Below are 113111 nucleotides of genomic sequence, written 5' to 3'. Positions count from 1 at the left end.
CCGCGCCCGGCGGCCATTCCATCCGGAGCGGTTCAACGCCTTCCTGGCGCGCGACTGGGACGGCCTGATCCGTGCCAAGGGCCATTTCTGGCTGGCGACCCGGCCGGAATGGGTCGGCGAGATGAGCCTTGCTGGCAGCGTCTGCCGAACCGAGGCGATGGGGTTCTGGTGGGCGTCCGTGCCGCGCAGCCGCTGGCCCGACCATCCCGAATGGAACGCAATCCTGAACCGACACTGGCATTCGGTCTGGGGCGACCGGCGGCAGGAGCTGGTCTTCATTGGCTCGGGCATGGACCAGCAGGCCATCACCAGCGCGCTCGACGCCTGCCTGCTCGGCGAGACGCCGACCATCAGCTTCAAACCGGAACGCTACCGCGACCTGCCTGACCCATTTCCGGTCTGGCGCCGGGCCGCTGCGGCCTGAGAGATCCGGTCCGCATACCGGCGGACCTTTGCCCTTCGTTCACAGGAGACAACGATGCGTTTTCAGTTCGCAGCGGGAGCTGCGCTTACCCTTGTTCTCGCCGCAGCTGCGGCCTCTGCCCATGATCACGCCACCTTGCGTGGCCGGCTCGTCTTTGCAGATCACGAGAAGCCGGTCGTGCGCGTGCTCGACCTCGACTCCGGCGAGGTGACGCATAGCTTCGATGTGCCGAAACCCAACCCGTCCTTCGCCAGCGCCGAGGGCGGCCGTTTCATCGTCATCAAGACAGGCGACGAGGTTGGCACCATCCGCTTCCTCGATAGCGGACTGCGCTATGAATCTCATGGCGATCACGTCGATGTCGACAAGGGGCCGGTCAGGCTGCTCGACTTCGCCGTGAAGGGCGACCGCCCGGCCCATGTCGTTTCCAGGCATGGGCAGATTGCGCTGTTCTTCGACGGAGACAGGCCCTGGGAGCGCAAGAGCGAGCCGAAGGCGGTGCTGGTCGATCTCAAGAGCCTGGATGGCAAGTCTCCCGTCAGCAAGATATGGCCAAGCCCGGCGCCGCAGCACGGCATTGCCATTCCGCTCGGGCGCCGGCAGTGGCTGATGTCGGTGCCGAATGCGATCTACGCCAAGGGCGAGGACCGCAGCGCCTCGTCTCGGCCGGACGGCTTTGAAATCCTCGAGCGCGGCAAGGGCTGGAAGCGGGTCGCAAGCTTCAACGATCCTGCACGCACTGACGCCTCCTGCAAGCTCTTCCACGGTTATGCCGAGAGCAAGGGGCGCCACGTCTTCGGCTGCAATGACGGGGTGGATGGCGGCGTTCTCGTCCTCGCCCGGGATACGTCCGGGCGCTGGACTGCGCGCAAGATCGCCTATCCCGACGAGCGGCGCGTCAGTGCCATCAAGGCGCGCACGGGCGCGCGCTATGCCGTCGCCAATTACGGGCTGAAGGGGCCATACAATGCGCTTCTGCGGATCGACCCTGCCGCAACCTTGCTCTCGGTCGCGGATGTCCTGCCGGTGCCAGGCGGTCAGCCAGCCTGCCAGTTCGATCTCGACGCCGGTGGCGACCGCCTGGCGAACCTCACACCGGACGGCAAGCTCCGCGTCTATGAAATCGCGCCGGCCTGGCGAGAACTCGCCAGCTTCGACGCGGTACCCGCCTTCGATTGCCAGTACGGCGCGAAATCGCCGACGCCGAGCCTGGGCATCGTCGGGAACAGCGCCTTCGTCAGCGATCCCACGAGCGGTCGTATCAGGGAGTTTCATTTGGATACGCTGAAGCAGGGGCTCGACATGCCGGTCGGCGGGATGCCCGCCAATCTCGCCGGCGGTGGCGATGCCGGCTGAAGGGCTGCGCGGAGCGTTCCGGTCGGAATTCCGGAAGCCATCACGGCACACCGCGATCTGATGACTTCCGGACCTGCGCCGCCTCGCGCCTTGCCTGGGCTGCCTTGATTGAGTGTGCCATGCGGGGCTTGCGCGGGCCTTCACGCGAGCCGGTACTGGCCAGCAGGAAAATGCTGTAGAGGGCGGGGATGCCTCTCTCTCGTCTTCCCCGTCAGTCGCGCCAGATCGTGGCCTATGTTTTCTCCGGTGGCGTGACGGCGGTGGCGCATTATGCGCTGCTGATCGGACTGGTCGAGCTTGGCGGGGTCGCCCCGGTGCCGGCTACGCTTGCCGGTTTCACGCTCGGCGCGGTCGTGTCCTATACGCTGAATCGCTGGCTGACCTTTGACGCTACGCACAGCCACGCCCAAGCGACCTGGCGCTTTGCGCTGATCGCAGCGGGCGGCTTCGTGCTGACCGGCATCCTGATGCATATCTTCGTGACGCGGGCTGGCCTACCCTATCTGCCGATGCAGATCGTCACGACGCTGCTCGTGATGGTGTTCTCCTTCCTCGGCCATAAATTCTTCTCCTTCGCAGATCGCGAAGGCGTCTAAAGCATCGGCCCGAAATGTGGATTGCGGTTTTCGGGAAGGCCGATGCAAACACAAAGGATTAGATCATCTGTCCGGATACGATTTCCGGGCCGATGATCTAGTGGCGGCTTAGCCCGGATTGCGGGCGCGGAAGGTCATGCGGTGGGGGTTGTGGCCGAAGTTCGGCTGGCGCTCGATCTCGTCGAACCCGCCCTCTCGGATCAAAGTGACGATGGCGGTATCGCTATAGGTCGAGAGCCCGTACTCGGCGCGCAGCTTCCGGTAGTCGGAGAACGCGGTGCGTACGAGCCCGCCGAGCGCGGCAATCAGGAAGCCGCCGCGCCAGGCGAAGGAGAGCAGTTGCGTGGCGTCGGTCAGCGCGCTGACATCGGGTGGAATCACGTCGGCGATGACGAGATGTCCGCCGGGCTTCAGCTTGCGCCGCCAGAGCAGGAGCAACTGCGCCAGCTCCTCGCGGCCGAGATACTGGATCAGCGAGTTGGCGACGACGAGATCGAGCGCGCCGTCGTCCAGTGCCTCGATCTCCTCCGGCGAGACGACGGTGATCGCCGGGATCGCGCCAAAGGTCGCGCGCAGCTTTTCACGCACGCTCGGGGCGGCCTCGCAGAGATAGAGCCTGGCGCAGGCTGCGGCGACGCGATCGGCGGCGAGGGCTTCGCCACAACCGTGATCCAGTACGACCGCCTCGGGCGAGGGGATATGGCGAATCAGGTCGGTGGCGATCTGGCGGTAATGCAGCAGCTTGTGACGGGGCGAGACATAGATCGCGTGCTCGCTGTTCCAGAAATCGCGCCAGGACATCGTCTCGCCGTCATCCGCTCAGTGACGGACACACGGGCGCCCGTTTCGGCCTCAGGACTACGCTGTCGCTGCGGGTATCGGCAACCGCCGATATGGAGTTCGCGCAACACCTCGCCAGTTCCGCATCCTTCTGCCGGCTCGGCATTTCCCTGCGCCGACCGCTCGGCTTAAGGTCGCGCAAGGCTGGGAGGCTTGCATGCTGCTGTTGCCGCGACTTCTGAAACGCTTCGTCAGGCAAGGACGCCTGACGGTGATCACCCCGGACGACAAGCGCCATGTCTTCGGGCCGGGCCCAGGGGCGATCCTGTTCGCAGGTCAGAACAAGACGGCGCCGGCTGTCACCGTGCGCTTCTCGGACGACAAGATCGAGCGGGAGATCTTTCTGAATCCCGAACTGGCCCTGGCCGAAGGCTACATGGACGGGCGGGTGAATTTCGAGGACGGCTCGACGATCCATGACCTGCTCAGCCTGTTCTGGCTGCAGCGCAAGGAGATGCGCAAGCATCCGCTGCAAAAGGCGATCCGCAACATCCGCTTTCGCATCCGGCGCTTCCGCATGCACAACCCGCTCGGCGTGGCCGGCAAGAAGGTCAAGCACCACTACGATATCCCGACCGATTTCTACCGGCTCTGGCTCGACGAGACGATGACCTATTCCTGTGCCTATTGGCATAGTCCGGAGGTCGGGCTCGAAGCCGCGCAGAAGGCAAAACTCCGCCATATCGCGGCCAAGCTGAAGATCGAACCCGGCATGACGGTTCTGGATATCGGTTCGGGCTGGGGCGAGCTCGCGATCTATCTCGCCAAGGCCTGTGGGGCCAAGGTGACCGGGCTGAATGTCTCGCCCGACCAGATGGCGGCGGCGCAGAAGCGGGCCGAAGCGGCCGGGGTCGGCGGCAGCGTCACTTTCATCAACAAGGACTATCGCGAACTGACCGGCAGCTTCGACCGCGTCGTCTCGGTCGGCATGATGGAGCATGTCGGCGTTGCGCATTATCTCGAATATTTCGAGAAGATCCGCGATCTTCTGACGCCGGACGGGATTGCGTTGGTGCACTGTATCAGCCGGGTCGGCCCTCCGGGCTTCACTGGACCGTTCTTCGACAAATACATCTTCCCGGGCGGGTACGCCCCAGCGATGTCGGAGGTATTCGCCGCGGTCGAGCAGACAGGGCTCTGGTCGTCGGACTGCGAGTTCTGGCGCCGGCATTACCACTGGACGCTGGCTGCCTGGCGACAGCGGTTTCTCGCCAAGCGCGAGGAGGTCGTCGGTATGATGGGCGAGCGTTTCGCGCGGATGTGGGAGTTCTACCTCTCGGCCTGCGAGATCTCGTTCGATATCGGGGGGGACATGGTTTTCCAGCTCCTGCTAGGGCCGCACAAGAGCGCTGTGCCGGTGATCCGCGACTACATCACCGAGAACGAGAAGGCTTTGGAGGCGCAGGGTTTCTGAGGCGGGCGACATGCCGTTCCGTAGGGCCTCGGATACGGGTTGGAACATCTCCGCCGGCGCTCAGGCATGGATCCCGGCTCTTCCCAACGGGCTGGCCGCGGTGAGTTCGCATCGTGCCTCGGCCGGCGCTCGTTGGGCTAGCGCCTCAAGCGTCGGTGGCTTGCGTGAAATCCAGCGCCAGAAGCGCTTCGTCATAGAACTGGCCGTTGACGTACAACGCCTTGGACTCGATGCCATAGGGGGCAAAGCCAAGCCGGGCGTAGAGCGAGTGCGCGGCACCGTTCGTCGTCACGACACAAGCTTGGAGCACCAGGACGTGGCGGGCGGCGTGTCCGATGACGGCATCCACGAGGGCGCGGCCGACGCCGTCCCCGCGCCAGCCGGCCACGACATAGACGCCCCAGAGCACGCCCTTGTGGCGCGACTTGGCGGAGGTCGTTGCACGGAAGCCAGCGATCCCGATCAGGTCACCGCTGTCGGAGAAGGCCCCGAAGACCCTGTTGGGTTCCTCGGCCGAGAGGCGCGAGCGGAAGAAGCTGTCCGGTTGGGCGGCCTCTTCGGCGTGGCTCGCGCCGAAGGCTTCCGGCGTGTCGGAAAGCGCAACCAAGCGCAGCGCGCGGAGTGCGACCCAGTCTTCCCCCACCAATGGTCGTACGCGAACGCCAGCGGCAGACGGAGATGATTGAATGGCACTGGGCTGATCACTGGTCATACGCATCCTCGCGGGGCAGGCGAGGAACAGTATCGCAGCGGGCGCCCGTGGGGGAAGCTGGTGCTCTCAGCGCTTCAGATTGACAATCACGACACCGCCCAGCGCCATGACCCCACCGAGGATGCCGAGTGCAGTCGGAGCCTCGCCGAGCCAGAGAAAGCCCATCAAGGTCGCGACCGGTGGCACGCAATACATGAAGTTCGAGGCGCGGCCCGCAGGCAGCCGCGCGAGCATCATCGTCCAGGTCGCATAGGCGAGCAGGCTTGGCACAATCCCGAGATAGACGACGGCAAAGAGAGCTTCGCTCGACGCAGAGGCCGACTGGCTGACGGCATGCGGGAGGAACGGGGAGAGGGCCAGTGCACCCACGACCATGTTCCAGGCCGAGACGGTGAGCGCCTTGTGCCGGGCGAAAAGCGGCTTCTGGACGACGGCGGTGACCGATTGGCAGAGTGCAGCGCCAAGGATGAAGAGGACGCCGGTGCTGAGCTCGATGCCCTGGCCTTCGCCTAATGCGATCAGGCCAATGCCGGCGAAGGAGATCGCGGTGCCGAGCCAGGCGAGTGGCCCGAAGCGTTCGCCGAGGATCAGCATCGCCAATCCGGCGGTGATGATCGGATTGACGTTGATGATGAAGCTCGCGGCGCCGGCAGAGACCGTCTTCTCGCCGAAATTCAGCAGGGTCGTGTAGAGCGCGACATGAACCAACCCACCAAGAAGGAAGCGCCAGCCATCGGACCAGCCGGGCAGGGCAGGGCGCATAATGGCGAGAAAGATCGCGCTCGGGACGGCCGCGATCGCGAAACGAGCGGCGCCGAGCTCGATCGGCCCTAACGCCGTCAGCCCGGCCCGGATCGCGGGAAAGGCGGAAGCCCAGGCGATCACGGTAAAGGCGACGACGGCGACGGTGGCCGGATCGAGGCTGCGCGGCGTGGAGACGGCTGGGTTGAGCGAGTTCATGTCGAGCCTCGGTGGTCAGGGGTCGACACGTGATAGATACCCGGGCAAGCTGATTGACAAACGAGTAATTCGAGCATGATCTGTGAGCATGGATCACAGCTCCGGATTACCCCCGCTCGACACTCTGCGTGCCTTCGAGGCGGCGGCCCGCTCGGGAAGCTTCTCGGCGGCGGCCGAGACGCTCAACCTGACCCATGGCGCGATCAGTCGGCAGGTGGCCAAGCTCGAGCATTGGCTCGGCACCCGGCTCTTCGCCCGGCAGGCGCGCGGCGTCGCGCTGACGCCAGAGGGCCAGCGACTGATGCAGCGCACGCAGGAGGCCTTCGCGCTGATCGCGGACACATCGGATCGCTGGACCGAGCCGCGCGGTGCCGCGGTCGTGCGCTTCAGCGCGATTCCTTCAGTGTGCAGCCTGTGGCTGATGCCCCGCATGAAATGGCTCGAGAGCGGCGATCCCGATCTGCGCATCGTGCTTCAGGTCGACCATCGCCGGGTCGATCTGGAGAGTGAGGGCATCGACCTCGCCATTCGCTGTGGACGCGGCGGGGCGCCGGGGCGGGTCTCGGTCCAGCTTTTCGAGGAATGGTGTTTTCCAATCGCTTCGCCGGAGCTTGTGCGGAGCATCGGTGCCGGCAAGGCCGCGCGGCTGCTCGACCAGCCGCTGATCCATGATTCCGATGCATCCGGCTGGCGGGCCTGGTTTGCGGCGCAGGGGCTGGATTACCGACCCCGTCCGCAGGATCGACGTTTCGAGGATTACAATCTCGTGCTCGATGCCGCCGCCTGCGGGCTGGGTGTGGCGCTTGCCCGTCCACCGCTGGCGCAGGCGCAGATCGAGGTAGGGCGCGTGGTGGCTGTTGATCCACGCACTGCGCTCAATCCGGTTTCCTACTGGCTCGACCGTCCGATCGGGCAGCCACGCCCCGCAGCCGCTGCACTGGCGACGCGGATCGCGCAAGAAGCGGGCTTGTCTGCGGCACGGCTGACTGCCTTCTTGAAAACGGAAGCAAAGGCAGCTTAGCGCGCCCGGCGTGACGCATCTGTATGCTGCGAAGGCGGTCGCGGGCATCCCAACGATGGGCCATTCCGCGGAAGGGGCGAGATCCGGTCTCGACCCATGCCTGCTTCGGCAGATCTACCCCTTGATGCGGGATCGAATCCGAACTCGGTTCAGTTGGCGATCTTGCGATCGACCAATTGGTAGAAGTCATCCTTGGCGGGATCCGCAGCCAGTTCCGTGGCCAATGGGTCGGAAGGGACGCGCAGGCCGCCCAGATTGACATGAAATGCGCGGGCGAACCTCTCATCTGAAAAACAGATCCGGATCGCCCCGTTGTCGCGCGGCACCGAGACGGMACGATAGGGAATTTCCCACTGGCTGAGCCACGCATCCATGGCATGGAGCCTGGACAGGAAATCGTCGCCCTCAACAGCGATCAGCACTTGATGTGCCCATGATCGCGTGCGTTCGCTTCCTCTACGTTCCATCGCAATGCTCCGGATCGTTCTCTCACGACAGCAGTTGGGAGCTTTTCAGCCGTGAGTTGTGTTGGATAGTAGGATATTGAGATAGGAGCAATGCAAAAAGAGCAAGTTGCTATTTGAACTGGGCGCATTTCCGCCGCGATGTCGTAAGGGAAAACCGCGACGTCGACTGAGAGCGCATAGGCGGATCGGCTCGCAGCAAGCCTCTCCGCCCTCGGTGATCACCTCGCGCTATGGCGTGGTATTCCGACTTCGCCGCGCTGCGACGCCCGCGCCATTTCGAAGCTATCGGCGATCCGGCGTGCCCGTATGATGAAGGCCTGGGCGATGGCAGGCGGACAGAGTTCCTGCGCTGTCGCCTCGAAAAGTTCGAGCCAGCGGTCGAAATGCCTGCCTTCCAGCGGCAGGATCAGGTGCGGTCGCATCGGCCGGCCGCCATAACGACCGGTGCGCAGCATCACGCTGCTCCAGAACTCGCTGATCTTGCCGATATGGTCATCCCAATCATCGACGGCGGCCTCGAATACCGGTCCGATCACGTCGTCCAGCCGCGCCCGACTGTAGAATGTGCGGACGAGCAGGCCGATTGTCGCCTCGTCGAGGTCGGGATGGGCGGTGGCCGGATCGGCAAGCGGATTGTCGGTCATTGTCTTCCTGCGGTCCAGCCGCCGCTGCGCGTCAGGATGTGCTGGCGGCTTGCGGCGAGATCTATGCGGCGTGGTCGATTGTTCAAGCTCACCTGCCATGCCTCGTCACTTGCCATGTCCAATCACCGGCCATGCCTGGACACTGGCCTCGGCTGCGGATCTCCGAGACAGGGTCTGCGCGGGCCGGGCGAGGTGATCGTCTTCCAGCAACTGCCGCATCTCCTCGGCAAGGGCAAAGAACCTGTCGCGGACTGCCCTGGCATGTGGATTGGCGCGCTCGATCGCCATGAAGACGTTCGGCGCATCATGCCGGACCATATCGGTCGCCTGCATCAGGAGATCGAAGCTGGCCGTCGTCATGCGGTGCGGCAGCGGCTCCATCCGCACCAGGATCTTGGCAATCAGATGTGTCAGGCCCTGAACCATGGCTGTTTCGCGGTCATGTGCGTCGGGCGTGGTCATGATCACCCTCAATCCGAGCACCTTGCGCAGGAAGGCGGCGACGCGCGGACCGCTGTGCCCGCGGACCGGGCACAGCGCAATCTTCAGTCCCTTGATGCCGTGACGTGTGCTTTGCGGACCAAACAGCGGGTGAGTGCCGAGAATGTCGACGTCTTCCGGCAGGTCGGCCTGCATGGCGCGCGCCGGGCCAATCTTGACCGAACCGACATCCAGCACCAGCGCGCCCGCCCGCAGATGCGGCCGAAGGGCCGCAATCGCGGTCTGGATCCGATCGACCGGCACGGCGAGGATCACGACATCGCAGGCGCCGACTGTCTTCACATTCGATGGAACGAGGCCCTTGCCCGCTCTGTCGGCATCGGGCGGCCGCTCGGGATCGCAGACGAAGAGCGGAAAATGTGGCTGGAGATGACGAGCCATGAGTCGGCCGAACGCGCCAAAGCCCATGATGCCGATAGACGAGACGGTTTTGCGGGAGGAGTGCATCGCGTTTTTCCTAATGGAGGCCGCGATGCCGGGTGACTGCCTGAATTCAACCGCCAGCGCGGCGGTTGAACATGGGAATGCCACCGCCTTATGAGGACGGGGCGTAATAGTTCCGCGCGAGGAGGCAGGACATGGTCATGGCGCGCTTAAACCGCGGGCCGGTCGGCCTGTCAACTCAGAGCCTGGGGGAATAGTCGGTCAGCACCATCAGGCGATCCTCGATGGCGCCGACGAGGTCGCCATGCTCGATCGCGGTGACGCGTTTGATCTCGGTCCATTCGGGATCGGCCATGAAGCTCGCCCAGCGCGCTGCCTTGGTCTCGGCGTCGGGCCAGGCAAGGATATAGGCGAATTCCGTTCGCGTTGCGCTCCGGGTTTCCCACATCCCCACGATCTCGAAGCCGTGGCGCGCCATGATGCGCGCCGCGTGGTCGCGGAAGCGCGCATGGAAAGCCGCCTTGTTGCGTTCGAAGATCTCGTAGATGCGCAACTGGTGGAGCATCGCGTCGCCTCAGGCTGCGGCCTTGGCCTTTTCGGTTTCCATCAACTCCACGAAGCGGGCGAAGAGATAATGGCTGTCCTGCGGCCCGGGGGAGGCTTCTGGATGGTGCTGGACGCTGAAGGCCGGCCGATCGTCGAGGGCGATGCCGCAGTTCGAGCCGTCGAAGAGCGAGACATGCGTCTCCTTCGCATTGGCCGGAAGCGTCGTGGGGTCGACGGCAAAGCCGTGGTTCATCGAGACGATCTCGACCTTGCCGGTGGTCTTGTCCTGCACTGGATGGTTGGCGCCGTGGTGCCCCTGCTTCATCTTCATGGTTTGCCCGCCAATGGCGAGCGCGAGCATCTGGTGGCCGAGGCAGATGCCGAAAGTCGGAATCTTCCGGTCGAGAAGTTCGCGAATGACCGGCACGGCATATTCGCCGGTCGCGGCGGGGTCGCCAGGGCCGTTGGAGAGGAAAACACCGTCGGGGCTCAGCGCCAGGATGTCGGCGGCGCTGGTTGTCGAAGGCACTACGGTCACCTCGCAGCCGGCCTTTGCGAGCAGGCGCAGGATGTTGCGCTTCACGCCATAATCGATTGCGACGACCCTGTGTGCCGCGCTCTCGCGCTTGCCGTATCCGGCGGGCCATTGCCACGGCGTCTCGCTCCAGTCGTAACGCTGGGCGGCGGTGACCAGCGGCACGAGATCGAGCCCGGCCATGTCGGGCAGGGCGGCGGCCTGCTGCTTGAGACGGGGAAGATCGAAGATGCCGTCGGGATTATGGGCGAGGATCGCGTTCGGCATGCCGTTGTCGCGGATCAAGGCGGTCAGGGCGCGTGTATCGACGCCGGCGATGCCGACGATGTTGCGAGCCTTCAGCCAGGCGTCGAGATGCCGCGTGGCGCGCCAGTTCGAGGGTTCGGTGATGTCGGCATGGATCACGATGCCGCGCACGCCTGAGGACGCCGCGGCGTTCACCGTCTCGGTGTCCTCGTCGTTGACGCCGACATTGCCGATATGGGGGAAGGTGAAGGTGATGATCTGCCCGGCATAGGACGGGTCGGTCAGGATTTCCTGATAACCGGTCATCGCCGTGTTGAAGCAGACCTCGCCCGGCGCTTCAGCGACGGCGCCGAGGCCGAAGCCTTCCAGCACGGTGCCGTTGGCCAGCACGAGGAGAGCGGTCGCGCGCGGTTCTGTCCAGCCGCCGGTGGCGGGGTTTCCTTCGGGAGCGGTCATGTCTATGTCTCGTCCAGGCCGCGACGAGGCGGCAATGTGTGGGGCGGGGCAGCGGCTTCGCGCTCCGCCGATCTGGAACGCGAGCCTTAAAGACGCCGGTCCACGTCGTCAATCGAGGCCTGCGCCGGCCTGATACAAGAAAAGGGAATGACGAACATGACGAGCCTGCGTGAGCGCTTCACCAGCGAGCTGAAAGAAGCGATGAAGGCCGGCGAGAAGGGCAAGGTCGGCGCGATCCGCCTGATCCAGGCCGCCTTGAAGGACAAGGACATCGAGGCGCGCGGCGCCGGCAAGGGCGAGGCCTCTCCCGACGAAATCCTCGCTCTGCTGCAGAAGATGATCAAGCAGCGCCAGGAATCGATCGCGATCTACGACGCCAATGGCCGTCCGGAGCTTGCTGCCGGCGAACGTGCCGAGGTCGACGTCATCTCCGCCTATCTGCCGAAGCAGATGGATGAGGACGAGGTGAAGGCGGCGATTGCGGCTGCAGTGACCGAGAGCGGCGCGGCCTCGGTCAAGGACATGGGCAAGGTCATTGCGACCCTGCGCGCGAATTACGCGGGCCAGATGGACTTCGCCAAGGCGAGCGGTCTGGTGAAGGCTGCGCTCGGCGGTTGATCGCAAGCGAGTGCCGGGGGCGCCGGTGCTGTGGATAGAGCCGATAAGCCGGTCCGCTTGCGGATCGGCGATTGGCTTCCTGTGCGCCAGGCCCCACATAGGAAGCCATGAAGTTCCCCCCATCCGTCCTTGAGGAGATCAAGGCGCGGCTGCCGGTTTCGGCGGTCGTGGGCAAACGCGTGCGCCTCGCCAAGGCCGGGCGGGAATGGAAGGGGCTTTCGCCCTTCAATGCCGAGAAGACACCGTCCTTCTTCGTCAATGACCAGAAGGGCTCCTTCTTCGATTTCTCCTCCGGCAAGAACGGCGACATCTTCAAGTTCGTGATGGAGACCGAAGGGCTCTCCTTCCCTGAAGCGGTCGAGAAGCTGGCCTCCCAGGCCGGCGTGATCCTGCCGACCGTGACGCATGAGGCGCAGGTCCAGGAGGAGAGGCGCAAGGGGCTCCACGAGGTCGTGGAGCTTGCGGCGTGCTTCTTCGAAGCCGAGTTGGCCGCCGAGCGTGGCGTCGCGGCGCGGCGCTATCTGTCGGGCCGCGGCCTCGACGGAGAGCCGAGGAGGCAGTTTCGCATCGGCTACGCGCCGCCAGATCGCTTCGCGCTGCGCKACCATCTGGCGGGCAAGGGGGTCGATGCCGCCTTGATGATGGAGGCCGGGCTGCTGATCCATGGCGATGAGATCGCCGTGCCCTATGATCGCTTCCGCGACCGGATCATGTTCCCGATCCACGATGCGCGCGGGCGGGTCATCGCCTTCGGCGGCCGGGCGATGAGTGCCGAGGTTTCCGCCAAATATCTGAATTCGCCGGAGACACCCCTCTTTCACAAGGGGCGGCTGCTGTTCAACCACCACAATGCCCGCAAGGCTGCTCATGATGTCGGGCAGGTCATCGTGGTCGAAGGCTATGTCGACGTCATCGCCATGACGATGGCGGGCTTCCCGCAGGTCGTTGCCCCGCTTGGCACGGCGTTGACCGAGGACCAGATCGGCCTGCTCTGGCGCATGGCCGACGAGCCTGTGATTTGCCTGGACGGCGACAAGGCCGGGCGCAAGGCCGCGAGCCGTGCGATCGATATCGGCTTGCCGCTGCTCGAGCCCGGGAAGTCGCTCGCCTTCGCCCTGTTGCCGGACGGGCAGGACCCGGATGACCTGGCACGCTCCGGCGGCAAGGTCGCGATCGCCGAGGTGCTCAAGGCGGCGCGGCCGCTGGTCGACATGCTCTGGAACCGCGAGGTCGAAGCCGGGTCGCTCGATACGCCCGAGCGCCGGGCGGCCTTCGAACGTCGGCTGAAGGAGGCGCTCGGACATATCCGCGACGAGGTGACGCGGCGCCATTATCGCATCGAGATGGAAGAGCGGCTGTCTCAGCTCTTCACCAGTGCTGCTCCTGCCCGCGCCGAAAGGAATTTCGGTGGAGGCGGGCAGCAACGGGGGCGGGGCGGCGCCGGCAATCGCGGGCAGGGCGGTGGTGGCGGCGGTGCGAACCGCCAGGCCGTGCCGCTGAGGGCAAGCTCGCAGCTTTCGCGCTCGCGCATCGTGTCGCAAGGGCGCGGCGAGGATAAGCGCGAGGCCTTTATCCTGCTGGCGTTGGCGAGCCATTCCGGATTGATCCTGCGTTGCGCCGATGAATTGTCGGAGCTTTCGCTCGACGGCATGGCGGCCGAGCGTTTCAGGCAGGTGCTGCTCGATGCCGCCTTCGGCGACGGGCTGGATCAGGATGCCCTGGCGAATCGGCTCGACCAGCCAAGGGTCCAGGAAGCCAGGGCTGCGCTGATGGCCGTCACAGGTCCGGCCGAGCGGCTGAAACTCGCCCAAGCGGCTGATCCGGAATCAGTTTTTGAATCGATTCGTCAGGCAATCGTCTTGCATCATCGGGCGCGAACGTTACATAGCGAGTTGAAGGCAGCCGAGCGCGCACTGGCTGACGAAGCGACTGAAGCAAATTTCGCCTGGATCAAAGACGTCAAGGCCCGGCTCGAGAACCTCGAGGGCACCGAGGCCATGGCAGGTGATTGATCGGAACATAGCTTTCGCTGTCGTCGTCACTGTCGGACGGGGCATGGGTGGTTCACGATTCCTAAGGAGGATCGGGTCCATCTGGTCGAGATGATTTGGGTGGGGTGAGCGCGCCGGACCAGCGGCCGCGCCGCCCTTTTATGCGTCGACATGGGGCACTTCGCGCCTCCTGCCACGCGAGAGTGCGGAGCGCTGATTGATGGCGACTAAAGCGAGCGAACGGGAAAAGACCGATCAGGTCGCACCGGAAGCCCCCCCGACCACTGATGGGCCGCTGCTGGATCTGACGGATCAGGCCGTACGCCGGATGATCAAGCTCGCCAAGAAGCGCGGCTATGTCACCTATGACGAACTGAACGAAGTCCTGCCTTCCGAGGAATTCTCCTCGGAGCAGATCGAGGACGTGCTTGGCCAGCTCAGCGAGCAGGGCATCAACGTCGTCGACAACGAAGATCCCGAGGCCGCCGGCGAGGAACGCGCCCAGCGCGGCAAGGACGGCGGCGGCGACGACGAAGAAGGCGAGGGCGATCTCGTCGAGACCTCCCGTTCGGCGCTGCCGGTCGAGGTCAAGCGCAATCTCGAGCCGACCGAGCGCACGGACGATCCGGTCCGCATGTATCTGCGCGAGATGGGCTCGGTCGAGCTCCTGTCGCGCGAAGGCGAAATCGCGATCGCCAAGCGCATCGAGGCCGGCCGCGAGGCGATGATCGCCGGGCTCTGCGAAAGCCCGCTGACCTTCCAGGCCATCATTATCTGGCGGGACGAACTCGTCGATGGCAAGGTTCTGCTGCGCGACATCATCGATCTCGAAGCCACTTATGCCGGTCCCGACGGCAAGAATCCGGTGCAGTTGCCGGGTGAAGAGGGCGAAGAAGGCGAAGGCCAGCCGGCAGGCGGCGCCCCGGCCTTCGGTGGCGAGGGTGGCGAACCGCCGCCCGAGATGGATGACGACGACATCGAGAACAACGTTTCACTTTCGGCAATGGAAGCCGAGCTGAAGCCGCGCGTGCTCGAGACCTTCGATTCGATCGCAGACAACTACAAGAAGCTGCGGCGTCTGCAGGACCAGGATATCGCCAACCGGCTGGAGAACACCAAGCTCTCGCCGTCGCAGGATCGCAAGTACAAGAAGCTCAAGGACGACATCATCACCGCGGTGAAGTCGCTCTCGCTCAACAACAACCGCATCGAAGCGCTTGTCGAGCAGCTCTACGACATCAACAAGCGCCTGATCTCGCATGAGACGCGCCTGCTCCGCCTGGCCGAAACCTATGGCGTCGCGCGCGACGATTTCCTCAAGCAGCATGTCGGCGGCGAGCTCGACCCCAAATGGGTCCTGCGCGTCTCCAAGCTCGGTTCGCGCGGCTGGCGCGAATTCGTCGGGTCCGAGAAGGACCGGATCAAGGAGCTGCGCGAGGACATCCACACGCTTGCCTCCGAGACCGGCCTGGAGATCCAGGAATTCCGCAAGATCGTGCTGATGGTCCAGAAGGGCGAGCGCGAAGCCCGGCAGGCGAAGAAGGAGATGATCGAGGCCAATCTGCGTCTCGTGATCTCGATCGCCAAGAAGTACACGAATCGCGGCCTGCAATTCCTCGACCTGATCCAGGAGGGGAATATCGGCCTGATGAAGGCGGTCGACAAATTCGAGTATCGTCGCGGCTACAAGTTCTCGACCTACGCGACGTGGTGGATCCGGCAGGCGATCACACGCTCGATCGCCGATCAGGCCCGCACCATCCGCATCCCGGTGCACATGATCGAGACGATCAACAAGATCGTCCGGACCTCGCGCCAGATGCTGCACGAGATCGGCCGCGAGCCGACGCCTGAGGAGCTGGCCGAGAAGCTCGCCATGCCGCTCGAAAAGGTGCGCAAGGTGCTGAAGATCGCCAAGGAGCCGATCTCGCTGGAAACGCCGATCGGCGACGAGGAAGATTCGCATCTCGGCGACTTCATCGAAGACAAGAACGCGATCCTGCCGATCGACGCGGCGATCCAGTCGAATCTGCGCGAGACGACGACGCGGGTGCTGGCCTCGCTCACGCCGCGCGAGGAGCGTGTGCTGCGCATGCGCTTCGGCATCGGCATGAACACCGACCACACTCTCGAAGAGGTCGGCCAGCAGTTCTCGGTGACGCGCGAGCGTATCCGTCAGATCGAAGCCAAGGCGCTGCGCAAGCTCAAGCACCCGAGCCGGTCGCGGAAGCTGCGCAGCTTCCTCGACAACTGAACTCAGCACTCGGGATCAGCGAAGGGCGGCGCGAGCCGCCCTTTCCTTTTGAGGGGGACCTTCAGCCTTGGCTGGGCGTGGCGACGACAAGTGCCACTAGCCGTCGCACGAGGGGCAGCACGACAAGCAAAGTCGGGAAGGCGACCAGCCAGGACAGGGCCCAGGAGGCGGGCCAAGTCTGCAGCGCGGTCATGGAAGGACCGAGCGCCTTCAATGTCGAGATGCCTGAGACGATGAAGGTCATTACGATCGACAGGATGAAGGGCATGACGATGCCGGCATATCGTGCCGGCAGCTTGCAGCGCGGGCGTGAGACGTCAGTCGGAGACATGGAGAACGAGCTCTCAGGACAGGCGGTGTCGCTTGGGGAGGCGCTTTCGGCATCCATCGGCGCAACGCCGCGGTGGATGCGTTGCCTGACGTGAGACGCTTACGACCACTCCCTGGAGCGATGCGGCCTTCTAACCGCTGCCTGGCCTCCTGCCAAGCACCACATTCCCCTTCCGATTCAGCGGCCGGCGAAGATGTCGGGCCTTGGCAGCGGCTCCCATGAGTTGCCTGCCGAAATCAGGCAGCTCATGCCTTCGGGCGTGGTGGCAAAAACGGTCCAGCTACCGGCCGGGCCCGTAAAGAGCTCAAGCATATAGCCGCCCTCGGCGAGGCCGTTGCCGACAAGGTGTTCGCCGTAAATGTCGCGCAGATGTCCGACGACTTCGCTTCGCGCTGCGCAAGGCGGCCCTCGCGGCGCCTGTGCTTGCGCAGTACCCGCGTAACTCACTGTGGCGAGTGCGAGCAGCAGGGACGACAGCGTCCTGATCCGTCTCATGGCCACCTCCCTATTCAGAGGCGCCGCGAGAGATGAACCTGGCGTCAAGGGGCACGACGGTCGCCCTGAACCCTTAAAACGTGGGATCCGGGTTGCCTGCTTTCAAGAAACGCCGAAAGTCGATGGGGGGATCACTGAACGGTGAGGTCAAGGTCCGGCCCTTCACCATGCGGTGGTCAGGTCCTGCCGGCGAGCTTGAGGAGCAGCCGATAACTCTCGGCCGCGCCCGCGTTGCCGGCGCCTGTGTCGATCTGCTGGAAGCCGATGAAGGCTGCGTATTCGAGACGAGCGAGAGCGAGCGCATTCTTGTCATCGAAGCGTCCGGAGGCCCGGTCCAGCCCGGCGAGATAGGCGATGCGTTCACGGTCCACCTCGATGCAAACGCGCCTCACGGCGGTGTCGTTGGCGGCAAGCCGGCGCATGCCTTGCTCGACGCGGCTGTCGAGGCGCAGCGCCATCTGGTCGAGGACGGAGAGTCTGGCGTCCGGATGTTCGCCGGTATCGGCGGCTTCGACGAGCCGGCGGGTGTAAGCCTCGCGCCAATGCTCCGCGAGTGCGCTGAGATAGGCCTCGCTCGTCACGAAATGCGCGTAGAATGAGCCCTTGGTCTTGCCGCCGCGCCGGCAGAGCGCTTCGATGGTCACGCCGGCAGGGCCGGCTTCAGCAAGCGCCTCGAGGCCGAGGTCGAGCCAATCCTTCTGCGAGAAACGGCGGGCGGCTGCCTTCACCACCACAACCCCAGTGCGCCGCAGGCGGTCATGGGAATGAACAGGGCCCATTGCGGGAAATGAGTGGGTCTCAGCCGGAAGCGCCGGATCATGGCCAGGCTCCAGAGGGCGAAGAGTCCAGCGCACCCTGTCGCAAACGCCCCAAGGTCGCGGCTGCCTGCGTGCCAGGCAACGAGGCCGAAAGCGAGCGCGAGCCCCGCCAGCACGATCGTGACCAGGTGCCAGCAATAGTAATTGGTGAATTTGGGCACCTTGCCCAACCCGCCGGAGGCTAGGAGCGGCTGGGCAACTTCGCGCCCACCGAGCCAGACATGGATCACGCAGGTCAAGACTGCGATCGCTGCAGCGCCCAGGAACCAACCATTCATCCGAGTGCACTCGATGTTCGTTTAATACCATACAGTATGGTATTAAACGTTATGTGTGGCAAGGAGGCCAGGGGACGCGTGCGATGGCGAGTTGTACAATCGCTGAGGAGCGCCCGCGTCGCTCAATATATGTGAAGATGCACGAGGCTGGCTCCCTCTCGGGCTGTTTCTGCCCTATACAGATCGAGATCGCGATGGAGGCCCCATGTCATTCCTGAAATCCCTGTTCGGCCTTGGTGAGAAGGCCGAGAAACCGGCCCCTGGACCGCTCAAGACCTTGGAGCACAGAGGCTTCACGATTCACGCCACGCCTTACCAGGAGGGCGGGCAGTATCAGCTTTGCGGCGTCATCGAGAAGGATGTCGGTGGTGACCTGAAGACGCATCGCTTCGTGCGGGCGGATCGTTTCCCTGGTGTGGCGGAGGCCGCCGACTTTACCTTGCTGAAGGGGCAGCAGCTCATCGATGAGCAGGGTGAAGCCATTTTCAAATAGAATTTCCACTGTCCCGAGGATTATCGTTCCTTACTTTGCGACATTCTTGCTTTTTATCTGACTTTTTTCTTGTGTCATTTCGTATAGATTTGAGATTATGTGTTGTAATCTGCCGTAATAGACTTTCAAATTTGGATATTTTGGTCTCTTTAGTTCCGTATGTCGGGTTTTCTCCATCCCAATTGATCGGGGGCTTAATATTTTATTGGCATCTCCGTGCTGTCATCGCTCAGTGACCACAGAATGAGGCGACACGGAATTCTCGATGCATCGAGCAGCTGCCGACCCAGAAGCTCTTGATCACGCCTCGCAAACGCAGCGGGCGCCGTGATATCCGGGCTTGCGACTTTCGCCGGGAGCGACGTGGATCTCGCGCCCCTTGTTGCTGCAATGCCGCTGCTAGGCTCTCGCGCTGAGGATAACGCCTGGCTTGCGAGCGTTCTCGATCAGCTTCCCGCTGCCGTCTATGTCACGGATGCCGATGGGCGCCTGACCTACTTCAATCGCGCTGCTGCCGAGTTTGCCGGCCGCGAACCGCGCATTGGCGCGGATTTCTGGTGCATTTCCCACCGCTTGCTGACCAAGGACGGTGAGCATCTGCCGCATGATCAGTGCCCGATGGCGATTGCGCTGCGCGAGGGCCGGCCCATCCGGGGCGTCGAGGCGCAGGCCGAGCGGCCTGATGGGAGCTGCATCCCTTTCATGCCATTTCCGACGCCGCTCTTCGATGCCAGCGGCAGGCTCGTCGGGGGCTTCAATCTGCTGGTCGACATCAGCGAGCGAAAGTATGCCGAGAAGAAGATCGCCCATCTATCCCGCAACGATGCCCTGACGGGGCTCCCGAACCGTTTCGCCCTTCGCTCGTATCTGGCCGAGCGCATGGAACGCGCGAAGCATGAAGGCGAGAGCTTCCTTGTGATGCGGATCGATCCCGACCGCTTCAAGTGTTTCAACGAGGAGTATGGCCAGGTAACTGGGGACAGCCTCCTGATCGAACTCGCCAGGCGTCTGGGATCGATCGAGGGCAGCTTCGCGGCGCGAATCGGCAGCGACGAATTCGTCCTGGTGTCGCGACACTCCCCGGGTGGAGAGCATGGTCTCTTGCAGGCCGAACAGGTGCGCTTTGCCCTGGAAGCGGATTTCATCAATGGAAGGGCCCGTCACGCGGTGAGCGTCAGCATGGGCTGCGCCCGCTTCCCCGAGGACAGCGACAGCGAAACCGGATTGCTCGACGCCGCCAATGCGGCCTTGCGTCTCGCCAAGACCGAAGGGCGCAGCCGCGTCCGGATGTTTGACTTTGCCGAGCAGGAGCGCGAGCGCGAACGTCTCGACCTGCGCGCTCATCTGCGCCAGGCCATCGAGACCGGGGCGATCCTGTTGCATTATCAGCCGCAGTTCCGGGCGGATGGCAGCGTCGTCGGGTTCGAGGCATTGGCACGCTGGCGCCATCCTTCACGTGGCGTCGTCTCACCCTCGTTGTTTATCCCAGCAGCGGAAGAGGGCGGCCTTATCGCCGCGCTTGGGGCTCACGTCCTTCGCGCGGCCTGCCGCGAAGCGGTGCGCTGGAAAGAGCCCCTCAGGATCTCCGTCAACATCTCGCCGCTCGAATTCGCGGCTGACGCGCTGCCCGGCCTCGTGGAGGAGGTGCTGAGGGAGACCGGCCTCGATCCGGAGCGGCTGGAACTCGAGATCACCGAAGGGGTGATGGTCACCGATGCCGACCGCGCCATGGCAACCCTGTCGCGCCTGCGCGCACTTGGGGTGCGGATCGCGCTCGATGATTTCGGCACCGGCTATTCGTCGCTGTCCTATCTTCATCGCTTTCCTCTGACGACGCTGAAGATCGACCGCAGCTTCGTCGCAACGCTCGGCGTCACGCTCGAAGCCGTTGCGATCACCCGCGCCATCATCCAGCTTGGGCATGCCCTGGGCATCGAGGTGGTGGCGGAAGGCGTCGAAACACCCGAACAGCTCGACTTCCTGATCTGCGAGGGTTGCGACTCAACGCAGGGTTATCTGCTCGGCCGGCCACTGGATGCCGCGGCCTATGCCCCGTTGACTGGCGGCGCCTGAGCGGCATCGCCTGCTTATCCGGGGGCGGCTATCGCCGTACGGCCCGCTGTTCGTGCGTGCCGGCCGCCTGCCGCAGTTCCGCAAACAAGGCTTCTCCGGACCAGTGCGGGCGCGTGGTGCTCCTCTCGGCCGCCTGCACCAATGCATGCAGCCGCTCGTTCGCTGGCGCGCGTGTTCCATGCTGCTCGGCCAGGCGCAGCACCTCGCCATTGATCCAGTCGATCTCGGTCGGGCGGCCAGCTGCAAGATCATCCGCCATCGAGGAGCGCGCGACCGGGGCGATCGTCAGCATCTTGCTCGCCAGCCTTGCAAATACCCAGTCAGGCGCATCGAGCAGCCGCGGAAGCCAGCTGGCGGGCAATGGCGTCAGCCGGGCCGGACGAATGCCTGAGCGTTCCAGCAGTGCGAGGGCCTCCGCTTGGGCCAGCGCAAGGCAGCGCCGGTAGGCGCGTTGCGACAGTTCTTCCTTCAGCGGGACGTTGGCGAGTGCGTTGATCGCGTTGTTGAGATTGAACAGCAGTTTTGCCCATTGAACCGGCACGATGTCCGGGTACTGGCTGAGCGGCAGCCCGGCGGCTGTGAAGGCTGCGAGATAGGGATCAAGCTCCGCATGCGCCTTGACCGCAAGCGCGCCTTGCGACGCCTGATGGAAGGTGCCTGGCCCCGACATCACCACATTGAACGGGACCATGCCCTCCAGCACAGTTCGGCCTGGCAAGGCGTTACGCAGACGGTCGGCATGGCCCAGGCCGTTCTGGAAGCTGATGACGATGGTCTTGGGGCCGAGAATCGTTGCGAGTTCGGCAGCGGCAGCACGTGTCGCAGCCGACTTCACGGTCACCAATACCAGCCCAACTGCCTTTGCAGCCCCGGCAACGGTMGAGAAGTCGATGGTCGATGGCGGGAGCTGCCAGCGTCCACCCTGGTAATGCGACAGTGCAAGGCCATGCCGGCGAATCTCGGAGGCGATGCGCTCACGGCCGACGAAGCTGACATCGGCGCCAGCCGCGAGCAGCCGGCCGCCGATATAACAGCCGACCGAACCGGCGCCGTAGATGCAGATCCCCGCCATCGGGAAAGGATGCCCAACGCCTCCATCCGCAGCAAGCCGGACGCCCGCGCGTTTCGCTCCTATTTCTCCGGGAGGAGGAAGGTCAGCGTGGCACGAACGCCCCAGCGCGGCCCTTCGGTCGGTCTGACCGCATAGTACTGGAAGCCTAGTCCGGCGCTCATCGCCTGATTGCCGAGCTTGAATACCTGGCCGACGCCGACATTGATCGGAACCGTCCATTGCCGGGCGATCCAGTCGTAACTTGCTTCCGTATTGAGGGAGAGGCTGAGGCCCTGGCCGAGGCTGTAAGACAGGAAGGGCTGCAGGAACGTCGCGCTGACATCCTTGCGTCCTTCGGGGCCGGCATAGGACCAGATATGATTGGCCAGCCCGCCGACCGTCCATGCTCCGTCCTGAACCAGCATCAGGGCGGTCGGCCCCGCTCCCCATTTGCCCGAGCCGAAGCGGTCACTTGTTGCCGTCGGCCACATGAAGGCCGGCCCGATACCCCAGACGAAGCCGTTCTTCGGGGTCTTCGGCGTGAAGAAGAAGCTCTGGGTGGTGTCGCCGAGGCCCACGCCATCGGCCGGGCCGTAACTTTCACGGTGTATGACGGGCAGGATTGTTCTGACGATCAGGTTCCAGTCCTGGTTCAGCGACACCGGGATGACCGGCTGGATGTTGCTGGTCGACGAAAAGCCATCCCGATCAGGCCCGCCACGGAACTGGAAATTGCTTTGAATCGGTACGCTGATCATGCTCGCGACCGGGTTCTGCAGCTGTTTCGAGAGCTCCTCGGCATCCTGCTCGCTTGCAGTGGCGATCGCGATCGGCGCGCTCGCTGCCATCAGGGCGAGCAAAAGTCCCCGGTTCATCGTCAGTTTTCCGGGGTAGGCCAGGCCAGCGAATCGGAAAGTGTGCGTGGCTATCCTAGAGACGCTGCGGCAACCGCTGCCAAGCCTGCACGTTTGCCCGATAGTTTCCGTGCACCGGAATTGCGCGCCGCCGATGCTATTCGGCATCTGATCTTTGGGCATGAGCAGACGAGGGGCGACTGCAGGTGCGCCGGTTGGCTCTCCTGGCAAGGGATGTCCTCGCGACGAATACCGAGGCAGCGTGGCCGATGACGCTTTCCCTTCGCGCTGCGGCGCTCTAGCCTCTGCCCCCGGGGCAGTGCTCTTGTGAAAGGCAGCGAGTGATGAAGAAGGGGTCCGATCTCCTGGTAGCGGCGCTCGAGAATGAGGGCGTCGACTGCATCTTCGGTGTGCCGGGCGAGGAAAATCTCGATGTCGTCGAGTCCCTCCGCAATTCCGGTATCAAGCTCGTCCTGACGCGGCATGAGCAGGCTGCGGCCTTCATGGCGGCGACGCATGGTCGGCTGACGGGCCGACCGGGGGTCTGCATCGCGACGCTCGGACCGGGTGCCCTGAACTTTTCGACCGGCGCGGCCTATGCCCATCTCGGTGCCATGCCGATGATCATGATCACCGGCCAGAAGGCGATCATGACCGCCAAGCAGGCGCGTTTCCAGATCGTCGATGTCGTCGCCTCGATGAAGCCGCTGACCAAGATGACACGGCAGATCGTCAGCGCCGCCAGCATCCCGGCTGCTGTGCGCGACGCCTTCCGCGTCGCGATGGAAGAACGGCCGGGGCCGGTGCATCTCGAGTTGCCCGAGGATGTCGCTGCCGAGGAGATCGACGACATCCCCGTCATCCCGGTTCATCCGCTCGAGCGGCCGGTTGCGCAGACCGCGGCGCTCGACCGCGCGGCCGAGATGATCCTGGCGGCAAAGAGGCCGCTGGTCATGATCGGTGCTGCCGGCAACCGGCCGCGTCTCGTCGAGGCACTCTCGGCCTTTGTGCGGCGTACAAGGCTGCCCTTCTTCAACACCCAGATGGGCAAGGGCGCCGTCACCGGCGGCTCGAACCTCTATATGGGGACCGCTGCCCTCTCCGAACGAGACTATGTCCATGAGGCCGTGAACCGGGCCGACCTGATCATCTCGATCGGTCACGACACGGTCGAGAAGCCGCCCTTCCTGATGCAGAGCGCTGGCGGTCCGAAGGTGATCCATATCGGCTATCAATCCGCCAATGTGGAGCAGGTCTACCACCCCGACGCCGAGGTGATCGGCGATATCGGCGCGACCGTGACGCAGCTTGCCGAACGGCTCGGCGGCAAGCTTGAACCCGATGTGTCGCTGCTCGATCTGCGCCAAAGGATCCTGGCGCGGATCAATGACCGTGCCGATGAGGACCGCTTTCCGATCACGCCCCAGCGCATCGTCCATGACGTACGCCAGGTGATGCCGGAGGATGGCATCGTCTGCCTCGACAACGGCATGTACAAGATCTGGTTCGCCCGAAACTACCGCACCCATGTCGCCAATACGCTGCTGCTCGACAATGCGCTCGCAACGATGGGGGCAGGGCTGCCCTCCGCGATGATGGCGGCGATGCTGTATCCCGAACGCCGCGTCATGGCCGTCTGCGGCGATGGCGGCTTCATGATGAACTCGCAGGAGATGGAAACCGCCGTCCGGCTCGGCCTCAATCTCGTCGTCGTCATCCTCAACGACAATGCCTATGGCATGATCCGCTGGAAGCAGGCGGTCGATAATTTCCCGGATTTCGGCCTGACCTTCGGCAATCCGGATTTCGTCCGTTATGCCGAAGCCTATGGTGCCAAGGGGTCTCGCGTCGCCGCAGCGGAGGATCTTGCTCCAACGCTGGAAGCCGCATTCGCGGGTGGCGGCGTTCATCTCGTCGAGGTGCCGATCGACTATTCCGAGAACACGCGCGTTCTGGTGGACGAGTTGCGCAACCGTACGCCCGATATCGAGCTGGCCTGACGGGAGAGGGACGATGCTGCAGATTGTTCAAGCCTTTGACCGCGCTCCTATCGCCGAAATCGAGACCGATGACGCTGCTGCGCTCGAAGCCAAGCTGCAGGCGGCCGAACGTGTGTTCCGGGATCGGGATGGCTGGCTGAAGCCCTATGAGCGCATCGCCATTCTACGGCGACTGGCCGGTCTCATGGAGGCCCGACGCGATCATTTTGCCATGCAGATCGCGCGCGAGGGTGGCAAGCCGCTGCCGGACGCCATCGTCGAAACCACCCGCGCAATCGACGGCGTGCACAATGCCGCCGACGAGCTGCGGAATTTTGCCGGGCGCGAGATTCCGATGGGCCTCTCGGCGGCGGGAGCGGGCCGCTGGGCCTTCACCACCAAGGAGCCGATCGGGATCGTCGCCGCGATCTCGGCCTTCAACCATCCGCTGAACCTGATCGTGCATCAGGTCGCTCCGGCGATCGCCGTCGGTTGTCCGGTGATCATCAAGCCGGCCGGCCCGACGCCGCTTTCCTGCCGCGACTTCGTGGCTCTCGTTCACGAAGCCGGCTTGCCGGAGGCCTGGTGCCAGAGCTTCATTCCTGAGAGCAATGCGCTTGCCGAGAAATTGGCGATAGACCGGCGCATCGGTTTCCTGAGCTTCATCGGCTCGGCGAAGGTCGGCTGGTATCTGCACAGCAAGCTTGCCCATGGCGCACGCTCGGCGCTGGAGCATGGCGGAGCGGCACCCGCGATCGTCGATCGCAGCGCCGATCTCGACCGCATCATCGAGCCGATCGTCAAGGGCGGCTACTATCATGCAGGGCAGGTCTGCGTGTCGACGCAGCGCATTTTCGTGCATGAGGACATCGCTGCGGCATTCACCGAACGCTTGATCGCGCGGGTCGCGAAGCTGCGTGTCGGGGATCCGACGCTTGCCGATACCGAAGTCGGGCCGCTGATCCATCCCCGCGAGGCCGACCGGATCGCCTCGTGGGTCGAGGAGGCCGTGAGCGGTGGGGCGAAGCTCGCAGTCGGCGGCGGCCGCATCTCGGAAACGACCCTGCAACCGACCGTGCTGCTTGACCCGTCCACTGAGGCAAAGGTCTCGCGCGAAGAGGTCTTCGGGCCTGTGACCTGCGTCTATCGCTACCGGCGGCTCGATGACGCGATCGCACAGGCGAATTCGCTCCCGGTCGCGTTCCAGGCCAGCGTCTTCGCGCAGGATATCGATGTCGCGATGCGGGCCGCCGACCGTCTCGATGCCTCCGCGGTGATGATCAACGACCCGACCGCATTTCGGACCGACTGGATGCCCTTCGCGGGCCGGCGCGAGTCCGGCTACGGCATTGGCGGCATTCCCTTCACCATGCGCGAGATGGCGCAGGAGAAGATGATCATGATGCGGCGTCCGTAGCCTGGTCCGCGGGCGAACCGAGGTCTCGCGGGCCGAGGGATAGGCACCCCGCGCGCCGTCTGCCTTTGGCATGCCAGAACTGCCGCGTCGCGCTGCGGACGCCGTGCCCCACTGCGGCCGGCGCGCTTGCCGCGTGGGTTCGCGGTGCCTAATCATCGCCGCGTCATAAGAGAGCCGTTCTCTAAAATCGGCCGGCGAGGAAACATGTCTCTTCAGCACGAGCGCTACGCGCCTGATTCCTCCTATGCCTGGCTGCGGCTGGCGATGGCGCTGCTCGTCGGCACCGTCGCCTGCGTCGGCACCTGGTCCGTGGTCGTCGTGCTTCCCTCCGTTCAGGCTGAGTTCGGCACGGCGCGGGCGGGCGCTTCGCTGCCCTATACCGCCGTCATGCTCGGTTTCGGCGTCGGCAATATCCTGATGGGCCGGATCGCCGATCGTTACGGCATCGTCGTTCCGATCGTGATGGGTGGGGTCTTCCTCGGTGCGGGCTATGTGCTTGCGGGTCTTGCCGGCACGCTCTGGCAATTCGCGCTCGCCCACGGCCTGCTGATCGGGATCGGCGGCGCTGCGGGGTTCTCGCCTCTGATCGCCGATCTCTCGCACTGGTTCCGCAAGCATCGCGGGCTCGCCGTGGTCTTCGGAGCATCCGGCAGCTATCTCGCGGGCGTGATCTGGCCGCAGGTGATCACCTGGGGATTGCAGAACCATGGCTGGCGCGCCACGCATATCGGCATCGGCCTGACGGCGCTGGTTGTGCTGGTGCCGCTTTCCCTGTTCTTCCGCAGGCGCCCGGCCGCCGAAACGCTGGCAGCGGCCGAGGCTTCGAGTGCCGGGGCTCGCGGCGATCTCGGCCTTTCAGCGAACCAGCTGCAATTGCTGCTTTCGGTCGCCGGCTTCGCCTGCTGCGTCGCAATGGCGATGCCGCAGGTCCATATCGTCGCCTATTGCGGCGACCTTGGCTACGGCGTCGCGCGTGGCGCCGAAATGCTCTCGTTGATGCTGCTGCTCGGCATCGTCAGCCGCATCGGTTCCGGCTTCGTCTCTGACAGGATCGGCGGAGCGGCAACCCTGGCGCTTGGCTCGGTGATGCAGGGTGTTGCGCTCTTCCTCTATCTCTTTTTCGACGGGCTGACCTCGCTCTACATCGTCACCGGCATCTTTGGTCTGTTCCAGGGCGGGATCGTGCCGATGTATGCGGTGATCATCCGCGAGTACCTGCCGGCCAAGGAGGCCGGGGTGCGGATCGGCATCGTGATGTCGGCGACGATTCTCGGCATGGCCTTCGGCGGCTATATCTCCGGGCTGATCTACGACCTCTTTGCCTCCTACAGGGTTGCCTTCCTGAACGGGCTGGCCTGGAACCTGATCAATCTCGCCGTGGTCTCCTGGCTGATGCTGCGGGCAAGGCCGCGGCTGCAGCCAGCCTGATCACCCCGCCATCGGTCCCGGCCGATAGGTGCCGAAGCACCAGACATGCCCCTCCGGATCCTTGCAGATGAAGTCGCGGCTGCCATAGGGCTGGTCCGTCGGCTCCATGCAGATCTCGGCACCGGCCTTGCGGGCGCGCTCGCACCGGGCATCGATATCGTCGGTTGCGATATAGGGCGAGGCTGTGGTGCCACCGAGCTCAGCCGGGCGTGAAACCAGCTTGCCGAAGGGATTGTTGTCGGCAGAGCCGAGCATCACGAAGCTCTCGCCCATGCGAAGCTCGCCATGGAGCAGCGTCTTGCCGTCGTCCGAGTAATAGGCGGCGTGCTTCTCGAAGCCGAGGGCCTCGATCAGCCAGTCATACATGCGCGGAGCATCCGCATAGCGCAGCGAAATGCAAATCATGGCCGGTGGTCTCGTCATGGCGTCCTCCTCAACGACTGATCATAGCGCAGGAGCGAGGACCGATGTCTCTGCGATCCATGGATCGTCAGCGCCGCAGGGAGCCTCTCCAGCAGCGCTGGTCTTCCCTTCTCAATGGCGATGCCGGAAGGGGCTTCGCGGGCTCCTGCGCAATTGTCTCGAGGCCGTTCGTGGGGATTGCCACAGGCTTCGCGCTGGCGCCGATGCTGCGTCATGTGCTCCATTCCCTCCATGTCGGAGAGGAAGGGAGCAGAGATGATCGAGCCAGGCCTAAAGCCGGACGAGGAGCCGTTGGGCGATTTGACGGTTCGCACCATCGCCATGCCGGCCGATACCAATGCCAATGGCGACATCTTCGGCGGCTGGGTGATGTCTCGGATGGATTCGGCCGGTGGAATAGCCGGCGTCGATCGTGCACAGGGCAGGGTGGTGACGATCGCGGTCGAAGCCATGACTTTCATCCGCCCGGTCAAGGTCGGCGATGTCCTCAGCGTCTACACCCAAGTCGAATCCGTTGGCCGGACCTCGATGAAGATCCATGTCGAGGCCTGGGCGAAGCGCTTTCGGACGACCCTGCACGAGAAGGTCACCGATGCGACCTTCACCTTCGTTGCGATCGACGAGGACGGCCGTCCGCGGCCAGTGCCGCCCCTTCCGGGCGCATGAGCGCCGGGTTGCTGCCAGGTTTCTGCGATCACGCTAAAGGATTCTTCACTGCGCCAAGAGGTTGAAGCAGCGCATTAACAATTGTGACAGGGCCAGATGGTTCTTTCCATGGGTCAAACTCCATTGGACAACCATCGCCATGCATCGCTCGGTCGTTCTTCGTCTCCGCAAACTGAGCGTTTTGTCGTCCCGACTGCGCGGAGACGAACGCGGTGCCATTGCCATGATCTTCGCGATCCTGCTGGTTCCGCTGATCGCGCTCATAGGCGTTCTCGTCGATACGTCGCAGGCCCAGAATGCCCGCATCGATCTGCAAAGCGCCCTCGATTCGGCGGTTCTGGCCGCGGCCAAGCTGAACGAAAGCGACAGCGAGCGGATTGCCGCCGCGAACCGCTACCTAACGGCGGCCTTGCCGCCGGGCTTTCCCGGCACCGCCGTCATCTCCAGCTTTGCCATCGTCGACGGTGCGGCAGCGGTGAAGGGGGATGCGAGCGCGAACGTCAAGACAATGTTCGGCAACTTCATCGGAGGATCCTCGACCAAGGTCGCGACCACGGCGAAGGCGCTCATCGCACGGCCGCAGGTCCGCCATCTCGATCTGGTGATGTGCATCGACGCGACCGGGTCGATGCAGAACACGCTCAACGCGGTGAAGAACGCTGCCCTGAATTTCGAGAAGAATCTGAACGATGAGCTGAAGGCGAAGAAGATCGATCCCTTCGAGTCGATGCGGGTGAAGCCCATTTTCTACCGTGATTTCGGGGGCAATAGCGGCACAAAAAAAGACCCTCGGGACTATGGCGACCGGCCTCCCATGAAAGTGGGCGAGTTCTGGAGGTTGCCCGACCAGTCGACGCTCTTCTCGAACTTCGTCTCGCCGGAACAGGCCAGCGGTGGCGGCGACCTGCCTGAATCGGGTCTCGAATGCGTCAATGAGGGCATGAATTCGAACTGGATCAAGAAGGGCGCGGCCGTGGTCGGTGGAGCGAGCGCAGGCCAGGTGATCACGGCATCGTTCAACGTCATTGCCGTCTGGACCGACGCCGATGCGCACCAGCCATCCCACAGCCAATCCCTGAAGAATCCTGATTATCCAGCAGCTGACATCATGCCACGGACCTGGACGGGTACGCCGCCCGCTGCCCCTGGMCTTAATTACAAGTGGAGTTCCAGCGTCAAGATGGATCAGGAAAACAGGATGCTGGTCTTCTTCGGCGATTCAGGCACGACAAACTGGTTGCCAGTCAGGAAGTGGCCCGGTTTCTTTCAAGGAGGCACGCTGACTGAAGGCAATACGCAGCTCGTCAAGAAGCTCGCTGAAGCCATCGCAACCAAAACCAAGATACCGACGTTGACGCATTGAGCCGGACCGGTGCGCGCCGGCCTTTCGAAGAGGTTAACGGAAGCTGAATCGCCCGTTCCATCGGGCGATTCAGAACAGGGCGCTCACTTAAGCGTTTTTTAAGCGCATGTCCCCGATCCTAGGGCTCAAGAAGCCTAACTCTAAGGGCTGACCTAAAGAGAGCTGGGGAACTGTTCATGCCTGATCAACGAGGCTCCTGCCGGGCCCCGCTGTCTGCGTCGCGGTTTCCTTCCTGAGGCCCCGCCGTCGCGCGCTGCATGCATCCCGGAGAACGACTATGAAGAAGGTCAAGAAGCCCACGCGGCAGCGCACGCCGCTGCGCGTCGGCATTGCCGCGCGCATCTATGCCGCGCTCGGCATTCTGACCGTACTGACGATCGTCGCATCCGCGGTCGCCTGGTTTTCCTATGGCCGGGTGAACCAGACGGTCAACGACATGATCGAGAACAAGATGCCGGTGGTCGAGCTGGCGCTCGAGCTCTCGCAGGCGGCGACGAAATCCACGGCACTCGCCGCGCGTTTCAGCGAAGTCCAGAATGCCAAGGAGCGGTCCGAGCTGACGGGAGAGCTCGATCTCATTGAAGCCAAGCAGTTCGAACTGCTGCGCAAGATCTCCGATCGCGGGCAGGACAAGGCAAAGGCCCAGAAGGCGATCGACGAACTTTCACGGCAGATCAACGATCTGAACGATCTGACGGGGCAGCGGTTGCGCAACTCCAGCGAGGCGCAGATCGCGATCGAGACCCTGGGAAAGGCCCGAGAGGACTTCGTCAGGGCTGTCGGAACCGAGGCTGAAGAGGCGAAGTTCAATCTTGCCTATGGCATCGAGAATGCGGCCAATCTGTCGGGCGACGAGCTGACCTCGGCTCTGAAATCGCTCGCCGGCCGCGATTTCACGGCCTTCGACCTGGCCAGAAGCCTACAGGCCGATGTCAGCGAGCTCGGCGGCATCCTGCGCGAGATCGCCCAGATCAGCGACAGCTCGCAGCTTGGAACCGCGCGCGAACGCTTCCAGGCCATTGCCAAGCTTGTCCGCACCGGCCTCGCCGACGCTGAGAAGATCGTGCCGAACCAGGGCCGCGTGCGCTCGGTCAATGCGATCCTCAACGTCGCCGAAGGAAGCAGCGGCCTTTTCGATGTGCGCGACCGCGACATCGTGACTCAGGGCGCAATCCGCGCCGGCCTGTCGGACCTCAATCGCGCGGCTGAAGTGGTGCGCCGCGAGGTCGAGACGCTGGTCAAGGCGGCTCGTGACGAGGCGCATTCCGCGGGCACGTCGACCGGCAACCTGATCGAGGACAGCAAGTGGTGGCTCGGCGCAATCGGCCTCGGCTCGCTGCTCGTCGCGCTGGCGCTCTCGCTCTTCTATGTCCGCCCGATGATCGTCGGCCGTCTCAACAAGCTGTGGACGGCGACACGGGCCATTGCCGATGGGCAGCTGGACGCAACCGTCGAGACCAAGGGCAATGACGAGATCTCGGACATTGCGCGCAGCGTGCTGCTGTTCCGCGACAATGCCTTGGCGCTGCGAGCCGCCGAAGCTGCGAAGATCGAGGACGAGGCCCTGGCGCAGCAGCGCCGTCGTGAGATGATGCAGGAGCTGGGGGAAGCCTTCGGCCAGGTGGTCGAGGCCGCGGCCGCCGGCGACTTCAGCCGCCGCGTCTCGGCAAGCTTCGCAGATGCCGAGCTCAACGCGCTTGCGGGTTCCGTCAATGCCCTGCTCGAAACCGTCCAGGCCGGGCTTTCGGAAACCTGCGAAGTGCTGGCCGAACTGTCGGCTGGCCAGCTCTCGACCCGGGTCAAGGGCAGCTATCACGGCGCTTTCGCCGAGCTCAAGGACGGCGCCAACGGCCTCGCCGAAGAGTTCGAAAGCACGCTCGCGCGTCTTTCGGATACGGTTTCGGCCGTGCGCAGTGCGACCAGCGAGATTCTCGATGGTGTCACCGACCTCGCCGAGCGTACGACGGAAGAAAGCAACGCTGTCTCGATGGCGACCAATCAGCTCGGCGCCTTCGCGGGCACCGTGAAGAAGACGGCCGACGAGGCCTCGCAAGCCATGGGCATGGCCGAGAGCGCCGAGCAGCGTGCCCAGCAGGGCGAAAAGGTCGTCGCCTCGGCGCTGGACGCGATGCGCCGCATCCGCGCGTCGTCGGACAAGATCTCGGAAGTCATCTCGATGATCGACGAGATCGCCTTCCAGACCAACCTGCTGGCGCTCAATGCGGCAGTGGAGGCGGCGCGCGCCGGCGACAGCGGCCGCGGTTTCGCGGTCGTCGCGGCCGAGGTGCGCAGTCTCGCGAAGCGCTCGGCGGATGCCTCGAACGACGTCAAGCGCCTGGTCGAGGCCGCGCATGGCGATGTCGCGGTCGGTGTCGGCCTCGTCGAGGAGACCTCGGCGATGTTCGAAAGTATTGTGTCCTCGGTCAACGATCTCTCCGGACTGATGAACGGCATCTCGCAAACGGCGCGGAGCCAGGCAAGCGACGTTTCCGCCATCAACAACGAGATCGACGGCATCGGCACGATGGCGCATCAGAATGCTGCGCTGGTCGAGGAGACGAATGCCGCGCTCGCACTGACGGATGAGCAGACCCGCGCGCTGACCGAACATATCGGGCGCTTCCAGTTCCGCGAGGGACACGTCGCCGGGCACGGCGGGGCGTCGGTCGCCCGGGCGGCCTGAGCGATCCACTGCATCCAACCATTGCTAACGGCCCCGCTCGCGAGACGCAGCGGGGCCGTTTCAGTTGCGGGGGCTACCTGGGGTCTTGCGGGACAGAAGGCGAGGGTGTTAGGCGAAGAGCGGGCCGGTAGCTCAACGGTTAGAGCTCGCTGCTCATAACAGCGCCGGTGCCGGTTCGAATCCGGCCCGGCCCACCATTTCCCTCTCAATCACCTAGCGACGGCCGCCCTCGGGATTACGCCCCGTGCGATCGCGCATGCCGCTTTACAGCGATATACCAACCGCTTATCGCGATTGTGACGGATCGATGACATAACGAGGCGCCGATGCTCGGCTGGTTTCAGAAGCTCCTGCCCAAGGAGCCCAAGTTCTTCGACCTGTTCGAGAGCCATTCCAGGACATTGGTGGCAGGTGCCGCGGCCCTGAACGGCCTCCTCAGGGGCGAAACCCCGGTGGAGGCAGGTTGCACCGAGGTGCTTTTCCAGGAAAATCGCGCTGACGAGATCGCCGCGGAGGTAATGCTGGAAGTCGGCCGCACCTTCATCACGCCCTTCGACCGTGGCGATATCGAGGAGCTGATCGGTTCGATGGACGATGCCATCGACCAGATGCAGAAGACCGTAAAGGCGATCACGCTGTTCGAGGTTACGAGCTTCGAGCCCTGCATGAAGGAACTCGGGGCGGTCATCGTCCAGGCGTCCGAGCGCGTCGTCGTGCTGCTGCCGATGCTGCGCGACATCAAGAAACATGCGATTTCGATCGGCGCACTCGCCAAGGATATCCGGGCCATCGAGGAGCGATCCGACGAACTGCACGACCAGGGCCTGAAGGCGTTGTTCAAGGCGCACCAGACTTCGGACACGATGGGTTTCATCGTCGGCGCAGAGATCTACGACCATCTCGAGAAGGTGGTGGACCGTTTCGAGGATGTCGCCAAGCGCGTCAGCCGTATCGTCCTCGAACATCTCTAGGCGGTTGGCCCGGTGGATTTCTCAAGCGTCGCCTTTGCCCTGGTCTTCCTGATCGCGGTCGCGCTTCTGTTCGATTTCCTGAACGGACTTCACGATGCGGCCAATTCGATCGCGACCATCGTCTCGACCAGGGTTCTGGCGCCGCGCTGGGCGGTGTTCTGGGCTGCCTTCTTCAATTTCATCGCGTTCCTGTTCTTCGGCCTGCATGTCGCCGAGACCGTCGGGTCCGGCATTGTCCAGACCGCCATCGTCGATGACCGTGTCATCTTCGGTGCCCTGACCGGCGCCATCGTCTGGAATGTCGTCACCTGGATTGCAGGCATTCCGTCGAGTTCGTCGCATGCACTGATCGGCGGACTGGTCGGGGCCGGGCTGAGCAAGGCTGGCTTCTCGTCGATCGTCTGGTGGGGGCTCGGCAAGACCTTCGTCGCGATTTTCATGTCTCCGGCCATCGGCTTCGCCCTGGCGCTGGTCCTCGTCCTGATCGTCTCCTGGGTGTTCCTGCGCGTGGCCCCTATCAAGGTCGACAGCACCTTCCGGCTGCTGCAGTTCGTTTCGGCTTCGCTCTACTCGCTCGGACACGGGGCGAATGATGCGCAGAAGACGATGGGCATCATTGCGGTGCTGCTGTTCTCGCATGGCATGATGGGCGAGACGTTCTCGGTGCCGTTCTGGGTCGTCATCTCCTGCCAGGCGGCCATGGCATTCGGCACGCTCTGTGGAGGTTGGCGGATCGTTCACACCATGGGCTCGAAGATCACCCGGCTTTCACCCCAGCAGGGTTTCTGCGCGGAGACGGGCGGCGCGATCACGCTGTTCATGGCGACCTATCTCGGCATCCCCGTCTCGACGACGCATACGATCACAGGCGCGATCATCGGTGTCGGCGCCGCCCGGCGCGTGACGGCCGTGCGATGGGGGGTGGCTCGCGGCATCGTCTTCGCCTGGATCGTGACGATGCCGATGGCAGGACTGATCTCGGCTATCGCCTATTTTGTCTCCGGCCTGTTCCTGACCGGGCGGTGACCGGGATCAGGAGGCGCCGCCGAGGGGCGCTGAGTCTGCGCAACCCGCAGCGTCGGTCAATTCAACTTCAGCGCGCGGATCGCAGCCTTCAGGCCGGGCTCGTCGACAATCTCGGCAGCATCTTCAAGCGTGAACCAGTGCGAAAGCCGCTGATTGTGCTCGGCCCATTTTTCAAGCCGACGCTCGACATCAAGAATATAGAGCGCCACCTTGCAGAGAACGAAGTGGTCGCTCATCCGCTTCCAATAGATGTAGCGCCCCGCGGGCTTCTTGTGGGCCTTGCCGATCACGCCGGCTTCTTCGCGCGCTTCGATCGCCGCAGCCTCATGGTTCTTCTTGCCCTTGATGGGCCAGCCCTTGGGAACGATCCATCGCCGCGTCGTGCGTGTCGTGACCAGGAGAAGCTCCGGCTCCCCCGTCGGCGATCGGCGGATGGGGAGCGCGGCGATCTGCGAGCGCGGCTTCCCCAATCCTGACTTCGCCTTCTTCATCGAAACCTGTGCCCTCCCATCCGTAAACAGAACCTATGTTAGAAAGCCGGCAAATCAATATCGAATAGCCGTCCAACGCCTTAAAGGCCGTGGATTGACCGCCTCAGCGGTGATGGCCATGCTTCATTGCAGCGAAATGAACGCTCGAAGCCCTTGAGAGCCCGAGCGTCGGCTCCAGTCGGCAAGCGCGCTCGCCGATTGGCGGGTTCGTCGCGCGCCTTGCGTCCCATACAGGAATCAGCTGCCTTTCCCTAGCCTGCTGCTTAGGCAGACGTCGATCAGGCGGGGAGAAGGCGCGCCCCGATGCGCATGGCAGCGTCCTGCAAGGCATCGAGATGCGCTGGGCGCCCTTCAGGTGCGACGATCGAGGTCAGCGACGAGATGCTGAGTGCGCCGGCAAGCGCGCCGCTGCGGTCGAAGATCGGTACGCCGACGCCCGTCAAGCCAATGAAGAAGTCGTCGGCGGCCAGCTCCCAGCCTTGCGCGCGAATACGATCAGCCTCGCGCCAGAGCAGGTCGGGGTCCGTCTGGCTTGCCGGCGCGCGCTTTGGCAGTTCCAGGGCCAGTGCCTGTCGCCGCTGCGCCTCGTCGAGATAGGCCAGGATCACCCGTGGGCCGCCGCCGCAGTTCAGCGGCGCCTGAGCACCGACCGCGAACCATGTCGCATCGACATGCGGCAGTGAGGCGCGCACGCGGTCCACGCAGAGTGCGCGGCCCGAGATATGAACCCATAGGAACGAGGTCGCGCCGGTCTTCTCGGCGATCTCGGTCAGATAGGGGCCGGCCACGTCCCGAAGCTCGCGCCCGGTCGTGACGGCGCTGCCGAGTTCGATCAGCCCGACCGCCAATGCATAGGTCTGCGAGCGTTCGTCGTGCTCGACCAGTTCGTTGAGCTGCAATGTCTGCAGCAGCCGCCGCGTCGTGCCCTTGTCGAGTCCGACCTGGCGAGCGAGCTCGCTCAGCCCGAGGCGTGGTTGCTCGGGGCGGAAGGCGCGGAGCAGGGCAATGGCCCGGTCGAGCGCCCTGACGATCGGGACGCCCGGCGGAAGTTTCGCGGTCCGGCTGTCGCCTGCGCTGTTCATCGGCCCTCTCGCAGCGCCAATCGCCTGACTTTTCATCGTGTCGTCTAATAACACGCCATGTCAGTCATTGACACGAATTTTGACTCTGGCTTTCAATGGCGCGGAGCTTGCTAATCGGCACATGTTCGGGTGCGATCCCGGTAGGCCGCGATGCCAGTCGAAAAGAGAGGCCGTGCCCGGTGCGCTCACGCAGCTGCCGGAACCGGCACAGGGGAACGGGAGAACAACGATGACCGGATTGAGACTTGGCCTGGCGCTTGCCGCTTCAGTGCTCGCGCTCGGGGCAGCCACCGCGCAGGAGCCGAAGAAGGGGGGCACCGTGCATGTCGTGGTGCAGCCCGAGCCTCCAATGCTGATGCAGGGGCTGAACCAGAATGGCCCGACCAACATGGTCGCCGGCAATATCTACGAGTCGCTGCTGCGTTACGACGAGAAGCTCAATCCGCAGCCATCGCTCGCCAAGAGCTGGGAGATTTCTCCTGACGCGAAGGTCTACACCTTCAAGCTCCAGGAGGGCGTGACCTGGCATGACGGCAAGCCCTTCACGGCGGACGACGTCGTGTTCACCCTCGATAAGTTCCTGCGCGAGGTTCATCCGCGCTGGCGGCCGATCGTCAACGCTCAGGTCGAGAAAATCGAGAAGGTCGATGATCTCACGGTCAAGATCACACTGAAGCAGCCCTTCGGCCCGATGATCATGACCCAGGAAGTCGCTTCGGCGCCGATGATCCCGAAACACATCTATGACGGCACGGATTATCGGGCGAATCCGGCGAACAACACGCCAATCGGCACCGGTCCGTTCAAGCTGAAGGAGTGGAAGAAGGGCTCCTATATCCACCTCGTCAAGAACGAGAACTATTGGCTGAAGGGCAAGCCGAACCTCGACGAGATCTACTGGCAGATCATCCCGGATGCGGCGGCGCGCGCGGTGGCGTACGAGACCGGCAAGGTCGACGTGCTGACCGGGGGCTCTGTCGATGTCTACGACGTGGCGCGGCTCTCGAAGCTGCCCAATACCTGCATGACGACCAACGGCTGGGAGATGTTCGCCCCGCATGCCTGGCTGACGCCGAATGTGCGCAACGGCATCCTCGGCAACAAGCAATTCCGCCAGGGCCTGATGTACGCGATCGATCGCGAATTCGGGAAGGATGTGGTCTGGGGCGGGCTCGGCAAGCTGCCGACAGGGCCGATCTCGTCGAAGACGCGCTTCTACTCGTCCGACGTGCCGACATATGCTTTCGATCCGGCGAAGGCGAAGGAGCTGATCAAGGCGTCTGGCTACAAGGGCGAGACGATCAAGCTGCTCAACCTGCCCTATGGCGAGACCTGGAGCCGTTGGTCCGAGGCGATCAAGCAGAATCTCGAGGATGTCGGGGTCAAGATTCAGATCGAAAACACCGACGTGCCCGGTTGGACCCAGAAGGCCAGCAACTGGGACTTCGACCTGAATTTCAACTTCCTCTACCAGCTCGGCGATCCGGCGATGGGTGTGGCGCGCAGCTACATCTCGAGCAACATCGCCAAGGGTAATCCCTTCGCCAATGTCGGCGGGTATTCGAACCCGGAGGTCGACAAGCTCTTCGCCGAGGCGGCCGTCGCGCCGACAGATGCGCAGCGCCAGGAGCTGTATACCAAGGTGCAGAAGCTGCTGGCAGACGAGCTGCCGGTACTTTGGCTGCTCGAGATGGACTTCCCGACGATCTATCGCTGCAACGTCAAGAACCTCGTCACCACCGGCATTGGCGTGGATGACGGTTTCCGCGACGCCTGGAAGGAGTGAGGCCATTGCCGTCCCGGACGTCGCGTCGCGGCGATCCGGGACGACATGACGCCACTACTCTGTGACGCGCCTCTTCCTGAAGACCATCCCGGGTTTGAGCGTGCTCCTTTCGGGGAGACGCGGACCGGTCATCTTGCCCGTCCGTAGCGCCGAAGGATTTTGATGAACCTCGCTCAATTTCTCGCGGGCCGGCTGGTGAAGGGGATCGTCGTCCTCTTCGCCATCGCGATCCTGAATTTCTTCCTGATCCGCGCCGCACCGGGCGATCCCGCGCAGGTTCTCGCGGGAGAGGCCGGTGCGGCCGATGCGGTGCTGCTCGAGCAGTTGCGGGCGCGCTTTGGCCTCGACCAGCCGCTGATCCAACAGCTCTGGATCTATCTCAAGGGCTATGCCTCGCTCGATCTCGGTTTCAGTTATCGCCAGCAGAGGCCCGTGCTCGAGCTGATCCTGGACCGACTGCCCGCGACCCTGCTGCTGACCGGCGCAGCCTTTCTCGTCTCGCTGGGGTTGGGCGTCCTGATGGGCGCGCTTGCGGCGCGGCGTGCCGGGCGCTGGCAGGACAGCGTCATCACCACGCTTGCCCTCGTCTTCTACGCGACACCGCTCTTCTGGATCGCGCTGATGAGCCAGATCGTCTTCTCGCTGAAGCTCGGCCTCGTGCCGAATGTCGGCTTCGAGACGATCGGCGCGAACTATACCGGCCTCGCTCGGGCGCTCGATATCGCGCAGCATCTCTTCCTGCCGGCGCTGACGCTCGGATTGTTCTTCACGGCGCTCTACGCGCGAATGATGCGGGCCTCTATGCTGGAGATTGCCGGTGCCGATTTCGTCAAGACGGCGCGCGCGAAGGGGCTTTCACCCGGGGTCGTCTCGCGCCGGCATGTCGCGCGCAACGCTATCCTTCCGGTCGTGACGCTGGCTGGCCTGCAGGCGGGCCAGCTCGTCGGCGGGGCCGTGCTGACCGAGACGGTCTTCGCCTGGCCCGGCATCGGCCGCTTGATGTTCGATGCCCTGGTGCAGCGCGATTACTCGGTGCTGCTCGGTGTCTTCTTCGTCTCGTCGGCCATGGTCGTCGGCTTCAATATCCTCACGGACCTGGTCTACCGGCTGGCCGACCCGCGCATCGAGGCGACATCATGAGCTTCCTTAAGCGTTTCGCGCGCAACCGCGGGGCGGTGGTCGGGTTGATCATCCTGCTCGTCGTCATCGTCTTCGCCTTGCTGGCGCCGTCGCTCTTTCCACAATCGCCATGGCGCACGGTCGGCCGTCCGTTCCTTGCACCCTTCGCCATGGAGCGCTTCCCGCTCGGCACAGATACGCTGGGGCGCAACATCGCTTCAGGGCTGGTGCATGGCGCGCGTGTCTCGTTGATGATCAGCGTGGTCTCGACGGTGGTCGCGCTGCTGATCGGCGTGCCGCTCGGCGCGATTGCAGGCTATGCGGGCGGCTTCGTCGATGATGCGTTGATGCGCTTCACCGAGTTCTTCCAGACGATCCCCAGCTTCGCACTCGCCATCGTCATGGTCGCGATCCTGCAACCACAGCTTGGTTCGATCGTGCTCGCGATCGGGGTAGTCAGTTGGCCGCCCGTGGCGCGACTGGTGCGTGGCGAGGTCCTGTCGCTGAAGACGCGCGAATACGTGCAGGCCGCCGTGACGATCGGCCAGTCGACGCCGCGCATCATCTTCAGCCAGGTGCTGCCCAACACCATCGCGCCGATCATCGTGATGGGCTCGCTGATGATCGGCTCGGCGATCCTGCTCGAATCCTCGCTCTCCTTCCTCGGGCTGGGCGACCCCAACCTGATGAGCTGGGGCTATATGGTCGGTGCCGGGCGCACTCGCCTGATCGATGCCTGGTGGATCAGCTTCTTCCCCGGCCTTGCGATCTTCCTCACGGTTCTTGCGCTCAATCTTGCCGGCGAGGGGCTGAACGACGCGCTGAACCCGCGTCTGGCGCGGGGGAGGGAGTGATGACGACGCCCGTTCTCGCGATCGAGGGATTGAAGCTAGCTCTCCCGGCCCTCGCCGACCGCGCCTTCGCGGTCGAGGATGTCTCTTTGACCATCGCTCCCGGTGAAACGCTCTGCGTCGTCGGCGAATCCGGCTCCGGCAAGTCGATGATCGCGCATGCGGTGATGGGGCTGCTGCCGAAGGCGGTGAAGCCCGCTGCGGGTGCGATCCGCCTTGCGGGTCGCGATCTGCTGGCGCTCGACGAGGCTGCGATGCAGGACGTGCGCGGCCGTGAGGTCGGCATGATCTTCCAGGAGCCGATGACCTCGCTCAACCCGGTGATGCGGGTGGCCGACCAGATCGTCGAGACGTTCGAGGCGCATGGCCTGCACAGCAATGCCGAGCGCCGTGCCCGTGCGCTCGCGTTGCTGACCGAGGTCGGCCTGCCCGACCCCGAACGCTTGGCCAAGGCCTATCCGCATGAGCTTTCCGGCGGCCAGCGTCAGCGCGTGATGATCGCGATGGCGCTCGCACTCGAGCCGAAGCTCCTGATCGCCGACGAGCCCACCACCGCGCTCGACGTGACCACGCAGGCGCAGATCCTGAAGCTGATCGACAATCTGCGTCGCAAGCATGGAACGGCGGTGCTCTTCATCACCCATGATTTCGGCGTCGTTGCCGAGATCGCCGATCGCATCGCCGTGCTGCAGCAGGGCAAACTCGTCGAGGAGGGCACGGCCGATGCCGTGCTGTCGCAACCGAGGCACGACTACACGAAGCGGCTGCTCGCGGCCGTGCCGTCGATGACGCCGCCGGAGCGCCCGCCGATCGCCGAGACCGTGCCTGTGCTGAGCGTCGAGAAACTCGGCAAGGTCTATCGCAAGCGCAGCTTCTTCCGGCCCGGTCGCGAGGTGAAGGCTGCCGACGATATCAGCTTCACCCTGGCTCGCGGCGAAACGCTTGGGTTGGTTGGCGAATCCGGGTCGGGCAAGTCGACGGTCGGGCGCTGCTGCCTCAGGCTGATCGAGCCCGATGGCGGGCGGATCGCCCTGGGAGACCTCGTCCTGAGTGATCTCGGTCCGGCAGCGCTGCGCGAGCATCGCAAGCGCATCCAGATGGTCTTCCAGGATCCGTTCGCCTCGCTCAATCCGCGCCAGACGGTAGGGCGGATCATCTCGGACGGGCCGGTGGCCCATGGCACGCCGCGCGCGCAGGCGCTCGGGCGGGCAAGGGAGCTGCTTGAGCTCGTCGGCCTCTCGGCCAATGCGATAGACCGCTACCCGCATGAATTCTCGGGCGGGCAGCGCCAGCGCATCGGCATCGCCCGCGCGCTCGCGCTCGAGCCCGACGTGCTGGTCGCGGACGAGGCAGTCTCGGCGCTCGACGTCTCGGTTCAGGCTCAGATCCTGACGCTGATCAAGGATATCCAGCAGCGGCTCGGCCTGGCGATCCTGTTCGTCACGCATGACCTGCGCGTGGCTGCGCAGATCTGCGACCGCATCGCCGTGATGCAGCGCGGGCGTATCGTCGAGACCGGCCCGACGGCTGCGCTCTTCGCCAATCCGCAGCATGACTACACGCGCCAACTGCTCGCCGCCGTGCCCGGCGGCCGCCGCTTCGCGCTGTGACGCAGCCTTGCCGGCCATTGCCTCATCGTACTGGTCGGGCCTGTCCCGACCATCCATGTCCACACCTGCCATCCGCGTCGCGAGGCGCGGATGCTCGGCACAAGGCTGAGCGTGACGGCGAGCACCTGCTTGCCGCCTAACCGACCGGAGACCTGCCCATGCCTCTCGATCCCGCGCTTCGCGACCGCATCCTTGCCTCAGTGGAGGCCGGCTTTGCCGAGCAAATCGCCTTCACCCAGGAGATGATCCGCTTCGGCTCGCTGCGCGGGCAAGAACACGCGGTGCAGGATTTCGTCTTCCGGGCGCTGAAGGGGCGTGGCTTCACGATGGACCGCTTCGGAATGGATCGCGAGGCGATCGCGGCCCATCCCGGTGGTGCGCCGTTCTCCGATGAGCATTCGGATGCGCCGATCGTCGTCGGCATCCATCACCCGCGCGAGGAAAAGGGGCGCTCCCTGATCCTGCAGGCGCATGTCGATGTCGTGCCGACCGGGCCGGACACGTTTTGGACGCATCGGCCCTTCGACCCGGTGATCGAGGGAGATTGGCTCTATGGCCGTGGTGGCGCGGACATGAAGGCTGGCCATGCCGCCAACCTGTTCTGCCTCGACGCGCTCCGGCGCATCGGCCTGCAGCCGGCGGCCACGGTCTACGTGCAGTCGGTGGTCGAGGAGGAATCGACCGGTAACGGCGCGCTGATGACGCATCTGCGCGGCTACAAGGCCGATGCGGTGCTTATCCCCGAGCCAGAGGAGGAAATGCTGGTGCGCGCCAATACCGGTGTGCTCTGGTTCCAGATCGAGGTGCGTGGCGTGCCGATGCATGTGCGCGAGATGGGCGCGGGCGCGAACGCGATCGACGGGGCCTATCGCGTCATCGGGGCGCTGCGGAAGCTCGAGGAGGAACTCAACGCGGAGAAGGCCGGACGCGAGCATTTCGAGGACGTCGCCCATCCGATCAACCTGAATATCGGCAAGATCGAGGGCGGCGACTGGGCCTCCTCCGTGCCGTGCTGGTGCAGGATCGACTGCCGCATCGGACTCTATCCCGGGGTCAGCGCCGAGGAATTGGCGAAGCGGATCGAGGCCCGCGTGCTGACGCATGCGCGTGGCGATTCGTTCCTCGCCAACAATCCGCCGAGCGTGACCTTCAACGGCTTCTATTCGGAAGGCTATGTGCTCGAACCCGGCAGCGAGGCGGAGGCCGTGCTCGGCCGGGCGCATCAGGGCGCGACCGGCAAACCACTGAAGAGCTTCATGACGGCGGGCTATCTCGATACCCGCGTCTACGCGCTCTACGACAAGATTCCGGCGCTGTGCTATGGCCCGATCTCGGAGAACATCCACGCTTTCGACGAGCGGGTTAGCCTCGCCTCGCTGAAGCGCATCACCGGAACCATGGCCCTGTTCGTGGCCGAATGGTGCGGCGTCGAGAGCGTCCCGGAGTGACGCCGCGCGGCGGCCGGGGCGATAAACGTGCATCGGCTCCTGCGCGATTTGGCATGACGATGGCGCCGCCGGTTCGGCCATAGTCACGCCATGTCGCAAACCCCTGGCCGTTCGCTTCTGCTCGTTCCGTTGCTCGGTCTGCTCTGGGGCTTCAACTGGCCGGCTGTCCGCATCTCGCTGACCGAGATCGCGCCCTGGACGCTCCGGGCCGGCGGCATGAGCTTTGCGGGGCTGGCTCTGGTCGCCATAGGGCTCGCGCGTGGGCAGTCTCTGGCGGTGCCCAGAGGCCAATGGCTGAGGCTGGCGATTGCCGGCTTCCTTTCGATTGCCGCCTTCAACGTATTGCTTGCCTTCGCACAGCTCGCCGCGCCGACCTCGCGGGCGGCGATCCTGACCTTCACCATGCCGATCTGGGCGACATTGCTCGCACGGTTCGTCCTTGCCGAGCCCTTTGATCGAAGGCGCCTGCTCGGCCTCGGCCTCGGCGCCGCGGGATTGCTGTGCCTCGGCCTGCCATTGCTCGCCAGCGGCTCGTTCTCCATCGGCCTGCTCTACGCGCTGATCGCCAGCGTGAGCTGGGCCCTGGGCACGATCGTCACCAAGCGCTGGCCGGTTTCGGCGCCGGCACTGACCATCGCCGCGTGGCAGCTGCTGATCGGCGGCGTTGTCGCCGGCATCGGCATGCTGGTCTTCGAGGGCCTGCCCGTTCCCAAGATGCTGGAGGCACGGACCTTCGCCGCGTTGACCTTCCATATCCTGGGAGCACAGGCGCTGGCCTATTTCCTGTGGTTCACGGTGATCGCGCGGCTGCCCGCGGGCATTGCCAGCCTTGGCACGCTGATGGTGCCGGCCGTCGGCGTTCTGGGTTCCGTGCTGTTGCTCGGCGAGCGACCGACGCCGAGCGACTGGCTTGGCCTCGTGCTGGTGGTCGCCGCATCCGGGACCATCATGCTGCCGCAGCGGCGCCGCGAGGCCAAAGCCCTATCGTAGCGGCCAGACCAGCATGATCAGCGGTACACCGAGCAGAATCACCAGCAGCGACAGCGGCGCGCCAAGCCGGGCGTAGTCGCCGAAGCGATACCCTCCCGGACCCATCACCAGCGTGTTGCACTGGTGGCCGATCGGCGTGAGGAAGTCGCAGGCCGCACCGATCGCCACCGCCATCAGGAAGGCATCGGGGCTGTAGCCGAGGCTTTTCGCAAAGCTCGCGCCGATCGGGGCGATGACCAGCACTGTCGCAGCGTTGTTCAGGAAGGGCGTGACCGCCATGGCAGAGACGAGAATCAGCGCCACCGCGCCCCAGCCGGGAAGGTGCATGCCGACACTCGCGAGCCAGCCGGCTAGCAGATCCGTGGTTCCAGTCGAGCGCAAAGTGTCGCTGACCGGGATCAGGGCCGCCAGCATGACGAGGATGGGCCATTCGATCGAATCATAGGCGTCGCGCGGCGAGATCGCTCGGAAGGTGACGAGCAGCGCGGCTGCCGCAAAGAACGCGACCGAAACCGGGACGAGGTTGAAGGCGATCGCGATCACGGTCGCAAGCAGGATCGCGCCGGTAACCCAGCCCCTGCGGGCACTGCCGAGCGTCAGCGCGCGTTCTGCGAGCGGCATCAGGCCCAGTTCGCGCATTCGCTCCGGCAGGATTTTCTCGTCGCCCTGGAGGACGACAACATCGCCGGTGCGCAGGGTGATGTTGCGCAGGCGTTCCCGGAAGCGCTCGCCCGAGCGGCTCACCGCGAGCAGATTGACGCGATAGCGCTCGTGTAGCTCGATTTCGCCAACGGAGCGTCCCGTCAGTAATGAGACGGGGCCGACGATCGCCTCGCTCACGGTGATCTGATCGAGCGCGCCCGTACTATGGGTCGGGCGCTGGTCGGCATCGAGTTGGAGGCCGCCCTGCGCGACCACGCGCTCAAGCGCCTTGGGCTCGCCGCGCAGCAACAGGATATCGCCGGGACGCAGGCCGGCATCTGGGAACGGGGCGGACAGCCGCGTCTTGGAGCGCAGGATGGCGACGACATCGACCTCACCCTCCGCAATGGCCTTGAGCTCGGAGATGGTTTTGCCGGCAAGCGCCGAGCGCTGGGGAACTTGAACCTCGGTGACATAGTCGGAGATGTCGAGCGCCTGTTCGAGCGAGGCTGCGCCTTGCCGGTCGCGCGGCAGCAGGCGGTAGCCCACGCATAGAAACAGGCAGCCGGCGAGCGCGAGACCGAGGCCGACCGGCGCAAAGTCGAACATCTCGAAGGGGCGGCCGGTCAGTTCCTCGCGGACGCGGGCGACGATGATGTTCGGCGAGGTGCCGACCAGCGTGACGATGCCGCCGAGCAGCGAGGCGAAGGCCATCGGCATCAGGAAGATGGATGGCGATTTTCCACCCTTCCGGGCGAGCTGGTAGGCGATCGGCAGCATCATCGCGAGCGCACCGATATTCTTGATGATCGCCGACATCACCGCGACCGAGAACACGAGCAGCGAGATCTGTATCTGTGTCGAGCGGACATAGGGCGCAACATGGCTGAGTGCGCGCTCGATGATGCCGGAGCGCGCGACCGCTGCGCTGACCACGAGCGCGCTGCCGACAATGATGACGATATCGTCGGAAAAGCCCTTGAAGGCGTCCTTGGCCGGTACAAGGCCCAGAGCCAGCGCGGCGAGGAGTGCCAGCGCCGCGACGACATCATAGCGGAGGCGGCCCCAGACGAAGAGCGCCATCATCGTTGTGATGACGGCGATGGAGAGCGATTGATCGAGAGTCATGCAGTCCCTGGAGGCCGCGCCCGGGCCGGCGCCTTGTCCAACCTCCACTTCAGCGGATCGTTCCGCAAGCCTGCAATCGGACGTTCAGTCCTTCAGCGACGTGCGCCGGTTCGCCTCTTCCGGGCGCTGGGTCCAGGTGTCGACCGACATCGTGGGCAGGTCGAAATAGTCGCGGGTCGTGGCATAGCCATGACCGCCCATTCGGCCGATGGCGTCGAGCCCGACCGGGTCGACATGGAGCCGTTCGTCGACGATGTCGGCCCGGAAATGGGCGTAGACGACTTCGCCGAGGATGATCTCTCGGGAGTTGCCGATGCCGAGCGTGGTGTGGTGGCGACATTCGAAGGCGGCGGGTGCCTGACCGATCCAGGGGCAGGGCACTTTGACGCCCGGCAGGGCATCGAGCCCCGCTTCGCGCAATTCGTCGATGCCCGGCGCAAAAGGCACCGCGCAGACATTCATGCCGGCAATGAGCGCGTCAGAGACGATGTTCACGGTGAAGGCGAGGGTATCGCGGACATTGCGACCGGTATCCTTCTGGCCCCCTGTCGGGCGATACTCGACGCCAAGGGCCAGGATCGCGGGATCGGCCGAAAGGCAGTTGAAGAAGCTGAACGGCGCGGCGTTGACGACGCCCTGCGCATCGACCGTCGTCACCAGCGCGATCGGGCGTGGCACGACCGCGCCGATCAGGAGCTTGTAGCGCTCGCGTGGCGTGAGCGACGCGAAATCGAAGGTGACGATCGAGGGCTGGGTGTCGGACTTGGGCTGGACGCGCGGCTGAGCGGTCATGGGGGAGTCAGTCCTTCGCTCAATGCGTAGGGGGCGAGCAGGTCGCGGATGTCGCGCTCCGCCCGGGGAGTGAGCAGGGCGCGCGTGACCACGGCCTGCAGATGATGATCCATCAGCTCGGCGGCCTGCTTCGCATCGCCGCGCTTCAGCGCCTCGATCAGCTGCCTGTGCTCCGAGACGGCGCATTCCGACGAATGCGGACGGCCGTAGATCGCCAGAACCAGCGAGCAGCGCGAGCTCAGCTCCTGGATATAGCGCAGCAGCAGGACGTTCCCGGTCATCTCGGCGAGCCGGATGTGGAAGTCGCCAGAGAGCCGGATTGATTCCGGCCCGTCCTGTCCATGTGCGGCTTCCTCCTGCCGGACATGGTGCTCAAGTTCGGTGATCTGCGCCGGAGTGAGCCGGCCGGCAAGGGTCTCGGCGACCAACCGTTCAAGGCTGCGGCGGACGTCGAAGACGTCGCGGGCTTCTTCCAGGGTGGGATAGGCGACCGAGGCGCCGCGATTGGGCTTGAGCTCGACCAGGCCCTCGACGGCGAGCCGCCCGAAGGCCTCGCGCACCAGCGTACGGCTGACACCGAGCTGTTCGCCGATCGAGTCTTCGGGAAGCTTCATGCCAGGCCGCAACGCCTGCTCGATGATCGCGCGTCGCAGCGCCTTGTACACGGATTGCGCACGCAATCCATGAGGGCGGGGTTCCGTCGGCATGGTGCGTCTCCGCTCTGGCTCGGCCGTCTCAGCCTCACTCCATGTCACGGGATCCCGCTCCACTCCAGTTTCCCCTTGTCTGCGATAATCGTATACAATACGATATCTCTATCGTATGCAATATTGATTGTTGATTGCGCACGAGATGCTGCACAAAGTGCCAGGGTGGCGCGGGATTGGGCATTCACGAGGGGCACCGAGCCTGACCGAGCGCCAAAGATGCGCCGCAGGTTCATCGAGAGGAGAGATCGATGAAGAAGCACTGGTTGTTGGCGGCTGTCGCGGCTCTGGCGCTGAACGGCGCGGCTGAGGCGAAGACCCTGAAATGGGGCGCGTCGCGCGAGATCGCCTCGCTCGACCCCTATTCCTACGGCGAGACGTTCACGCTCTCCGTGCTCAATCATGTCTATGAGGGGCTGGTGCGCTACACCGGCGATCTCAAGATCGAGCCGGCCCTGGCGGAATCATGGGAGACGGTCTCCCCCACGGTCTGGCGCTTCAAGCTGCGTCAGGGTGTGAAGTTCCACAATGGCAACCCCTTCACCGCTGACGACGTGATCGCCTCGCTCGACCGCGTCACGCATGACACCTCGCCGCTCAAGGGTAATCTGCCGGCCTACAAGAGCGCCAAGAAGATCGACGACTATACCGTCGAGATCGAGGTCAACGGCCCGTATCCGCTGCTGCTGAACGACCTCACCAACATCTTCATCTTCGACAAGGAGTGGATGGAGGCGAACAACACCTCGCTCCCGACCGATTCCGGCAAGGGTATCAAGGGCTACGCAACCGACAACACCAACGGCACCGGCCCGTTCAAGGTCGAAAGCCGCCGCGCCGACGCCAAGACGATCTTCATCAAGAACCCGACCTGGTGGGACAAGCCGCAGCACAATATCGACGTCATCGAGTTCACGCCGATCACCTCGGCCTCGACCCGTGTCGCCGCGTTGCTCTCCGGCGAGATCGACTTCACCAATGTCGCGCCCTTGCAGGATCTGCCGCGGCTCGCGGCTTCGCCCGACGTCAAGGTCCTGCAGACCAACGAGCTGCGCTCGGTCTTCTTCGCCCTCAATCTGAAGGATGCGCTGTTCGAGAGCGATGTGAAGGACAAGAACCCCTTCAAGGATATCCGGGTCCGTGAGGCGCTCTATCGCGCGATCGACATCGATGCCGTCCAGAAGCGGGCCATGCGCGGCCTCTCGCGCAATACCGGCGCGCTGGTCGCTCCGGCGATCCCAGGCTACGAGCCGTCCCAGGATGTGCGCCTGCCCTTCGATCTCGAGGGGGCCAAGAAGCTGCTGGCGGCCGCCGGTTATCCCAACGGCTTCTCCTTCCAGTTCAATTGTCAGGCCGACAGCCTGGTCAACGAGGAGGAGTTCTGCCAGGCGGTCGCTTCGATGTGGTCGCGCGCCGGCCTGAAGCCCAATCTCAGCCTCGCCCCGCGCAGCCAGCAGACACCGAAACGCGTCAAGGGCGATTTCGACGTGATCTCCTTTGGCTGGGCCAATGAGCCTATGATCGACGCCTACTCGCTGCTGGTGCAGGTGCTGCGCTCGAAGAGCGGCACGGGCGGCGTGTTCAACTGGGGCAACTGGGGCGATCCGCGCATCGATGCGCTGATCGACAAGGCCGGCGTCGAACTCGACAACAGCAAGCGCATCCCGATGATGATGGAGGCGCTCAAGATCGCCAAGGCAGAGCATCTCTTCATTCCGCTGCATCAGCAGCCGATGGCCTGGGCGATGCGCAACACGGTGACCTCGACCGTGCAGGCCTCCGACAACAAGCCGCGCCTGTGGCTGACGATGCTGAAGTAAGCTGAACCGCATCGACCGACCGGGAGCGTTTAGGCGCTCCCGGCCCATTGTGACCGGAGGGGACGATGCCGGCTTTCCTGCTGAAACGACTGCTGAACGCGGCTGGCGTGATGCTCGCCGTCGCCTTCCTCGCCTTCCTGATCTTTCGCTTCGTCGGCGACCCCGTCGAGCTGATGCTGAACGAGCAGGCGAGCCAGGCGCAGCGCGACGAGTTGCGCGTGCGGCTCGGTCTCGACCGGGGCTTCGTCCTGCAATTTGCGACCTTTGTCGGCAACGCGGCGCGCGGCGATTTCGGCATCTCCTATCGCAATCAGCAGGATGTTTTCACGCTGATCACGGAGCGCTTCCCGGCCACTTTCGAACTGGTGCTGGTGGCGACCTTCCTGTCGCTCGCAGTCGGGATTCCGCTCGGCGTCTACACGGCGATCAGACGTGACAGCCTGCTCGCCAAGTCGCTGCAATTCGTCTCTGTGCTCGGCGTCTCCCTGCCAAGCTTTGCGCTCGGCATCCTGTTCATCCTGCTCTTCTCGGTGACGCTGCAATGGCTGCCGGCCTTCGGCCGCGGCGAGGTGGTGCAGATCGGCTGGTGGAGCACAGGTTTCCTGACGCCGTCCGGCCGGCGGGCGCTGATCCTGCCGGGCATCACGCTCTCGCTCTTCCAGATCACGCTGGTGATGCGGCTGGTGCGGGCCGAGATGCTGGAGACGATGCGCACCGATTTCATCCGCTTCGCCCGGGCGCGGGGCCTGCCGGCTCGCGCGGTGAATTTCCGCCATGCGCTGCGCAACTGCCTGATGCCGGTGATCACGGTGACCGGTCTGCAGATCGGCAACCTGATCGCCTTCGCGCTGGTGACCGAAACCGTCTTCCAATGGCCGGGCATGGGCATGCTCTTCGTCCAGGCCGTGACCTTCGTCGATATCCCGGTGATGGCGGCCTATCTGATCGTCGTCTCCTTCATCTTCGTGTCACTGAACGCGCTGGTCGACCTGCTCTACGCCTATGTCGATCCGAGGCTGCGCGAAGATGCGATTTCGGGAGCCGCCAATGCCCGTTGATGCCACTGCCAAGCCCGGCCGCCTGCGCCGCTTCCTCGACAGCGATATCGGCTGGAGCTTCTGCCGCACTCCCGCGGCCTGGCTTTCGACGCTGGTGCTGGTGCTGCTGATCGCGACCGCGTTTCTCGCGCCCCTGATCGCGCCGCAGAACCCGCATGATCTCGCTCAGGTCTTCATCGACAAGGCCGAGATCCCGCCGATCTGGCAGGCCGGCGGGGAGTGGCCGTTTCTGCTTGGCACGGACCCGCAGGGACGCGATGTGTTGTCGGCCATTCTGTACGGCACGCGCGTCTCGCTGCTGATCGGCATCGCGGCGGTGATCGTCTCGATGGGGCTCGGCGTTACGGTCGGGCTGGTCTCGGGCTTCTATGGCGGCCGCATCGACAACCTCCTGATGCGCCTCGGCGACACCGTTCTCTCGATCCCGACCCTGCTGATGGCGATCCTGGTCAGCGCTATCTTCCGCGAGTTGCTGCCACCCGGCCTGCGTGAGCCTTTCGCTGCAGTGGTGCTGGTGGTCTCGATCTCGCTGACCAACTGGGTGCAGTATGCGCGCACCGTGCGCGCCTCCACCATGGTCGAACGGCGCAAGGAATACGTGCTCGCTGCGCGCATCATCAAGGTCGCGCCGGCGCGAATCATGCGCCGCCACATCCTGCCAAACACCCTGACGCCGGTGATGGTCGCCGCGACGCTCAATCTCGGTCTGGCAATCCTGTCGGAAGCGACCCTGTCCTTCCTGGGCGTCGGGATGCCGATCACCCAGCCTTCGCTCGGCACGCTGATCCGCATCGGCAACCAGTACCTGTTCTCCGGCTCCTGGTGGCTGGTCGTCTTCCCGTCACTGCAGCTCGGGCTGATCGTGCTCTCGGTCAACCTGCTCGGCGACTGGCTACGCGATGCGCTGAATCCGAAACTCCGCTGACAAGAAACTGACGAGGAAACGATGGCTACCGATCTTCTGCTGCGCAATATTCGCCCGCTTGGCGGCGAGGCGACCGATATCCTGATCGAGAAGGGGCGGATTGCCCGCCTCGGGACCKGGCTTGCCGCGCCGGCCGGTGTCGTGGTCGAGGATGGCCGCAACGAGATCCTGCTGCCCGGCCTGGTCGAGGCTCACACCCATCTCGACAAGAGCCTCTGGGGCCTGCCCTGGTACAAGAACGAAGTTGGCCCGAGACTTCTCGACAAGATCGACAATGAGCGCCTGAACAAGCGTCGGCTCGGCATCGATCCCTATCAGCAATCGGCCCGCCAGAGCATCCAGTCCTCGCTGATGGGCTCGACCCATATCCGCAGCCATATCGACATCGATACCGACCACGGCATGTGGGGCGTCGAGGGCGTGATGAAGATGCGCGACGATTATCGCGACATCATCGACGTCGAGATCGTCGCCTTCCCGCAGTCCGGCATGCTGCGCCGGCCCGGCACGCTGGAGCTGATGGACGAGGCCATGAAGCTCGGCGCGGAAGTGGTCGGCGGCCTCGATCCCTGCACGATCGACCGTGATCCCAAGGGCCATCTCGACGCCGTGTTTGCGCTCTGCCAGCGCTACGGCAAGCCGCTCGACATCCACCTGCATGAGCCGGGTGAGGTCGGCGCCTTCTCGATGGACATGATCATCGAGCGTACACGGGCACTCGGCATGAAGGGCAAGGTCACGATCAGCCATGCCTTCTGCCTCGGCACGCCGGACCCGGCGCTCATCGATCCGCTGATCGCCCAGCTCGCCGAGCTCGACATTGCCATCATGACGACGGCGCCGGCGAGCAGGCCGGCCCCGCCGGTGAAGCGGCTGATCGAGGCCGGCATCCGGGTCTGCTCCGGCTCAGACGGCATCCGCGACACCTGGGGGCCGTATGGCAATGCCGACATGCTGGAGCGCGCCATGTTCGTCGGCCTGCGCAACAACTTCCGGCGCGACGATGAACTCCGGATCGCGCTCGATGTCTGCACCATCGAGGGTGCCAAGGTGATGGAACTCGACGGCTACGGGCTGAGCCAGGGCTGTCGGGCCGATCTCGTGCTCGTGCCCGGCGAGACGCTGGCCGAGGCGATCGTGACCCGCTCGCCGAAGCGTCGCGTCGTCAAGGGCGGCAAGATCGTCGCGCGCGACGGCGTCTCGATCAAGAGCGCACCCTGATGCTGCAGGCCGCGCCGCACCCCAAGGGCAGGGTCCTGCTGACCGCGCGCTGGCTCGTGGGCCACCGCGACGGCCGGCATCGGCTCATCGAGAATGGCGAGATCGTCTTCGAGAATGGCGAAGTGGTCTTCATCGGCCATCGCTTCCCCGGCGAGGTCATGCGCCGGATCGATTACGGCAACGCGCTGATCGGACCCGGCTTCGTCGATCTCGACGCGCTTTCCGATCTCGACACCACCATCCTCGCCTATGACAACCAACCGGCCTGGAAGAAGGGGCGTGTCTGGCCGCGTTCCTATATCGAGGCCGGCCCGGTCGAGATGTATTCGCGGGAGGAGCTTGCCTTCCAGAAGCATCATGCCTTCGCGACGTTGATCCGCAATGGCATCACCACGGCGCTGCCGATCGCCTCGCTGTTCTACCGGCAATGGGGCGAGACGCCGGAAGAGTTCTCCGATGCGGCAGAAGCCGCGGCGAAACTCGGCCTGCGCGCCTATCTCGGCCCGGCCTACCGCACCGGGAACCAGGTGGTCGAGGCCGATGGCAGGATCACGACGGCTTATGACGAGCCTCGCGGCCTTGCCGAGCTCGCGGACGCGATCGCCTTCTGCGAGCGCTTTGAGGGCGCCGCCGGCGGACTCGTCCGCACCATGCTCGCGCCGGACCGGATCGAGACCTCGACTGCCGAACTGCTTCGGCGCACGACGGAGGCCGGCCGGACGCTTGGCGTGCCGGTGCGGCTGCACTGCTGCCAGTCGAAGATCGAGTACGATCTCGTGCTGGCGCAGCACGGCATGAGCCCGCCGGAATGGCTGGAGAAGCTCGGCTTTCTGACCGAGCGGACGCTCCTGCCTCACGGAACCTATGTCTCCGGCAGCAGGCACATTTCCCGGCCTGGCCGCGATCTCGAGATCATCCGCGATGCCGGTTCGACCATCGTGCACTGTCCTCTGGTTTCCGGACGCCACGGCAATGCCATCGATCATTTCGGCCGCTATCGCGAGATGGGCCTGAATCTCGGCCTCGGCACCGATACCAGCCCACCGGACATGATCATGAACATGCAGGTCGGCATGATCCTCGCCCGCACCATGGCGGGCAGCTCGGCCAGCGTGCGCAGCGAGGACTATTACGACGCGGCGACCATTGGCGGTGCCGATGCGCTTGGCCGCCCGGATCTCGGCAGGCTCCAGCCCGGCGCACGGGCCGATATCACGGTCTTCGATCTCGACCGGCCACATCTCGGCCAGGTCATCGATCCGATCCAGACCATGCTGCTCGCCGGACACGGCCGCGACTTCGCGACGGTGATCATCGACGGCCGCTTCGTCATGGAGGACCGCGAGATCCCGGGCGTCGACGAAGCTGCGGACAAGCGGCGCGCGCAGAAACAGTTCGAAGGCGTGATGGCGCAGTACCCGCGCCGGACACATGGCCACCCGCCGGCTTCCGAGATCTTCTCGTCAAGCTATCCGGTCGAACGTGGGGAGGAGAGAACATGACCGCCATGGCCGTGCCCCAGTCGCTGCTCTCGGTGCGGGACCTCAAGGTCGTCTTCGACGGCCGACATGGCCCGCTGACGGCGCTCGACGGCGTTTCGCTCGAGATCGCGCCAGGCGAGATCCTTGGCGTTGTCGGCGAGTCGGGGGCGGGCAAATCCCTGACCGGTACGGCGGTGATCGGCCTGCTCGATCCGCCCGGCCGGGTTGCAGGCGGCAGCATCCATCTCAACGGCCGGCGCATCGACAATCTCCCAGCCGAGGCGATGCGCCTGGTGCGGGGCAAGGAGATCGGCGCGATCTTCCAGGATCCGCTGACCTCGCTCCATCCACTGCTCCGGGTTGGGGATCAGATCGTCGAGACGATCCTGGCGCATCTGCCGGTCAGCCGTGGCGAGGCGCGGGCACGGGCGCTCCACCTTCTCAAGGAAGTCGGCATTCCCGCCGCCGAAACGCGGATCGACCATTATCCGCATCAGTTCTCGGGCGGCATGCGCCAGCGTGTGGTGATCGCGCTGGCTCTCTGCGCCGAACCCAAGCTGATCATCGCGGACGAGCCGACGACGGCGCTCGACGTTTCGATCCAGGCGCAGATCATGAGCCTGCTCAAGCGGCTCTGCCGCGAGCATGGCACAGCGATCATGCTGGTGACACATGACATGGGCGTGATCGCCGAGACGGCAGACAGGGTCGCGGTGATGTATGCCGGACGGGTCGTCGAGGTCGGCCCTGTGAAGGATGTGACGCGCCACCCCAGCCATCCCTATACGGCCGGGCTGATGGCTTCGATCCCGAGCGTGCATGAGCGCCATCGCCATCTCAACCAGATCGACGGCGCCATGCCGCGACTGAACGCCATACCGAAGGGCTGCGCCTTCAATCCGCGGTGCGGTTCTTGCCGCGACCGCTGCCGCGACGAGCGGCCTTCGCTGGGCGCGGGGCTCCATATCGCCGCCTGCCATTTCCCCTTGCGCGAGCTGGTTCATGGCTGAAACCGAAACCATTCTCGAGGTGAAGGCGGCGTCGTGCCGCTTCGACGTCTCGGCGCCCTGGCTGTCCCGTCTGGCTTCGCATGAGCCGCGCCGTGTGTTGAGGGCGGTCGAGGATATCTCCTTCACGGTCCAGCGTGGCACCACTTTCAGCATCGTCGGCGAGTMCGGCTGCGGGAAGTCGACGMTGGCACGGATGATCGTCGGGCTGCAGCGCCCGACCGAGGGCAGCTTGCGCTTCGCCGATATCCGCCGCCTCGATGGCAGCTTCGGTCCGCCACGCGTTCAGATGATCTTCCAGGATCCCTACGCCAGCCTGAATCCGCGCTGGCGGGTCGGCGACATCATCGCCGAGCCGATCCGCGAGCTGAAGCTGCGCCGCGATGACGCCGAGGCGACGGAACGCGTCGGCGATCTGCTCGAGATCGTCGGTCTGTCCCGCGCCGACGCCCGGCGCTTCCCGCATGAATTCTCTGGCGGGCAGCGGCAGCGCATCTCGATCGCCCGTGCACTGGCGACCGAGGCCGATTTCCTGGTCTGCGACGAGCCGACCTCGGCACTCGACGTCTCCGTGCAGGCACAGATCCTCAATCTCATGGTGAGGCTGCAGGCCGAGTTCGGCCTGACCTATCTCTTCATCAGCCATAATCTCTCGGTGGTTCGGCACATGTCCGACCATCTGGCGATCATGTATCTCGGCCGCTTCGTCGAGGCCGGCCCCGCCGATGAGGTCTTCAACCTGCCGCGCCATCCCTATACGCGGCTGCTGCTCGAGACGATTCCCGATGTCGAGAGACCGAACCGGGAGCGCAAGCCGATGTCGGGCGAGGTGCCGAGCCCGATTGCGCCGCCGAGCGGCTGCGCGTTTCACCCGCGCTGTGCGAGTGCCGTCGAGCGCTGTTCGCAGCAACGCCCCCCGCTGCGCGATTTCGGCGATGTCCGCCTCGCCTGCGACAGAGCGTGATCGGTACGCGGAGGGATGGTTAACGGCCGAACTGGCCGTTAACGCGCGATTTACCGTGTTTTGCCTAGGGTAAGCGAGGCTTCCTCTGGTCCCGGATACATCTCGCCATGCAAGCACAGGCGCTCAAGCTGCCGGAGACGGCCAATGAGGATGTGCTCAATGGGACTGCGGCCGCCCGCGCCATTGGCGAGATCGCGGAGCGCTTCGGCAAGCTCGGGGTCGAGATCACGGATATTTCCGGCCGCATCGGCGATGTCACACGACAGCTCGAAGGCCAGGCCGAAGGGCTGCACCGCGTCGTTGCGTCCGTCGAGCAGGTTTCGCTCTCCAATCGCTCGATCCAGAGTTCGGCGGAAGACGCTCAGAAGGCGGCGTCTGTCGTCAAGAGTGGCCTGGAACGGGTCACGGGAGCGGTTCGGCAGGGGCTGAATGCTGCCCAGAGCGATATCGAGACGCTGAGCCAGGGGGCCGAATCGATTTCGGCTGCGCTTGCCGAGGCCGTCACCAATGCCCACAAGGTTCGCGAGGCGAGCGACGCCATCCAGACGATCACGCGCGAGATCCAACTGCTCTCGATCAATGCCGGTGTCGAGGCGGCGCGGAGTGGTTCGGCGGGGCGCGGGTTTGCGGTCATCGCTGCGGCCGTGAAGCAACTCTCCGAGCAGACGCGTGAGGCGACCGCACTCAGCACCCGACAGCTCGACGCGCTTGTGGAAACGGTCGATCAGCTTGCCCGCCGCAGTTTCGAGAATGCAGCGGTCGCCCGCCGCGCGAGCGAGGAGAGCAGGGGAATATCCCGGCAGGTCGGCGAACTCGACATTTTCGGTCGCTCGGTCGTCGGGCTGATCGGCGATATCGATGCGATCTCGAATCCGACGCGGGAGAATGCCATCGCCTTCGCCAAGGTCGGCGAGGATCTCAAGGCGCTGGTCGCCGGCGTCGACCAGTCGAGCGGCAATCTCGATCTCGCGTCGGGCCGGGCGGCTTCGCTCGTCTCGATCAGCGAGGCGATCCTCGGTTCGATTGCGGCTTCCGGCGTGCGCACCGCGCAATCGGAACTGATCGCCACCGCCATGGAGACGGCGCAAGCCATTTCCGGCCTCTTCGAGGACGCCGTGGCACAAGGCAAAGTCACGATGGCCGATCTCTTCGATGAGACCTATCGTCCGATCGGCGGCTCGGACCCCCTGCAGCATATGACGCGTTTCGTCGCGTTGACCGATCGTCTGCTGCCGCCGCTCCAGGAAAGGCTGCTGGCCGCAGACAAGCGCGTCGTTTTCTGCGCGGCCGTCGATCGCAACGGCTTTCTGCCGACCCATAACCGCAAGTACTCGCAGGCGCAGGGACGGGATCCGATCTGGAACAACGCGAATTGCCGGAACCGCCGCGTCTTCGCGGATCGCACCGGGTTGGCGGCTGCCCGCAACCAGAAACCCTTCCTGCTGCAGACCTATCGGCGCGACATGGGCGGCGGCCAGTTTCTCGTCATGGAGGACCTCTCCGCGCCGATCTGGGTCAAGGGGCGCCATTGGGGCGGAATTCGCTTCGGTCTCAGCGTTTGAGGCGACCGCATTAACGGCCTGTGAGCGTTCCTGCAGGCAAGACTACGCGTAGCGCCAGGATGGCGCGTCGGGTTGAGTGAGTGTCCGGTCCAGCGTCATGCATATCGCGCCGTCTTTTCCCAATCTCTCGGTCCTGCTGATCGATAGCAGCGCGCATTACCGGCGCATCGTCCGGACCATGCTCTACCAGGCGTCGCTCCACCGCATCTTCGAGGCCCCGGATTTGTCCTCGGCCGCAACGATGTTCATCCAGAAGCAGCCGAACATCGTGGTCCTGGACTGGGACCTGCCCGATTCCGGCAGTGTCAAATGCCTGGCGTCGATCCGTTCGTTCAAGACTTCGCCCTTCGCCAAGGCTCCGGTCCTGGTGATGATGGAACGCCCCGACCGCCGCTCGGTCGTGCAGGCGGCCAAGCTCGGGGCGCACGAGATCATCACCAAGCCGATCTCGCCCAACGCGCTCTGGCTGCACCTGTCCGGGATCATCAACATCCCGCGCAAGTACAAGGAGCAGAACGGCAGCATCTCGCTCGTTCCGCGTGCCATCAGCAATGCCATGTTCTGACCACATCTGCCTCGGAAACGCCCAAAGGGTTGATGCCGGGGTGCCGCCGATTAGCGAAATTTTTACCAATCTGGCGTGATCTTCCATCCGCCAATCATGGGTCCCGCCGCCGTGGTCATCACCGTCTCGCTTCCAGCCTTTCTCGGTCGTTCCGAGGCGGCAGCCTTCCGCAATCAGCTGCTCGTCGCGCTGGAGCAGAAGGAGAGCATCGCCGTCGAATGCGCTGAAGCTGGCCCCCTGCCCAGCCTCTGGATTCAGTTGCTCCATGCCGCCGCGACCAGTGCGCAGGCAAAGGGGCTCAGCGTCACTCTCAAGGCGGCCTCGGAAGAGTGCCGCAAGTCCCTGCAGGCGATCGGCTTCGATCCTGCCCAAAGCGCTCTCGTCCTGGAGTGATATCGATGCGAATCCTGGCCATCGACGATACGAAGACCCTGCTCAGTCTGCTCAGCCTGACGCTTCGCAATGCCGGACATGAGGTGGCGGAAGCGGAGAACGGCGAGGACGGCCTCGTCAAGTTCGACCAGTTCCAGCCCGATCTGGTGATCACCGACCTCAACATGCCGTTGATGGACGGAATCGAGTTCACGCGCGCCTGCCGTGCCCGACCGGCCGGCCAGAATACGCCGATCATCGTGTTGACGACGGAAAACGGCGCCGAGATCAAGGCGGAGGGCCGGCGCGCCGGTGCCAGCGCCTGGATGGTCAAGCCGTTCGAGCCCAACACCCTGCTCGGCCTCGTTGCTCGCTATCAGAACTAAGGCTGGCCGATGGATCCGTTAGCGGAACTCAAACAAACGTTCTTCCAGGAATGCGAAGAGCTTCTCGGCGCTCTGGAGCAAAAGCTTCAGGCGCTTGATGAGGGCTCACGCGAGCCCGAGGACGTCAACGCCGCATTTCGCGCGATCCATTCGATCAAGGGCGGGGCAGGGGCCTTCGGTTGCACGGAGCTCGTCGCCTTCGCCCATGTCTTCGAGGCCTCGCTCGATCATTTGCGTTCGGGGCGTGTCGCGATCGAGGACGCTCCCTTCGGACTGTTCCTGCGCTGCTCGGATGCCGTTGCCGATCTGGTGTCGGCGGCGCGCAATGACGAACCGGCCCGCCCGCGTCCTGATCTGCTCGAGGCGCTGGAACGTGTCGGGCAGGCCGAACCCGTCGCAGCAGCTCCTGCCGCTGCCGCTTCCGCACCTCCAGTGCCATCGGCCTCCGCGCCTGCGAGCGACGACGCCCCGCCGGGTATCGCAGCGCTCGGCAATCTGCTTGCGATGGTCGAGGCGAAGTCCGCCGCGCCCGTGAAGCCGATCGATGACGGCTGGGACGACGAGCCAGTTGCCGCCGTCGCTCCGGCCGAGCCGGTGAAGGCCGGCAGCGAGATGTGCCTGCGCATCACGCCGGATCGCGACCTCTTCCGCCGTGTGATCGAACCCCGCGTCGTGCTGGCGGCTCTGCCGCCGGAGGATATCGTTTCCGTCTCCTGCGACCTGAGCCACGTGCCGTCGCTGGAGGAACTCGACGTCACCGATTGCTGGATGCGCTTTGCCGTGAACCTGCGCACGCAGTTGTCGGTCGAAGAGCTGCACGGCAAGTTCGATTTCACCCTCGCGACCGAGGAGTTCGAGATCGAGGCGATGCCCGAGCCGGCCAATGACGATGTGGTCTCGTTCGCGCCAGTCGCTGCCGTCGAAGCAGAGGTGCCGCAGTCGGTTGCTGCCGATCTCTCGGCAATCCTGGCGAAGCTCGGGCCTGCTCCGGCCGCTGCGCCGGAACCCGTTCCTGTGCCGGCTCCTGCGCCGGCCCCAGTCGAGGCGGCGGCTCCGCCGGTGCCGCGTCCTGCGCTTCGTGCTCCTGCCAATGATGCTCCTGCGGCCCGCCAACGCCAGGCCGTCAGCGTTCGTGTCGATCTCGACCGCATCGACAAGCTGATGAATCTCGTCGGCGAGATCGTCATTACCCAGTCCATGCTGGTCGAATGCGTGCGCTCGCTGCCTTATGACGTCTATGCCAAGACCGCCGAGGGCATCCTGACGCTGTCGCGCCAGACACGCGAGCTGCAGGACCATGTCATGGCCGTGCGCGCGCAGCCGGTGAAGGCCGTGTTCCAGCGCATGCCGCGCCTCGTCCGCGAGCTTGCGCAGACCCTGGGCAAGGAAGTGCGCCTGGTACTCGAAGGCGAAAACACCGAGGTCGACAAGACGATCATCGAAGAGCTTGCCGATCCGCTGACTCACATGATCCGCAATTCGATGGATCATGGCCTGGAGACGCCGGAGGAACGCCTGGCAGCAGGCAAGGGGCCGGAGGGTACGATCCAGCTCACCGCCGAACATCGGGCCGGGCGCATCGTGATTTCCGTCACCGATGACGGGCGCGGCATCAATCGCGAGAAGCTACTGGGCAAGGCCCGTTCGCGTGGTCTTGTCGGCCCCGATGAAAAGCTTGCACCCGAGGAGATCGACCAGTTGATCTTCGCCGCCGGGCTTTCGACCGCGGAGGCCGTCAGCGACATCTCGGGCCGCGGCGTCGGCATGGATGTGGTGCGGCGCAATGTCGAGTCGCTTGGCGGCCGCATCAGCGTCGATTCCGAGCCCGGCCGCGGTTGCAAGTTCACCCTGGCATTGCCGCTGACGCTCGCCGTGCTCGAGGGCATGGTGATCCGCTGCGGTGACGATCGCTACGTCATCCCGATCGCGAGTGTGATCGAGACCCAGCACCTCGCCAATACGCCGATCGAGCATCTCACCTTCGGCCAGGAAGTCCTGCGCTGGCGCGGTGAGGTCACACCGCTCTACCGGCTCGGCGCCGTGATGGGCTCGTCCGGGCAGCGCGACGAGAACATCATCATCATCGCCGAAACCGAGCGCGGCGGTAATGTCGGAATTGCGGTCGACGAGATCGTCGGCCAGCAGCAGGTCGTCGTGAAGAGCCTCGAGGCGAATTACGGCGCGGTCAACGGCGCATCCGCCGCGACCATCCTCGGCGACGGCCTCGTCGCCCTGATCCTCGATGTCGACTCGATGCTGAGGCTGGCCGCGACCGGCAGCCGGCAACCCGCTCCCGAACTGAAAATGGCTGGATGATCATGACCCTTCAACTCGGCGAAAAGCACTTCTCGTCGGCGCAGCCTGAATCAGCCGTGCGTCGTATCGTTACCTTCCGCGTCGGTGATCGGACTTTCGGCATCGATGTCGGCATGGTTCGTGAAATCAAGGGCTGGCAGGTGACCACGCCCCTGCCGCATGCGGCTCCGCATGTGCGCGGCGTGCTCAATCTGCGCGGCGTCATTCTCGCGGTCTACGACCTGCGCACCTCGATCGGCCTCGGTGTCACCGATGCCACGGCAACCCACGTCATCGTCGTCGTCGATGTCGAGGACAAGACCGCCGGCCTGCTGGTCGACTCGGTCTCCGACATCGTCGATGTTCCGGTCAGCGCGGTTCGCCCGGCGCCGGATCTGGAGCGTGACGAGCATGGCCTGATCGAAGGCCTCGTGTTGCTCGACACCGAGATCGTCGCCTTGCTCGACCTCGCGGCCGTGATCCGCGAAGGCGGGGCGGAAACCCCTCTCGCTCGGACCACCCGGGCGGCTTGATCATCATCTGACGCGGCAACGCGCCAGATGACTGAGCCGGGGAAGGCCAACGCGCCAAGAAAGACACGACAAGAACATGGGCAGCTTCGCCGGTTCCCTTTCGAGACTCTCGGTACGGCTGCCGCTGATGTTTCTCGGCGCGGCTTTCGTTTCGGGCGGCGCCATCGGCGCCGCCGCCTATCATGTCGCCTGGGGGCGGCTGAATGACCTCGCGCAGCTCGGGCTGAGCGCCGCCGATATCGACGGTGCCGTGCGATCGGCCATTCCGCAGATGCTGGGGATCAGCGCCGTTTCGCTGGTCGCGATCGCGGCCGTCGGCTGGTTTGCGGCGCGCTCGATCTACCGGCCCATCGTCGAGATGCGCGATGCGGTCGGCCTGTTGGCCCAGGGCGAGAACGCCGCGATCCCGGGCCTCGCCCGCGGCGACGAGATCGGCGACCTTGCCCGCGCCCTGAAGAGCATTCACGAGACAGGGGTCGAAGCTGCGCGTATCCGTGCCGCGCTCGATGACTGCCGCACCAATGTCATGGTCTGCGATCGGCAGAACCGCGTCGTCTACGTCAACAAGTCGCTGCTGAAGTTCTTTGCCGAGGCCCAGGAGGATTTTCGCACGGCCTTCCCGGGCTGCTCGGCCAAGGACATGCTTGGCCGGGTCATGGATGCCGTCTATGGCGACGCCGTGTTCGGGCGGCATGATGTCGGCGGGGCCCGCGCGATCCGCTATGCGCTCGGCCGGCGGACTATTTCGCTGTCTTTGAGCCCTGTCCTGCATGCCAATGGCGAGCGTCTCGGCACCGCCGTCGAATGGCTGGAACTGACCGACGAACTTGCMGCCGCCAACGAGGTTGCAGATGTCGTCTCGGCGGCCGTCGAGGGCGACTTCTCGCGTCGTATTCCGCTAGCGGGCAAGCCGGAGGCGATGGCTCGCATCGCCGAGGGCCTGAATCAGATCAATACCCTGGTCGAAGGCGCGGTCGGCGAATTTTCGAGCGTGCTCGGTGGACTGGCTGAGGGTGACCTGAGCCACCGCATGGAGGGGGACTATCGCGGCCGCCTCGCAGAGCTGAAGCGCAGCCTGAACGGAGCACTCGCCCATCTCGGCCAGACCGTCTCGACCATCCAACTGACGGCAGGCAATGTTTCGCGAGCCGCGATCGAGATCAATTCCGGCGCAGGCGACCTTGCCAGGCGGACTGAAGCGACAGCCGGCAATCTGGAGGAAACTGCCGCGACGACCGAGGAGCTGGCAGCCTCCGTCAAGCAGAGCGCGGCCCGCTCCCGCGAGGCGACCCAGCTGGCCGGAGAGGCCATGAATGTGGCCAATGACGGCAGGGTTGTCGTGTCCCAGGCGGTTGGCGCGATCGAACGGATCGAAACGTCCTCCGTCCGCATCTCGGAGATCGTCTCTGTGATCGACGGTATTGCCTTCCAGACCAATCTGCTGGCGCTCAATGCGGCGGTCGAGGCTGCGCGGGCCGGTGATGCGGGCAAGGGGTTTGCCGTTGTGGCCTCCGAAGTGCGCGCCCTGGCACAGCGTTCCGCTCAGGCTGCGCGGGATATCAAGGGTCTCATCGCGACCTCCAACGAGCAGGTCGGCGAGGGCGTGCGCTTCGTACGCAGCACCGGTGAAGCTCTGGAGCGGATCGTGGCCGCTGCGAGCAAGGTCTCTGCGACCGTCGCGGAGATCTCTTCCGCGACCGCCGAGCAGGCCCATGGCATCGAGGAGATGAGCCAGACCGTCGCCCATATGGACGAGATGACCCAGCAGAACTCGGCTTTGGCGGAGCAGAGTGCGTCATCGGCACATGAACTGATGGCGGAAATCGACAGGCTGAAACAGCTTGTTGCCGTCTTCCGCATCGAGGAAGGGTTCGCTGCGCCGTCGGTTCATGCTGCGCAGACCGAGCCCGCCCGGTTGCAGCGACTTGCGGCTGCAGCGCTCGTCGAGCAGGCGCGTGTCGCGCCGGCGGTCCGCCGCCCGGAGTCGCGTCGGCCGGAACTGACGAAAGCCCCGGCGGTCCGTCCAGCGCCGCGCCGCATCGCCAATGGGCGTGTCGATGATTGGGCCGAGTTCTAGTTCGATGTTGTCAGGTTCACAGTGATGCTCGCGCCTCAAGGTCTTCCCGAAGCCACGCTGACGCGTGAGGACATGGGCTTCATATCGAAGCTCGTCTACGAGCATGCCGGCATCGTCATCCGCGAACACAAGGAAGCGATGACGCGCGGTCGCCTTTCCCGACGCGTCAAGGCGCTGGGAATGGGCTCGGTCGCGGAGTACTGCGCCTTCCTGAAGACGCCGGGCGCGCAGGACGAGATCCCCGAGCTGATCAACGCGGTCACCACCAACCACACCGCCTTCTTCCGCGAGCGGCATCATTTCGACCATTTGCGCCGCGATGTGCTGCCGAGGCTGGTTCAGGAACGCGGCGGCCGGCGCGGGCGTATCCGGATCTGGTCCTCTGCCTGCTCCTCCGGCGAGGAGCCCTACAGCATTGCGGCTGTCTCGCGCGACGTCATCGGCTCACGCAGCGATCTCGATTTCCGCATTCTGGCGACTGATATCGACACGGACATCCTCAACCGGGCGGAAGCGGGCATCTATCCGGCGGAGCTGTTCGAGCGTCTGCCCGCCGATGTCAGGCCGCTGCTGCGCCTGGACGGGCAGGTCGGGCGTGGAGAGGCGCGGATCAGCGATGATCTGCGCCGGCTGATCGCCTTCAAGCGGCTCAATCTCATCGAAAACTGGCCGATGCGTGGCCCATTCGATGCCATTTTCTGCCGAAACGTCTTCATCTATTTCGATACCCGGACCAAGGCCACGATCCTCGACCGCTTCGTCGATCTGCTTGCGCCGGGAGGTTTCCTCTATCTCGGTCATTCCGAGTCGCTCCCGCAACCTCACCCGCAGCTCAGGCTGATCGGCCGCACGATCTACGAGAGAACCCCATGAGTATCACGCGGTCCTCTCGGCGCTATTTCGACCCCCGTTTCGAGGCGACGATCATCACGGTCGCGCCAGGTGAGCACGAGATCACCTCGGCGAAGGACGAGATCGTCGCGACTGTGCTGGGCTCGTGCATCTCGGTCTGCATGCGCGATCCGCAGGCAGGGGTCGGTGGGCTGAACCATTTCCTGCTGCCGAAGAACAACAGTGGCAACGATGCCAGCGCCGGCGAGCGTTATGGCGACACCGCGATGGAAGTTCTCATCAACGGCCTGCTCAAGCGCGGCGGCAAACGAAATCATCTCGAAGCCAAGGTCTTCGGCGGGGCACGGGTCCTGTCGGGGGCGACCATGCTCGCCATAGGCGACGGCAACATTGCCTTCGTGCTCGACTTCCTCAACCGGGAAGGCATTCCCATCGTCTCCAAGGATGTCGGCGGCACACGCTCACGGCGAATCCACTATCAGCCTTCCACGGGACGGGCCTGGGTGCAGCATGTGCAGCCGAGCGTCCGCAGCAGCGAGCATGAGCAGGAAGTGGCCTATCTCAACCGACTTAAGACCCAGCCTGTCGCAGGTGATGTCGAGATCTTCACATGACCCTGAACCAAGCACCATCGGCCAAACCCGTCACTGTCCTTGTCGTCGACGATTCCGTCCTGATGCAGAAGCTCATGACGCAGATCATCGACTCCGCCCCCGGCTTCAAGGTGATCGGCGTCGCCGGCAGCGCGGAGGAGGGTTGGGACGCGATCCAGGAGCTGCGGCCAGACCTGCTGACGCTCGATCTCGAACTGCCGGGACGGCACGGCCTCAAATTGCTGGCGCGCGTGCTGAAGCAGGACCCGTTGCCGGTGCTGATCGTCTCAGCCTTCGGCGGCCCAGGCGCCGACAACACCATCCAGGCGCTGGAACTGGGGGCGATCGACTTCATCGAGAAGCCGGACGGCACGACGCATACGCTCGAAGGCTTCATGAAGCATCTGGTGGCTGCGCTTCACCGCGCCTCGGCCAGTCGAAAGATGCTTGCAGCCGCGCGCGCTCTGGCGCGCGAAGCCGCGCCGGCAAGGCCAGCTCCCGTTCGTGAGCCTGGGCGCGCTTCCGCCTCGCCCGGTGGGCGTACGTCGTTGATCGCCATCGGCGCCTCGACCGGCGGCGTACCGGCCGTGCAGGTGGTGATGCGGGACCTCGCCAATCTGCGCATCCCGATGGTCGTGGTTCAGCACATGCCCGCCGGCTACACGGCAAAATTCGCCGCACGCCTGGCGGCAGCCACCGGGCTTGACGTCCGCGAGGCGGCCGACGGGGACAAGCTGAAGCCCGGCATGGCGGTCGTCGCGCCAGGTGGCCTGCGCCATCTCGAGATCGAGGAGCGCCGTGGGGAACTGGTCTGTGTCCTGAAGGAAGGGCCGCTGGTCAGCGGTCATTCGCCATCGGTCGATGTCATGTTCCACTCGGTGGCGCGCAGCCTGGGTGCCCATGCGGTAGGCGTGCTGCTGACCGGGATGGGCCGGGACGGGGCAGACGGTTTGTTAGCCATGCGCAAAGCCGGTGCCGAGACGTTAATTCAAAGTGGCGAAACCTGTGTGGTAAACGGGATGCCGAAAGCAGCATTCGAGATCGGGGCCGCTGATCGCGTTGTGGCACTCGACCAGATTGGCGCCGCTATCGGCCACCTGATCGCAGAACGTCCGCATCAGCGCACCGCGTGAGGAGAGCGTGATGAAAGCCAGAAGTGACTACCGGATCCTCGTGGTCGACGACCAGAAGAGCATGCGCGGTCTTGCCACCTATTTCCTGAAGCAGATCGAGTTCCAGGACATCGATGAGGCGGAGAATGCGCGCGAAGCGCTGATGAAGATGCAGACCAAGCGCTATGATCTGCTTCTGCTCGACTGGAACATGGACGGAATGAGCGGCATCGATCTGCTGCGGGCGATCCGTTCCGTGCCGGAGCTCAACCAGATCAAGATCATCATGGCGACCTCCGAGCGCTCGGTGGACAAGATGGACGAGGCGACCAGCAACGGCGCAGACCACTATGTCGTGAAACCCTATGAGCTCCGCGATCTCGAGGTGCGGGTGAAGAAGGTTCTCGCCTGCTGAGCGCAGGCGGCTCGAGGCTAAAGCATCGGCCCGAAGAGTGGATTGCGGTTTTTGGGAAAGCCGATGCAAAGACAAAGGGATAGATCATCGGACCGGATACGATTTCCTGTCCGATGATCTAATCTCACCATTGTGATCCAGCGCCTCGGGCCATCATGGCTGCGGGGCGCTCTCATTTGCGCCAGTATCTGCGCCGGATCATGAGGTTTCGCGGGAGGGCAGGCCATGCCGCTGCTTCGTCGTGACGTGTTGAGCCTGATCGGCGGGCTCGCTGCGAGCCCATCATTTGCCATATCGCCGGATATGCAGAGCGCACCCGACGCCTACCAGTTTGCATTCGCCCGGCTCGAGGGCGGCCATATTCCGCTGGCGGCCTATCGCGGCAAGCCGATCCTGATCGTCAACACGGCTACCAATTGCGGCTACGCAGGGCAGTTCGCAACACTTGAGCAGCTGTGGCAACGCTATTCCGGCCGTGGCCTGATGTTGCTGGCGGTGCCGTGCAATGACTTCGGCGGGCAGGAGCCGCTGGAAGGTGTGGCTATCGCGGAAGCAGCGCGCCAGACCTATGGCGCGACTTACCCGTTCGCCGCGAAATCGAGCGTGCGTGGCCCGGACGCCCATCCATTCTATCGCTGGGCGGCGACACGGCGGCCGGCCGAAGTCCCGACCTGGAACTTCCATAAGTATCTGGTCGGGCGCGATGGCAGCCTCGTAGGCGGCTTTCCCGCGAGCTCGGACCCGGTCGGCTCACAGCTGATCCGGGCTATCGGTCAGGAGCTGCACGCCGCCTGAGCCCGCCTTCAGCTACGCGCGTAGATGTCTTCGATGCGGATGATGTCGTCCTCGCCGGTATAGGAGCCGACCTGTACCTCGATCAGTTCGAGGTCGATCCTGCCGGGATTGCGCAAGCGGTGGACGCAACCGATCGGCAAGTACACCGATTCATTCTCATTTACGTGCGTGACCTTGGCATCGACCGTAACTTCGGCTGTTCCCGAAACCACGACCCAATGCTCGGCGCGATGAAAGTGCTTCTGCAGGCTGAGCAGCCCGCCCGGCTTGACGTTGATGCGCTTAACCTGGAAGCGCTGGCCGATATCGATGCGCTGATACCAGCCCCAGGGCCGGTAGACCCTCAAGTGCTCGCTCGCCTGCGGCCGGCCATCGGTCTTCATCAACTCGACGAGGTTCTTGACCTTGCCGGCGGCGGCCATTGACGAGACGAGCACGGCATCGCGCGTCGCAACCACGACGACATCGTCGAGGCCGAGAACCGTCGTCAACACGTCATCGCTGCGGACATAGATGCCGTGGCTATCGAGCGCGACCACCTCGCCTTCGAGGACGTTGCGATCGGCGTCCTTCTGTTTGATCTCGTGGATCGAGTCCCAGGCGCCGATATCGGACCAGTCGAAGCTTGCCTGCACGACACCGGCCGCCCGCGTCCGCTCCATCACGGCGTAGTCGATTGAAATCTTGGTGGCCTGGGCAAAGGCCTCCGGATCGAGGCGCAGGAAGTCGAGGTCGCGGGTCGCCTTGGCAATCGCTTCACGCGCGGCATTCAGCACGTCCGGAACGTGGCGTTCCATCTCGTCGCACATCGTTGCCGCGGCAAAGACGAAATTGCCGCTGTTCCAGAGATATCCTTCCTCGAGATAGCGCGTGGCGCGTTCCAGGTCGGGCTTCTCGACAAAACGCTGCAGACGTTTTGCGCGCTCGCCGGGCAGCGGCTCGCCGGGTGCGAGATAGCCATAGGCCGTCGAGGGATGCGTCGGGGGAATGCCGAGCGTCATGATCAGGCCGGACGCAGCGAGCTCGGCTGCGATCGCGCAATCGTCGCGGAATGCCGCAGTCGCCTGAATGACGTGATCGGCTGCAAAGGCCGCACAGATCGCGCCGGCCCTGCGCTGTTCTGCCAATAGCGAGCCGACTGCGACCGCTGCGGCGGAATCGCGTCGCTCCGGCTCCAGGACGATCTCGCCCTTGATGCCGATCGCGAGCATCTGTTCAGCAACGATAAAGCGAAAGTCATTGTTGGTGATGACGATCGGCGCATCGAAGCGCGGGTCATGCAGCCGCTGCAGGGTCGCCTGGAAGGTCGAGATCCCGTCTCCGAGCAGCGGAATGAACTGCTTGGGCAACGTATCGCGCGACAGCGGCCAAAGCCGGGTGCCGGCTCCGCCGGCCATGACGAGCGGAACGATTTTCGGGACTGACATCAAGCGCGCTCTTCTCAGGCAGGTCGTGACCCTGCTGCCTTACAGCAACGTCACTACCATTGGTTAAATGCAGGGTCGTGGAAAAATTCAGGCCTTGGCCTTCTGGCCCGGACGAAAGGCGACGATGACGGTCGGGTCGGTGTCCAGGTATGGGCCCTCGATCAGGTCAATGCAGTAGGGTATGGCGGGCATCACGGCGTCGAGGCATTCGGCGATCGCGCGGGGCCGTCCCGGCAGGTTGACGATGAGCGAGCGACCACGGATGCCGGCGGTCTGGCGCGAGAGTATCGCGGTCGGCACCTTGGTGAGGCTGACCTGGCGCATCAGTTCGCCGAAGCCGGGCATCGGTTTCTCGACAACGTCGTCCGTGGCCTCGGGCGTGACGTCGCGGGGAGCGGGACCGGTGCCTCCCGTCGTGACGATGAGACAGCAGCCCTCGCGGTCGGCAAGTTCGATCAGGGTGTCGGCAATCGCCTTGCGGTCGTCCGGGATGACCCGCGCAACGGCCGTCCAGGGCGAAGCGAGCGCATTCTTCAGGTAGTCGCGAATGGCGGGGCCGCCCTCGTCGGCATAGATGCCGGCCGAGGCCCGGTCGGATATCGTGACGATTCCGATCTTGATATCGCTGGTCATGCCGTCGCACCGTTGCAGGATGATCCTGGCCGGTATCGGGCAGGTAGCGAGCCTGGTCAATCTCGTCATGGGCCGCCGCCTTCCGAGCCGGACGTCGGCTCGACAGGGCGGCGTCGCCGGAGTTGTTCTCAGCTGATGCGTGCGAGGTCGCCAGGCGAGCCGCGTGATCTCTATCGATGCTTTGCCGATTGATGACGATTCCGCAGGCGCCGCAGCCACATGCGGGCCAGGGCGGCGACCTGTGCCGGCCCCGGTATCGCGCTGCCGATCGCGATGATCGCATTCGCCATGGTCCTGCGCTCGCCCCAGACATAGGTTCCGGGATCGACGCCGTCGCCTGCGCCGCTGTCGAAGAAGACCGGCGGCGTCTCCGTGAAATCGGCTTGGAGCATCGCAATGGTCAGCGCTCGCCCTGGCGAATGGCGCGCCTGGGTCTCGTCATAGGCGATCTTCAGGAACTGGCGGGTATTTCCGCTTTCGACGAGCAGGCCCATCGCCATGGGCTTGCCATCGAGCAGCAGCGTGTCGAGCTGGAGCGCGTCCTGTTCGGCGAAGAGCTCGACGAGCCGGTGGAAATAGGCCGCGTCATCAGGCAGGCAGGCGATTGCGGTCGCGGCTTCCCCCTTCCAGCCTGCCGCTTCGAGCGCGAGGAAGGTCTCGAACGCCTCGCCTGCGGCCTGGCGACGCTTGCGCTGGAAGGAGACCACGCCGTTCCGTGCGATCGCCCGGAACTGCTGCATGCGCTTCTTGTAACTTGAGCCAAGGGCGCGACTGAGATAGCGCTCGGCATCGTCGCCGGGCTGAGCGATCATCACGGGACGCTGCCAGGTTTCGAATGTCGTCAGCCCGCTGCCGGTGACCCGGCAAGCCTCCTGGAGCGCACGAAAACCTGGCCCCTGCACGGGCAGGAGCGGCAGAGCCAGGGTTTTCGGCAGGTCGCGCGATGCGGCGAGGTGGCGCAGCAGAGCGAGCGCGATATCCTCGGCATTGTCGCGGTCCAGCACGGGGGCCGATGAAACCTCGTAGAGCGGCACGAGCGGAGCGGCGAGGATGGGGGTAAGGCCGCTGCGCCAGTCGCGCTGCCGACGCAACACCCAGATTCCGACGAGGCTCTCGGAACCGAGCGCTTCACTGCGCCAGGCCGTCAGGATGACGATGCGGTCATCTGGAACCAGGACCCGCGCAGCCGCGACAGTGGCTGGCGACATGGCGGGATTGGGCTCGACCGCTCGTTCCGCGAGTTCGGCGAAGGCTGCACCATAGCCGACATAATCGCCAAGCCGCGTGCGCCTGATGACGATCTCGGCGCTCATCCGACCCTCGTGCGGAGGCGGCAAGCAGGCTCTGGGCAGAACTGGATCAAGACTGGCCGCCGCCCTGCCTACCGAGGCGCATCTCGCCCCGTAACGATAGCACAAAGGCGATGACCTGCGCCGCAGCCCGGTAGAGTTCCTCGGGGATCTGATCGTCCAGCTCGACCGTGGAGAGAGCCTGCGCGAGCACAGCGTTCCGCTCGATGTCGACATCATGTTCGCGGGCGGTCTCGATGATGCGTTGAGCAAGCTCTCCGCGGCCCTTTGCTGTGACGCGCGGGGCGCCATGGCCGTCATACTCGAGCGCGACCGCGAGCGGATCGGGAGAGGGAGGGCTCATGACAGACGGTCCAGGAACTGGCCGGCGGTCGCTCGCCTGGCTTGCGGCTGGCCGGTATGAATGTCGACGGTTCCGTCTTCAAATTTTGCATTGGCCAGCGCTGCCTGGAGATCAGGCGCAGCGCCGCGCAGGAACTGGCTCGTTCCTTCGCGTTCGGCCCAAAGCGAGACGCTCACCGCGCGTCCCTGGAGCGTTACGACACCTTGCAGCGGACCCATCGGCTCGGCGTCGAGGGCAAAGCGCACGCGCCAGAGGGGCCCTTCGACACCAGAGGGGCTGCGTCGCGGCGGGTCCTTCTCGATATGCAGCGGCAGGATCGCGGTGCCCGCTTGGAAAGCGAGAGGGATCTCCGTCACCCAGCGTTGGCCTTGTGCGGCCTCGGGACGGTTGGGTTCTGGCGGCAGAGATGCGAACTGCGCGAGCTTGACGCGGTCGAGCGCGGCTTCGGTCTGGTCGAGCAGCGTGCGTGCGATGACGAGCGGCTTCTCTCCGGCCGACAGGGTGGGTTCGGCAATCGATTGAGGGGCGAGCGCGCCGTCGCGCCGTGGCGGGGACGGGCGGATATGCGCTTCCGCATCGCTCGTTGCCTGCTCTGCCGTCCTTGGTTCTGTTCCCGACGGTTTGAGCCCTGGAGCGGCGGCGTCCGGGGCGACAAGCGGCCGCAGCATGTCGCTGAGCGCGCGTAACCCCGCCTTCAGATCGCCGTGAGGAGAGGGGCGTGGTGCGACTGCCTCCGGGCGGTCGCTTGCTCGCGAAGGCAGTCTTGCCTCCTGCGCATCCAGGAAAAGTCCGGAGCGTGCGACGGCCTGCTTCAAGCCCTGGCCGGTTACGGGTCTACGCTCGGCCGGCATGGCCTGAGCCAGGATCTGGTCGATCAGGCCCATCAGGGGCTTGGGCAGGATGAGGGAGATCGTACCGTTGGCAAGCACCTGCAGATTGGCGAAGAGCGGCGCGAGACTGTCCTGGCGAGCGAGAGCCTCGCCCATCAGCGGGCCGGCAAGTGCGCGCGGCGAGGGCGTCGCCTCGGACTGCAGCCGTTGGGTCGGCGCAGGGGCCACCGCGACGGTAGCGGGGATTGGCAAAGGTGCTGAAGAGCTCGCGCCGGCAAGACGCGACGAAGCCGGCAGGCCGGGGGTGGCGGCCTCCGGAGCCGACGGCTTGGCGCTGCGGCCCGTCTCCAGCGCAAGCGGTGCGAGCGCCGGCTCGCGCCGCGGACCGTCGATGGGCACCAACTGAGCCGGAGGAGTGAGAGCTTCGCCAGGAGGGCGAGCCGCAAGCAGCGTCGCCCGCACCCCCGTTCCACCGTCTTCCGGAGCCTCGATTTTGAGTGTGAGCGTTGTGCCGGGCTGCAGCGCAGCCTGTCGGACTTCCGGGCCGGCGAGAACGAGATCGATCTTCACGCCATCGACCAAAGCGGTCACGGTACCGTCCTTGCCCAGGGAGAGCAAGCGCGCTTCGACCGTCTTGCCGGGCTCGAGCCCGGCTCCGGGAGCCAAGGCTGCAAGCAAGGTGGCGAGGGTCTGGCTCTGGACGAGAGCGGCGAGATTCATGCGGGAGCGACCATTGACTGACTGTCGCAGCTTCCCATGAAATCTTAAGGAATCTCTTGCCCTTGCAAGGCATCTCTGCGTGCCTCGCTCTGGTGCGGGCGCAGGTGATGAGGCAGGTTTGCGCGCCAATGCATCAGGGACAACGCAGATGAACTATCGTCGGCTCGGCCGTTCCGGCCTGAAGGTTTCGCCGCTATGCCTGGGGACGATGATGTTCGGAGGTGCGACTGAGGAAGGCGATGCACGAGCCATCGTCGATCACGCGCGCGCGGCCGGGATCAATTTCATCGACACGGCCGACGTCTATAACGAGGGCCGCTCCGAAGAGGTGACCGGGCGGGCGATTGCCGCGAACCGGCATGACTGGGTTCTGGCCACCAAGGTCGCGAGCGTTATGGGGCCGGGGCCCTATCAGAGTGGCCTCTCCCGGAAATGGGTGATGCAGGCCTGCGAGGACAGCCTTCGGCGGCTCGGGACGGATTTCATCGATATCTACTATCTCCACAAGGAAGACCACACCGTGCCGCTTGGCGAGACGGTGCATGCGCTCGCCGATCTCGTGCGTCAGGGCAAGATCCGGCATTTCGGCGTTTCGAACTACCGCTCCTGGCGCGTCGCGGAAATCTGCCGGCTCTGCGATGAACTCGGCATCGACCGGCCCGTGGTCAGCCAGCCCTATTACAACGCGATGAACCGCATGCCCGAGGTCGAGCATTTGCCCGCCTGCGATTTCTACGGCCTGGGTGTCGCGTCCTATTCGCCTCTCGCCCGCGGCATTCTGACCGCGAAATACGAACCGGGTCAGGCACCGCCGGAGGGCACGCGGGCCGGCCGCGCGGACAAGCGGATCATGCAGACCGAATGGCGCGAGGAATCGCTGATCATCGCCCGCACGATCCGCGACCATGCGGCCGCGAAGGGGCTGACCCCGATCCAGTTCGCGGTGCAGTGGGTGCTGAACAATGCGCTGGTGACGGCGGCGATCGCCGGTCCGCGCACCCTCGAACAATGGCAGGCCTATCTCGCGGCGCTCGATGCCCGCTTCGACGCCGAGGATGAGGCCCTGGTCGATCGGCTCGTGCCTGCCGGCCATCCCTCGACGCCGGGTTACAGCGATCCAGCCTACCCGCTGGAGGGCCGGATCACGCGCAAGGCCTGAGGCCGGCCTCGCCGGCGTGGAGCTTGCTCTTTCCGGATGGGCTGCGCCAATAGGCGCTTGCGAGTGCCGCAGCCGGGCCGATGCCTGGCAGGAGCAGGAGGGCGCATGGCGGTCGAAGGCCTTACCGGTGATCTCGTCAAGGTCGTGGCGCTCCTGGGCGCGGGCGTCGTCGCGGTGCCGATCTTTCGTCGTCTCGGCCTTGGTTCCGTGCTCGGTTACTTCACCGCCGGTGTCGCCATCGGGCCATCGGGGCTCGGTCTCTTCGCCAACCCGGAGGCCGTGCTCCACGTCGCCGAGTTCGGCGTCGTCATGTTCCTGTTCATCATCGGCCTGGAGATGCAGCCCTCCCGGCTCTGGAAGCTGAAGGGTGAGATCTTCGGGCTGGGTGTCGCGCAGGTCTGCTTGTGCGGTGCGCTGCTGACCGGTGTCGGCCTGCTCGCGGGCCTGAGCCTTCCGGCTGCCTTCGTGGCCGGAATGGGCTTCGTCCTGTCCTCGACCGCCGTCGTCATGCAGATGCTGAACGAGCGTGGCGAGACCTCGACACTGCATGGGCAGCAGGCGGTGTCGATCCTCTTGCTCGAAGACCTTGCGATCGTGCCGCTGCTGGCGATCGTTGCTCTCCTTGCGCCGGCGAAGCCGGGGGATACCGGCGACTGGCTCCCGCTTCTGATCGCCGCCGGCTCCGTTATTGGTCTCGTGGTGGCGGGGCGCTGGTTGCTCAACCCGATGTTCCGGCTGCTTGCGGCTGCGCAAGCCCGCGAAGTCATGACCGCGGCTGCCTTGCTGGTCGTGCTCGGAGCAGCGCTCGCCATGCAGTTGAGTGGGCTCTCCATGGCGATGGGGGCCTTTCTCGCCGGCGTGTTGTTGTCGGAGTCGAGTTTTCGGCACCAGCTCGAAGCCGATATCGAGCCGTTCCGCGGGATCCTGCTCGGCCTGTTCTTCCTTGCCGTCGGCATGTCGCTCGAACTCGACCTGATCGCCCGTGAATGGCGTCTGGTCGCGTTGGCCGTGGTGGCGTTCATGGCGGTGAAGGCCAGTGGTATCTTCATCGTCGCCAAGCTGTTCGGCTCCAGGACCCGCGACGCCATCACGCGGGTGGCACTGTTCTCACAGGGCGGTGAATTCGCCTTCGTGCTCTATGCTGCTGCGGCAGCGGCGGGCATCTTCGGCGCTGAGGTCAACGCAGTGGCCAGCGCCACGGTCATCCTGTCGATGGCGCTTACCCCCTTGCTCGTATTGGCTCTCGATCGCTTCCTGCCACCGGAGCAGACCTCGCTGGACGGCGTCGAGATTGCCTCCGGCCTGCATGGCAGCGCGTTGATGATCGGCTTTGGGCGTTTCGGACAGGTTGCCAGCCAGACATTGCTGGCGCGGGGCTGCAGCGTCTCGATCATCGAAGTCGATGTCGAACTGATCCGTGCCGCGTCGAATTTCGGCTTCAAAGTCTATTACGGTGACGGCACGCGACGCGAGATCCTGCATGCTGCCGGCGCCGAGCGGGCGCAGGTGATCCTGGTCTGTGTCGATAATCGCGTGACTGCCGACAGGATCGTCGCCATGGCGCAGGCCGAATTCCCGCACGCGAAGCTGTTCGTGCGAGCCTATGATCGCGGCCACGCGATGGACCTGATCCGCAGCAATGTCGAATACCAGATTCGTGAGACCTTCGAATCCGCCATGCTTTTCGGCGCAGCCGCACTGCGCAGCATGGGACTGTCGGAGGAGGAGGTCGCTGAGATTGCCGAGGATGTGCGTCGTCGCGACGATGAACGGCTGGATCTCCAGGTCGCGAGCGATATTCATGCGGGCAACGATCTCCTCCACGGCAATACACCGATACCGACCCCGCTGACCGCACCTAAGGCGCCCGGCAAGATTCTGGGCTCCGCCCCGGATGATTATGGCGATGTCGGCGGCCCCTAGACTAGCCGGCCGTCAACTGTTCCCAGCCCGCCATCGCGCCGCGGACAACCGCGTCCAGTTGCTGGCGGGAAGCACCGTCGCGCGCCTGGATCGACATACCCTGCTGAACGGTGACGTAATAGCTCGCGAGGGCTTCGGCATCGATACCAGGCGGGATCTCGCCGGCGTCGATCGCAGCGCGCAACCGCCGGGCGATGGTCGCGACGCTTCCGGCGCGCATATCACGCAGTTTGGTCGCGGTCTCGTCGCTGACGCCAACGGCATTCACCGCCGAGAGCACGATCATGCAGCCGGGCGGGCGCCCCGGCCGCGTGAATACGGCGGCGCTTGTAGCCAGGAACGCCGAGACCGCCTCTCGGGCGGTTGGCGCTGCTGTCAACGGGCCGGCGATCTCATCGCTTTCACTCGCTTCGAAGAAGTCGATGGCTTCGCAATAGAGTTCCTCCTTGCTGCCGAAGGCGGCATAGAGGCTCGGCGAGCCAATGCCCATCGCTCCCGTCAGATCGCTGAGGGAGGTGGCCTGATAGCCCTTTGCCCAGAAAATCAGCATCGCCTTCTTCAGGGCGTCGGATCGATCGAAGGCGCGGGGGCGGCCGCGTTCCGTCATTGCCATTCCTTTTCTGTATCGATCGGTAGATAATTATCTTGACGGTGGGAGGCAAGCGCTCCATCTGTTTCTGTATCAATCATCACAGAAATGGAACTGCCTGATGTCACGCTTCACTGGAAAGAAGGCCCTGGTCACGGGCGGCAGCCGCGGCATCGGTGCCGCGATCGCCCTGCGATTGGCTCGCGAGGGCGCCGATGTGGCGATCACCTTTGAGCACTCCGCCGACAAGGCAGGCGAGGTGGTCCGCGCCATCGAGGCCCTTGGCCGCAAGGGATTCGCACTTGCTGCCGACAGCGCGGATCCGGTGGCGGTCAAGGGGGCGGTCGACAAGGCCGCGGCCTCGCTGGGCGGGCTCGACATTCTGGTCAACAACGCCGGCATCTGGCGTGGAGGAGCGGTCGCCGAGTGGAGTCTAGCCGATATCGACGCGACACTTGCCGTCAACGTTCGCGCTGTCGTGCTCGCCTCACAGGCGGCCGCGGCGCATCTCGGCGTCGGCGGACGCATCATCTCGACCGGGTCCTGCCTCGCAGATCGCGTGGTCGAAGAGGGTGCGACGCTCTACGCGATGAGCAAGGCGGCGCTGATCGGCTTCACCAAGGGGCTCGCCCGCGACCTCGGCCCGCGCGGCATTACGGTCAATATCGTGCATCCCGGCTCAACCGACACAGACATGAATCCGGCGATCGGCCCGCAGGCCGATGAGCAGCGCGCCCGCATGGCGATCCCGCGCTACGGCAAGCCAGAGGATATCGCGGGGCTGGTGGCCTATCTGGCGAGCGAAGAAGCGCGTTTCGTCACCGGGGCGGGCTTTGCAATCGATGGGGGCGCCAACACCTGAAGATTGGCCTGGCGGCGGCTCAGTTCAGCATGCAGAAGCCGCCGACCACCACTTCGCTGCGGCACCAGATCCTTGGTTCCTCGGCGGTGCTGAGCCGCAGCATCGCTGGGGCCGCCGCGCTGGCCGTCGGGAAGGGAGGGCGCGACGGGGCGTCGCCCTTGGCCGCTTCCTGCTGTGAGGATCGGCCGACCCGCGGCGCGACCCCGACGGAGGTCCCGCTTCCTCCGCTGGAACTGGTCTGGGAGCTTCCATGCGACGAACGGCTTCCGCCGCGGAATTTCGCGGCTTCGGCACCCGCCGGCAGCAACAGGGCGGCAATGACGGCAGTCGTGAGAACCCGGATCATGCTGCACTCCCATGAGACGGGAACAGATTGCCGCCGCGGAACGGGAGGGCAAGAAAAGCCTCTCGCCAGGCTGAGCGAGGGGTTAATGCGCGCCTGAAAACCGGAGAGGCCGGTCAGTTTCCGGGCAGGACGATGATCGTCGGCTTGGGCGGCAGCATAGCCTTGCTGATCGTGATTTCGGCCTCGGCCCGGCGTTCGACGGGCCAGAGATCCTGGGAGCGCGCGAGGAAACGACTGAGGCTCGAGCCGCCGAAGAAATGCATCGGGATCATCACCTTGGCCTGCACCGATTTCAGCACCTCGATCATGCCTTCCTGATCGAGCGTATAGCTGCCATCGACCGGGAAGAGCACGACGTCGACGCGGCCGAGCGCGCGCAGATGGCCGGGTTCGAGCGGGTGGTGCAGATGCCCGAGATGGGCGATGCAGAGATCGCCGATCTCGAAGACGAACATCGAGTTGCCGTCGAAATCGGTCGATCCGGAATAGGAGCGGATATTGGTCGGCACATTGCGTACGCGCATGTCGCCGAGCGTGACGTCGTGCTTCGCGGCGCCCTTGCCGGCAGGGTCCCAGCCGGGCAGGACCTGCTTGATGGCGGGATCGGGATTGCGCGAATTGTGGGTCGAATGCGCCTTGTTCATCGTCGCGATATCCGGCGTTTCGCGCGGCCGGATGTAGTCGTTGTAGTCGGTGGCGGCCTTCACGCCGCCGGGCGTCTCGATCAGGAAGGTGGCGTGGCCGACGAAGGTCAGCCGGACCTCGTCCTTGGCGAGCGCCGCGCGCTGGATCGGCGGGCGGAGGCTTGCCATCTCCGGGCGGCAGCCGGGCTCGTCGGATTGGGCTTGCGCCGGCGCCAGGCACGCCAGCGTCGCGAGCAATCCGAAGACGGCTCGGCCTAGCGTCGTCGACAGTCTCATGAACTTCGCTCCCGCTGCGTTCCCGCAGCCAAGGTTTAGGCAAAATTCCGGGCTGCGAAAGCCAGGCTGTCAGTTTCGTGACTATCGTCCGATTGGGATGACCGGTTGCATATCAGGATCGGTTATGGCAAGAATCCGATATCGTTTTGCAACTGGTTTGGAATGATCGCCATGACGAGGCTGGTGGTTCGCGGGTTTTCGCTGTCGCTGGACGGTTACGGTGCCGGACCCAGCCAGGATGTCGACAATCCGCTCGGCGTGAACGGTGCGAAGCTGCATCGCTGGGCGTTCGGCACGCGCACTTTCCGAGAGATGTTCGGGCAAGAGGGCGGCGAAACCGGCGTCGATGACGATTTTGCCGCGCGCGGCTTTGCCAATATCGGCTCCTGGATCATGGGCCGGAACATGTTCGGGCCGATCCGGGGAGAATGGCCGGACGAGGCCTGGAAAGGCTGGTGGGGGGACAATCCGCCCTATCATGTTCCGGTCTTCGTACTGACCCATCATGCGCGCCCCCCGCTGGAGATGACGGGCGGCACGACATTTCACTTCGTCACCGATGGGCCGGAGGCGGCACTCCAACGCGCCAGTGAAGCCGCAGGTGGCAAGGACATCAGGCTCGGCGGTGGCGTTGCGACGATCCGGGACTATCTGCGCGCGGGGGCAGTCGACGAGATGCACCTCGCCGTCTCGCCGATCCTGCTCGGCACCGGCGAGAACCTCTTCATTGATCTCGACCTGCCCGCATTGGGCTATACCAGCACGCAGCACAGTGCGACGCCCGCCGCCACACATATTGTCGTGACCAGGCGAGCCTGATCAATCGCGGCGCGGAGCCTGCACCTCATAGCGGCGGCAGGCGCCGCTTCACCGGCTGGCTCTTCACGATGGCCGAACTGGTCTCCGCCTTGTCCGCGATCCGGTCGAGGATCTGGTCGAGCTGTTCGATGGAGCGCAGATGCAGCCGGCCGATGAAGCAGTCATCGCCGGTGACCTTGTCGCATTCCGAGAATTCCGGGATCTCCTCGATCAACTGCTGGACCGCGTGTAGTTTGCCGGGGAGGGGGCGGATCCGGACGATCGCCTGCAATTGGTAGCCGATCGCATGGGGATCGATGTCGACGGTGAAGGCGCGGATTACGCCGCGCTCTTCCAGCCGTCGAAGCCGCTCGGAGACGCTGGGCGAAGACAGATTCACCCGCTGAGCCAGCTCCTTCAGGGAGATGCGGGCATCCCCGGCTAGAATGTCGATGATGTTCCGGTCCAGCTCGTCGATCATATGGTTATCAGGTCTCCTGAGGTTTGACCCTTACAATATGAGGCATTCTCTCTGATTTGTCTCATGTAATCCATAGAACGCGGGATTCCGTCATCCTATCATCCGGCTTCATTTCTGGGTGGAGGTGGTGATGACGGACCATAGGCGCGGCGTGGCCGAGATGACGGCCGCCATGATGATCTCAGGCACGATCGGCTGGTTCGTGGTTCGCTCCGGCCAGCCGGTGATGGATGTGGTGTTCTGGCGCTGCGCTTTCGGTGCCGCGACCCTGTTGATCGTCTGCGGAGCCCTGGGGCTGCTTCGGCGCGGCGCGATGACCGGTCGCCAGCTCGCGCTCGCCGCGATAGGCGGCGTTGCCGTCGTCCTGAACTGGCTGCTGCTGTTCTCGGCCTATTCGCGCGCTTCGATCTCGGTTGCGACGGTGGTCTACAACACCCAGCCCTTCATGCTCGTCGGGCTCGGCGCGCTGCTGTTTGCCGAACGACTGACCGTCACGAAGCTGTTCTGGCTCGCGATCTCCTTTACCGGCATGGTGCTGATCATGCAGGCGAAGCCGGGCGCGGGGGCGGTTGGGACCGATTATCTCACGGGCATCGCCATGGCACTCGGCGCGGCCTTCTTCTACGCGCTGGCCGCTATCGTGGCGAAGGCGCTGAAGGGCGTTGCGCCCTATCTGATCGTGCTGGTCCAGGTCCTGGTCGGGATCGCGATGCTCACTCCCTTCGCCAGCCTGGCGCAGTTGCCCGCCGGCGCGGAGACCTGGGCGCTGCTTGGCACGCTCGGCGTCGTCCATACCGGGCTGATGTTCGTGCTGCTCTATATGGCGATCCAGCGGTTGCCGACGACGCTGACCGGCGCGCTGTCCTTCATCTATCCGATCGTCGCGATCATCGTCGATCTGACGGCCTTCGGCCACCAGCCGCAGCTTCTCCAGATCATCGGAGCCGCTGCGATCCTGATTGCCGCGGCGGGCATGACGCTCGGCTGGGTGCCGTGGCGGCGGCCTGATGCGACCTCGATCGTACGGCTTCCGGCCGAATAGACGCAGCAATCGCATCTGCGCGGCGCGAGCATGGCTGCCGCATGGAGCGTCTGTCCGGCGGCCAAAACGGGGGGCGAGGAAAGCTACACATCGCCTTGCCGTTCCCGATCTGGCCGGTACATGGCCAGCAGCTGCGGCAGCATGTCGTCGATGGCGACCGCCACTGCTGCGGGACCGCCGAGTTTCCCGTCCAGGGCGAGATGGGCGAAGCCGTGCACGAGCGACCAGGCTCCCATGGCCGCAAGCGCTACGTGCGGCGAGGAGACATCACGGCCGAGGCAGGCGGCCATGGCTCGCTCCAGCTCATGGCGTGCCGTCTCACCGACCAGCAACAGGCGCTCATTGCCGTCATCGAGACGGTCCTTGCGGAACATCAGGGCGAACCGGCCCGGGAATGCGACGGCGAACCGGACATAGCCGGTTCCTTGCCCGTGCAACCGCGCGAGCGGATCAGTGCCTCCTTCCGCCTCGCCTGCTCTCAGGAAGGCGACCAGCTCCTCGAAACCGCGAATGGCGACTTCCGTCAGGAGGCCGGAGACGCTGCCGAAATGATGCGCGGGCGCGCCTGCCGAAACGCCTGCGCGCCGTGCCGCCTCGCGCAGGCTGAACCCGTCAAGGCCGCGCTCGATCAGGATTCGGTCGGTGGCTGACACAAGCGCATCGCGCAGGTCGCCATGATGGTAGCCGCTCTTCGATGCCGGATTCATATCGCCTCTATCTTGACGGTGTTCAAATTATTGTCTACGCATCTGATCGCTGTTCAGATTAGCGAAATGCAAGAGGTTAGGCCATGGAAACCAGACACATCACGCGTCGGCTTGCAATCGCCGGCTCCGGATTGGGAATGGCCGTCGGTGCGGCGGCCGGCCTGGCCGGCGGCGCAATGCTCGGGGCCGCTGCGGCGGCACCGGCACCGGTCGTGCTGGATGGGCGCCGCCGCTTTGAAAACAAGGTCGTGCTCGTCACGGGAGGGACCTCCGGCATTGGCCGCGCGGCTGTGGAGGCCTTCGCTGCCGAAGGCGGAAAGGTCGCCTTCTGCGGTCGGCGCGAGGCGCTTGGCCAAGAGGTCGAGCGCAGCATCAAGGCAGCCGGCGGAGAGGCGCTCTATATCCGGGCCGACATCCGCAGGGAGGACGATGTCCGACGGTTCGTCGAGAGCTCCGTTACCCGATACGGCGGTTTGCACGTTGCCTTCAACAATGCCGGGATCACGCTTCAGAAGCCCCTGCATAGCTACGAGGCGGCGGAGTTCGACGACATTTTGAGCACCAACCTGCGCGGTGTGTTCCTGGCGATGAAGTACCAGATCCCGCACATGATGTCGGCGGGCGGCCAGATCGTCGTGACCTCGTCGACAGTGGCCACGACATGCCGGGAGAGCCAGTCGGCCTATGTCGCCAGCAAGGCGGCGTTGACGGGGCTCGTGCGCGCCGCGGCGCTCGACTATGTCAAACACGGCATCAGGGTGAACGCCCTTCTGCCGGGTACGACCGATACCGAACTGGTCCGCGGCGTTGCGGGCATGATGGCTGCGCCCGACGCCGTCTGGCAGATTGGCGGAGCGCAATGGGCCAAGGACAATATCCCGACCATGGGCCGCATGGCGACGGCGCGGGAAATGGCCGCTGTCGCGCTCGACCTGGCGGCCGCGACCCACCCTTATCTGACGGGGGCTTCGATCGTCGTCGACGGCGCGATGACGCTGCGGGCCTGAGGGAGTTGACGACGGGCGGTTGCAGCAAGCGGCCAGCCTCGCTACATACGCGGCACTCTTCCCGAAAGCCCCGGCGCGATCAGTCCGAAGCGGAGCCGCACATCCATGTCCCGTCAGTTCATCTACCATATGCGCGGCCTGTCGAAGACCTATCCGGGCGGCAAGCAGGTGCTGAAGGACATCCATCTGTCGTTCTACCCGGACGCCAAGATCGGTGTGCTCGGCGTCAACGGCGCCGGCAAGTCGACCCTGCTCAAGATCATGGCAGGCTATGACAAGGAATGGACCGGCGAGGCCTGGGTGGCCGAGGGCGCCCGGGTCGGCTACCTGCCGCAGGAGCCCAAGCTCGATGAGAGCCTGAATGTGCGCGACAACGTGATGCTCGGCGTCGCGCCGCAGAAGGCGATCCTCGACCGCTACAACGAGCTCGCGATGAACTATTCGGACGAGACCGCGGACGAGATGACCAAGCTCCAGGACGAGATCGAGGCCAAGGGCCTGTGGGATCTCGATTCCAAGGTCGACCAGGCGATGGACGCGTTGCGCTGCCCGCCCGACGACTGGCAGGTCTCGAAGCTCTCGGGCGGCGAACGCCGCCGTGTCGCGCTCTGCAAGCTGCTGCTCGAGCAGCCGGAACTGCTGCTGCTCGACGAACCGACCAACCATCTCGACGCCGAAACCACCGCCTGGCTCGAAGGCCATTTGCGGACCTATCCGGGCGCGATCCTGATCGTCACCCACGATCGCTACTTCCTCGACAATGTCACCAGCTGGATTCTCGAGCTCGATCGCGGCCAGGGCATTCCCTACGAGGGGAACTACTCCGCCTGGTCGGTGCAGAAGCAGAAGCGCCTCGCCCAGGAGGGCCGGGAGGACGTCTCGCGTCAGAAGACGCTGGAACGCGAGCAGGAATGGATTTCGGCTTCGCCTAAGGCGCGCCAGGCCAAGAGCAAGGCCCGCATCCAGCGCTATGACGAACTGGTGCAGAAGGCCTCGAACAAGGGGCCGGATACCGCGCAGATCGTCATCCCGATCGCCGAGCGCCTCGGCAACAATGTCGTCGATTTCGACAATCTGTCGAAGGGCTTCCAGGACAAGCTGCTGATCGACGGGTTGTCCTTCAAGCTGCCGCCGGGCGGCATCGTCGGCATCATCGGACCGAACGGCGCCGGCAAGACCACGCTGTTCCGGATGATCACCGGGCAGGAGAAGCCGGATTCCGGTTCGATCACCATCGGCGAGAGCGTCAAGCTCGGCTATGTCGACCAGAGCCGCGACTCGCTCGACGACAAGAAGAACGTCTGGGAGGAAATCTCAGGCGGCAACGACATCCTCTATCTCGGCAAGCGTGAGGTGAATTCGCGCGCCTATTGCTCGACTTTCAACTTCAAGGGCGGCGACCAGCAGAAGAAGGTCGGATCGCTCTCGGGCGGTGAGCGCAACCGCGTCCATCTTGCCAAGATGCTGAAATCGGGCGCGAACGTCCTGCTGCTCGACGAGCCGACCAACGATCTCGACGTCGACACGCTGCGCGCGCTCGAAGAGGCGCTGGAGGATTACGCCGGCTGCGCCGTGATCATCAGCCACGATCGCTGGTTCCTCGACCGTATCGCGACCCATATCCTCGCCTTCGAGGGCGACAGCCATGTCGAGTGGTTCGAGGGCAACTTTGCCGATTACGAGGAAGACAAGAAGCGCCGGCTGGGGATCGATTCCACGATCCCGAAGCGGATTCAGTACAAGAAGTTCTCGCGCTGATCTTCTGCACCTCGAAGACAAAAGGCCCGCGCTCCTAAAAGGGGGCGCGGGCCTTTCCATTGGGGCTGCCGATCTGGACGAGGCTCAGGCCTTGCCTTTCACCAGGATGTTCCCGTCGACCTGCTGGATGTCGCGCAGGCCGCAGAGCGCCATGGTGACGTCGAGCTCCTTGCGGATGATGTCGAGGCAGCGGGTCACGCCTTCCTCGCCCATGGCACCGAGGCCGTAAAGGAAGGCGCGGCCGATCATCACGCCGCGGGCGCCGAGCGCCACCGCCTTGATCACATCCTGTCCGGAGCGGATGCCGCCATCCATCAGGACTTCCATGCGGCCGCCGACCTGCTCGACGATGCCCGGCAGCGCCGCGATCGAAGAGACGGCGCCGTCGAGCTGGCGGCCGCCATGGTTCGAGACGATCAAAGCGTCGGCACCGCTTCTGGCAGCGAGCTCGGCATCCTCTGGATCGAGAATACCCTTCAGGATCAGTTTGCCGCCCCAGCGATCCTTGATCCACTTCACATCGTCCCAGCTTAGCGCCGGATCGAACTGTTCGGCCGTCCAGGAGGAGAGCGATGAGAGATCGCCGACGCCCTTGGCGTGGCCGACGATGTTTCCAAAGCTGCGGCGCTTGGTGCCGAGCATGCCAAGGCACCAGCGCGGCTTGGTCGCGAGGTTGATCAGATTGGCGATCGTCGGCTTCGGCGGGGCGGAGAGCCCGTTGCGGATATCCTTGTGGCGCTGGCCGAGGATCTGGAGGTCGAGCGTCAGGACCAGGGCCGAGCACTGCGCCGCCTTGGCACGATCGATCAGGCGAATGATGAAGTCGCGGTCCTTCATCACGTAGAGCTGGAACCAGAACGGTGCGTCGGTGTTCTCGGCGACATCCTCGATCGAGCAGATGCTCATGGTCGAGAGCGTGAAGGGGACGCCGGCCTTGGCTGCAGCGCGGGCGGCGAGGATTTCGCCGTCGGCGTGCTGCATTCCGGTGAGGCCGGTCGGGGCGAGTGCAACCGGCATCGTGGCGGCCTGGCCGGCCAGCGTGGTCGCCAGCGTGCGGTTGGTCATGTTGACGGCGACGCGCTGGCGCAGCTTGATGGCGGCGAAGTCGGCCTCGTTGGCGCGATAGGTGCCCTCGGTCCAGGCGCCGGAATCGGCGTAGTCGTAGAACATGCGCGGCACCCGGCGCTGGGCCAGGATGCGCAGGTCTTCGATGGTCAAGGGCTGGGACATGTCGGCTGGCTCCGCATTTTCGCTCCTGACCGCTCGGTCGCATGGAACCCTGCCGCAGGCAACCGCCCGCTACGTGACCCCGCTATACCGGCCGGGCTTATGATTGACTGCCAGGATCAGGTTGAGCACGGCAGCTCCCAGCAGCGAAATCAGCACTTTCTCCAGCGGCAGCATGAAGAGTGCACAGATGAGGATCAGCGCATCGATGCCAAGCTGAAACCAGCCGGCGCGGATATCGTGCTTCTCCTGCAGGTAGAGTGCGAGAATGTTGACGCCACCCAGCCCGGTGCGATGGCGAAACAGCGCAAGGACACCAAGACCGATCAGGCTGCCGCCGGCGACCGCGGCATAAACCGGGTCCACGGTTGCGATCGCCATCCAGCCGGGCGTGAACCAGGTGAAGAGCGAGACGAGCCCGACCGCGATGAAGGTCCGTAACGCGAAGCGCCAGCCCATGCGACGGACCGCGAGCCAATAGAATGGGAGGTTGATGGCGAAGAAGAGCAGGCCGAAATTGATCCCGGTGGCAAGCTGGAACAGCAATGCCAGCCCTGCCGCCCCGCTCGTGAGCAGGGTCGCCTTGCTGTAGAGGCTGATGCCGATGCTGACGAGCAATGTGCCGAGCAGCATGGCGAAGACGTCTTCGTAGAAACGATGGCGCTCGGTCGGTGGGGCTGAGGTCGCCGCGTCGCTCATGATGGATATCCGGCTGGGGTGAAGGGGCTTTGGTCGTCGGGCGCGACGATGCAACGGTTGAGCCACGCCGGTTGATCCTGTAGGGCCGGATCATCCCTACCGCCACCCTGCGAGATTTCCTCATGATTCTGCGGCTCGCCGCTGCGCTCTGCCTGACGCTCCTTGCCCATGCCGCGCCGGCACAGGACACCGTTGCCTGGAAAACCGGGCGCGAGGCGAAGCTCATCGAGACGCGCATCGAGGCGTTGCTCAAGACGATGACGCTCGACGAGAAGGTCGGTCAGCTGCATCTCTCGGGTCGTGGCGAGGGGTTCAACGCCGCACGCATCCGCGAAGGCCGGATGGGCGGGGTGATGAACTTCGTCGTGCCGCAGGAGGTTGCGGATGTCCAGAAAGCAGCGCGCGAGTCCCGGCTGAAGATCCCGCTGATCATCGGTCTCGATGCCGTCCACGGCTTCTCGACCTATTTTCCGCTTCCGCTTGGTCAGGCTTCGACCTGGAACCCGGAGCTGATCGAGGAGGCGGCCTATTGGACGGGGCGTGAAGCGCGCGCCGCCGGCATCCAATGGACCTTCGCGCCGATGGTCGACATCTCGCGTGATCCGCGTTGGGGCCGCGTCCTCGAGGGGGCGGGGGAAGACGCCTATTTCGGCTCCATTGTCGCTGCAGCGCGCACGCATGGCTATCAGCGCGGCGGCGTGGCGACGACCGTCAAGCATTTCGTCGGTTACGGTGCGGGCGAAGCCGGGCGTGACTACAACTCGACCTGGATCCCGACCAGCCAGCTCTTTGATCTCTACCTGCCGCCATTCAAGGTCTCGTTCGAGGCTGGTTCGATGACCGCTATGGCGGCGTTCAATGCGCTGAACGGCGTCCCGACCACCGCGCATGGCGGGCTGCTGACCGGGCTGCTGCGCCAGAACTGGGGATTCAAGGGTTTCGTTGTCTCGGATTTCGGCTCGATCACCGAACTCAGACTGCATGGCATTGCCAAGGACGATGCCGAGGCTGCGCGCAAGGCGCTGCTGGCCGGCATCGACATGGACATGATGGGTGACGTCTATGACAAGCACCTGGCGGCCGAGGTGAAGGCTGGTCGGGTCTCGGTGAAGATGCTCGACGAGGCGGTGCGCCGCGTGTTGCGCGTCAAATTCCACCTGGGCCTGTTCGAGCGGCCCGATGTCGACCCGGCCGCTGCCCCGGCTCTGATGCAGACGCAGGAGGCGCGCGAGGTCGCACTGCGCGCCGCGCGCGAAGGCATCATCCTACTCAAGAACGCCAACGAAACCCTGCCTGTTGCGTCTTCCGTCAAGCGGCTCGCGGTGATCGGCGCCATGGCCGTGCCGGAGGCCGAGCGGGTCTGGACCGATCCGGCCGGACTCGGACGGCGCGCCATCCAGTCCTTGCCCGACGCGTTGAAGGAGCGCGTCCAGGCCGGGGTCGAGGTCGTCTACGAGCCGGCTTTCACAAAGAACTGCGGCACGGAATTCGCGGACAAGGAGGCAGCGCTCCGCGCGGCTGCGGCGAGCGATCTCGTCATCGCCATGCTCGGCGAGGATTGCGAGTTCATCGGGGAGGGCGCCTCGCGCGCGAATCTCGGCCTGCCCGGTGTGCAGCAGGAGCTGCTCGAGGCACTCGTCGCGACGGGCAAGCCCGTCGTGCTGGTGCTGGCCACTGGCCGCCCGCTGGTCCTCACCTGGGCCGACGCCCATGTCGCCGCGATCATGCAGACCTTCCACGGCGGCACCGAGGGGCGCACGGCGATCGCCGAGGTCCTGACTGGAGCGGCGAATCCGGCGGGCCGCACGCCGATGAGCTATCCGCGCTCGGTCGGGCAGATCCCGATCTACTACAACCATCTCCCGACGGGGCGGCCGCAGAAGATCCGGCAGCGCTACGAGTCGATCTATATGGATGAGAAGAACGAGCCGCTTTATCCCTTCGGCTTCGGTCTTTCCTACTCTCGCTTCACCTATGCCAATCCGCGTGTCGACCGCTCGCGCATCGCGATCAATGGCATCGCAGAAATCTCGGTCGATGTGACCAATTCCGGCTCGCGCGACGGCCAGGAAGTGACGCAGCTTTATATCCGCCAGCCGGTCGCGACCCGGTCCCGACCGGTCCGCGAACTCAAGGGCTTCAACAAGCTCGCTATCAAGGCGGGCGAGACCAGGACCGTCAGTTTCAAGCTGGAGGCCCAGAAGCTGGGATACCACGACGACACCGGACGTTATGTTGTCGAGCCGGGTCTGTTCGAGGTTTATCTTGGCGGTTCCGCGTTGGCGGAGGCGAAGACACAGTTTGAGGTGATTAAGCCATAGTCATCGCCAGACGCTCCTGCTTGACGATTGGCCTCGACATCTTTGCATTTTCGGTCAATCCTCCTCTGGTCGGGCATTCGGATGCATGCATCCGAAGATCCGCAAGAAGCTGGCTTCAGGGGATGCGGCTATGGCGACCGGAACCGTGAAATGGTTCAATACTGAGAAGGGCTTCGGATTCATTCAGCCTTCAGATGGCGGCAAGGATGTGTTCGTACACATCACAGCCGTGAAAGAAGCGGGCCTGATGACTCTGACGGAAGGACAGAAAGTCTCGTTCGATCTGAAAACCGAACGCGGCAAAACGGCGGCAGGCTCGCTCCAGCTGCTCTGACCTCTCGGGCCTCGCGCGCTCATAGCGACCCTTGAAACGGCCGCTATGATGGGCGGTCGCGCGCGGCCCATTCACTGACGGGATGTGGGGCTGGCTCCAGATCTCGCAAGTGCCGGGGTGCATGGCACGGATGGCCGTGCGTGCGCTTACCGTGCGAAGTGCTTGGCGCCTGCCACGCAAAGTGCCACGCCGGCGCTAACGGCGACCATCGGCCAGCTCACGGCCTCATGCAGCAACAGAGCGGCGAGCATCAGCCCGAAGAAGGGCTGCAGCAATTGCAGCTGTCCGACGGCGGCGATACCGCCCTGTGCCAGGCCGCGATACCAGAACACGAACCCCACCAGCATGCTGAACACCGAGACATAGGCCAGGCCGATCCAGGCCGGCCGGCCGACATCGGCAAACGAGGCCGGAAGGGTCAACGCGCTGAGCGTGACCATGACCGGCAGGGAGAGCACCAGCGCCCAGGAAATCACCTGCCAGCCTCCGAGCTTTCGCGACAGTCGCGCTCCCTCGGCGTAACCGAGGCCGCAGATGATGACCGCGGCGAGCATCAGCAGATCTCCGACCGGGGAGGCGACAAAGCCCTGGGTCATCGCAAATCCGGCGACAAGAGCGCTGCCCAGGCAGGAGAACAGCCAGAAGACCGGGCGGGGACGTTCGCCGCCGCGCAGGACGCCGAAGCTCGCCGTTGCCAGCGGCAGAAGGCCAATGAAGACGATCGAGTGAGCCGAGCTGACATGTTTCAGCGCCAGCGCCGTCAGGAGCGGAAAGCCGACGACAACACTCAGCGCGACCACAATCAGCGGGAGAAGGTCGCTCCGTTGCGGTCGCGTTTGCCGGAAGGCGAGAAGCAGGCACAGGCCCAGCAGGCCGGCGATTGCGGCGCGTGCTGCGGTCAGGAAAACGGGGTCGAGATCGACCACGGCAACACGTGTTGCTGGCAGCGAAGCGCTGAAGATCAGCACGCCGAGAAAGCCGTTGATCCAACCGCTCATGCTCTTGTCCATCAGGAAGTCTCCGTTCGCGGCCTGCATTCGCCGGGATCTGCATCCTTTGCCAGAGACGGTGCATGACAGTTGGTGCAAACTGTCATGCTGCAAGAGGCAATACAATTAGGTGATTGCGTGACACTCCTGGACGATGACGGCACGCTTGTCGGGCGTGTCATGCAGGCTGTTCGCCAGCGCATGGCAAGGCGGGTGCTGGCTCCGGGGGCCAGGCTGCCCTCGATCCGCGCCTTTGCCGAAACGATGGGCGTCTCGAAGTCGACGGTGGTCGAGGCCTATGACCGGCTTGCCGCAGAGGGGGCGATCCGCTCGCGCCGCGGCTCGGGCTTCTATGTCGCGGGGCATCTGCCACCCCTGTCGCTGGCGGAGATCGGGCCGCGTCTCGACCGTGCAGTCGATCCGCTCTGGGTCTCGCGACAATCGCTGGAGGCCGGCGAGGATTTCCTGAAGCCCGGCTGCGGCTGGCTTCCCGCATCATGGCTGCCGGAGGAAAGCCTGCGCAGAACACTGCGATCGCTCTCACGCGCCGATGCCTCCACGTTGGCCGATTATGGCACGCCGCTCGGGCTGTTGCCGTTGCGCCATCTACTCGCCCGGCGCATGGCGGAGCATGGCATCGAGGCCGGGCCGGACCAGATCGTGCTGACCGAGTCCGGAACCCAGGCCATCGATCTGATCTGTCGCTTCCTGATCGAACCGGGTGATACGGTGGTGGTCGACGACCCCTGCTACTTCAACTTCCAGGCCCTGCTGCGGGCTCATCGAGCCAAGGTCGTCAGCGTTCCCTATACGCCGAACGGCCCCGATATCGTGCGCTTCGAACAGGTGCTCGCCGCGCATCGGCCACGGCTCTACGTCACTAATTCCGCGTTGCACAATCCAACGGGAGCCGTGCTGTCTCCCGTGATTGCGCATCGGCTGCTCAAATTGGCTGAGCAGTCAGGGTTGACGATCATCGAGGACGATATCTTTGCCGATTTCGAGTTGGAACCGGCGCCGCGGCTTGCCGCCTTCGATGGCCTCGATCGGGTCGTGCATATCGGCAGCTTCTCCAAGACGCTGTCGGCCTCGCTGCGATGTGGCTTCATCGCGGCGCGACGCGACTGGATCGAGGGGCTGACCGATCTCAAGATCGCCACGTCCTTCGGAGCCAGTCGGGTCTCGGCGGAGTTTTTACTGGGCGCCTTGAAGGATGGTACCTATCGCAAGCATATGGACGGGCTGCGTGGGCGGTTGGGGCGCGCCATGACGGAGACTTGCGCGCGGTTGAAGGCTATCGGAATCGAGCCGTGGATCGAGCCGCGTGCAGGCATGTTCCTGTGGTGTCGCCTGCCGGACGGGCTGGATGCCGCCGAGATCGCGCAGCGCGTGCTGGCGGAGAATATCGTCCTGGCCCCCGGAAATGCCTTCAGCGTGTCGCTAACGGCGGGACGATTCCTGCGCTTCAACGTCTCGCAATCGTCTGACCCGCGCATCTACACAGCGCTTGAAGCGGCGATGCGGCGCTGAGTGGTGCCAACATTGGCTGACAGGGGGGCGGGATCTCGCTGGCGCGAGGAAGGTGCTTGCTCTTTCTCCTCTTTTGACATAAAGATATCTTTATATGTTTTTCTGAATTTCGAAGGCTGATCCTTTGCGCCAACCCACGACGCTGTCCTCGTCATCCTTGCTTGCGGGCCTGCGCGCGGCCGGCGAGGAGACACGGCTGCGCATCCTGGCTCTGTTGGCGGAGGGCGAGCTCTCCGTTTCGGATCTGACAGATATTCTCGGGCAGTCTCAGCCCCGCATTTCCCGCCATCTCAAGCTCCTGGCCGAGGCCGGGCTGGTTCGTCGCTATCGTGAGGGGGCATGGGCCTTCTTCCGGCTCGACGAAGCGGGAGCGGGCGGCGCCTTCGCGGCCTCCCTGGCTGCGTGGCTCGATCGGGCGGATCCTGAACTCGCCGCGGACCGCGAGAGGCTCGCTGCCGTTCGCTCCACGCGCGCCGAGGCGGCGCAGTCCTATTTCGCCAGCGTGGCTCGGGACTGGGACCGGCTGCGGTCGCTGCATGTCCCCGACGATGCTGTCGAGGCGGCCGTCGAGGCGGCTGCCGGGGAGGGCTCTTCCGGCGCGATGCTCGACCTCGGCACGGGGACGGGCCGGATGCTGGAGCGGATCGCCCCAAAATTCGGCCGTGCCATCGGTGTCGATGCCAGCCATGCCATGCTCGCCGTGGCGCGCGCCAATCTCGAGAAGGCCGGGCTGTCCCGGGTTGAGCTGCGACAGGGCGATATTCACGCCTTGCCTTTCGCACGCGGGGCCTTCGATCTGGTGATCATCCATCAGGTTCTGCATTTCCTCGATGACCCCGGCCGCGCACTGCGCGAGGCGGCCGCGATGCTCGCCCCCGGCGGCCGGCTGATCGTGGTCGATTTCGCGCCGCACGAGATGGAGTTCCTGCGAACCGAGCACGCGCATCGCCGGCTCGGTTTCTCGCGGGCCCAGATCGCCGGCTGGTTCGCGGAGGCAGGATTGAGCTGCGATCTCTCCGAAGAGGTGACCTCGGCCGAGGGGGCGTCCGGCCAACTCTCCGTGATGCTCTGGCGTGGACGTGACCGGCGCGTGCAGGGGGATTTCCCGCTGCGTCAGAATTCCAGTTTCGAGGTGGCCTGATGAATGCGTTTCGCCCCAGCCGGCACGGCACCCGCCGGCCCAGCGTCTCTTTCGAGTTCTTTCCTCCGAAGACAGCGGAGATGGAGACGACACTCTGGGAGAGCGTGCACCGTCTCGAGCCGCTTGGACCCACCTTCGTGTCGGTGACCTATGGTGCCGGCGGTTCGACGCGAGAACGCACCCACAACACCGTCAAGCGCATGGTTGACGAGACCCGGCTGAAGCCGGCGGCGCACCTGACCTGCGTTTCCGCCACCTGCGCCGAGGTCGACGACGTGATCCGCTCCTATTGGGCGGCCGGCGTGCGCCATATCGTGGCGCTGCGCGGTGACCCGGCCGGTGGACTGGGAACGGTCTACGAGCCGCACCCGCAGGGCTATCACCAGACCTCTGATCTGGTCGCCGGGATCCGGCGCGCCGCCGATTTCGAGGTGACAGTCTCGGCCTATCCCGAAAAGCATCCGGAAGCGGCCTCGCTCGATGCCGATATCGATGCCCTGAAGAAGAAGGTCGATGCCGGTGCGACCCGGGCGATCACTCAGTTCTTCTTCGATAACGACGTCTATTTCCGCTATCTCGACAAGGTCAGGGCTCGGGGGATCGATATCCCGATCCTGCCCGGAATCGTCCCCGTCCTGAATTTCAAGCAGACGGCGAGCTTCGCCACCAAGACGGGCGCGAGCGTGCCGCAATGGCTGGCCGATCGGTTCGAGGGCCTGGAAGACGACGCCGCGACGCGCCGGCTCGTGGCGGCTGCGGTTTGCGCCGAGCAGGTGCTCGACCTGATCGACCGTGGCGTCTCCGACCTGCATTTCTACACGATGAACAAGGCCGACCTGGTCTATGCGATCTGCCATCTTGTCGGCTTGAAGCCCGACAGGGCCGCGCCGCAGCAGGCGGCCGCGGAGTAGCGTGCCAGCCGTCATTGGGAGCAAAGCGATCCAGCCTGTCTTCAGTGGCCTCTGGATTGCTCCGTCGCTTTGCTCCTCGCAATGACGGGAAGACCATACGAGCAGAGTTTCATGACGAAGGCGTTCGCGATGTCAGACTACAATCCCAGCCAGGTCGATGGCATCGAGATCGAGCGCGCGCTTCGCCAGTCCGCGTCCGAGCGCATCCTCGTGCTCGACGGTGCGATGGGGACGCAGATCCAGAACCTGAAGCTCTCGGAAGCAGAGTTTCGCGGCGAGCGCTTCAAGGGCTGGAACCACGATCTCAAGGGCAATAACGACCTGCTGGTCCTGACCCAGCCGGACGCCATTCGCGAAATCCACCTCGCCTATTTCCAGGCGGGTGCCGATATCGTCGAAACCAACACGTTTTCGTCGACGCAGATCGCCCAGGCCGATTACGGCATGGAGGCGCTCGCCTATGAGCTGAACGTCGCCTCGGCGAAGCTCGCGCGCGAAGCGGCCGCTCTCGCTCAGAAGGTCGATGGGCGCCGTCGTTTCGTTGCCGGCGCGATTGGGCCGACGAACCGTACGCTTTCGATCTCGCCGGATGTGAACAATCCGGGTTTCCGCGCGGTGACCTTCGATCAGGTGCGCGAATCCTATGCCGAACAGGTGCGTGGCCTGATCGATGGCGGCTCCGAGCTGATACTGGTCGAGACCATTTTCGACACGCTCAATGCCAAGGCTGCGATCGTTGCGATCGAGGAGGTCTATCGCGAGAAGGGCCTGCGCCTGCCGGTGATGATCTCCGGCACGATCACCGACCTTTCGGGGCGCACGCTCTCGGGCCAGACCACGGAGGCGTTCTGGAATGCGATCCGCCATGCCGCGCCGCTGACGGTTGGTCTCAACTGTGCGCTCGGCGCGCGCGAGATGCGGGCGCATATCAAGGATCTGTCGCGCGTTGCCGATACGCTGATCTGCGCCTATCCGAATGCCGGCCTGCCCAATGAATTCGGCATGTATGACGAAAGCCCCGAAGCGACGGCCGGAATGCTCGCTGAGTTCGCCGATGCCGGGCTCGTCAATGTCGTCGGCGGCTGCTGCGGCACCACGCCCGGCCATATCCGCGCGATTGCGGAAGCCGTCGCGGGCAAGCCGCCGCGCGCCGTGCCGGAGATCAAGCGCTATCTGCGGCTGGCTGGGCTCGAGCCTTTCACGCTCGACGAGACCATTCCTTTCGTCAATGTCGGCGAGCGCACCAACGTCACCGGCTCGGCCCGCTTCCGCAAGCTGGTCAAGGAAGGCGACTTCGCCGCAGCGTTGGATGTGGCACGCGACCAGGTCGCCAATGGCGCGCAGGTCATCGACATCAACATGGACGAAGGCCTGCTCGATTCCGAGAAGGCCATGACCGAGTTCTGCAATCTGATCGCTTCGGAGCCGGACATCTCCCGCGTGCCGATCATGGTCGACTCGTCGAAGTTCCACGTCATCGAAGCCGGCCTGAAGACGATCCAGGGCAAGCCGATCGTCAATTCGATCTCGATGAAGGAAGGCGAGGAGGCTTTCCTCGATCACGCCCGTATCTGCCGCAACTACGGCGCGGCGGTGGTGGTGATGGCCTTCGACGAAACCGGCCAGGCCGACACCTTCGAACGCAAGATCGAGATCTGTACGCGGGCCTACAAGCTCTTGACCGAGCAGATCGGCTTCCCGCCCGAGGATATCATCTTCGATCCCAACATCTTTGCCGTCGCGACCGGCATCGAGGAGCACGACAACTACGGCAACGACTTCATCGAGGCGACCAGGGCGATCCGCGAGACCCTGCCGCATGCCCATATCTCGGGCGGCGTCTCGAACCTGTCCTTCTCGTTCCGCGGCAACGAGAAGGTCCGCGAAGCGATGCATTCGGTGTTCCTGTACCATTGCATCAAGGCCGGCATGGACATGGGCATCGTCAATGCGGGCCAGCTCGGCTCCTATGACGACCTTGATCCCGAACTGCGCGAGCTCTGCGAGGATGTCGTCCTCAACCGTCGCAAGGATTCGACCGAGCGACTGCTCGATGCCGCCCCGCGCTTCAAGGGCGACGGTTCGGTTTCGATTTCCGGCAAGGACATGGCCTGGCGCGATAACCCGGTCGCAAAGCGGCTGGAATACGCGCTGGTCAACGGCATCACCGCCTTCATCGACACCGATGTCGAGGAGGCCCGCGCCGCAGCCGAGAAGCCGCTCCATGTCATCGAAGGGCCGCTGATGGCCGGCATGAACGTGGTCGGTGACCTGTTCGGCGCCGGCAAGATGTTCCTGCCGCAGGTGGTGAAATCGGCCCGCGTGATGAAGCAGGCGGTGGCCTATCTCATGCCCTATATGGAGGAGGAGAAGCGCCTGAACGGTGGTTCCGAGCGTTCGGCCGCCGGCAAGGTGTTGATGGCGACGGTGAAGGGCGATGTCCATGACATCGGCAAGAACATCGTCGGCGTCGTGCTCCAGTGCAATAACTACGAGGTCATCGACCTCGGCGTGATGGTGCCGACGCAGAAGATCCTCGATGTCGCGCGCAAGGAGAAGGTCGACATCATCGGCCTCTCGGGCCTGATCACGCCTTCCCTCGACGAGATGGTCACCGTCGCCTCCGAGATGGAGCGCGAGGGTTTCGACATTCCGCTCCTGATCGGCGGCGCAACGACCAGCCGCGTGCATACGGCGGTGAAGATCCACCCGGCCTATAGCCAGGGGCAGACGGTCTATGTCACCGACGCATCGCGCGCCGTCGGCGTCGTCTCGAGCCTGCTCTCGCAGGACCAAAAGCCGGCTTATATCGAGGGCGTCAGGGGCGAGTACGCCAAGGTCGCCGCCGCCCATCGCCGCTCCGAGGCCGACAAGCAGCGCCTGCCGCTGGTGAAGGCGCGGACGAATGCCTTCAAGGCGGATTGGGCGAACTACACCCCACCAAAGCCGAGCTTCCTCGGCACGCGCGTGTTCCGGACCTATGACATCGCCGATCTCGTGCCGGTGATCGACTGGACGCCGTTCTTCCAGACCTGGGAGATGAAGGGACGCTTCCCTGCGATCTTGCAGGACGAGAAGCAGGGCGAGGCGGCACGCGCGCTCTGGGACGATGCGAAGGCGATGCTGAAGCGCATCGTCGAGGAGCGCTGGTTCAATCCCAAGGCGGTGATCGGCTTATGGCCTGCCAACGCCGTCGGGGACGATATCCGGCTCTATACCGGGGAGAGCCGCCAGGACACGCTGGCGACCTTCCACGGCTTGCGTCAGCAGCTTTCGAAGCGCGACGGCAAGCCCAACATGTGCATTTCGGACTTCGTCGCGCCCGATGGCATCGAGCGGCCTGACTATATCGGCGCCTTTGTGGTGACCGCGGGAGCGGAGGAGGAACGCATCTCCGAGAAATTCGCCCGCGACAACGACGATTACCGCTCGATCATGGTCAAGGCGCTGGCCGACCGCTTCGCCGAGGCGATGGCCGAACGCATGCACCAGCTCGTTCGCACGCAGTTCTGGGGTTATGCCCCCGACGAGAATCTCGCCAATGAAGATTTGATCCGCGAGGAATATCGCGGCATCCGGCCGGCGCCGGGGTATCCGGCCCAGCCCGATCACACCGAGAAGGAAACGCTGTTCGAGTTGCTGCAGGCCGAGCGGCGGGTCGGCGTGAAGCTGACCGAGAGCTTTGCGATGTGGCCGGGCTCCTCGGTTTCAGGACTCTATCTGTCGCACCCGGACGCCTATTATTTCGGTGTCGCCAAGGTTGAGCGCGACCAGGTCGAGGATTACGCGGCGCGCAAGGGCATGGCGATACAAGAGGTCGAGCGCTGGCTTGCGCCGATCCTCAACTACGAGCCCAGCGCCTATCGGCTCGAGGCCGCCGAGTGATGCTGCGGGCGGCTATCCCGGCCGATCTGCCGCGCATCGGCGTGATCCGGCAGGCCGTGAAGGAGAATGTGCTCCGCGACCCTTCCAAGGTCAGCGATGAGGAGGTCGCCTGGTATATGGAGCAGGCCATCTTTCTCGTCAGCGAGGAGGGCGGCGAGGTTATCGGCTTCACCTGCGCCAACCACCAGACGGCTCTCATCTGGGCGCTCTTCATCGCTCCCGATCACGAAGGGCACGGCCATGGTCGCGCACTCCTGGATGCGGCGCTGGAGCGGCTTGCGGAGAAGGGGCACCGGCAAGCATACCTGACGACAGGCGCGACGACCCGTGCTGCGCGTTTCTACCGCCAGCATGGCTGGCGCGACATGGGCCTTGCGCTCGACGGCCAGGCCGTCTTCGTCAAGCCGCTCGGACCGGTCTAGGCTTGCTTCGCTCCGGCGCTAACGTGGTGGCGTCGGCGCTTTAACCCGAGGCGGCCGAACTTGGTGACGGGAGCGCCGCCGATCGCTAGCCCCCGATCGCCACCTCGCGGACCGCATGGTCAGGGAGACGACGCCGCCAGATCGACGTGAAAAACCTTGGCGATGATCTGCCAACGCCCGTCGAGCCGGACGACGCTGAGCAGGTCGGTGAAGGATTTTGGCCCGATGGCGCATGCGACGCGGGCGAGCGCGGTCACTGGCCCGGCAAATTCGATGGAAAGGATGCGGTCCTGCCGCGCCTCGCCCCGGCTGGCCGGGGAGGGGCGCTTTGCGACCATGGGCAGATAGGCGTCCATGGTCAGATGGATGAGACTGCCATTGCTGGCGCAGGCATAGATCGCCTGCGGATGGAAGACCCCGGCGAGCTTGCCGGCATCGCTGTGATAGAGGCCATCGAAATAGCGCGTCAGGACCTCGACGATTTCGGCAAAGCGGGCATCCATCGCAGGCGTCTCCTTCAGATCAGGCCTTCGGCCTGCATCGCCTGGCGCACGGTGTTGCGGCCGGTCAGACGCTGCATGAAGGCCTGGAGTTTCGGCCAGGCATCGAGCGCAACGCCGGTATGGTTCGCCCAGTTCGTGACGACGAAGAGATAGGCGTCGGCGACGCTGAAGGTCTCGCCGAGAAGGTAGGGACGCCCGTCCGAGAGCTTCTGCTCGACGTCGCCAAAGCGGCGGGCGACCTTCTCCTTCGCTTCACGCCTGGCATCGTCGCCAATCGTGGTGCTGAACAGCGGGCCGAAGGCCTTGTGCAACTCGGAAGCGATGAAATTGAGCTCCTCCTGCAGCCGTGCGCGCGCCAGCGTTCCGGCCTTTGGCGCGAGCTCCGCCTCGGGCTTAAGGTCCGCGATATACTGGACGATCGCCGCGCCTTCGGTCAGCACCTCGCCGCTGTCGAGCTGCAACGCCGGTACGTAGCCGCGCGGATTGACCGTTGTGAAATCGGCGCCGGTCTCGGTCGTTCTGGTCTTGGTGTCGACCTTCTCCAGGGTGAATGGCAGGCCGGCTTCGCGCAGCGCGATGTGGGGCGAGAGCGAGCAGGCGCCGGGGGCGTAGTAGAGCTTCATGGTGTGCGTCTCCGTGTTGACCGGTGACCACAGGGGTAGGCAGGGCGATAACTTCTGTATACCCAGTAACTTGTCGTTACCGCATTTTCCGGTATCATTCCGGTAACCGGAGACAGCCTCGCATGGCGTTGAAGATACGGAAGAATCGGGCGAAAATTCCGCCGCCGACCTGCGCCGTCGGCACCTGCATGCAGGTTCTGGGCAAGGCCTGGACGCCGAATGTGATCTGGTATCTGAGCGCTGGTCCCCGTCGCTTCGGCGAGCTGCGCCATGACATGCCCCTGATCTCGGCCAAGATGTTGAGCGAGCGCCTGCGCGATCTCGAAAGCCGCGGCATCATCGAGCGGCGCGTGCTGCCGAGCTCGCCACCATCAGCCGAATATGGGCTGACGGGTCTCGGGTTGGAGCTGATGCCGGCGATCGAGGCGATCGTCGCGGTCGGGCAGCGTCTGAAGGAACGCATGGGGCAGGCGGCTGAAGCCGCCTGAAACGCTTCAGCCGGCGCGAAGCGCTCTCATATCCGCGAGCGCGCCCTGCATCGCATCCGCGCTGGGCTGTCCCTGCAATGGCTCGCCGAAGAGATGCAACCGATTGCGGCCTGAGGCTTTGGCGACATAGAGCGCAGAATCGGCTTCGGCGAAGCTCCGGTCAGGATCATGGTGTCGGCCCGGGAGCAGCATCGTCGCACCGATCGAGGCACTGATCTCGATCAACCGACCGTTCCAGGTGACGGGGCGCGCCAGCGCCGCGAGGGCCTGGTTCAGCCGGTGCAGGATATGGGACGAGCCGGCGGTCGAGCAGATCAGCAGCGCGAATTCGTCCCCGCCGATGCGGGCGATCGTCAACGCGTCGCTCAGCGTGGCCTCCAACCGCAGGGCCACTTGCCGCAAACATTCATCGCCGGCGGCGTGGCCGAGATGGTCATTAATCGGCTTGAACATGTCGAGATCGATGAGGGCGAGTGCGCCCACGGCGCAGCCGTCAGCCGGAATGCGCCGCAGCTCGGCTAGCTGCGCCTCGAACGCCCGGCGGTTGGCGAGGCCGGTGAGCGGGTCGCTATAGGCGAGCTGACGCAAGCCCTGCCACATCTGCTTCTCGCCGGTAATGTCCTGCTTGGCCCCATAGATGCGCCAGGGGCGCCCCTGCTTGTGCGTGATATCGGCACTCAGGCGCATCCAGCGGCTGCTCCCTCCGGCGGTCGTGATCCTGGCATCGAGGACAAAGCCCTTGCCGGTGCGGACCATCGTGGCGCGAAGGCGCTCCATCTCGGTGCGGGAATCGTTCGTGTAGAGTTCGACCGTAGATGGGCGGTGCAGGGTCGAGCCACGCGGCAGGCCGAAGAGATCGTAGACACCGGCTGTCCAGCTGAGTTGTTGGGTGGCGAGTTCGCATTCCCAGGCGCCGATACCGGCCAATAATGTGGCCTGATCGTAGAGGCGTCGGGCTTCGGCGTCTTGCAGCGACATGGGTTTCAGGTCTCGGCTTACGCGCCAAGCAACCAGCTTTGCGCGTTCGGCTGCGATACAATCGACGCTAGGCGATGATGATTAACGGGGTCTTGCAGCTGCGGGGATTCGCTTTTGCGCTATTCCCGCCGCAGAGCTTCGATCGGGTCGAGGCGCGCCGCCTGCCGCGCCGGATAGAAACCGAAGAAGACGCCGATCATCCCGGAGACGCCGACCGCGATCAGGATCGTCTCGATCGAGATGACCGAGGGCCAATTGGCGATGCGGGCGATGGTGAGAGCCGCACCGACGCCAAGTGCGATGCCGACGGCGCCGCCGATGGTCGCGAGCGTCGTGGCCTCGATCAGGAACTGGGCGAGCACGTCGCGCTGACGCGCACCCACGGCAAGCCGCAAGCCGATCTCGCGGGTCCTCTCGGTCACCGAGACCAGCATGATGTTCATGATGCCGATGCCGCCCACCAGCAGCGAAACGGCGGCGACGGCGGCGAGCAGCCAGGAGAGGGTGGTGGCGGCGGCCGTCGCGGTATTGGCGATCTCGGTCAGGTTGCGGACGATGAAATCGTCGTCCTGATCTTCGGGAAGCCTGTGGCGCTGGCGTAGCAGAGCAGTCGTGTCCGCGATGCCGGGAGCGATTGCGTCTTCGCTGGCAAATTTCACCATGATGGTCTGGACTGAACGATCGCGGGCATAGTTGCGGCCGATGATCCGGCGCCGACCGGTGTCCAGCGGCACAAAGATGACGTCGTCCTGATCCTGTCCGAGGGCCGACTGGCCCTTGGGCGCCATCACGCCGATGACCTTGAACGGCACATTGCGGATGCGGAACATCTGGTCGAGTGGATCCTGCTCGCCGAAGAGGTTCTTGGCGACGGTCTGGCCGATGACGGCGACGATCTCACCGCGCCGCAACTCCTCCGGCTCGAACAGCCGGCCCTCGGTCACGCTCCATTCGCGCGCGGTGAAGAAATCGAGATCGGTCGCCGTGATCTGTGTCGACCAGTTGGTGCCGGCGTAGACGGCCTGGGCACGCGTGACGATGACGGGCGCTGCAGCAGTAACGTTCTCGACCTCGGCAAGGACGGCGCGGGCATCCTCGTCTGTCAGAGTCGAAGAGGCCCCCGCGCCCAGCCTGACACCCCCTTGCGTGACGTTGCCGGACTGGATGATGGCGAGATTCGCGCCGAGCGACTTGATCTGCCCGGTGACGCGTTCGCGCGCGCCGGAGCCGATCGCGACCATGGCGATGACGGCGGCTACGCCAATGATGATGCCGAGCATCGTCAGGGCCGAGCGCAGCGCGTTGGCGCCGATGGCGGAGAGAGCCGAGCGGATGGCTTCCCAAAGGCTCATGCCGCAACCTCGGCTGTCGGCGGCGCCTGGTCGAGTGCTGCCAGGGCGGCACGTGCGTCGGCGGGCTCCTGTCGCTGATCGGAAAGGATGTGCCCGTCACGGAAGCGAATGACGCGCCGCGCATGGCGCGCGACCTCGGCGTCGTGGGTGACGATGACGACGGTCACGCCTTCGTGGTTCAGGTCCTGGAACAGCGCCAGGATTTCAAGCGCGGTCCGGCTGTCGAGTGCGCCGGTCGGCTCGTCGGCGAGCAGAAGACGCGGTTCGTTCACCAGGGCGCGAGCGATGGCGACACGCTGCTGCTGGCCGCCGGACAGCTGCATCGGCCGGTGATGAGCACGCTCCGCCAGCCCGACGCGTCCAAGCGCGGCAAGTGCCTTCTCGCGGCGTATCTTGCGGTCGCGACCGGCATAGACCATGGGGAGTTCGACATTGGCACAGGCGTCGACCCGAGGCAGCAGGTTGAACTGCTGGAAGACGAAGCCGAGCTTGCGGTTGCGCAGCTCGGCCAGACCATCGCTCGACAAGGTTTCGACTGCGACCCCATCGAGCCGGTAATGGCCGCCGGTCGGCCGGTCCAGGCAGCCGATCAGGTTCATGAACGTGGATTTTCCCGAGCCGGAGGGGCCCATCACTGCGACCAGATCGCCGGCCTCGATCTCAAGCGACACCCGGTCGAGCGCGATCACGCTGCCGGAATCGAGGCTATAGATCCGGCTGAGTTCATGCACTTCGATCAGGGCCATGAGGCTGCCTTCAGAACAGACGCGGTCCGCGTACCGGTGGGCGGCCGGCGGGTTCAGCTGCGGCAGCGCTGCGCGGGCCGCCGCCGACGAGGACCTGCATGCCTTCCTTGAGGTCGCTGGAGACGATCTCGGTATAGGCGCCGTCGGTCGGGCCGAGCATAAGTTGGATCACCTTGGGCTGGCCCTCGCCATCGAGCACATAGACGCGTCCGGGAACTCCCCTTTGCGAGGAAGCGCGGCCTTCCTCCATCATGGCCTCGAACTTGGCGCGGCGTTCCGGATCGAGAGCGGCCGAGATCTTCGTGCGCATTTCGCTGCGAGCGGCGCGGAAGGCGGCGCGACGCTCGTCCTCGGAGAGGCCGGCCAACGCGGCACGACCGGGACCGCGGCGCTCCTCGAGGATGGCGGTGATCGCCTGCTTCTGTTCGGCAGTCGGCTGCAGCTCTGTTTCGAGGCGCTCGCGCAGCGCGGTGACGGCGCGGGCGCCACCGCGTCCGGCCTGCGGGCTTCCCGATGGGGATGCGGCGGCGCCTGCTGGTCCCGCCGCCTGACCGGGCGGGCGGAAGCGCAAGGCTGCATTGGGGACACGCAATGCGTTGCTGCGGTCTTCCGTAACCACCTGAATATTGGCCGTCATGCCCGGTAGCAGTGCCATGTCGCGGTTCTCGACGCGCACGACTCCGGTATAGGTGACGACGTTCTGGATGGTCTGCGCACCCAGTCGCACCATGTTGACGAGACCTTCGAAGGTGCGGTTCGGATAGGCGTTGACCGTGAAGGAGACGGGCTGGCCAGGCTGGAGGCGGCCCACATCGGCCTCGTCGATATTGGCGTAGATGTCGATCTCACGCAGATCCTGCGCGATCTGGAACAGGACGGGCGCGGAGAGCGAGGCGGCGACGGTCTGACCGAGGTCGACCTGGCGCTGCACCACGACGCCGTCGACCGGCGAACGGATATCGGTTCGCTCGAGATCGATCAGGATGTCCTTGAGCTTGGCCTCACGACTGGCGATCAGGGCCTCGCCGGACTGAAGCTGTCCCTCCGCCAGCAGGATGTCGGCGTCGAGCCCGTTGAGTTCGGCCTTGGCCGAGGAGATCTGCGCCTCGGTCGAGGCGAGCGTGGCGGTCTGGATCTCGACCTGGGTTCGGGCGTTGTCCAGGTTCTGCTGCGAGCCGGTGTTGCGGTTGAAAAGCTCGTTCTGCCGGTCGAACGTGCGTTTTGCATCGGCCAATTGGGCGGCGACGCGATCGCGCTGTGCTTCAAGGTCCTTGACGGTTGAATTGGCCTTGAGACGGCTCGACTTGGCGCGGTCGAGCTGGGCGCGCTTGACGATAAGGTCAGCCTTGCCTTGGGCGAGATCGGCGGCGGCGGCATCGCGCCGCGTCCGGATCTGGTCGCTGTTGAGCCGGGCTACCACCTGGCCGGCCTTCACCTGCGAATTGTAGTCCGCAAGGATCTCGACGATCTGGCCCGACAGCATCGAGCCGACCAGGACGGTGGTCATCGGGGTCAATGTGCCGGTGGCGCGAACGGCTGCGGTGATCTGGCCCCGATCAATCGATGCCGTACGATAGGCGACGTCACTGGCTGCTCCCCCCGTAGGGCGGATTGCCCAATAGCCTGCTGCTGCGGCGGTCAGACCAAGGCCGGCAGCGATCACCAGTTTGCGCAAGTCGTTGTCCCCGTCATCCGGCGCAGCCGGACACATTTCGCAAGGGGGGAACGATGCCAGAAAGCGAACACGCAGGCGAGTTAACTTACTGCAATGTTGGCGTATGCCCGCGCCCAGCTCCCGGGCTCACGCCATCCGCGCGCGCCGCGTCATCGCCACCAGGTCGCGCAGTGTCGTGATCGTCGATGCATCGGCGACACCGTCGACCTTTTCCTGCCGCCAATGGCGTTGAAAGGCTGCGACGACGGCTTCGAATTTCTCGTCGTAGATGCCGTCGACCGTGACGCCATAGCCGAGCATGGCAAACATCGCCTGCAGCGCCTCGACCGGCTGGCCGCTCTCGCCCCGCGCAAAGAAGCGACCGCTACGGATCGGGGCTGGCTCGGACCAGATGCCGACGCCGCCCTCCGCGAATTGCCGCCATGGGAATTTCTCACCGGGGTCGATCTTCCGGCCCGGTGCGATGTCGGAATGGGCAAGGACGCGCTCGGGTGGAATGCTCCAGCGCTCGCAGATGTCGCGGCTCAGATTGAGTGTGGCAATCACCTGTTCCGACGTGAAATCGGGCATGCCGCCGGGATGGCCGGGATTGGCGATCTCGATGCCGATCGAACAGGAGTTGATATCGGTCTCGCCGGCCCAATGCGAAGCGCCGGCATGCCAGGCGCGGCGGCCTTCGGGGACGAGCTGCAGCACGTGGCCGTTCTCGAAGACAAAATAATGCGAGGAAACCTGCGAGACCGGGTTGCAGAGCCATTGCAGCGCTGCGCCTGCGTCGCTCATGCCGGTGTAGTGCAGGATCAGCATGTCGGGGCGTCGGAGGGCACCGAGCGCGTCCTTGCGCTCGCCGTGGTTCGGCGAGGGAAAGATCTTCGCGGCAAAGCGGCTGTCAGGAGTGGCGGCGAGGCTCATGCGGGCTCCGGAAGTCTGGCGGTGCCGAGGCCTCGCTCCGTCTCGATCAGATCCCAGGCAGCATTGATGGCAGCGAGGCGGCGCGTGGCGATTGCGATCGCTTCCTCGGGCAGCCCGCGTGCGATCTCGCGGTCGGGGTGGTTTTCGGCGACGAGGCGGCGGTAATGCTGTTTCAGCTGGGCATCGCTCATCTCCCGGCTGGCGCCGAGCACGAGGTAAGGATCGTCCGGCCGACGCATGTGGCGCGCTTCGATGCGGGCAAAGCCGGCGGCGTTGATCGAGAAGATCTCGGCCACATGGCGCAGATAGGCATGCTCGGCCTCGTGGATCGCGCCATCGGCCGCCGCAATCAGGAAGAGCCCGTCGAGCACGTCTTCCAGCAGCGCCGGCTCATCCTTGAAGCTCTCGGCGATCTGCGTAGCGTAGGCCTCGAAGCCGGCGCTTGTCTGCTTGGCGAGATCGAACAGGCTCTCGATCCGTGCCTCCTGCTCAGGAGGCACGGTCACGATGCGCCGGAAGGCCGCGATCTCGTCGCGGGTGACGACACCGTCGGAGCGGGCCATCTTCGCGGAGAGGGCAACCAGTCCGGTCGTGAAAATCAGCTCGCGCGGCGCGGGGCCGAAGGGCGCTCCCTCGCGATCGACCAGGACGTGGCCGGCAAGCGCACCAACCAGCGCGCCGAGCGGGCCGCCCAGCGCCAGTCCAAGACCGCCGCCACCGAGCGCGCCCCAAAAAGACGAAACCATCGTTCAGGCAACTCCCGATTCAGCCCCGCGCGCAGTTTGCCCGGTCCAGCCGGGGCATCCAAGCCCGGTCCGACGAAAACCACCGCGATGCGCCAGATGAGGCGACCCGGGGCATGGCGGTTGTCGCGCAGACGGGTGCGCCAGCACACGCTCGGGGGCTCTTCCGGCGCGCGCGCGATCCTCCGGGGGGTGAAAAATGAGGATAAATACGGCTTCCGGCCCGGAATACGTCAGCAATGGGGCAATGGTTTGATTCGGCTCGCCCCGGTTGCGAACGCTTTGGCAGCGTGTTCGCGGCATCGGATAATACACGGAGTATACCTCTATCGTAGTAAAGGCATTAATAAAAACCGGGGGCGAGTATAGCTTAGATTCGCGCTGCCTGGCGTCAGATTATCAACACATTCTCAGATCAGTTCGGTCTCCCCATCAAACGCCTTTCTGATGGATGGGGTCCACAAAAGATGAAATATACCTCCAGCGGTGCAGCTGCCGCGCTCGTGATTTGCCTCGCCTCTTTGCAGTCTGCCAAGGCTGCTACGAATAGCGAGAGCGATGCTCTCGCCTTCATCGTCCGGGACGCGGAAATCAAGCGTGAGGCGTCTGCACAGGAGGCCGGTTCGGCGACGTCTAAGACCACGCCCCCCGCGGCGGAACGCGGAAACCGCGCCAAGGCGGGCACCCACCGTCGTGCGGCACTGACTGCTCCGGCTGGAGCCGGTGGGCTCCAAGCGATCGTTGCACGCCATGCTGCCGCCAATGGCGTTCCGTTTGCGCTGGCCGACGCGGTCGTGCGCATCGAGAGCCGCTACAACCCCCGCGCCTCGAATGCCGGCAATCTGGGGCTGATGCAGATCCGCCACCAGACGGCGCGCGGCATGGGCTATACCGGCAGCGCCAGCGGTCTGCTCGATGCCGAGACCAATGCCCGCTACGCGGTGAAATATCTGGCGGAAGCCTACCGCCTGGCTGGTGGCGATACCTGCCGCACGGTGATGAAATACCAGAGCGGGCACATGGCCCAGCGCATGAGCGGGGCCAACCGCACCTATTGCGCCAAGGTCCGCACGATCAGCGCACAGAATTGACGGGCAATGGCCCCCGCCTCGCTTGACGCGGGCCGGGGGAGGGCGCACTAGCGCCGCTGCCAGTCGGCCGGACGGCCGCTCCCGTTCGCGGGGGAGGAAAGTCCGGGCTCCACGGAAATACGGTGCCGGATAACGTCCGGCGGGGGCGACCCCAGGGAAAGCGCCACAGAGATCGAACCGCCTCGCGCCTCGGCGCGCGGTAAGGGTGAAAAGGTGCGGTAAGAGCGCACCGCGGACCCGGCAACGGGGACGGCATGGCAAGCCCCACCGGGAGCAAAACCGAATAGGGACGATGCTTCTCCCGCAAGGGGGAGGGGGCCGGTTTCCAGGCCTGGTCGTCCGGGTTGGTTGCTCGAGGCGCGCAGTAATGTGCGTCCCAGAGGAATGGCCGTCACGTCGGTGCAGCAATGCGCCGGCCATCCAGAACCCGGCTTACAGGCCGGCTGGCACCTTCAGCCCCGCGGGGCAAAGAGCGGCTTAAGCCGCTCTTTGCGTCTCTACAGTGCGTAGGTCCACTCGGCCGGCACGAACTTGAAGGCCGCGCCGTCCTTCAGCACCTTGCCGAAGCCGGGGAAGGCGATATGCGAGCCGGTGATCAGGGCGCCGTCGCTCGCCACCATGTCGAGCACGCGTTTACGCGAGGCCGCTGCCTGCTTGCCATCGAGATCGAACACGAAGGCGATGTCGGGACGTGCCGTCTGAAGCACGGCATTGTGGATGGTATCGCCGACAAGCATGAGTTGCTCGGGGCCTGAGCTGATCCGAAGCAGGCTGTGACCAGGCGTATGGCCCGGCACAAGCTCGAGGCTGAGGCCGGGCGCGACCTCGCCGGGCTTCACCTTGCGGGTGCGGCTCGCATAGGGGGCGAGCGCATTGCGGGCCGAGGCGAAGAAGGGCCTGGCTTCGGCCGGCGCCTGGGCGAGCACGCCCTCATCATGCCAGAAGGCATGTTCGGTCTCGTTGATGATCACTTCGGCATTGGGGAAGCGTGCGGTCTTCTCTGCCGTCAGCAGGCCCTCGGCATGATCCGGATGGGCATGGGTCAGGATCACCGCATCGACCTGCGCCGGATCGATGCCAGCCGCGCGCAGATTGCCTTCGGCGCGTCCCATCGTCGGGCCGAAGGCCGTGTTGAAGCCCGTTCCGGTGTCGACGAGATAGGTCCGCTCGCGGGTGTTGACGACGAAGGCGTTGACCGAGGTCGGCAGGCTCTCGCCCAGACCCGCATTGGCCAGGATCTGTTCGACCTGGGTGGGATCCGCGCCAAGGAAGGCCTGGGCATTCAACGGAATATAGCCGTCGAGAATGGCAGTGACTTCGATATCGCCGATCTTGCGGCGATAGATGCCTGCGACCTGCGCTGCCGTTTGCGGGGCGCGGGCAAAAGCGGGGAGTGCGGGCAGCATGCTGGCTGCAGCCGCGCCGGCGAGGAAGTTGCGGCGGTTGAACATGGTCTGTTCCAGAGGCGAGAGGGATCGAGGGCTTCCGGAAACGATGCCTGCGCCCGTCTTGCGCCGGGCTTGATCGTCTCGTGGTCGGGGCGGTGCCCGACCACGGGAGTTCAGATGGGCAGCGCGACCTCAGGCCGCAACCTGGAGATCGACGTCGATATTTCCGCGTGTCGCGTGGGAATACGGGCAGACGATATGGGCCTTCTTGACGAGGTCCTCGACCACGGCCTTGTCGACGCCCGGGACCGAGATGGTCAGTTTCACGGCGATGCCGAAGCCGGTGCCGTCGTCGCGCGGGCCGATGCCGACATCGGCGCTGACGCGCGCCTCCGGTGGAATCTTCACCTGCTCCTTGCCGGCGACGAATTTCAGCGCACCCGGGAAGCAAGCGGAATAGCCCATCGAGAAGAGCTGCTCGGGATTGGTGCCGTCGCCGCCGCCGCCGCCCAGCTCCTTTGGCGTGTTCAGCACCAGCTTGACGTTGCCCGTGTCGGTGGCGGCCTGGCCTTCGCGTCCGCCGGTGGCGGAGCCATGAGCGGTGTAGAGGATCTTCATGGTCGAACTCCTTGGCTTCGGGGGACTTGGGGTTTCTGTGAACTTGCGTGCCGATTTAGATTGTGCACAATTGAATTGTCAACAAGATGATAAGCGCATCACGGATCGGTGATCGGGCTGCGCGAAGCCCGGAGTTTGAAGGGCCCGTTGCTCCATGCCAAACGAAGAGATGATGACGCCGAAGGTTCCCGCCACGCCGCTTCCGAAGGCGGAGGAACAGCTCTGTTTCGCGATCTATTCCGCGGGGCATGCCTTCACCCGCCTCTATCGTGCGGTACTCGCCGAACTCGGTCTGACCTACCCGCAATATCTCGTCATGCTTGTCCTATGGGATCATGACGGCGGGACGGTGAAGGAGATCGGGGAGCGATTGATGCTCGATTCCGGCACGCTGACGCCGCTGCTCAAGCGACTGGAGGTCGCTGGTCTGGTCCGTCGGGAGCGCAGCCGCGAGGATGAGCGGCAGGTCCGGCTGAACCTGACCGAAGCAGGGCGGGCGCTCAGCGAGAAGGCTCGGCTCGTGCCTGAAAGGATGGCCTGCGCGATCGGTGGCTCGGCGGAGCGGGTCGCTGCGCTGACCGAAGATCTGCACGCGCTGCGCCAGGCGCTGCTCAAGGCTGCCGGCGGACCCGCGTAAAGCCGGTCCGCCATTTTTCATCGAGGTCGCCCGGTCGAGATGCCGCAGGCGGGCGCTTGTGCGTGCCGGATTTCCGAGAAAACGCCCGCGCTTACGGATGCTTAACCTTAACAGGCTGTGATGCGAACCAGGGCCGGCGTCACTGCGTCGGCGAATGCGATTCCATTGACGCCCATATTTGCCCATGCTATCCCAAATCATCCCGTCGAAGCCGGCAGGCAGAACGCAGAACAAGGTCCGTGTGCCGCGCGGATCTTGCGTCTCGATCCTGCTGTGCCTGCTTCGATGGGAGGCCTCGAACCCGCCGCCGAGGCGCTGCTACGCGCCGGTGGGGAGCGAGCCGGGAGGCGGCATTGACGGACCGCTTCGTCTCGAATTTCACCAATCGGCTGGATGCCAAGGGGCGCGTTTCGATCCCTGCGAGCTTTCGCGCCGTCCTGGCGAAGGACGGCTACGAAGGGCTCTACGTCCATCCCTCGCTCGATCTGGAAGCGCTCGATGCCGGCGGACACGCGCTGCGAGCGACGATCGACGACATTCTCTCTCGCTTTTCCCCCTTCTCGGACGAGTGGGAATCTCTCTCGACAGCGCTGAACGGCACCTCGGAGGTGCTGAAGGTCGATCCGGAAGGGCGTATCATGCTCAGCGAGACCCTGAGGGCGCATGCCGGCATCGCCGATGCGGTGACCTTCGTGGGCCACGGCCACAAGTTTCAGCTCTGGGAGCCGGCTCGCTTCCAGGCGCATCTGGAGGCGGCGCGCAGCCGCTTGCGCGACGTCAAGCGCACGCTGGGTTCGCACATGACCATGACACCGGGAGCGACAGGGGTATGACGGGGCACGGCAGCCGGGATCACGGGGCCGCTGGTGGGTCGACCCGACATGTTCCGGTCCTCATGGCGGAAGCCCTCGACGCGCTCGCGATCAGGCCGGGCGGACGCTATCTCGACGGCACCTTCGGGGCCGGCGGTTATTCTCGCGAGCTGCTGGCGCGAGAGCCGAATGTGACCCTGCTCGCGCTTGACCGCGACCCGACGGCAATCACCGGTGGGGCAGGGCTGGTTGCCGAAGCGAACGGGCGGCTGACCTTGTCGCAGGCCTGCTTTGGAGATCTCGCCAAGGAAGCCCGGCTGTTCAAGATGATCCCGCTGGACGGCGTCGTGCTCGATATCGGCGTCTCCTCGATGCAGATCGACGAGGCGGAGCGCGGTTTCTCCTTTCGCTTCGATGGCCCGCTCGACATGCGCATGGGCCGGGATGGGCAGAGCGCCGCCGACCTCGTCAATGAGGCGGAGGAGGGACTGCTCGCCAATATTTTCTATCACTACGGCGAGGAGCGTCGTTCGCGAGGCGTCGCACGCGCGATCGTCGAGGCTCGGCGCAAGGCACCGCTGACGACGACGAAGCAACTGGCTGAACTCGTGGCCAGCATCGTCTGGGTTGAGCCCGGCGGTGCGCATCCGGCGACCCGCGTATTCCAGGCCTTGCGCATCGCGGTCAATGACGAGCTCGGCGAATTGGTGCGGGCCCTGCACGCGGCCGAAGAGGCGCTGGGCGAGGGCGGACGCCTGGCTGTCGTGACCTTTCATTCGCTCGAGGACCGCATCGTCAAGCAGTTCCTGGCGACCCGCTCTGGGCGTGCACCGGCGGCTTCGCGCCATGCGCCGGCCACGACAGCGCCTGTCGCGACCTTCTCGCTGGTGACCAGGGGAGCCGTCGCGCCTTCCGAGGAGGAGATGCGGAGTAATCCGCGGGCTCGTTCCGCCAAGTTGCGTGCAGCGCAGCGCACTGCCGCTCCGGCTCGCGCGCCGGAGCCCGAGCTCACTGCGCTTGCAGGCGTGCCGTCACCGCAGCCTCGCCGGAGATCCTAGGGATGATCAAGCTCCTGCATGTGGTTGCGATCTGCGCTCTGGTCTCCTCGGCGCTCTATGCCTACACGATCAAATACGAGACGACGCTCGAATCCGAGCAGTTGCAAAAGCTCAAGGCCAAGGCGCAGCGCGAGCGCGATGCGATCGCCGTGCTCAAGGCGGAATGGCAGTTCCTGAACCGGCCCGATCGGTTGCAGACACTGAGCGAGCGCCATCTCGACCTCCAGCCATTCTCGGTGACGCAGGTCGTGCGCGCCTCGGATATCCCGAACCGCGGTCCGAAGGTGGATTCCATCGGCCGCAAGCTTGAGGATCTCGGCCTCGGTCTGCCGACCGAAACACCGAGGGATCGCAAGACGAGTGGCGTCACCACGCCGGGAGCCCGCCCATGACCGAGCCGAAGCTCTCTGCGACCGACCACCAGCGTCCGGACGATATCGAGGAGGGGCAGCCGGTGCCGCGCGGGCGGCTGCATTTCCTGCGCGATGTCTTCCGGATGAGCGGCGAGAAGAGCCAGCCGCGCGTCGGTCTCGTGATCCTGGGCTTCTCCGCCCTGTTCCTGGCCATTACCGGCCGTCTGGTGATGCTCGCCACCTTGCCGAACGAGCAGGTCGGTCTGCGCCGCGCGACCTCCAACGCGATCTCGGCCGCACGGCCAGATATCGTCGACCGCAACGGAACCGTTCTCGCGACTGACATCAGGACCGTCTCGGTCTTCGCCGAGCCGCGCAAGATCCTCGACAAGGACGAGGCAACCGAGCTGCTGACTGCCGTCCTGCCTGATCTCGATGCAAAGGATCTGCGCGACCGGCTCGGCACCAAGCGCGGCTTCATCTGGGTCAAGCGCGAGATCACGCCGCGCCAGCAAGCCGAGGTTCATCGCCTCGGCATTCCCGGCGTCGGCTTCGTGCCCGAGAACAAGCGCGTCTACCCGAATGGGCCGGCGGCGGCGCATGTGCTCGGCTTTGCCAATGTCGACAATGTCGGCATTGCGGGAATGGAGAAATATATCGACTCGCAGGGGCTGCAGGATCTGAACGGCGCCGGTCTCGCAACCCAGGCGTCGGATCTCAAGCCCGTGGCCCTGTCGATCGACCTGCGCGTGCAGCACCTGCTGCGCGACGAGTTGGTCAAGGGCATGGAGAAGTACCGGGCCATTGCGGCGGCCGGTGCGATCATGGATGTGACGACAGGCGAGATGATCGCCTCGGTGTCCCTGCCCGACTATGACCCGAGCAACCCGGTCGATGCGCAGGAGAAGGACCGTATCAACCGGATCAATGTCGGCGTCTACGAAATGGGCTCGACCTTCAAGGCGCTGACGGTTGCGATGGCGCTGGACTCCGGCAAGGCAAACATCAACTCCACCTATTCGACTGCAGGCGGCATGATGCGCTTCGGCCGCCATGTCATTCGCGAGTACCATGGCACGGGCCGAACACTGACCGTGCCGGAGGTGTTCGTGCATTCGTCGAATATGGGCTCGGTCAAGATGGCGCTGTCCGTCGGCGTGGAAGGCCACAAGGCCTTCCTGCGCAAGATGGCCCAGCTCGATCGCATGCGGACCGAGTTGCCCGAGAGCGCCGAGCCGCTCATCCCGCCGCGCTGGGGCGAGCTCAACACCGCGACCATCGCCTTCGGTCACGGCCTCGCGGTTGCGCCGATCCAGGCCCTGGCTGCTGTCGGGGCGCTGGTCAATGGCGGCAACCTGATCACTCCGACGTTCATCAAGCGCTCGGAGGAGGACGCCAAGCGCCTCGGGGTTCGCGTCATCAAGCCGGAAACCTCGGAGGCGATGCGCTACATCATGCGCATCAATGGCGAGCGTGGCTCAGCCCGCAAGGCGGACGTCCCGGGCTATTTCGTCGGCGGCAAGACCGGCACGGCCGAAAAGGTCATCGGTGGGCGCTACGCCAAGAACCGCAACTTCACGACCTTCATGGCGATCGTGCCGGCAGACAAGCCGCGCTATCTCTTCCTCTCGATCTATGACGAGCCCAAGGGCTATGCCGAGAGCGGGGGCTATTCGACCGCCGCCTGGAATGCCGGTATCACGACCGGCAAGGTCATCGAACGCGCCGCGCCGATCCTCGGCTTGCCGCCGCGTTTCGAACCGCCGGTCGCCCCGTTCCCGCTGATGGCGAAGCTCGGCGCCTGGGGAACGCGCTGAAGCAACGAAA

General features: G+C 64.7%; 107 protein-coding genes, 1 tRNA gene and 1 other RNA gene (1 of these 109 cut by a window edge). 66 read left to right on the top strand and 43 right to left on the bottom strand.

Going from position 1 to position 113111, the window contains the following annotated elements; genetic code table 11:
- From zigA to AC1DGP_RS05290, 3 genes are all read left to right on the top strand, one after another.
- Positions 1–424: the end of a zinc metallochaperone GTPase ZigA gene (zigA, locus tag AC1DGP_RS05300; protein WP_476831807.1), read on the top strand. Its footprint begins 791 nt before the window's first position; the window shows 424 of its 1215 coding nt (coding positions 792–1215); its start codon lies beyond the left edge, outside the window; its stop codon occupies positions 422–424.
- 54 nt (positions 425–478) lie between these two features.
- Positions 479–1780: a hypothetical protein gene (locus AC1DGP_RS05295; RefSeq protein ID WP_441489405.1), complete on the top strand. Its 1302-nt coding sequence runs from the start codon at positions 479–481 to the stop codon at positions 1778–1780.
- 188 nt (positions 1781–1968) lie between these two features.
- Complete coding sequence (locus AC1DGP_RS05290; protein WP_441505268.1) at positions 1969–2376, top strand: GtrA family protein; 408 nt, start codon at positions 1969–1971, stop codon at positions 2374–2376.
- A 108-nt stretch (positions 2377–2484) separates the two neighbouring features.
- Here the strand turns inward: AC1DGP_RS05290 and AC1DGP_RS05285 are convergent, their stop codons facing one another.
- Positions 2485–3177, bottom strand: a complete 693-nt coding sequence (locus AC1DGP_RS05285) for a methyltransferase domain-containing protein (RefSeq protein WP_441505269.1) — start codon at positions 3175–3177, stop codon at positions 2485–2487.
- A gap of 196 nt (positions 3178–3373) precedes the next feature.
- Here AC1DGP_RS05285 and AC1DGP_RS05280 point away from each other — a divergent pair, with 196 nt between their 5' ends.
- On the top strand, positions 3374–4630 hold the full coding sequence (locus AC1DGP_RS05280; protein ID WP_476831806.1) for a class I SAM-dependent methyltransferase: 1257 nt from the start codon (positions 3374–3376) through the stop codon (positions 4628–4630).
- Positions 4631–4775: 145 nt separating this feature from the next.
- On the opposite strand, the gene AC1DGP_RS05275 is transcribed toward AC1DGP_RS05280, so the two are convergent.
- Positions 4776–5273, bottom strand: a complete 498-nt coding sequence (locus AC1DGP_RS05275; protein WP_476831805.1) for an N-acetyltransferase family protein — start codon at positions 5271–5273, stop codon at positions 4776–4778.
- Between the two features lie 135 nt (positions 5274–5408).
- On the bottom strand, positions 5409–6302 hold the full coding sequence (locus AC1DGP_RS05270; RefSeq protein ID WP_441505272.1) for a DMT family transporter: 894 nt from the start codon (positions 6300–6302) through the stop codon (positions 5409–5411).
- 88 nt (positions 6303–6390) lie between these two features.
- Between AC1DGP_RS05270 and AC1DGP_RS05265 the strand changes: the two genes are divergently transcribed.
- Entirely contained in the window at positions 6391–7323 is a 933-nt protein-coding gene (locus tag AC1DGP_RS05265) for a LysR family transcriptional regulator (protein ID WP_441489399.1), read from the top strand.
- A gap of 149 nt (positions 7324–7472) precedes the next feature.
- On the opposite strand, the gene AC1DGP_RS05260 is transcribed toward AC1DGP_RS05265, so the two are convergent.
- From AC1DGP_RS05260 to carA, 5 genes are all read right to left on the bottom strand, one after another.
- Positions 7473–7790: a hypothetical protein gene (locus tag AC1DGP_RS05260; RefSeq protein WP_476831804.1), complete on the bottom strand. Its 318-nt coding sequence runs from the start codon at positions 7788–7790 to the stop codon at positions 7473–7475.
- 218 nt (positions 7791–8008) lie between these two features.
- On the bottom strand, positions 8009–8434 hold the full coding sequence (locus AC1DGP_RS05255) for a group III truncated hemoglobin (protein WP_441505273.1): 426 nt from the start codon (positions 8432–8434) through the stop codon (positions 8009–8011).
- Between the two features lie 105 nt (positions 8435–8539).
- Entirely contained in the window at positions 8540–9382 is an 843-nt protein-coding gene (locus tag AC1DGP_RS05250) for a prephenate dehydrogenase/arogenate dehydrogenase family protein (RefSeq protein ID WP_476831803.1), read from the bottom strand.
- Positions 9383–9557: 175 nt separating this feature from the next.
- Positions 9558–9884, bottom strand: coding sequence for an NIPSNAP family protein (locus AC1DGP_RS05245; RefSeq protein WP_476768564.1), 327 nt, complete (start codon positions 9882–9884; stop codon positions 9558–9560).
- A 9-nt stretch (positions 9885–9893) separates the two neighbouring features.
- On the bottom strand, positions 9894–11102 hold the full coding sequence (gene carA / locus AC1DGP_RS05240) for a glutamine-hydrolyzing carbamoyl-phosphate synthase small subunit (RefSeq protein ID WP_441505276.1): 1209 nt from the start codon (positions 11100–11102) through the stop codon (positions 9894–9896).
- Between the two features lie 147 nt (positions 11103–11249).
- On the opposite strand from carA, the gene AC1DGP_RS05235 reads away from it, so the two are divergent.
- From AC1DGP_RS05235 to rpoD, 3 genes are all read left to right on the top strand, one after another.
- Positions 11250–11720, top strand: coding sequence for a GatB/YqeY domain-containing protein (locus tag AC1DGP_RS05235; protein WP_441505277.1), 471 nt, complete (start codon positions 11250–11252; stop codon positions 11718–11720).
- Between the two features lie 107 nt (positions 11721–11827).
- A complete protein-coding gene (gene dnaG, locus AC1DGP_RS05230; protein WP_476831802.1) occupies positions 11828–13732 on the top strand; it encodes a DNA primase in 1905 nt (634 codons plus the stop codon).
- Positions 13733–13931: 199 nt separating this feature from the next.
- Entirely contained in the window at positions 13932–15965 is a 2034-nt protein-coding gene (rpoD, locus tag AC1DGP_RS05225) for an RNA polymerase sigma factor RpoD (RefSeq protein ID WP_441505278.1), read from the top strand.
- Positions 15966–16026: 61 nt separating this feature from the next.
- Here the strand turns inward: rpoD and AC1DGP_RS05220 are convergent, their stop codons facing one another.
- The 4 genes from AC1DGP_RS05220 to AC1DGP_RS05205 all read right to left on the bottom strand — a co-directional run bounded on the left by AC1DGP_RS05220 (position 16027) and on the right by AC1DGP_RS05205 (position 17887).
- Positions 16027–16296: a DUF2798 domain-containing protein gene (locus AC1DGP_RS05220; protein WP_476768567.1), complete on the bottom strand. Its 270-nt coding sequence runs from the start codon at positions 16294–16296 to the stop codon at positions 16027–16029.
- Positions 16297–16473: 177 nt separating this feature from the next.
- On the bottom strand, positions 16474–16791 hold the full coding sequence (locus tag AC1DGP_RS05215; protein ID WP_441505279.1) for a hypothetical protein: 318 nt from the start codon (positions 16789–16791) through the stop codon (positions 16474–16476).
- A gap of 176 nt (positions 16792–16967) precedes the next feature.
- Positions 16968–17519 (bottom strand): TetR/AcrR family transcriptional regulator, encoded by a 552-nt coding sequence (locus tag AC1DGP_RS05210; protein WP_476831801.1) that lies wholly within the window; start codon positions 17517–17519, stop codon positions 16968–16970.
- Complete coding sequence (locus tag AC1DGP_RS05205) at positions 17516–17887, bottom strand: hypothetical protein (protein WP_441505281.1); 372 nt, start codon at positions 17885–17887, stop codon at positions 17516–17518. The genes AC1DGP_RS05210 and AC1DGP_RS05205 overlap by 4 nt, the downstream gene beginning before the upstream one ends.
- Positions 17888–18092: 205 nt before the next feature.
- On the opposite strand from AC1DGP_RS05205, the gene AC1DGP_RS05200 reads away from it, so the two are divergent.
- Together AC1DGP_RS05200 and AC1DGP_RS05195 are read left to right on the top strand one after the other, a co-directional pair.
- Positions 18093–18380, top strand: a complete 288-nt coding sequence (locus AC1DGP_RS05200) for an HlyU family transcriptional regulator (RefSeq protein WP_069879743.1) — start codon at positions 18093–18095, stop codon at positions 18378–18380.
- 363 nt (positions 18381–18743) lie between these two features.
- Positions 18744–20453, top strand: coding sequence for a putative bifunctional diguanylate cyclase/phosphodiesterase (locus AC1DGP_RS05195; RefSeq protein WP_441505282.1), 1710 nt, complete (start codon positions 18744–18746; stop codon positions 20451–20453).
- Positions 20454–20481: 28 nt separating this feature from the next.
- Here the strand turns inward: AC1DGP_RS05195 and AC1DGP_RS05190 are convergent, their stop codons facing one another.
- Positions 20482–21525, bottom strand: coding sequence for a 2-dehydropantoate 2-reductase (locus tag AC1DGP_RS05190; protein ID WP_476775154.1), 1044 nt, complete (start codon positions 21523–21525; stop codon positions 20482–20484).
- A 59-nt stretch (positions 21526–21584) separates the two neighbouring features.
- Entirely contained in the window at positions 21585–22379 is a 795-nt protein-coding gene (locus tag AC1DGP_RS05185; RefSeq protein WP_441505284.1) for a hypothetical protein, read from the bottom strand.
- A 323-nt stretch (positions 22380–22702) separates the two neighbouring features.
- On the opposite strand from AC1DGP_RS05185, the gene AC1DGP_RS05180 reads away from it, so the two are divergent.
- The 3 genes from AC1DGP_RS05180 to AC1DGP_RS05170 all read left to right on the top strand — a co-directional run bounded on the left by AC1DGP_RS05180 (position 22703) and on the right by AC1DGP_RS05170 (position 27182).
- Positions 22703–24358, top strand: a complete 1656-nt coding sequence (locus AC1DGP_RS05180) for an acetolactate synthase large subunit (protein WP_441505285.1) — start codon at positions 22703–22705, stop codon at positions 24356–24358.
- Positions 24359–24371: 13 nt separating this feature from the next.
- Complete coding sequence (locus AC1DGP_RS05175; RefSeq protein WP_473965327.1) at positions 24372–25754, top strand: aldehyde dehydrogenase family protein; 1383 nt, start codon at positions 24372–24374, stop codon at positions 25752–25754.
- A gap of 204 nt (positions 25755–25958) precedes the next feature.
- Positions 25959–27182 carry an MFS transporter gene (locus tag AC1DGP_RS05170; RefSeq protein WP_441505287.1) on the top strand — a complete coding sequence of 408 codons (1224 nt, stop codon included), beginning with the start codon at positions 25959–25961 and terminating at the stop codon, positions 27180–27182.
- Here AC1DGP_RS05170 and AC1DGP_RS05165 read toward each other — a convergent pair whose 3' ends face one another.
- Positions 27183–27605 (bottom strand): VOC family protein, encoded by a 423-nt coding sequence (locus AC1DGP_RS05165; RefSeq protein ID WP_441505288.1) that lies wholly within the window; start codon positions 27603–27605, stop codon positions 27183–27185.
- A 255-nt stretch (positions 27606–27860) separates the two neighbouring features.
- On the opposite strand from AC1DGP_RS05165, the gene AC1DGP_RS05160 reads away from it, so the two are divergent.
- The 6 genes from AC1DGP_RS05160 to AC1DGP_RS05135 all read left to right on the top strand — a co-directional run bounded on the left by AC1DGP_RS05160 (position 27861) and on the right by AC1DGP_RS05135 (position 34314).
- On the top strand, positions 27861–28271 hold the full coding sequence (locus AC1DGP_RS05160; protein ID WP_441505289.1) for an acyl-CoA thioesterase: 411 nt from the start codon (positions 27861–27863) through the stop codon (positions 28269–28271).
- A 61-nt stretch (positions 28272–28332) separates the two neighbouring features.
- Entirely contained in the window at positions 28333–29634 is a 1302-nt protein-coding gene (locus tag AC1DGP_RS05155; protein ID WP_476831800.1) for a TadE/TadG family type IV pilus assembly protein, read from the top strand.
- A 277-nt stretch (positions 29635–29911) separates the two neighbouring features.
- The gene (locus AC1DGP_RS05150; protein WP_441505291.1) at positions 29912–32317 is read left to right on the top strand and encodes a methyl-accepting chemotaxis protein; all 2406 of its coding nucleotides are present in this window, start codon (positions 29912–29914) and stop codon (positions 32315–32317) included.
- A 121-nt stretch (positions 32318–32438) separates the two neighbouring features.
- Positions 32439–32514, top strand: a tRNA-Ile gene (locus AC1DGP_RS05145).
- 129 nt (positions 32515–32643) lie between these two features.
- Positions 32644–33288: a DUF47 domain-containing protein gene (locus tag AC1DGP_RS05140; RefSeq protein WP_441489375.1), complete on the top strand. Its 645-nt coding sequence runs from the start codon at positions 32644–32646 to the stop codon at positions 33286–33288.
- 12 nt (positions 33289–33300) lie between these two features.
- Positions 33301–34314 (top strand): inorganic phosphate transporter, encoded by a 1014-nt coding sequence (locus tag AC1DGP_RS05135; RefSeq protein ID WP_441505292.1) that lies wholly within the window; start codon positions 33301–33303, stop codon positions 34312–34314.
- Between the two features lie 56 nt (positions 34315–34370).
- On the opposite strand, the gene AC1DGP_RS05130 is transcribed toward AC1DGP_RS05135, so the two are convergent.
- Both AC1DGP_RS05130 and AC1DGP_RS05125 read right to left on the bottom strand, forming a co-directional pair.
- Positions 34371–34805, bottom strand: coding sequence for an NUDIX hydrolase (locus AC1DGP_RS05130; protein WP_441489374.1), 435 nt, complete (start codon positions 34803–34805; stop codon positions 34371–34373).
- Positions 34806–35083: 278 nt separating this feature from the next.
- Positions 35084–35887, bottom strand: a complete 804-nt coding sequence (locus AC1DGP_RS05125) for an IclR family transcriptional regulator (RefSeq protein ID WP_441505293.1) — start codon at positions 35885–35887, stop codon at positions 35084–35086.
- 229 nt (positions 35888–36116) lie between these two features.
- Here AC1DGP_RS05125 and AC1DGP_RS05120 point away from each other — a divergent pair, with 229 nt between their 5' ends.
- The 6 genes from AC1DGP_RS05120 (at position 36117) to AC1DGP_RS05095 (ending at position 43691) form a co-directional block, all read left to right on the top strand.
- The gene (locus AC1DGP_RS05120; RefSeq protein WP_441505294.1) at positions 36117–37673 is read left to right on the top strand and encodes an ABC transporter substrate-binding protein; all 1557 of its coding nucleotides are present in this window, start codon (positions 36117–36119) and stop codon (positions 37671–37673) included.
- A gap of 162 nt (positions 37674–37835) precedes the next feature.
- Positions 37836–38813 carry an ABC transporter permease gene (locus AC1DGP_RS05115; protein WP_069879759.1) on the top strand — a complete coding sequence of 326 codons (978 nt, stop codon included), beginning with the start codon at positions 37836–37838 and terminating at the stop codon, positions 38811–38813.
- Positions 38810–39646 carry an ABC transporter permease gene (locus AC1DGP_RS05110; protein WP_476831799.1) on the top strand — a complete coding sequence of 279 codons (837 nt, stop codon included), beginning with the start codon at positions 38810–38812 and terminating at the stop codon, positions 39644–39646. The genes AC1DGP_RS05115 and AC1DGP_RS05110 overlap by 4 nt, the downstream gene beginning before the upstream one ends.
- The gene (locus AC1DGP_RS05105) at positions 39646–41253 is read left to right on the top strand and encodes an ABC transporter ATP-binding protein (RefSeq protein ID WP_441505296.1); all 1608 of its coding nucleotides are present in this window, start codon (positions 39646–39648) and stop codon (positions 41251–41253) included. Before AC1DGP_RS05110 ends, AC1DGP_RS05105 begins: the two co-directional genes overlap by 1 nt.
- Before the next feature lie 158 nt (positions 41254–41411).
- Positions 41412–42701 carry an ArgE/DapE family deacylase gene (locus AC1DGP_RS05100; protein WP_441505297.1) on the top strand — a complete coding sequence of 430 codons (1290 nt, stop codon included), beginning with the start codon at positions 41412–41414 and terminating at the stop codon, positions 42699–42701.
- 90 nt (positions 42702–42791) lie between these two features.
- Complete coding sequence (locus AC1DGP_RS05095; protein ID WP_476831798.1) at positions 42792–43691, top strand: DMT family transporter; 900 nt, start codon at positions 42792–42794, stop codon at positions 43689–43691.
- Here the strand turns inward: AC1DGP_RS05095 and AC1DGP_RS05090 are convergent.
- The 3 genes from AC1DGP_RS05090 to AC1DGP_RS05080 form a co-directional block, all read right to left on the bottom strand.
- Positions 43683–45461: an SLC13 family permease gene (locus AC1DGP_RS05090; protein WP_476831797.1), complete on the bottom strand. Its 1779-nt coding sequence runs from the start codon at positions 45459–45461 to the stop codon at positions 43683–43685. The genes AC1DGP_RS05095 and AC1DGP_RS05090 overlap by 9 nt on opposite strands.
- 84 nt (positions 45462–45545) lie before the next feature.
- On the bottom strand, positions 45546–46253 hold the full coding sequence (locus AC1DGP_RS05085) for a flavin reductase family protein (protein ID WP_201788634.1): 708 nt from the start codon (positions 46251–46253) through the stop codon (positions 45546–45548).
- A complete protein-coding gene (locus AC1DGP_RS05080; RefSeq protein WP_052513480.1) occupies positions 46250–46960 on the bottom strand; it encodes a GntR family transcriptional regulator in 711 nt (236 codons plus the stop codon). Before AC1DGP_RS05080 ends, AC1DGP_RS05085 begins: the two co-directional genes overlap by 4 nt.
- A 251-nt stretch (positions 46961–47211) precedes the next feature.
- Here AC1DGP_RS05080 and AC1DGP_RS05075 point away from each other — a divergent pair, with 251 nt between their 5' ends.
- The 19 genes from AC1DGP_RS05075 to AC1DGP_RS04985 all read left to right on the top strand — a co-directional run bounded on the left by AC1DGP_RS05075 (position 47212) and on the right by AC1DGP_RS04985 (position 66993).
- Positions 47212–48780 (top strand): ABC transporter substrate-binding protein, encoded by a 1569-nt coding sequence (locus AC1DGP_RS05075; protein WP_441505298.1) that lies wholly within the window; start codon positions 47212–47214, stop codon positions 48778–48780.
- Between the two features lie 65 nt (positions 48781–48845).
- Entirely contained in the window at positions 48846–49838 is a 993-nt protein-coding gene (locus AC1DGP_RS05070; RefSeq protein ID WP_069879765.1) for an ABC transporter permease, read from the top strand.
- Positions 49828–50763, top strand: coding sequence for an ABC transporter permease (locus AC1DGP_RS05065; RefSeq protein WP_441489365.1), 936 nt, complete (start codon positions 49828–49830; stop codon positions 50761–50763). The genes AC1DGP_RS05070 and AC1DGP_RS05065 overlap by 11 nt, the downstream gene beginning before the upstream one ends.
- 21 nt (positions 50764–50784) lie before the next feature.
- Positions 50785–51984, top strand: coding sequence for an amidohydrolase family protein (locus AC1DGP_RS05060; RefSeq protein WP_476831796.1), 1200 nt, complete (start codon positions 50785–50787; stop codon positions 51982–51984).
- Positions 51984–53486, top strand: coding sequence for an amidohydrolase family protein (locus tag AC1DGP_RS05055; RefSeq protein ID WP_476831795.1), 1503 nt, complete (start codon positions 51984–51986; stop codon positions 53484–53486). Before AC1DGP_RS05060 ends, AC1DGP_RS05055 begins: the two co-directional genes overlap by 1 nt.
- An 11-nt stretch (positions 53487–53497) precedes the next feature.
- Entirely contained in the window at positions 53498–54475 is a 978-nt protein-coding gene (locus AC1DGP_RS05050; RefSeq protein WP_201788703.1) for an ABC transporter ATP-binding protein, read from the top strand.
- Complete coding sequence (locus AC1DGP_RS05045) at positions 54468–55436, top strand: ABC transporter ATP-binding protein (RefSeq protein ID WP_476831794.1); 969 nt, start codon at positions 54468–54470, stop codon at positions 55434–55436. The genes AC1DGP_RS05050 and AC1DGP_RS05045 overlap by 8 nt, the downstream gene beginning before the upstream one ends.
- Before the next feature lie 107 nt (positions 55437–55543).
- The gene (locus tag AC1DGP_RS05040) at positions 55544–56998 is read left to right on the top strand and encodes a methyl-accepting chemotaxis protein (RefSeq protein WP_441505300.1); all 1455 of its coding nucleotides are present in this window, start codon (positions 55544–55546) and stop codon (positions 56996–56998) included.
- 97 nt (positions 56999–57095) lie between these two features.
- Complete coding sequence (locus AC1DGP_RS05035) at positions 57096–57563, top strand: response regulator (RefSeq protein WP_113513871.1); 468 nt, start codon at positions 57096–57098, stop codon at positions 57561–57563.
- 96 nt (positions 57564–57659) lie between these two features.
- Positions 57660–57956 carry an STAS domain-containing protein gene (locus AC1DGP_RS05030; RefSeq protein WP_441505301.1) on the top strand — a complete coding sequence of 99 codons (297 nt, stop codon included), beginning with the start codon at positions 57660–57662 and terminating at the stop codon, positions 57954–57956.
- A 5-nt stretch (positions 57957–57961) separates the two neighbouring features.
- Positions 57962–58321 carry a response regulator gene (locus tag AC1DGP_RS05025; RefSeq protein ID WP_441476827.1) on the top strand — a complete coding sequence of 120 codons (360 nt, stop codon included), beginning with the start codon at positions 57962–57964 and terminating at the stop codon, positions 58319–58321.
- Positions 58322–58330: 9 nt separating this feature from the next.
- Positions 58331–60637 (top strand): chemotaxis protein CheA, encoded by a 2307-nt coding sequence (locus AC1DGP_RS05020; RefSeq protein WP_441505302.1) that lies wholly within the window; start codon positions 58331–58333, stop codon positions 60635–60637.
- 2 nt (positions 60638–60639) lie between these two features.
- A complete protein-coding gene (locus AC1DGP_RS05015; RefSeq protein WP_069882586.1) occupies positions 60640–61149 on the top strand; it encodes a chemotaxis protein CheW in 510 nt (169 codons plus the stop codon).
- Positions 61150–61225: 76 nt separating this feature from the next.
- Complete coding sequence (locus tag AC1DGP_RS05010; RefSeq protein ID WP_476831793.1) at positions 61226–63226, top strand: methyl-accepting chemotaxis protein; 2001 nt, start codon at positions 61226–61228, stop codon at positions 63224–63226.
- A 24-nt stretch (positions 63227–63250) separates the two neighbouring features.
- Positions 63251–64099 (top strand): CheR family methyltransferase, encoded by an 849-nt coding sequence (locus tag AC1DGP_RS05005; RefSeq protein WP_441505304.1) that lies wholly within the window; start codon positions 63251–63253, stop codon positions 64097–64099.
- Positions 64096–64692, top strand: a complete 597-nt coding sequence (locus AC1DGP_RS05000; RefSeq protein WP_441489356.1) for a chemoreceptor glutamine deamidase CheD — start codon at positions 64096–64098, stop codon at positions 64690–64692. Before AC1DGP_RS05005 ends, AC1DGP_RS05000 begins: the two co-directional genes overlap by 4 nt.
- Complete coding sequence (gene cheB, locus AC1DGP_RS04995; RefSeq protein ID WP_441489355.1) at positions 64689–65804, top strand: chemotaxis-specific protein-glutamate methyltransferase CheB; 1116 nt, start codon at positions 64689–64691, stop codon at positions 65802–65804. The genes AC1DGP_RS05000 and cheB overlap by 4 nt, the downstream gene beginning before the upstream one ends.
- A gap of 10 nt (positions 65805–65814) precedes the next feature.
- Positions 65815–66198, top strand: coding sequence for a response regulator (locus tag AC1DGP_RS04990; RefSeq protein WP_043233413.1), 384 nt, complete (start codon positions 65815–65817; stop codon positions 66196–66198).
- A gap of 225 nt (positions 66199–66423) precedes the next feature.
- Positions 66424–66993: a glutathione peroxidase gene (locus tag AC1DGP_RS04985; RefSeq protein ID WP_441505305.1), complete on the top strand. Its 570-nt coding sequence runs from the start codon at positions 66424–66426 to the stop codon at positions 66991–66993.
- An 8-nt stretch (positions 66994–67001) separates the two neighbouring features.
- Here the strand turns inward: AC1DGP_RS04985 and AC1DGP_RS04980 are convergent, their stop codons facing one another.
- The 5 genes from AC1DGP_RS04980 to fliK all read right to left on the bottom strand — a co-directional run bounded on the left by AC1DGP_RS04980 (position 67002) and on the right by fliK (position 72256).
- On the bottom strand, positions 67002–68420 hold the full coding sequence (locus tag AC1DGP_RS04980) for a mannose-1-phosphate guanylyltransferase/mannose-6-phosphate isomerase (RefSeq protein ID WP_476831792.1): 1419 nt from the start codon (positions 68418–68420) through the stop codon (positions 67002–67004).
- Positions 68421–68507: 87 nt separating this feature from the next.
- The gene (gene mog / locus AC1DGP_RS04975) at positions 68508–69053 is read right to left on the bottom strand and encodes a molybdopterin adenylyltransferase (RefSeq protein WP_441489649.1); all 546 of its coding nucleotides are present in this window, start codon (positions 69051–69053) and stop codon (positions 68508–68510) included.
- 170 nt (positions 69054–69223) lie between these two features.
- The gene (locus tag AC1DGP_RS04970; protein WP_476831791.1) at positions 69224–70366 is read right to left on the bottom strand and encodes a GNAT family N-acetyltransferase; all 1143 of its coding nucleotides are present in this window, start codon (positions 70364–70366) and stop codon (positions 69224–69226) included.
- A gap of 46 nt (positions 70367–70412) precedes the next feature.
- Complete coding sequence (locus AC1DGP_RS04965; protein ID WP_476768411.1) at positions 70413–70706, bottom strand: EscU/YscU/HrcU family type III secretion system export apparatus switch protein; 294 nt, start codon at positions 70704–70706, stop codon at positions 70413–70415.
- Positions 70703–72256 (bottom strand): flagellar hook-length control protein FliK, encoded by a 1554-nt coding sequence (gene fliK / locus AC1DGP_RS04960; protein WP_476831790.1) that lies wholly within the window; start codon positions 72254–72256, stop codon positions 70703–70705. The genes AC1DGP_RS04965 and fliK overlap by 4 nt, the downstream gene beginning before the upstream one ends.
- A gap of 148 nt (positions 72257–72404) precedes the next feature.
- Between fliK and AC1DGP_RS04955 the strand changes: the two genes are divergently transcribed.
- Positions 72405–73415: an aldo/keto reductase gene (locus AC1DGP_RS04955; protein WP_441489349.1), complete on the top strand. Its 1011-nt coding sequence runs from the start codon at positions 72405–72407 to the stop codon at positions 73413–73415.
- Between the two features lie 105 nt (positions 73416–73520).
- Positions 73521–75338, top strand: a complete 1818-nt coding sequence (locus AC1DGP_RS04950; protein WP_476768413.1) for a monovalent cation:proton antiporter-2 (CPA2) family protein — start codon at positions 73521–73523, stop codon at positions 75336–75338.
- Position 75339: 1 nt separating this feature from the next.
- Here AC1DGP_RS04950 and AC1DGP_RS04945 read toward each other — a convergent pair whose 3' ends face one another.
- Positions 75340–75945 carry a TetR/AcrR family transcriptional regulator gene (locus AC1DGP_RS04945; protein ID WP_476831789.1) on the bottom strand — a complete coding sequence of 202 codons (606 nt, stop codon included), beginning with the start codon at positions 75943–75945 and terminating at the stop codon, positions 75340–75342.
- 103 nt (positions 75946–76048) lie between these two features.
- On the opposite strand from AC1DGP_RS04945, the gene AC1DGP_RS04940 reads away from it, so the two are divergent.
- Positions 76049–76789, top strand: a complete 741-nt coding sequence (locus AC1DGP_RS04940) for a 3-oxoacyl-ACP reductase family protein (RefSeq protein ID WP_441489346.1) — start codon at positions 76049–76051, stop codon at positions 76787–76789.
- Between the two features lie 19 nt (positions 76790–76808).
- On the opposite strand, the gene AC1DGP_RS04935 is transcribed toward AC1DGP_RS04940, so the two are convergent.
- Positions 76809–77135, bottom strand: a complete 327-nt coding sequence (locus AC1DGP_RS04935; protein WP_441489345.1) for a hypothetical protein — start codon at positions 77133–77135, stop codon at positions 76809–76811.
- A 113-nt stretch (positions 77136–77248) separates the two neighbouring features.
- Positions 77249–78055 carry an MBL fold metallo-hydrolase gene (locus AC1DGP_RS04930; RefSeq protein ID WP_441489344.1) on the bottom strand — a complete coding sequence of 269 codons (807 nt, stop codon included), beginning with the start codon at positions 78053–78055 and terminating at the stop codon, positions 77249–77251.
- Between the two features lie 171 nt (positions 78056–78226).
- Here AC1DGP_RS04930 and AC1DGP_RS04925 point away from each other — a divergent pair, with 171 nt between their 5' ends.
- Positions 78227–78874 carry a dihydrofolate reductase family protein gene (locus AC1DGP_RS04925; protein ID WP_441505311.1) on the top strand — a complete coding sequence of 216 codons (648 nt, stop codon included), beginning with the start codon at positions 78227–78229 and terminating at the stop codon, positions 78872–78874.
- Positions 78875–78899: 25 nt separating this feature from the next.
- Here the strand turns inward: AC1DGP_RS04925 and AC1DGP_RS04920 are convergent, their stop codons facing one another.
- Positions 78900–79334 (bottom strand): Lrp/AsnC family transcriptional regulator, encoded by a 435-nt coding sequence (locus tag AC1DGP_RS04920; RefSeq protein WP_043233394.1) that lies wholly within the window; start codon positions 79332–79334, stop codon positions 78900–78902.
- Between the two features lie 130 nt (positions 79335–79464).
- On the opposite strand from AC1DGP_RS04920, the gene AC1DGP_RS04915 reads away from it, so the two are divergent.
- Positions 79465–80376 (top strand): DMT family transporter, encoded by a 912-nt coding sequence (locus tag AC1DGP_RS04915; protein WP_476768414.1) that lies wholly within the window; start codon positions 79465–79467, stop codon positions 80374–80376.
- Positions 80377–80459: 83 nt separating this feature from the next.
- Here AC1DGP_RS04915 and AC1DGP_RS04910 read toward each other — a convergent pair whose 3' ends face one another.
- The gene (locus AC1DGP_RS04910; RefSeq protein ID WP_441505313.1) at positions 80460–81083 is read right to left on the bottom strand and encodes a TetR/AcrR family transcriptional regulator; all 624 of its coding nucleotides are present in this window, start codon (positions 81081–81083) and stop codon (positions 80460–80462) included.
- Between the two features lie 83 nt (positions 81084–81166).
- Between AC1DGP_RS04910 and AC1DGP_RS04905 the strand changes: the two genes are divergently transcribed.
- Positions 81167–82090, top strand: a complete 924-nt coding sequence (locus tag AC1DGP_RS04905) for an SDR family NAD(P)-dependent oxidoreductase (protein WP_441505314.1) — start codon at positions 81167–81169, stop codon at positions 82088–82090.
- 105 nt (positions 82091–82195) lie between these two features.
- Positions 82196–83848 (top strand): energy-dependent translational throttle protein EttA, encoded by a 1653-nt coding sequence (ettA, locus tag AC1DGP_RS04900; protein ID WP_441505315.1) that lies wholly within the window; start codon positions 82196–82198, stop codon positions 83846–83848.
- A gap of 84 nt (positions 83849–83932) precedes the next feature.
- Here ettA and AC1DGP_RS04895 read toward each other — a convergent pair whose 3' ends face one another.
- Both AC1DGP_RS04895 and AC1DGP_RS04890 read right to left on the bottom strand, forming a co-directional pair.
- Entirely contained in the window at positions 83933–85078 is a 1146-nt protein-coding gene (locus AC1DGP_RS04895) for an alpha-hydroxy acid oxidase (protein ID WP_441489339.1), read from the bottom strand.
- Between the two features lie 69 nt (positions 85079–85147).
- Positions 85148–85774 (bottom strand): YitT family protein, encoded by a 627-nt coding sequence (locus AC1DGP_RS04890; protein WP_476768416.1) that lies wholly within the window; start codon positions 85772–85774, stop codon positions 85148–85150.
- Between the two features lie 122 nt (positions 85775–85896).
- Between AC1DGP_RS04890 and AC1DGP_RS04885 the strand changes: the two genes are divergently transcribed.
- Positions 85897–88095 carry a glycoside hydrolase family 3 N-terminal domain-containing protein gene (locus tag AC1DGP_RS04885; protein WP_476831788.1) on the top strand — a complete coding sequence of 733 codons (2199 nt, stop codon included), beginning with the start codon at positions 85897–85899 and terminating at the stop codon, positions 88093–88095.
- 130 nt (positions 88096–88225) lie between these two features.
- Positions 88226–88429, top strand: coding sequence for a cold-shock protein (locus tag AC1DGP_RS04880; RefSeq protein WP_043233603.1), 204 nt, complete (start codon positions 88226–88228; stop codon positions 88427–88429).
- A gap of 146 nt (positions 88430–88575) precedes the next feature.
- Here the strand turns inward: AC1DGP_RS04880 and AC1DGP_RS04875 are convergent, their stop codons facing one another.
- The gene (locus AC1DGP_RS04875; RefSeq protein ID WP_441489336.1) at positions 88576–89439 is read right to left on the bottom strand and encodes a DMT family transporter; all 864 of its coding nucleotides are present in this window, start codon (positions 89437–89439) and stop codon (positions 88576–88578) included.
- A 159-nt stretch (positions 89440–89598) separates the two neighbouring features.
- Between AC1DGP_RS04875 and AC1DGP_RS04870 the strand changes: the two genes are divergently transcribed.
- The 5 genes from AC1DGP_RS04870 to AC1DGP_RS04850 all read left to right on the top strand — a co-directional run bounded on the left by AC1DGP_RS04870 (position 89599) and on the right by AC1DGP_RS04850 (position 97307).
- Positions 89599–90948, top strand: coding sequence for an aminotransferase-like domain-containing protein (locus tag AC1DGP_RS04870; protein ID WP_476831862.1), 1350 nt, complete (start codon positions 89599–89601; stop codon positions 90946–90948).
- 124 nt (positions 90949–91072) lie between these two features.
- Entirely contained in the window at positions 91073–92089 is a 1017-nt protein-coding gene (locus AC1DGP_RS04865; protein ID WP_476770606.1) for an ArsR/SmtB family transcription factor, read from the top strand.
- Complete coding sequence (metF, locus tag AC1DGP_RS04860; RefSeq protein WP_476770607.1) at positions 92089–93000, top strand: methylenetetrahydrofolate reductase [NAD(P)H]; 912 nt, start codon at positions 92089–92091, stop codon at positions 92998–93000. Before AC1DGP_RS04865 ends, metF begins: the two co-directional genes overlap by 1 nt.
- 129 nt (positions 93001–93129) lie before the next feature.
- The gene (metH, locus tag AC1DGP_RS04855) at positions 93130–96885 is read left to right on the top strand and encodes a methionine synthase (protein ID WP_476831861.1); all 3756 of its coding nucleotides are present in this window, start codon (positions 93130–93132) and stop codon (positions 96883–96885) included.
- Entirely contained in the window at positions 96885–97307 is a 423-nt protein-coding gene (locus AC1DGP_RS04850; RefSeq protein WP_476770361.1) for an N-acetyltransferase family protein, read from the top strand. The genes metH and AC1DGP_RS04850 overlap by 1 nt, the downstream gene beginning before the upstream one ends.
- A 119-nt stretch (positions 97308–97426) precedes the next feature.
- Here the strand turns inward: AC1DGP_RS04850 and AC1DGP_RS04845 are convergent, their stop codons facing one another.
- The gene (locus AC1DGP_RS04845) at positions 97427–97810 is read right to left on the bottom strand and encodes a nuclear transport factor 2 family protein (RefSeq protein ID WP_441489332.1); all 384 of its coding nucleotides are present in this window, start codon (positions 97808–97810) and stop codon (positions 97427–97429) included.
- Between the two features lie 14 nt (positions 97811–97824).
- Positions 97825–98433 carry a glutathione transferase GstA gene (gene gstA / locus AC1DGP_RS04840; protein ID WP_069879800.1) on the bottom strand — a complete coding sequence of 203 codons (609 nt, stop codon included), beginning with the start codon at positions 98431–98433 and terminating at the stop codon, positions 97825–97827.
- A gap of 122 nt (positions 98434–98555) precedes the next feature.
- On the opposite strand from gstA, the gene AC1DGP_RS04835 reads away from it, so the two are divergent.
- Positions 98556–98921 carry a winged helix-turn-helix transcriptional regulator gene (locus AC1DGP_RS04835; RefSeq protein ID WP_476770360.1) on the top strand — a complete coding sequence of 122 codons (366 nt, stop codon included), beginning with the start codon at positions 98556–98558 and terminating at the stop codon, positions 98919–98921.
- A 6-nt stretch (positions 98922–98927) separates the two neighbouring features.
- Here the strand turns inward: AC1DGP_RS04835 and AC1DGP_RS04830 are convergent, their stop codons facing one another.
- From AC1DGP_RS04830 to AC1DGP_RS04805, 6 genes are all read right to left on the bottom strand, one after another.
- Positions 98928–99899: a diguanylate cyclase domain-containing protein gene (locus AC1DGP_RS04830; protein WP_476831787.1), complete on the bottom strand. Its 972-nt coding sequence runs from the start codon at positions 99897–99899 to the stop codon at positions 98928–98930.
- 119 nt (positions 99900–100018) lie between these two features.
- Complete coding sequence (locus AC1DGP_RS04825) at positions 100019–101251, bottom strand: ABC transporter permease (RefSeq protein WP_476831786.1); 1233 nt, start codon at positions 101249–101251, stop codon at positions 100019–100021.
- Complete coding sequence (locus AC1DGP_RS04820) at positions 101248–101997, bottom strand: ABC transporter ATP-binding protein (protein ID WP_476831785.1); 750 nt, start codon at positions 101995–101997, stop codon at positions 101248–101250. Before AC1DGP_RS04820 ends, AC1DGP_RS04825 begins: the two co-directional genes overlap by 4 nt.
- A 10-nt stretch (positions 101998–102007) precedes the next feature.
- A complete protein-coding gene (locus tag AC1DGP_RS04815; RefSeq protein WP_476831784.1) occupies positions 102008–103672 on the bottom strand; it encodes an efflux RND transporter periplasmic adaptor subunit in 1665 nt (554 codons plus the stop codon).
- 126 nt (positions 103673–103798) lie between these two features.
- Complete coding sequence (locus tag AC1DGP_RS04810) at positions 103799–104584, bottom strand: N-acetylmuramoyl-L-alanine amidase (protein WP_476770356.1); 786 nt, start codon at positions 104582–104584, stop codon at positions 103799–103801.
- Positions 104581–105330 carry a TerB family tellurite resistance protein gene (locus AC1DGP_RS04805; protein ID WP_441489326.1) on the bottom strand — a complete coding sequence of 250 codons (750 nt, stop codon included), beginning with the start codon at positions 105328–105330 and terminating at the stop codon, positions 104581–104583. Before AC1DGP_RS04805 ends, AC1DGP_RS04810 begins: the two co-directional genes overlap by 4 nt.
- A gap of 464 nt (positions 105331–105794) precedes the next feature.
- On the opposite strand from AC1DGP_RS04805, the gene AC1DGP_RS04800 reads away from it, so the two are divergent.
- Both AC1DGP_RS04800 and rnpB read left to right on the top strand, forming a co-directional pair.
- Positions 105795–106418: a lytic transglycosylase domain-containing protein gene (locus AC1DGP_RS04800; RefSeq protein WP_476770355.1), complete on the top strand. Its 624-nt coding sequence runs from the start codon at positions 105795–105797 to the stop codon at positions 106416–106418.
- A 59-nt stretch (positions 106419–106477) separates the two neighbouring features.
- An RNA gene (gene rnpB / locus AC1DGP_RS04795) (RNase P RNA component class A) lies at positions 106478–106869 on the top strand.
- 46 nt (positions 106870–106915) lie between these two features.
- Here rnpB and AC1DGP_RS04790 read toward each other — a convergent pair.
- Positions 106916–107869, bottom strand: coding sequence for an MBL fold metallo-hydrolase (locus tag AC1DGP_RS04790; RefSeq protein ID WP_476831783.1), 954 nt, complete (start codon positions 107867–107869; stop codon positions 106916–106918).
- 129 nt (positions 107870–107998) lie between these two features.
- Positions 107999–108424, bottom strand: a complete 426-nt coding sequence (locus AC1DGP_RS04785; RefSeq protein WP_476831782.1) for an organic hydroperoxide resistance protein — start codon at positions 108422–108424, stop codon at positions 107999–108001.
- Between the two features lie 172 nt (positions 108425–108596).
- Between AC1DGP_RS04785 and AC1DGP_RS04780 the strand changes: the two genes are divergently transcribed.
- The 5 genes from AC1DGP_RS04780 (at position 108597) to AC1DGP_RS04760 (ending at position 113101) form a co-directional block, all read left to right on the top strand.
- Positions 108597–109061, top strand: coding sequence for a MarR family winged helix-turn-helix transcriptional regulator (locus AC1DGP_RS04780; RefSeq protein WP_476831860.1), 465 nt, complete (start codon positions 108597–108599; stop codon positions 109059–109061).
- A 353-nt stretch (positions 109062–109414) separates the two neighbouring features.
- Complete coding sequence (locus tag AC1DGP_RS04775; RefSeq protein ID WP_441489322.1) at positions 109415–109894, top strand: division/cell wall cluster transcriptional repressor MraZ; 480 nt, start codon at positions 109415–109417, stop codon at positions 109892–109894.
- On the top strand, positions 109891–110931 hold the full coding sequence (rsmH, locus tag AC1DGP_RS04770; RefSeq protein ID WP_441505330.1) for a 16S rRNA (cytosine(1402)-N(4))-methyltransferase RsmH: 1041 nt from the start codon (positions 109891–109893) through the stop codon (positions 110929–110931). Before AC1DGP_RS04775 ends, rsmH begins: the two co-directional genes overlap by 4 nt.
- Before the next feature lie 2 nt (positions 110932–110933).
- Entirely contained in the window at positions 110934–111323 is a 390-nt protein-coding gene (ftsL, locus tag AC1DGP_RS04765; protein ID WP_113513791.1) for a cell division protein FtsL, read from the top strand.
- Entirely contained in the window at positions 111320–113101 is a 1782-nt protein-coding gene (locus tag AC1DGP_RS04760) for a peptidoglycan D,D-transpeptidase FtsI family protein (protein WP_113513789.1), read from the top strand. The genes ftsL and AC1DGP_RS04760 overlap by 4 nt, the downstream gene beginning before the upstream one ends.
- Positions 113102–113111 lie beyond the last annotated feature (10 nt).

The sequence above is a fragment of the Allobosea sp. 05T433 genome, from assembly GCF_056396065.1.
This window is presented reverse-complemented; position numbering and strand designations above follow the sequence as displayed.

Coding starts and splice junctions, on each gene's coding strand:
- AC1DGP_RS05295 (WP_441489405.1), top strand. CDS start 479: ATGCGTTTTCAGTTCGCAGCGGGAGCTGCGCTTACCCTTGTTCTCGCC.
- AC1DGP_RS05290 (WP_441505268.1), top strand. CDS start 1,969: ATGCCTCTCTCTCGTCTTCCCCGTCAGTCGCGCCAGATCGTGGCCTAT.
- AC1DGP_RS05285 (WP_441505269.1), bottom strand. CDS start 3,177: ATGTCCTGGCGCGATTTCTGGAACAGCGAGCACGCGATCTATGTCTCG.
- AC1DGP_RS05280 (WP_476831806.1), top strand. CDS start 3,374: ATGCTGCTGTTGCCGCGACTTCTGAAACGCTTCGTCAGGCAAGGACGC.
- AC1DGP_RS05270 (WP_441505272.1), bottom strand. CDS start 6,302: ATGAACTCGCTCAACCCAGCCGTCTCCACGCCGCGCAGCCTCGATCCG.
- AC1DGP_RS05265 (WP_441489399.1), top strand. CDS start 6,391: ATGGATCACAGCTCCGGATTACCCCCGCTCGACACTCTGCGTGCCTTC.
- AC1DGP_RS05255 (WP_441505273.1), bottom strand. CDS start 8,434: ATGACCGACAATCCGCTTGCCGATCCGGCCACCGCCCATCCCGACCTC.
- AC1DGP_RS05250 (WP_476831803.1), bottom strand. CDS start 9,382: ATGCACTCCTCCCGCAAAACCGTCTCGTCTATCGGCATCATGGGCTTT.
- AC1DGP_RS05245 (WP_476768564.1), bottom strand. CDS start 9,884: ATGCTCCACCAGTTGCGCATCTACGAGATCTTCGAACGCAACAAGGCG.
- carA (WP_441505276.1), bottom strand. CDS start 11,102: ATGACCGCTCCCGAAGGAAACCCCGCCACCGGCGGCTGGACAGAACCG.
- AC1DGP_RS05235 (WP_441505277.1), top strand. CDS start 11,250: ATGACGAACATGACGAGCCTGCGTGAGCGCTTCACCAGCGAGCTGAAA.
- rpoD (WP_441505278.1), top strand. CDS start 13,932: ATGGCGACTAAAGCGAGCGAACGGGAAAAGACCGATCAGGTCGCACCG.
- AC1DGP_RS05220 (WP_476768567.1), bottom strand. CDS start 16,296: ATGTCTCCGACTGACGTCTCACGCCCGCGCTGCAAGCTGCCGGCACGA.
- AC1DGP_RS05215 (WP_441505279.1), bottom strand. CDS start 16,791: ATGAGACGGATCAGGACGCTGTCGTCCCTGCTGCTCGCACTCGCCACA.
- AC1DGP_RS05205 (WP_441505281.1), bottom strand. CDS start 17,887: ATGAATGGTTGGTTCCTGGGCGCTGCAGCGATCGCAGTCTTGACCTGC.
- AC1DGP_RS05200 (WP_069879743.1), top strand. CDS start 18,093: ATGTCATTCCTGAAATCCCTGTTCGGCCTTGGTGAGAAGGCCGAGAAA.
- AC1DGP_RS05185 (WP_441505284.1), bottom strand. CDS start 22,379: ATGAACCGGGGACTTTTGCTCGCCCTGATGGCAGCGAGCGCGCCGATC.
- AC1DGP_RS05180 (WP_441505285.1), top strand. CDS start 22,703: ATGAAGAAGGGGTCCGATCTCCTGGTAGCGGCGCTCGAGAATGAGGGC.
- AC1DGP_RS05175 (WP_473965327.1), top strand. CDS start 24,372: ATGCTGCAGATTGTTCAAGCCTTTGACCGCGCTCCTATCGCCGAAATC.
- AC1DGP_RS05170 (WP_441505287.1), top strand. CDS start 25,959: ATGTCTCTTCAGCACGAGCGCTACGCGCCTGATTCCTCCTATGCCTGG.
- AC1DGP_RS05165 (WP_441505288.1), bottom strand. CDS start 27,605: ATGACGAGACCACCGGCCATGATTTGCATTTCGCTGCGCTATGCGGAT.
- AC1DGP_RS05160 (WP_441505289.1), top strand. CDS start 27,861: ATGATCGAGCCAGGCCTAAAGCCGGACGAGGAGCCGTTGGGCGATTTG.
- AC1DGP_RS05150 (WP_441505291.1), top strand. CDS start 29,912: ATGAAGAAGGTCAAGAAGCCCACGCGGCAGCGCACGCCGCTGCGCGTC.
- AC1DGP_RS05140 (WP_441489375.1), top strand. CDS start 32,644: ATGCTCGGCTGGTTTCAGAAGCTCCTGCCCAAGGAGCCCAAGTTCTTC.
- AC1DGP_RS05130 (WP_441489374.1), bottom strand. CDS start 34,805: ATGAAGAAGGCGAAGTCAGGATTGGGGAAGCCGCGCTCGCAGATCGCC.
- AC1DGP_RS05125 (WP_441505293.1), bottom strand. CDS start 35,887: ATGAACAGCGCAGGCGACAGCCGGACCGCGAAACTTCCGCCGGGCGTC.
- AC1DGP_RS05120 (WP_441505294.1), top strand. CDS start 36,117: ATGACCGGATTGAGACTTGGCCTGGCGCTTGCCGCTTCAGTGCTCGCG.
- AC1DGP_RS05115 (WP_069879759.1), top strand. CDS start 37,836: ATGAACCTCGCTCAATTTCTCGCGGGCCGGCTGGTGAAGGGGATCGTC.
- AC1DGP_RS05110 (WP_476831799.1), top strand. CDS start 38,810: ATGAGCTTCCTTAAGCGTTTCGCGCGCAACCGCGGGGCGGTGGTCGGG.
- AC1DGP_RS05105 (WP_441505296.1), top strand. CDS start 39,646: ATGACGACGCCCGTTCTCGCGATCGAGGGATTGAAGCTAGCTCTCCCG.
- AC1DGP_RS05100 (WP_441505297.1), top strand. CDS start 41,412: ATGCCTCTCGATCCCGCGCTTCGCGACCGCATCCTTGCCTCAGTGGAG.
- AC1DGP_RS05095 (WP_476831798.1), top strand. CDS start 42,792: ATGTCGCAAACCCCTGGCCGTTCGCTTCTGCTCGTTCCGTTGCTCGGT.
- AC1DGP_RS05090 (WP_476831797.1), bottom strand. CDS start 45,461: ATGACTCTCGATCAATCGCTCTCCATCGCCGTCATCACAACGATGATG.
- AC1DGP_RS05085 (WP_201788634.1), bottom strand. CDS start 46,253: ATGACCGCTCAGCCGCGCGTCCAGCCCAAGTCCGACACCCAGCCCTCG.
- AC1DGP_RS05080 (WP_052513480.1), bottom strand. CDS start 46,960: ATGCCGACGGAACCCCGCCCTCATGGATTGCGTGCGCAATCCGTGTAC.
- AC1DGP_RS05075 (WP_441505298.1), top strand. CDS start 47,212: ATGAAGAAGCACTGGTTGTTGGCGGCTGTCGCGGCTCTGGCGCTGAAC.
- AC1DGP_RS05070 (WP_069879765.1), top strand. CDS start 48,846: ATGCCGGCTTTCCTGCTGAAACGACTGCTGAACGCGGCTGGCGTGATG.
- AC1DGP_RS05065 (WP_441489365.1), top strand. CDS start 49,828: ATGCCCGTTGATGCCACTGCCAAGCCCGGCCGCCTGCGCCGCTTCCTC.
- AC1DGP_RS05055 (WP_476831795.1), top strand. CDS start 51,984: ATGCTGCAGGCCGCGCCGCACCCCAAGGGCAGGGTCCTGCTGACCGCG.
- AC1DGP_RS05040 (WP_441505300.1), top strand. CDS start 55,544: ATGCAAGCACAGGCGCTCAAGCTGCCGGAGACGGCCAATGAGGATGTG.
- AC1DGP_RS05035 (WP_113513871.1), top strand. CDS start 57,096: ATGCATATCGCGCCGTCTTTTCCCAATCTCTCGGTCCTGCTGATCGAT.
- AC1DGP_RS05030 (WP_441505301.1), top strand. CDS start 57,660: ATGGGTCCCGCCGCCGTGGTCATCACCGTCTCGCTTCCAGCCTTTCTC.
- AC1DGP_RS05025 (WP_441476827.1), top strand. CDS start 57,962: ATGCGAATCCTGGCCATCGACGATACGAAGACCCTGCTCAGTCTGCTC.
- AC1DGP_RS05020 (WP_441505302.1), top strand. CDS start 58,331: ATGGATCCGTTAGCGGAACTCAAACAAACGTTCTTCCAGGAATGCGAA.
- AC1DGP_RS05015 (WP_069882586.1), top strand. CDS start 60,640: ATGACCCTTCAACTCGGCGAAAAGCACTTCTCGTCGGCGCAGCCTGAA.
- AC1DGP_RS05005 (WP_441505304.1), top strand. CDS start 63,251: ATGCTCGCGCCTCAAGGTCTTCCCGAAGCCACGCTGACGCGTGAGGAC.
- AC1DGP_RS05000 (WP_441489356.1), top strand. CDS start 64,096: ATGAGTATCACGCGGTCCTCTCGGCGCTATTTCGACCCCCGTTTCGAG.
- cheB (WP_441489355.1), top strand. CDS start 64,689: ATGACCCTGAACCAAGCACCATCGGCCAAACCCGTCACTGTCCTTGTC.
- AC1DGP_RS04990 (WP_043233413.1), top strand. CDS start 65,815: ATGAAAGCCAGAAGTGACTACCGGATCCTCGTGGTCGACGACCAGAAG.
- AC1DGP_RS04985 (WP_441505305.1), top strand. CDS start 66,424: ATGCCGCTGCTTCGTCGTGACGTGTTGAGCCTGATCGGCGGGCTCGCT.
- AC1DGP_RS04980 (WP_476831792.1), bottom strand. CDS start 68,420: ATGTCAGTCCCGAAAATCGTTCCGCTCGTCATGGCCGGCGGAGCCGGC.
- mog (WP_441489649.1), bottom strand. CDS start 69,053: ATGACCAGCGATATCAAGATCGGAATCGTCACGATATCCGACCGGGCC.
- AC1DGP_RS04970 (WP_476831791.1), bottom strand. CDS start 70,366: ATGAGCGCCGAGATCGTCATCAGGCGCACGCGGCTTGGCGATTATGTC.
- AC1DGP_RS04965 (WP_476768411.1), bottom strand. CDS start 70,706: ATGAGCCCTCCCTCTCCCGATCCGCTCGCGGTCGCGCTCGAGTATGAC.
- fliK (WP_476831790.1), bottom strand. CDS start 72,256: ATGAATCTCGCCGCTCTCGTCCAGAGCCAGACCCTCGCCACCTTGCTT.
- AC1DGP_RS04955 (WP_441489349.1), top strand. CDS start 72,405: ATGAACTATCGTCGGCTCGGCCGTTCCGGCCTGAAGGTTTCGCCGCTA.
- AC1DGP_RS04950 (WP_476768413.1), top strand. CDS start 73,521: ATGGCGGTCGAAGGCCTTACCGGTGATCTCGTCAAGGTCGTGGCGCTC.
- AC1DGP_RS04945 (WP_476831789.1), bottom strand. CDS start 75,945: ATGACGGAACGCGGCCGCCCCCGCGCCTTCGATCGATCCGACGCCCTG.
- AC1DGP_RS04940 (WP_441489346.1), top strand. CDS start 76,049: ATGTCACGCTTCACTGGAAAGAAGGCCCTGGTCACGGGCGGCAGCCGC.
- AC1DGP_RS04935 (WP_441489345.1), bottom strand. CDS start 77,135: ATGATCCGGGTTCTCACGACTGCCGTCATTGCCGCCCTGTTGCTGCCG.
- AC1DGP_RS04930 (WP_441489344.1), bottom strand. CDS start 78,055: ATGAGACTGTCGACGACGCTAGGCCGAGCCGTCTTCGGATTGCTCGCG.
- AC1DGP_RS04925 (WP_441505311.1), top strand. CDS start 78,227: ATGACGAGGCTGGTGGTTCGCGGGTTTTCGCTGTCGCTGGACGGTTAC.
- AC1DGP_RS04920 (WP_043233394.1), bottom strand. CDS start 79,334: ATGATCGACGAGCTGGACCGGAACATCATCGACATTCTAGCCGGGGAT.
- AC1DGP_RS04915 (WP_476768414.1), top strand. CDS start 79,465: ATGACGGACCATAGGCGCGGCGTGGCCGAGATGACGGCCGCCATGATG.
- AC1DGP_RS04910 (WP_441505313.1), bottom strand. CDS start 81,083: ATGAATCCGGCATCGAAGAGCGGCTACCATCATGGCGACCTGCGCGAT.
- AC1DGP_RS04905 (WP_441505314.1), top strand. CDS start 81,167: ATGGAAACCAGACACATCACGCGTCGGCTTGCAATCGCCGGCTCCGGA.
- ettA (WP_441505315.1), top strand. CDS start 82,196: ATGTCCCGTCAGTTCATCTACCATATGCGCGGCCTGTCGAAGACCTAT.
- AC1DGP_RS04895 (WP_441489339.1), bottom strand. CDS start 85,078: ATGTCCCAGCCCTTGACCATCGAAGACCTGCGCATCCTGGCCCAGCGC.
- AC1DGP_RS04890 (WP_476768416.1), bottom strand. CDS start 85,774: ATGAGCGACGCGGCGACCTCAGCCCCACCGACCGAGCGCCATCGTTTC.
- AC1DGP_RS04885 (WP_476831788.1), top strand. CDS start 85,897: ATGATTCTGCGGCTCGCCGCTGCGCTCTGCCTGACGCTCCTTGCCCAT.
- AC1DGP_RS04880 (WP_043233603.1), top strand. CDS start 88,226: ATGGCGACCGGAACCGTGAAATGGTTCAATACTGAGAAGGGCTTCGGA.
- AC1DGP_RS04875 (WP_441489336.1), bottom strand. CDS start 89,439: ATGGACAAGAGCATGAGCGGTTGGATCAACGGCTTTCTCGGCGTGCTG.
- AC1DGP_RS04870 (WP_476831862.1), top strand. CDS start 89,599: ATGCAGGCTGTTCGCCAGCGCATGGCAAGGCGGGTGCTGGCTCCGGGG.
- metF (WP_476770607.1), top strand. CDS start 92,089: ATGAATGCGTTTCGCCCCAGCCGGCACGGCACCCGCCGGCCCAGCGTC.
- metH (WP_476831861.1), top strand. CDS start 93,130: ATGTCAGACTACAATCCCAGCCAGGTCGATGGCATCGAGATCGAGCGC.
- AC1DGP_RS04850 (WP_476770361.1), top strand. CDS start 96,885: ATGCTGCGGGCGGCTATCCCGGCCGATCTGCCGCGCATCGGCGTGATC.
- AC1DGP_RS04845 (WP_441489332.1), bottom strand. CDS start 97,810: ATGGATGCCCGCTTTGCCGAAATCGTCGAGGTCCTGACGCGCTATTTC.
- gstA (WP_069879800.1), bottom strand. CDS start 98,433: ATGAAGCTCTACTACGCCCCCGGCGCCTGCTCGCTCTCGCCCCACATC.
- AC1DGP_RS04835 (WP_476770360.1), top strand. CDS start 98,556: ATGGCGTTGAAGATACGGAAGAATCGGGCGAAAATTCCGCCGCCGACC.
- AC1DGP_RS04830 (WP_476831787.1), bottom strand. CDS start 99,899: ATGTCGCTGCAAGACGCCGAAGCCCGACGCCTCTACGATCAGGCCACA.
- AC1DGP_RS04825 (WP_476831786.1), bottom strand. CDS start 101,251: ATGAGCCTTTGGGAAGCCATCCGCTCGGCTCTCTCCGCCATCGGCGCC.
- AC1DGP_RS04820 (WP_476831785.1), bottom strand. CDS start 101,997: ATGGCCCTGATCGAAGTGCATGAACTCAGCCGGATCTATAGCCTCGAT.
- AC1DGP_RS04810 (WP_476770356.1), bottom strand. CDS start 104,584: ATGAGCCTCGCCGCCACTCCTGACAGCCGCTTTGCCGCGAAGATCTTT.
- AC1DGP_RS04805 (WP_441489326.1), bottom strand. CDS start 105,330: ATGGTTTCGTCTTTTTGGGGCGCGCTCGGTGGCGGCGGTCTTGGACTG.
- AC1DGP_RS04800 (WP_476770355.1), top strand. CDS start 105,795: ATGAAATATACCTCCAGCGGTGCAGCTGCCGCGCTCGTGATTTGCCTC.
- AC1DGP_RS04790 (WP_476831783.1), bottom strand. CDS start 107,869: ATGTTCAACCGCCGCAACTTCCTCGCCGGCGCGGCTGCAGCCAGCATG.
- AC1DGP_RS04785 (WP_476831782.1), bottom strand. CDS start 108,424: ATGAAGATCCTCTACACCGCTCATGGCTCCGCCACCGGCGGACGCGAA.
- AC1DGP_RS04780 (WP_476831860.1), top strand. CDS start 108,597: ATGACGCCGAAGGTTCCCGCCACGCCGCTTCCGAAGGCGGAGGAACAG.
- rsmH (WP_441505330.1), top strand. CDS start 109,891: ATGACGGGGCACGGCAGCCGGGATCACGGGGCCGCTGGTGGGTCGACC.
- ftsL (WP_113513791.1), top strand. CDS start 110,934: ATGATCAAGCTCCTGCATGTGGTTGCGATCTGCGCTCTGGTCTCCTCG.
- AC1DGP_RS04760 (WP_113513789.1), top strand. CDS start 111,320: ATGACCGAGCCGAAGCTCTCTGCGACCGACCACCAGCGTCCGGACGAT.